At 50.6% G+C, this 111,572-nt stretch carries 116 protein-coding genes, 1 tRNA gene and 9 pseudogenes (2 of these 126 only partly in view); 69 read left to right on the top strand and 57 right to left on the bottom strand.

Going from position 1 to position 111,572, the window contains the following annotated elements; all coding sequences use genetic code 11:
• Positions 1 to 1,381 carry the 5' portion of a 4Fe-4S binding protein gene (locus RCA23_RS11785; RefSeq protein WP_044051527.1) on the bottom strand. It extends 587 nt beyond the left edge of the window, so 1,381 of the gene's 1,968 nt are visible here — the first part of the coding sequence; its start codon is at positions 1,379 to 1,381; its stop codon lies beyond the left edge, outside the window.
• A gap of 354 nt (positions 1,382 to 1,735) precedes the next feature.
• Here RCA23_RS11785 and RCA23_RS11780 point away from each other — a divergent pair, with 354 nt between their 5' ends.
• The 10 genes from RCA23_RS11780 (at position 1,736) to RCA23_RS11740 (ending at position 10,474) form a co-directional block, all read left to right on the top strand.
• Positions 1,736 to 2,266 carry a DUF3305 domain-containing protein gene (locus RCA23_RS11780; RefSeq protein ID WP_044050486.1) on the top strand — a complete coding sequence of 177 codons (531 nt, stop codon included), beginning with the start codon at positions 1,736 to 1,738 and terminating at the stop codon, positions 2,264 to 2,266.
• A complete protein-coding gene (locus tag RCA23_RS11775; protein WP_044050485.1) occupies positions 2,263 to 2,892 on the top strand; it encodes a DUF3306 domain-containing protein in 630 nt (209 codons plus the stop codon). The genes RCA23_RS11780 and RCA23_RS11775 overlap by 4 nt, the downstream gene beginning before the upstream one ends.
• Positions 2,889 to 3,494: a TorD/DmsD family molecular chaperone gene (locus RCA23_RS11770; RefSeq protein ID WP_044050484.1), complete on the top strand. Its 606-nt coding sequence runs from the start codon at positions 2,889 to 2,891 to the stop codon at positions 3,492 to 3,494. The genes RCA23_RS11775 and RCA23_RS11770 overlap by 4 nt, the downstream gene beginning before the upstream one ends.
• Positions 3,495 to 3,548: 54 nt before the next feature.
• Positions 3,549 to 3,740 (top strand): twin-arginine translocation pathway signal protein, encoded by a 192-nt coding sequence (locus tag RCA23_RS11765; RefSeq protein WP_044050483.1) that lies wholly within the window; start codon positions 3,549 to 3,551, stop codon positions 3,738 to 3,740.
• 116 nt (positions 3,741 to 3,856) lie between these two features.
• Positions 3,857 to 6,751: a formate dehydrogenase subunit alpha gene (locus RCA23_RS11760; RefSeq protein WP_044050482.1), complete on the top strand. Its 2,895-nt coding sequence runs from the start codon at positions 3,857 to 3,859 to the stop codon at positions 6,749 to 6,751.
• 13 nt (positions 6,752 to 6,764) lie between these two features.
• Complete coding sequence (gene fdh3B, locus RCA23_RS11755) at positions 6,765 to 7,358, top strand: formate dehydrogenase FDH3 subunit beta (protein WP_044050481.1); 594 nt, start codon at positions 6,765 to 6,767, stop codon at positions 7,356 to 7,358.
• An 82-nt stretch (positions 7,359 to 7,440) separates the two neighbouring features.
• Positions 7,441 to 8,817, top strand: a complete 1,377-nt coding sequence (locus RCA23_RS11750) for a formate dehydrogenase subunit gamma (RefSeq protein WP_081870961.1) — start codon at positions 7,441 to 7,443, stop codon at positions 8,815 to 8,817.
• Positions 8,818 to 8,900: 83 nt separating this feature from the next.
• The gene (locus RCA23_RS16885) at positions 8,901 to 9,029 is read left to right on the top strand and encodes a hypothetical protein (protein WP_268870329.1); all 129 of its coding nucleotides are present in this window, start codon (positions 8,901 to 8,903) and stop codon (positions 9,027 to 9,029) included.
• A gap of 30 nt (positions 9,030 to 9,059) precedes the next feature.
• Positions 9,060 to 9,764, top strand: coding sequence for an ABC transporter permease (locus tag RCA23_RS11745; protein WP_044050480.1), 705 nt, complete (start codon positions 9,060 to 9,062; stop codon positions 9,762 to 9,764).
• Entirely contained in the window at positions 9,758 to 10,474 is a 717-nt protein-coding gene (locus RCA23_RS11740) for an ATP-binding cassette domain-containing protein (RefSeq protein ID WP_430903620.1), read from the top strand. The genes RCA23_RS11745 and RCA23_RS11740 overlap by 7 nt, the downstream gene beginning before the upstream one ends.
• Positions 10,475 to 10,549: 75 nt before the next feature.
• Here RCA23_RS11740 and RCA23_RS17025 read toward each other — a convergent pair.
• Positions 10,550 to 11,248: pseudogene (locus RCA23_RS17025) on the bottom strand (IS6 family transposase).
• 190 nt (positions 11,249 to 11,438) lie between these two features.
• Between RCA23_RS17025 and moaA the strand changes: the two are divergent.
• The 9 genes and pseudogenes from moaA to RCA23_RS11690 all read left to right on the top strand — a co-directional run bounded on the left by moaA (position 11,439) and on the right by RCA23_RS11690 (position 19,205).
• Positions 11,439 to 12,446, top strand: coding sequence for a GTP 3',8-cyclase MoaA (gene moaA / locus RCA23_RS11730; RefSeq protein ID WP_044050479.1), 1,008 nt, complete (start codon positions 11,439 to 11,441; stop codon positions 12,444 to 12,446).
• A 537-nt stretch (positions 12,447 to 12,983) separates the two neighbouring features.
• Positions 12,984 to 13,538 (top strand): annotated as a pseudogene (locus RCA23_RS11725) (transposase); the annotation flags it as partial.
• 243 nt (positions 13,539 to 13,781) lie between these two features.
• Positions 13,782 to 14,027 (top strand): molybdopterin converting factor subunit 1, encoded by a 246-nt coding sequence (moaD, locus tag RCA23_RS11720; protein ID WP_044050478.1) that lies wholly within the window; start codon positions 13,782 to 13,784, stop codon positions 14,025 to 14,027.
• Positions 14,028 to 14,030: 3 nt separating this feature from the next.
• Entirely contained in the window at positions 14,031 to 14,474 is a 444-nt protein-coding gene (locus tag RCA23_RS11715) for a molybdenum cofactor biosynthesis protein MoaE (RefSeq protein ID WP_044050477.1), read from the top strand.
• A gap of 619 nt (positions 14,475 to 15,093) precedes the next feature.
• Positions 15,094 to 15,984: a formate dehydrogenase accessory sulfurtransferase FdhD gene (locus RCA23_RS11710; RefSeq protein WP_044050476.1), complete on the top strand. Its 891-nt coding sequence runs from the start codon at positions 15,094 to 15,096 to the stop codon at positions 15,982 to 15,984.
• Positions 15,981 to 16,301 (top strand): glycosyltransferase family protein, encoded by a 321-nt coding sequence (locus RCA23_RS11705; RefSeq protein ID WP_052377156.1) that lies wholly within the window; start codon positions 15,981 to 15,983, stop codon positions 16,299 to 16,301. The genes RCA23_RS11710 and RCA23_RS11705 overlap by 4 nt, the downstream gene beginning before the upstream one ends.
• Positions 16,298 to 16,795: a molybdopterin-guanine dinucleotide biosynthesis protein B gene (mobB, locus tag RCA23_RS11700; protein WP_044050475.1), complete on the top strand. Its 498-nt coding sequence runs from the start codon at positions 16,298 to 16,300 to the stop codon at positions 16,793 to 16,795. Before RCA23_RS11705 ends, mobB begins: the two co-directional genes overlap by 4 nt.
• Positions 16,792 to 18,054, top strand: a complete 1,263-nt coding sequence (locus RCA23_RS11695; RefSeq protein ID WP_044050474.1) for a molybdenum cofactor synthesis domain-containing protein — start codon at positions 16,792 to 16,794, stop codon at positions 18,052 to 18,054. Before mobB ends, RCA23_RS11695 begins: the two co-directional genes overlap by 4 nt.
• Before the next feature lie 443 nt (positions 18,055 to 18,497).
• Positions 18,498 to 19,205 (top strand): IS6 family transposase, encoded by a 708-nt coding sequence (locus tag RCA23_RS11690; protein ID WP_044049162.1) that lies wholly within the window; start codon positions 18,498 to 18,500, stop codon positions 19,203 to 19,205.
• A 76-nt stretch (positions 19,206 to 19,281) separates the two neighbouring features.
• Here RCA23_RS11690 and RCA23_RS16880 read toward each other — a convergent pair whose 3' ends face one another.
• The 17 genes from RCA23_RS16880 to RCA23_RS11605 form a co-directional block, all read right to left on the bottom strand.
• Complete coding sequence (locus tag RCA23_RS16880; protein ID WP_268870328.1) at positions 19,282 to 19,416, bottom strand: hypothetical protein; 135 nt, start codon at positions 19,414 to 19,416, stop codon at positions 19,282 to 19,284.
• A 41-nt stretch (positions 19,417 to 19,457) separates the two neighbouring features.
• Complete coding sequence (locus tag RCA23_RS11685) at positions 19,458 to 20,258, bottom strand: ABC transporter substrate-binding protein (protein WP_044050473.1); 801 nt, start codon at positions 20,256 to 20,258, stop codon at positions 19,458 to 19,460.
• 540 nt (positions 20,259 to 20,798) lie between these two features.
• Entirely contained in the window at positions 20,799 to 22,127 is a 1,329-nt protein-coding gene (locus tag RCA23_RS16055) for a virulence-associated E family protein (protein WP_052377155.1), read from the bottom strand.
• Complete coding sequence (locus RCA23_RS11675; RefSeq protein WP_169701404.1) at positions 22,127 to 23,176, bottom strand: hypothetical protein; 1,050 nt, start codon at positions 23,174 to 23,176, stop codon at positions 22,127 to 22,129. The genes RCA23_RS16055 and RCA23_RS11675 overlap by 1 nt, the downstream gene beginning before the upstream one ends.
• Positions 23,177 to 23,289: 113 nt before the next feature.
• Entirely contained in the window at positions 23,290 to 23,730 is a 441-nt protein-coding gene (locus tag RCA23_RS11670; RefSeq protein WP_044050471.1) for a hypothetical protein, read from the bottom strand.
• A 400-nt stretch (positions 23,731 to 24,130) separates the two neighbouring features.
• Positions 24,131 to 24,589 carry a hypothetical protein gene (locus RCA23_RS11665; protein WP_044050470.1) on the bottom strand — a complete coding sequence of 153 codons (459 nt, stop codon included), beginning with the start codon at positions 24,587 to 24,589 and terminating at the stop codon, positions 24,131 to 24,133.
• A complete protein-coding gene (locus tag RCA23_RS11660; protein ID WP_044050469.1) occupies positions 24,586 to 25,851 on the bottom strand; it encodes a tyrosine-type recombinase/integrase in 1,266 nt (421 codons plus the stop codon). The genes RCA23_RS11665 and RCA23_RS11660 overlap by 4 nt, the downstream gene beginning before the upstream one ends.
• A 461-nt stretch (positions 25,852 to 26,312) precedes the next feature.
• On the bottom strand, positions 26,313 to 27,929 hold the full coding sequence (locus RCA23_RS11655) for a recombinase family protein (protein ID WP_044050468.1): 1,617 nt from the start codon (positions 27,927 to 27,929) through the stop codon (positions 26,313 to 26,315).
• Positions 27,926 to 28,321 carry a DUF2924 domain-containing protein gene (locus RCA23_RS17020; protein WP_044051522.1) on the bottom strand — a complete coding sequence of 132 codons (396 nt, stop codon included), beginning with the start codon at positions 28,319 to 28,321 and terminating at the stop codon, positions 27,926 to 27,928. Before RCA23_RS17020 ends, RCA23_RS11655 begins: the two co-directional genes overlap by 4 nt.
• Positions 28,322 to 28,435: 114 nt before the next feature.
• A complete protein-coding gene (gene terL / locus RCA23_RS11645; RefSeq protein WP_169701403.1) occupies positions 28,436 to 29,869 on the bottom strand; it encodes a phage terminase large subunit in 1,434 nt (477 codons plus the stop codon).
• A 7-nt stretch (positions 29,870 to 29,876) separates the two neighbouring features.
• On the bottom strand, positions 29,877 to 30,242 hold the full coding sequence (locus tag RCA23_RS16050) for a DUF5681 domain-containing protein (protein ID WP_052377153.1): 366 nt from the start codon (positions 30,240 to 30,242) through the stop codon (positions 29,877 to 29,879).
• Complete coding sequence (locus tag RCA23_RS11635) at positions 30,239 to 31,528, bottom strand: DNA modification methylase (protein ID WP_044050466.1); 1,290 nt, start codon at positions 31,526 to 31,528, stop codon at positions 30,239 to 30,241. The genes RCA23_RS16050 and RCA23_RS11635 overlap by 4 nt, the downstream gene beginning before the upstream one ends.
• Positions 31,529 to 31,703: 175 nt before the next feature.
• The gene (locus RCA23_RS11630; protein ID WP_044050465.1) at positions 31,704 to 32,342 is read right to left on the bottom strand and encodes a hypothetical protein; all 639 of its coding nucleotides are present in this window, start codon (positions 32,340 to 32,342) and stop codon (positions 31,704 to 31,706) included.
• Positions 32,343 to 33,546: 1,204 nt separating this feature from the next.
• Entirely contained in the window at positions 33,547 to 34,095 is a 549-nt protein-coding gene (locus RCA23_RS11620) for an NnrU family protein (RefSeq protein WP_169701402.1), read from the bottom strand.
• Between the two features lie 36 nt (positions 34,096 to 34,131).
• Positions 34,132 to 34,905, bottom strand: coding sequence for an FKBP-type peptidyl-prolyl cis-trans isomerase (locus RCA23_RS11615; RefSeq protein ID WP_081870957.1), 774 nt, complete (start codon positions 34,903 to 34,905; stop codon positions 34,132 to 34,134).
• Positions 34,906 to 35,094: 189 nt separating this feature from the next.
• Complete coding sequence (locus tag RCA23_RS11610) at positions 35,095 to 36,225, bottom strand: PQQ-dependent sugar dehydrogenase (RefSeq protein WP_044050463.1); 1,131 nt, start codon at positions 36,223 to 36,225, stop codon at positions 35,095 to 35,097.
• A 121-nt stretch (positions 36,226 to 36,346) separates the two neighbouring features.
• Positions 36,347 to 37,222 carry an EamA family transporter gene (locus tag RCA23_RS11605; protein WP_044050462.1) on the bottom strand — a complete coding sequence of 292 codons (876 nt, stop codon included), beginning with the start codon at positions 37,220 to 37,222 and terminating at the stop codon, positions 36,347 to 36,349.
• 255 nt (positions 37,223 to 37,477) lie between these two features.
• Here RCA23_RS11605 and RCA23_RS16795 point away from each other — a divergent pair.
• Positions 37,478 to 37,564 (top strand): annotated as a pseudogene (locus tag RCA23_RS16795) (IS6 family transposase); the annotation flags it as partial.
• A gap of 248 nt (positions 37,565 to 37,812) precedes the next feature.
• On the opposite strand, the gene RCA23_RS11600 reads toward RCA23_RS16795, so the two are convergent.
• The gene (locus RCA23_RS11600) at positions 37,813 to 38,613 is read right to left on the bottom strand and encodes an HAD-IIB family hydrolase (RefSeq protein ID WP_044050461.1); all 801 of its coding nucleotides are present in this window, start codon (positions 38,611 to 38,613) and stop codon (positions 37,813 to 37,815) included.
• 421 nt (positions 38,614 to 39,034) lie between these two features.
• On the opposite strand from RCA23_RS11600, the gene RCA23_RS11595 reads away from it, so the two are divergent.
• The 9 genes and pseudogenes from RCA23_RS11595 to RCA23_RS16790 form a co-directional block, all read left to right on the top strand.
• Entirely contained in the window at positions 39,035 to 39,814 is a 780-nt protein-coding gene (locus tag RCA23_RS11595; protein ID WP_044051519.1) for a DeoR family transcriptional regulator, read from the top strand.
• Positions 39,811 to 40,830: an ABC transporter ATP-binding protein gene (locus RCA23_RS11590; RefSeq protein ID WP_044050460.1), complete on the top strand. Its 1,020-nt coding sequence runs from the start codon at positions 39,811 to 39,813 to the stop codon at positions 40,828 to 40,830. Before RCA23_RS11595 ends, RCA23_RS11590 begins: the two co-directional genes overlap by 4 nt.
• A 63-nt stretch (positions 40,831 to 40,893) precedes the next feature.
• Complete coding sequence (locus RCA23_RS11585) at positions 40,894 to 42,162, top strand: ABC transporter substrate-binding protein (protein WP_044050459.1); 1,269 nt, start codon at positions 40,894 to 40,896, stop codon at positions 42,160 to 42,162.
• 84 nt (positions 42,163 to 42,246) lie between these two features.
• Positions 42,247 to 43,140, top strand: coding sequence for a carbohydrate ABC transporter permease (locus RCA23_RS11580; protein ID WP_044050458.1), 894 nt, complete (start codon positions 42,247 to 42,249; stop codon positions 43,138 to 43,140).
• On the top strand, positions 43,137 to 43,946 hold the full coding sequence (locus RCA23_RS11575) for a carbohydrate ABC transporter permease (protein WP_044050457.1): 810 nt from the start codon (positions 43,137 to 43,139) through the stop codon (positions 43,944 to 43,946). The genes RCA23_RS11580 and RCA23_RS11575 overlap by 4 nt, the downstream gene beginning before the upstream one ends.
• Positions 43,943 to 44,734, top strand: coding sequence for a phosphodiesterase (locus tag RCA23_RS11570; protein WP_044050456.1), 792 nt, complete (start codon positions 43,943 to 43,945; stop codon positions 44,732 to 44,734). The genes RCA23_RS11575 and RCA23_RS11570 overlap by 4 nt, the downstream gene beginning before the upstream one ends.
• Before the next feature lie 55 nt (positions 44,735 to 44,789).
• Complete coding sequence (locus RCA23_RS11565; protein ID WP_044050455.1) at positions 44,790 to 46,418, top strand: Na/Pi cotransporter family protein; 1,629 nt, start codon at positions 44,790 to 44,792, stop codon at positions 46,416 to 46,418.
• A 164-nt stretch (positions 46,419 to 46,582) separates the two neighbouring features.
• Positions 46,583 to 48,211, top strand: a complete 1,629-nt coding sequence (glpD, locus tag RCA23_RS11560; RefSeq protein ID WP_044051518.1) for a glycerol-3-phosphate dehydrogenase — start codon at positions 46,583 to 46,585, stop codon at positions 48,209 to 48,211.
• Positions 48,212 to 48,387: 176 nt separating this feature from the next.
• Positions 48,388 to 48,489 (top strand): annotated as a pseudogene (locus RCA23_RS16790) (IS6 family transposase); the annotation flags it as partial.
• Between the two features lie 152 nt (positions 48,490 to 48,641).
• Here RCA23_RS16790 and RCA23_RS11555 read toward each other — a convergent pair.
• The 5 genes from RCA23_RS11555 to ugpB all read right to left on the bottom strand — a co-directional run bounded on the left by RCA23_RS11555 (position 48,642) and on the right by ugpB (position 53,734).
• Positions 48,642 to 49,532 (bottom strand): glycerophosphodiester phosphodiesterase family protein, encoded by an 891-nt coding sequence (locus RCA23_RS11555; protein WP_044050454.1) that lies wholly within the window; start codon positions 49,530 to 49,532, stop codon positions 48,642 to 48,644.
• Positions 49,532 to 50,578, bottom strand: a complete 1,047-nt coding sequence (locus tag RCA23_RS11550) for an ABC transporter ATP-binding protein (RefSeq protein WP_044050453.1) — start codon at positions 50,576 to 50,578, stop codon at positions 49,532 to 49,534. Before RCA23_RS11550 ends, RCA23_RS11555 begins: the two co-directional genes overlap by 1 nt.
• A 7-nt stretch (positions 50,579 to 50,585) precedes the next feature.
• A complete protein-coding gene (gene ugpE / locus RCA23_RS11545) occupies positions 50,586 to 51,422 on the bottom strand; it encodes a sn-glycerol-3-phosphate ABC transporter permease UgpE (RefSeq protein WP_044050452.1) in 837 nt (278 codons plus the stop codon).
• Between the two features lie 41 nt (positions 51,423 to 51,463).
• Positions 51,464 to 52,345 (bottom strand): sn-glycerol-3-phosphate ABC transporter permease UgpA, encoded by an 882-nt coding sequence (ugpA, locus tag RCA23_RS11540; protein ID WP_044050451.1) that lies wholly within the window; start codon positions 52,343 to 52,345, stop codon positions 51,464 to 51,466.
• 75 nt (positions 52,346 to 52,420) lie between these two features.
• Positions 52,421 to 53,734, bottom strand: a complete 1,314-nt coding sequence (ugpB, locus tag RCA23_RS11535; protein ID WP_044050450.1) for a sn-glycerol-3-phosphate ABC transporter substrate-binding protein UgpB — start codon at positions 53,732 to 53,734, stop codon at positions 52,421 to 52,423.
• Between the two features lie 138 nt (positions 53,735 to 53,872).
• Between ugpB and RCA23_RS11530 the strand changes: the two genes are divergently transcribed.
• Positions 53,873 to 54,769, top strand: a complete 897-nt coding sequence (locus RCA23_RS11530) for a LysR substrate-binding domain-containing protein (protein WP_044050449.1) — start codon at positions 53,873 to 53,875, stop codon at positions 54,767 to 54,769.
• Between the two features lie 130 nt (positions 54,770 to 54,899).
• Here the strand turns inward: RCA23_RS11530 and RCA23_RS11525 are convergent, their stop codons facing one another.
• The gene (locus RCA23_RS11525; RefSeq protein WP_044050448.1) at positions 54,900 to 56,312 is read right to left on the bottom strand and encodes a coniferyl aldehyde dehydrogenase; all 1,413 of its coding nucleotides are present in this window, start codon (positions 56,310 to 56,312) and stop codon (positions 54,900 to 54,902) included.
• A gap of 161 nt (positions 56,313 to 56,473) precedes the next feature.
• On the opposite strand from RCA23_RS11525, the pseudogene RCA23_RS16670 reads away from it, so the two are divergent.
• Positions 56,474 to 56,620 (top strand): annotated as a pseudogene (locus tag RCA23_RS16670) (IS3 family transposase); the annotation flags it as partial.
• Positions 56,621 to 56,747: 127 nt separating this feature from the next.
• On the opposite strand, the gene RCA23_RS11520 reads toward RCA23_RS16670, so the two are convergent.
• The 6 genes from RCA23_RS11520 to RCA23_RS11500 all read right to left on the bottom strand — a co-directional run bounded on the left by RCA23_RS11520 (position 56,748) and on the right by RCA23_RS11500 (position 59,903).
• Positions 56,748 to 57,125 carry a DUF1330 domain-containing protein gene (locus RCA23_RS11520; RefSeq protein ID WP_236631355.1) on the bottom strand — a complete coding sequence of 126 codons (378 nt, stop codon included), beginning with the start codon at positions 57,123 to 57,125 and terminating at the stop codon, positions 56,748 to 56,750.
• Positions 57,126 to 57,172: 47 nt separating this feature from the next.
• On the bottom strand, positions 57,173 to 57,481 hold the full coding sequence (locus tag RCA23_RS11515) for a hypothetical protein (RefSeq protein ID WP_044050447.1): 309 nt from the start codon (positions 57,479 to 57,481) through the stop codon (positions 57,173 to 57,175).
• Positions 57,482 to 57,661: 180 nt separating this feature from the next.
• Entirely contained in the window at positions 57,662 to 57,946 is a 285-nt protein-coding gene (locus RCA23_RS16565) for a hypothetical protein (protein WP_169701401.1), read from the bottom strand.
• Between the two features lie 107 nt (positions 57,947 to 58,053).
• A complete protein-coding gene (locus RCA23_RS11510; protein ID WP_044050446.1) occupies positions 58,054 to 58,308 on the bottom strand; it encodes a DUF3303 domain-containing protein in 255 nt (84 codons plus the stop codon).
• Positions 58,309 to 58,364: 56 nt separating this feature from the next.
• A complete protein-coding gene (locus RCA23_RS11505; RefSeq protein ID WP_044050445.1) occupies positions 58,365 to 58,652 on the bottom strand; it encodes a hypothetical protein in 288 nt (95 codons plus the stop codon).
• 171 nt (positions 58,653 to 58,823) lie between these two features.
• Entirely contained in the window at positions 58,824 to 59,903 is a 1,080-nt protein-coding gene (locus RCA23_RS11500) for a PLP-dependent cysteine synthase family protein (protein WP_044050444.1), read from the bottom strand.
• Positions 59,904 to 60,063: 160 nt separating this feature from the next.
• On the opposite strand from RCA23_RS11500, the gene RCA23_RS11495 reads away from it, so the two are divergent.
• Together RCA23_RS11495 and RCA23_RS11490 are read left to right on the top strand one after the other, a co-directional pair.
• Positions 60,064 to 61,614 (top strand): winged helix-turn-helix domain-containing protein, encoded by a 1,551-nt coding sequence (locus RCA23_RS11495; RefSeq protein ID WP_044050443.1) that lies wholly within the window; start codon positions 60,064 to 60,066, stop codon positions 61,612 to 61,614.
• A 94-nt stretch (positions 61,615 to 61,708) separates the two neighbouring features.
• Entirely contained in the window at positions 61,709 to 62,416 is a 708-nt protein-coding gene (locus tag RCA23_RS11490) for an IS6 family transposase (protein ID WP_044050442.1), read from the top strand.
• A 178-nt stretch (positions 62,417 to 62,594) separates the two neighbouring features.
• Here RCA23_RS11490 and RCA23_RS11485 read toward each other — a convergent pair whose 3' ends face one another.
• Positions 62,595 to 63,107 carry a helix-turn-helix transcriptional regulator gene (locus RCA23_RS11485; protein ID WP_169701400.1) on the bottom strand — a complete coding sequence of 171 codons (513 nt, stop codon included), beginning with the start codon at positions 63,105 to 63,107 and terminating at the stop codon, positions 62,595 to 62,597.
• Positions 63,108 to 63,358: 251 nt separating this feature from the next.
• On the opposite strand from RCA23_RS11485, the gene RCA23_RS11480 reads away from it, so the two are divergent.
• The 10 genes and pseudogenes from RCA23_RS11480 (at position 63,359) to RCA23_RS11440 (ending at position 69,513) form a co-directional block, all read left to right on the top strand.
• Positions 63,359 to 63,694, top strand: a complete 336-nt coding sequence (locus RCA23_RS11480; RefSeq protein ID WP_169701399.1) for a hypothetical protein — start codon at positions 63,359 to 63,361, stop codon at positions 63,692 to 63,694.
• A 40-nt stretch (positions 63,695 to 63,734) separates the two neighbouring features.
• Positions 63,735 to 64,007 carry a hypothetical protein gene (locus RCA23_RS11475; protein ID WP_044050439.1) on the top strand — a complete coding sequence of 91 codons (273 nt, stop codon included), beginning with the start codon at positions 63,735 to 63,737 and terminating at the stop codon, positions 64,005 to 64,007.
• A gap of 3 nt (positions 64,008 to 64,010) precedes the next feature.
• Entirely contained in the window at positions 64,011 to 64,745 is a 735-nt protein-coding gene (locus tag RCA23_RS11470) for a hypothetical protein (protein WP_044050438.1), read from the top strand.
• A 2-nt stretch (positions 64,746 to 64,747) separates the two neighbouring features.
• Complete coding sequence (locus RCA23_RS11465; protein ID WP_044050437.1) at positions 64,748 to 65,329, top strand: PepSY-associated TM helix domain-containing protein; 582 nt, start codon at positions 64,748 to 64,750, stop codon at positions 65,327 to 65,329.
• A 202-nt stretch (positions 65,330 to 65,531) separates the two neighbouring features.
• Positions 65,532 to 65,983: pseudogene (locus RCA23_RS16275) on the top strand (IS3 family transposase); the annotation flags it as partial.
• Positions 65,984 to 65,987: 4 nt separating this feature from the next.
• Positions 65,988 to 66,140, top strand: a pseudogene (locus RCA23_RS17015) (IS6 family transposase); the annotation flags it as partial.
• Between the two features lie 118 nt (positions 66,141 to 66,258).
• Positions 66,259 to 66,501 (top strand): hypothetical protein, encoded by a 243-nt coding sequence (locus RCA23_RS11455; protein WP_044050435.1) that lies wholly within the window; start codon positions 66,259 to 66,261, stop codon positions 66,499 to 66,501.
• Positions 66,502 to 66,619: 118 nt separating this feature from the next.
• Entirely contained in the window at positions 66,620 to 67,327 is a 708-nt protein-coding gene (locus tag RCA23_RS11450; protein ID WP_044050434.1) for an IS6 family transposase, read from the top strand.
• A gap of 393 nt (positions 67,328 to 67,720) precedes the next feature.
• Positions 67,721 to 68,734 carry a hypothetical protein gene (locus RCA23_RS11445; protein WP_052377151.1) on the top strand — a complete coding sequence of 338 codons (1,014 nt, stop codon included), beginning with the start codon at positions 67,721 to 67,723 and terminating at the stop codon, positions 68,732 to 68,734.
• A gap of 71 nt (positions 68,735 to 68,805) precedes the next feature.
• Positions 68,806 to 69,513 (top strand): IS6 family transposase, encoded by a 708-nt coding sequence (locus tag RCA23_RS11440; RefSeq protein ID WP_044050433.1) that lies wholly within the window; start codon positions 68,806 to 68,808, stop codon positions 69,511 to 69,513.
• A 681-nt stretch (positions 69,514 to 70,194) separates the two neighbouring features.
• On the opposite strand, the pseudogene RCA23_RS16270 reads toward RCA23_RS11440, so the two are convergent.
• Positions 70,195 to 70,311, bottom strand: a pseudogene (locus RCA23_RS16270) (GDP-mannose 4,6-dehydratase); the annotation flags it as partial.
• A gap of 636 nt (positions 70,312 to 70,947) precedes the next feature.
• Here RCA23_RS16270 and RCA23_RS11430 point away from each other — a divergent pair.
• Positions 70,948 to 71,778 carry a hypothetical protein gene (locus RCA23_RS11430; protein WP_044050431.1) on the top strand — a complete coding sequence of 277 codons (831 nt, stop codon included), beginning with the start codon at positions 70,948 to 70,950 and terminating at the stop codon, positions 71,776 to 71,778.
• A gap of 104 nt (positions 71,779 to 71,882) precedes the next feature.
• Here RCA23_RS11430 and RCA23_RS11425 read toward each other — a convergent pair whose 3' ends face one another.
• The 3 genes from RCA23_RS11425 to RCA23_RS11415 form a co-directional block, all read right to left on the bottom strand.
• On the bottom strand, positions 71,883 to 72,107 hold the full coding sequence (locus tag RCA23_RS11425; RefSeq protein WP_081871026.1) for a hypothetical protein: 225 nt from the start codon (positions 72,105 to 72,107) through the stop codon (positions 71,883 to 71,885).
• A gap of 70 nt (positions 72,108 to 72,177) precedes the next feature.
• Positions 72,178 to 72,504, bottom strand: coding sequence for a YnfA family protein (locus RCA23_RS11420; protein WP_044050429.1), 327 nt, complete (start codon positions 72,502 to 72,504; stop codon positions 72,178 to 72,180).
• Positions 72,505 to 72,506: 2 nt separating this feature from the next.
• Entirely contained in the window at positions 72,507 to 72,935 is a 429-nt protein-coding gene (locus RCA23_RS11415; RefSeq protein ID WP_044050428.1) for a MerR family transcriptional regulator, read from the bottom strand.
• A gap of 172 nt (positions 72,936 to 73,107) precedes the next feature.
• On the opposite strand from RCA23_RS11415, the gene RCA23_RS11410 reads away from it, so the two are divergent.
• Genes RCA23_RS11410 through lspA form a run of 8 tightly spaced genes read left to right on the top strand, consistent with a single transcriptional unit; the run spans position 73,108 to position 77,621 of the window.
• On the top strand, positions 73,108 to 73,704 hold the full coding sequence (locus RCA23_RS11410) for an SCO family protein (RefSeq protein WP_052377150.1): 597 nt from the start codon (positions 73,108 to 73,110) through the stop codon (positions 73,702 to 73,704).
• The gene (locus RCA23_RS11405) at positions 73,701 to 74,126 is read left to right on the top strand and encodes a disulfide bond formation protein B (protein ID WP_044050426.1); all 426 of its coding nucleotides are present in this window, start codon (positions 73,701 to 73,703) and stop codon (positions 74,124 to 74,126) included. Before RCA23_RS11410 ends, RCA23_RS11405 begins: the two co-directional genes overlap by 4 nt.
• Positions 74,123 to 74,782 carry a DsbA family protein gene (locus tag RCA23_RS11400; RefSeq protein WP_044050425.1) on the top strand — a complete coding sequence of 220 codons (660 nt, stop codon included), beginning with the start codon at positions 74,123 to 74,125 and terminating at the stop codon, positions 74,780 to 74,782. The genes RCA23_RS11405 and RCA23_RS11400 overlap by 4 nt, the downstream gene beginning before the upstream one ends.
• A 25-nt stretch (positions 74,783 to 74,807) precedes the next feature.
• Positions 74,808 to 75,269, top strand: coding sequence for a copper chaperone PCu(A)C domain-containing protein (locus RCA23_RS11395; RefSeq protein ID WP_044050424.1), 462 nt, complete (start codon positions 74,808 to 74,810; stop codon positions 75,267 to 75,269).
• Positions 75,269 to 75,892, top strand: a complete 624-nt coding sequence (locus RCA23_RS11390; RefSeq protein WP_044050423.1) for an SCO family protein — start codon at positions 75,269 to 75,271, stop codon at positions 75,890 to 75,892. The genes RCA23_RS11395 and RCA23_RS11390 overlap by 1 nt, the downstream gene beginning before the upstream one ends.
• Positions 75,889 to 76,338: a DUF411 domain-containing protein gene (locus RCA23_RS11385; protein WP_044050422.1), complete on the top strand. Its 450-nt coding sequence runs from the start codon at positions 75,889 to 75,891 to the stop codon at positions 76,336 to 76,338. The genes RCA23_RS11390 and RCA23_RS11385 overlap by 4 nt, the downstream gene beginning before the upstream one ends.
• A 26-nt stretch (positions 76,339 to 76,364) precedes the next feature.
• Positions 76,365 to 77,147: a ZIP family metal transporter gene (locus RCA23_RS11380; RefSeq protein ID WP_025054192.1), complete on the top strand. Its 783-nt coding sequence runs from the start codon at positions 76,365 to 76,367 to the stop codon at positions 77,145 to 77,147.
• A gap of 6 nt (positions 77,148 to 77,153) precedes the next feature.
• Positions 77,154 to 77,621, top strand: a complete 468-nt coding sequence (gene lspA, locus RCA23_RS11375; protein WP_044050421.1) for a signal peptidase II — start codon at positions 77,154 to 77,156, stop codon at positions 77,619 to 77,621.
• Here the strand turns inward: lspA and RCA23_RS11370 are convergent.
• Both RCA23_RS11370 and RCA23_RS11365 read right to left on the bottom strand, forming a co-directional pair.
• Positions 77,612 to 78,121: a L,D-transpeptidase family protein gene (locus RCA23_RS11370; protein WP_044050420.1), complete on the bottom strand. Its 510-nt coding sequence runs from the start codon at positions 78,119 to 78,121 to the stop codon at positions 77,612 to 77,614. The two genes, lspA and RCA23_RS11370, sit on opposite strands and share 10 nt — an antisense overlap.
• Positions 78,122 to 78,187: 66 nt before the next feature.
• Positions 78,188 to 80,533 carry a heavy metal translocating P-type ATPase gene (locus tag RCA23_RS11365; protein WP_044050419.1) on the bottom strand — a complete coding sequence of 782 codons (2,346 nt, stop codon included), beginning with the start codon at positions 80,531 to 80,533 and terminating at the stop codon, positions 78,188 to 78,190.
• 87 nt (positions 80,534 to 80,620) lie between these two features.
• Here RCA23_RS11365 and RCA23_RS11360 point away from each other — a divergent pair, with 87 nt between their 5' ends.
• A complete protein-coding gene (locus tag RCA23_RS11360; protein WP_347721379.1) occupies positions 80,621 to 81,592 on the top strand; it encodes a plasmid partitioning protein RepB C-terminal domain-containing protein in 972 nt (323 codons plus the stop codon).
• A gap of 130 nt (positions 81,593 to 81,722) precedes the next feature.
• On the opposite strand, the gene RCA23_RS11355 is transcribed toward RCA23_RS11360, so the two are convergent.
• The 4 genes from RCA23_RS11355 to RCA23_RS11345 form a co-directional block, all read right to left on the bottom strand.
• Positions 81,723 to 82,088, bottom strand: coding sequence for a hypothetical protein (locus RCA23_RS11355; protein ID WP_044050418.1), 366 nt, complete (start codon positions 82,086 to 82,088; stop codon positions 81,723 to 81,725).
• Positions 82,081 to 82,212, bottom strand: coding sequence for a hypothetical protein (locus RCA23_RS16875; protein ID WP_268870327.1), 132 nt, complete (start codon positions 82,210 to 82,212; stop codon positions 82,081 to 82,083). The genes RCA23_RS11355 and RCA23_RS16875 overlap by 8 nt, the downstream gene beginning before the upstream one ends.
• The gene (locus RCA23_RS11350) at positions 82,209 to 82,535 is read right to left on the bottom strand and encodes a DUF6626 family protein (RefSeq protein ID WP_044050417.1); all 327 of its coding nucleotides are present in this window, start codon (positions 82,533 to 82,535) and stop codon (positions 82,209 to 82,211) included. Before RCA23_RS11350 ends, RCA23_RS16875 begins: the two co-directional genes overlap by 4 nt.
• A 266-nt stretch (positions 82,536 to 82,801) precedes the next feature.
• Positions 82,802 to 83,569: a hypothetical protein gene (locus tag RCA23_RS11345; protein ID WP_044050416.1), complete on the bottom strand. Its 768-nt coding sequence runs from the start codon at positions 83,567 to 83,569 to the stop codon at positions 82,802 to 82,804.
• 210 nt (positions 83,570 to 83,779) lie between these two features.
• On the opposite strand from RCA23_RS11345, the gene RCA23_RS11340 reads away from it, so the two are divergent.
• From RCA23_RS11340 to RCA23_RS11325, 4 genes are read left to right on the top strand one after another with little or no spacing between them, the layout of a single operon-like run.
• Entirely contained in the window at positions 83,780 to 84,598 is an 819-nt protein-coding gene (locus tag RCA23_RS11340; RefSeq protein ID WP_044050415.1) for a hypothetical protein, read from the top strand.
• Between the two features lie 60 nt (positions 84,599 to 84,658).
• Positions 84,659 to 85,339 carry an AAA family ATPase gene (locus RCA23_RS11335; RefSeq protein ID WP_044050414.1) on the top strand — a complete coding sequence of 227 codons (681 nt, stop codon included), beginning with the start codon at positions 84,659 to 84,661 and terminating at the stop codon, positions 85,337 to 85,339.
• Complete coding sequence (locus RCA23_RS11330) at positions 85,339 to 86,070, top strand: hypothetical protein (RefSeq protein WP_044050413.1); 732 nt, start codon at positions 85,339 to 85,341, stop codon at positions 86,068 to 86,070. The genes RCA23_RS11335 and RCA23_RS11330 overlap by 1 nt, the downstream gene beginning before the upstream one ends.
• Complete coding sequence (locus RCA23_RS11325; RefSeq protein WP_044050412.1) at positions 86,070 to 86,801, top strand: hypothetical protein; 732 nt, start codon at positions 86,070 to 86,072, stop codon at positions 86,799 to 86,801. The genes RCA23_RS11330 and RCA23_RS11325 overlap by 1 nt, the downstream gene beginning before the upstream one ends.
• Before the next feature lie 13 nt (positions 86,802 to 86,814).
• Here the strand turns inward: RCA23_RS11325 and RCA23_RS11320 are convergent, their stop codons facing one another.
• Positions 86,815 to 87,018 carry a hypothetical protein gene (locus RCA23_RS11320; RefSeq protein ID WP_044050411.1) on the bottom strand — a complete coding sequence of 68 codons (204 nt, stop codon included), beginning with the start codon at positions 87,016 to 87,018 and terminating at the stop codon, positions 86,815 to 86,817.
• Between the two features lie 893 nt (positions 87,019 to 87,911).
• Positions 87,912 to 88,073 (bottom strand): annotated as a pseudogene (locus tag RCA23_RS17010) (sugar phosphate nucleotidyltransferase); the annotation flags it as partial.
• 357 nt (positions 88,074 to 88,430) lie between these two features.
• Here RCA23_RS17010 and RCA23_RS11310 point away from each other — a divergent pair.
• Positions 88,431 to 88,997 (top strand): tyrosine-type recombinase/integrase, encoded by a 567-nt coding sequence (locus RCA23_RS11310; RefSeq protein WP_044050409.1) that lies wholly within the window; start codon positions 88,431 to 88,433, stop codon positions 88,995 to 88,997.
• On the opposite strand, the gene RCA23_RS11305 is transcribed toward RCA23_RS11310, so the two are convergent.
• From RCA23_RS11305 to RCA23_RS11285, 5 genes are all read right to left on the bottom strand, one after another.
• A complete protein-coding gene (locus tag RCA23_RS11305) occupies positions 88,994 to 90,523 on the bottom strand; it encodes a tyrosine-type recombinase/integrase (protein ID WP_044050408.1) in 1,530 nt (509 codons plus the stop codon). The two genes, RCA23_RS11310 and RCA23_RS11305, sit on opposite strands and share 4 nt — an antisense overlap.
• Positions 90,524 to 90,768: 245 nt before the next feature.
• Positions 90,769 to 90,842 (bottom strand) — tRNA-Cys (locus tag RCA23_RS11300).
• Positions 90,843 to 91,024: 182 nt separating this feature from the next.
• Entirely contained in the window at positions 91,025 to 92,737 is a 1,713-nt protein-coding gene (gene metG / locus RCA23_RS11295) for a methionine--tRNA ligase (protein WP_044050407.1), read from the bottom strand.
• Positions 92,738 to 92,794: 57 nt separating this feature from the next.
• Positions 92,795 to 94,030 (bottom strand): MFS transporter, encoded by a 1,236-nt coding sequence (locus tag RCA23_RS11290; RefSeq protein WP_044050406.1) that lies wholly within the window; start codon positions 94,028 to 94,030, stop codon positions 92,795 to 92,797.
• Positions 94,031 to 94,123: 93 nt separating this feature from the next.
• The gene (locus RCA23_RS11285; RefSeq protein ID WP_052377149.1) at positions 94,124 to 94,747 is read right to left on the bottom strand and encodes an ImuA family protein; all 624 of its coding nucleotides are present in this window, start codon (positions 94,745 to 94,747) and stop codon (positions 94,124 to 94,126) included.
• Positions 94,748 to 94,846: 99 nt separating this feature from the next.
• On the opposite strand from RCA23_RS11285, the gene RCA23_RS11280 reads away from it, so the two are divergent.
• On the top strand, positions 94,847 to 95,890 hold the full coding sequence (locus RCA23_RS11280; RefSeq protein WP_044050405.1) for an aldo/keto reductase: 1,044 nt from the start codon (positions 94,847 to 94,849) through the stop codon (positions 95,888 to 95,890).
• A 5-nt stretch (positions 95,891 to 95,895) separates the two neighbouring features.
• On the opposite strand, the gene RCA23_RS11275 is transcribed toward RCA23_RS11280, so the two are convergent.
• Complete coding sequence (locus RCA23_RS11275) at positions 95,896 to 96,867, bottom strand: GlxA family transcriptional regulator (RefSeq protein WP_044050404.1); 972 nt, start codon at positions 96,865 to 96,867, stop codon at positions 95,896 to 95,898.
• 73 nt (positions 96,868 to 96,940) lie between these two features.
• Between RCA23_RS11275 and bcoG the strand changes: the two genes are divergently transcribed.
• The 3 genes from bcoG to RCA23_RS11260 are packed head-to-tail and all read left to right on the top strand — an operon-like array spanning position 96,941 to position 100,113.
• Positions 96,941 to 97,855, top strand: coding sequence for a 3-dehydrocarnitine:acetyl-CoA trimethylamine transferase BcoG (bcoG, locus tag RCA23_RS11270; protein ID WP_044050403.1), 915 nt, complete (start codon positions 96,941 to 96,943; stop codon positions 97,853 to 97,855).
• A gap of 36 nt (positions 97,856 to 97,891) precedes the next feature.
• Positions 97,892 to 99,361: a carnitine 3-dehydrogenase gene (locus tag RCA23_RS11265; RefSeq protein ID WP_044050402.1), complete on the top strand. Its 1,470-nt coding sequence runs from the start codon at positions 97,892 to 97,894 to the stop codon at positions 99,359 to 99,361.
• The gene (locus RCA23_RS11260; protein WP_044050401.1) at positions 99,358 to 100,113 is read left to right on the top strand and encodes an SDR family oxidoreductase; all 756 of its coding nucleotides are present in this window, start codon (positions 99,358 to 99,360) and stop codon (positions 100,111 to 100,113) included. Before RCA23_RS11265 ends, RCA23_RS11260 begins: the two co-directional genes overlap by 4 nt.
• Here the strand turns inward: RCA23_RS11260 and RCA23_RS11255 are convergent.
• The gene (locus RCA23_RS11255; RefSeq protein WP_044050400.1) at positions 100,110 to 100,970 is read right to left on the bottom strand and encodes a helix-turn-helix domain-containing protein; all 861 of its coding nucleotides are present in this window, start codon (positions 100,968 to 100,970) and stop codon (positions 100,110 to 100,112) included. The two genes, RCA23_RS11260 and RCA23_RS11255, sit on opposite strands and share 4 nt — an antisense overlap.
• 95 nt (positions 100,971 to 101,065) lie before the next feature.
• Here RCA23_RS11255 and RCA23_RS11250 point away from each other — a divergent pair, with 95 nt between their 5' ends.
• Complete coding sequence (locus RCA23_RS11250; RefSeq protein WP_044050399.1) at positions 101,066 to 101,977, top strand: fatty acid desaturase; 912 nt, start codon at positions 101,066 to 101,068, stop codon at positions 101,975 to 101,977.
• Positions 101,978 to 101,980: 3 nt separating this feature from the next.
• Complete coding sequence (locus RCA23_RS11245; protein WP_044050398.1) at positions 101,981 to 102,880, top strand: EamA family transporter; 900 nt, start codon at positions 101,981 to 101,983, stop codon at positions 102,878 to 102,880.
• On the opposite strand, the gene RCA23_RS11240 is transcribed toward RCA23_RS11245, so the two are convergent.
• A complete protein-coding gene (locus RCA23_RS11240) occupies positions 102,860 to 103,546 on the bottom strand; it encodes an NUDIX domain-containing protein (protein ID WP_044050397.1) in 687 nt (228 codons plus the stop codon). The two genes, RCA23_RS11245 and RCA23_RS11240, sit on opposite strands and share 21 nt — an antisense overlap.
• A 9-nt stretch (positions 103,547 to 103,555) precedes the next feature.
• On the bottom strand, positions 103,556 to 103,951 hold the full coding sequence (locus RCA23_RS11235) for a DUF983 domain-containing protein (protein WP_052377148.1): 396 nt from the start codon (positions 103,949 to 103,951) through the stop codon (positions 103,556 to 103,558).
• A 181-nt stretch (positions 103,952 to 104,132) separates the two neighbouring features.
• Between RCA23_RS11235 and RCA23_RS11230 the strand changes: the two genes are divergently transcribed.
• The 5 genes from RCA23_RS11230 to RCA23_RS11210 all read left to right on the top strand — a co-directional run bounded on the left by RCA23_RS11230 (position 104,133) and on the right by RCA23_RS11210 (position 107,394).
• Positions 104,133 to 104,423, top strand: a complete 291-nt coding sequence (locus tag RCA23_RS11230) for an EF-hand domain-containing protein (RefSeq protein WP_052377147.1) — start codon at positions 104,133 to 104,135, stop codon at positions 104,421 to 104,423.
• Positions 104,413 to 104,700 (top strand): hypothetical protein, encoded by a 288-nt coding sequence (locus RCA23_RS11225; RefSeq protein WP_044050396.1) that lies wholly within the window; start codon positions 104,413 to 104,415, stop codon positions 104,698 to 104,700. Before RCA23_RS11230 ends, RCA23_RS11225 begins: the two co-directional genes overlap by 11 nt.
• Positions 104,701 to 104,774: 74 nt before the next feature.
• Positions 104,775 to 105,056 (top strand): DUF3572 domain-containing protein, encoded by a 282-nt coding sequence (locus RCA23_RS11220; RefSeq protein ID WP_044050395.1) that lies wholly within the window; start codon positions 104,775 to 104,777, stop codon positions 105,054 to 105,056.
• Positions 105,056 to 105,754 carry an HAD family hydrolase gene (locus tag RCA23_RS11215; RefSeq protein ID WP_044050394.1) on the top strand — a complete coding sequence of 233 codons (699 nt, stop codon included), beginning with the start codon at positions 105,056 to 105,058 and terminating at the stop codon, positions 105,752 to 105,754. The genes RCA23_RS11220 and RCA23_RS11215 overlap by 1 nt, the downstream gene beginning before the upstream one ends.
• 89 nt (positions 105,755 to 105,843) lie before the next feature.
• A complete protein-coding gene (locus tag RCA23_RS11210; RefSeq protein ID WP_430903616.1) occupies positions 105,844 to 107,394 on the top strand; it encodes a trimethylamine methyltransferase family protein in 1,551 nt (516 codons plus the stop codon).
• A gap of 175 nt (positions 107,395 to 107,569) precedes the next feature.
• On the opposite strand, the gene RCA23_RS11205 is transcribed toward RCA23_RS11210, so the two are convergent.
• The 3 genes from RCA23_RS11205 to RCA23_RS11195 all read right to left on the bottom strand — a co-directional run.
• A complete protein-coding gene (locus RCA23_RS11205) occupies positions 107,570 to 110,044 on the bottom strand; it encodes a TRAP transporter large permease subunit (protein ID WP_044050393.1) in 2,475 nt (824 codons plus the stop codon).
• Between the two features lie 119 nt (positions 110,045 to 110,163).
• Positions 110,164 to 111,276 (bottom strand): TRAP transporter substrate-binding protein, encoded by a 1,113-nt coding sequence (locus tag RCA23_RS11200; RefSeq protein ID WP_044050392.1) that lies wholly within the window; start codon positions 111,274 to 111,276, stop codon positions 110,164 to 110,166.
• Positions 111,277 to 111,394: 118 nt separating this feature from the next.
• Positions 111,395 to 111,572, bottom strand: the 3' end of a protein-coding gene (locus RCA23_RS11195) for a TerC family protein (RefSeq protein WP_044050391.1). The gene runs 491 nt beyond the window's last position; the window shows 178 of its 669 coding nt (coding positions 492-669); its start codon lies off the right edge, out of view — the gene reads right to left on this strand; its stop codon occupies positions 111,395 to 111,397.

The raw sequence follows: 111,572 nt of genomic DNA, 5'->3' as shown, positions 1-111,572 counted from the left end.
CTATTTCGACTGCCGTCCCGGAATACAACATGTCGCATAAAGCTTCTGGGTCCGTAGGTTGCAGCCTATGCACTGTATCTAAACCACCTAGAGCTTTTGCCAAATTTATTTGCTCATCAATCACGTCGGTTTCGGAGGTTGGAAAGGTCAAAATATTGACCTCGGCAAAACCACAGGCCAGTGCGGCCAGAATTTCCGCATGGCCGAATCCGGCCAGGCCGTTAACTTCGAGGGGAACGACAGAGCCTGGGAGGCCACGACCAAAGCGCGCCGCCAATGAGATCATTTCGGCGCCCGCGTCGCCATCATGGACCAACAGACGTGGATTTTCTCCGCCTGCTTTGCTAAAAATTTCGGCCAAGGTATTTATGCGGCGAAATAAAATATCAATCGATGGAGCATCGTAGCTAATCGCGCCAGAAGGGCAAACTGCGGCACAGGAACCGCAGCCGGCACAGATCATTGGATCAATGGTCACATGCTCTCCTGCTGAGAGAATCGCTCCAGTTGGGCAGACGTTCAAACAATTCGAACAGGCTGGTTTTTCTGCGCGGCTGTGGGCGCAAAGGCTTTCTTCAAGGCGGACATAGAGCGGTTTTTCAAAAGTGCCTATCATCTTCGAGGCTGTCAAAACCGCTTTCGCAACTGAAGGGACGTGCCGGGCATCTGCACGCAGGTATCCATCGCGTTTTTCGGGTGCAGGGAACAGTGCAGGTGGACCACGAAAATCTATAATGATGTCACAATGCGAAGCCGCGCCATCCAGGGGATCTGTCAGTTCAAAAGCACCGCGTCCCCCTAGCCGAACTTCTTGCAGCGCATCGATCTGAAGGGAAAACCCCCCGAGAGCGCCGGAGGCATGCTGCAGCTGCCCAACAACGCAATCGAAGCGCCGATCTGTGGGAATTTCCCCGCCTTGTGGCAGCAAGACGGTAACGGCCAAAACATCGCAGAGATCGGCGGCGGCTTGCAGAACGGCTTCATGTCCTTTTGGACCGGCAATTAACAGGCAGGTGCCTTCAGACAGAATGTCAATTGAACCGCCCATTTGCCTGGTAAGGGCTGGCAAAGTAGCTTCTGCTGCGAGGGCGGCCATCTTGGGGGTGACATTGCCTTCGCCCCAACCTGCGCGGTCTCGGATATCAACAAAGGCGGGCAGGTCGGCCTGCAATTCTTCGGACAACTCTTCGAATTTCTGGCGCTCTTGTTGGCAGGCGATGAGGGCCTCACCTGCTTCGATGCCTTTTGCTGCGAGATTGATTTCATCACCGCAAAGGTTGTTATGAACACGAGAACAAGCAAGCCCAGTTGCCTTGGAAATGGCGTCTACATCGATTGATTGAGATCCTAGACAGTCGCATAAAATTAAGGTTTTAGTCAATTGGTTCTCCCCAGAGGCGGCCAAACTAAAAAGCCTTCATGATGTTAATCGTGCTTTTGACGGTTCGTAAACCGCATATTTTGTAGAAAGGCTGTTGCAACCTCCATGGTGCATGTGCAGTGTTTTTTTTACGATCCTTAATGTTCGTGAAATACTGTTTTTTTTGTAAATAATAATAAGTAGTTAAATGCAATAATTGTAAGCTCCTAAATGGCTGCATCGTAGAAATTTAGGAGATTTTCACAATAATTATTTAATTTCTTTGTATAAATTCGAAACCTCAGACATAGTGTTTGTAATCGTAACCACGATTATGGAGGTAGTTTGACTCAAGCGGCTCAAAAATCGATATCCATGGCGTTGGGAATAGTGGTACGCAGGGTGCCCGGCGTAACGCGCTGGGTTGACTATGTTTGGAAGGCTGTTGCGGTTTTGCCAGGAGCGGGTCCCGCTCATTGGAAAGAATTGCGCCGCGATGGCGATGCAGTGGAATATCACGCGGCAACGGTCTCTTTGGAATTGTTCCGCACCGATACCGAGGCCTATTTGCAGGGTCTTTCAACCAAAAATCCGGCGATTTATGTTGTAATGCGTGACAGCGATGATGTGGATCCATTAGATGTGGTTATGGCTACGGCTTCGCCATTTGAAGCGCAAGATTATGCGGATACGGGCGAAGAGTTGGTCGAAAAAGTGCCCATGCCTGAAGGTTTGGTCGCCTGGGTTCGTGATTATGTCGAAGCGCATCACGAAGATCAGGTGTTTGTTAAGCGCCGGCGTGACAAGGCGCGGGTGGATTTGGATCAAAACGGCATTGGTGATTCTCGGATTCGGCAAATCTCGGATGTCTACCGTGCACCAACTGCAAAGCAGACAGTCCATTGAGTGGTCAGCAAGACTTTTGGGCCCGTCGTAAGGCGAAGGTTGAATTAGAGGCTCAGGCCGATCTGGCGGCTGTCGAGGCTAGAAAATTGTCTGAGGAACACGCCGAGTTGGATGAACTTTCTGATGAGGCTTTACTGGAGAAACTAGAGCTGCCCAATCCTGATGAGATGGCAATGGGCGATGACTTTTCGGGCTTTATGTCTAAATCTGTGCCAGATCGTTTGCGCCGTAGGGCCTTGCGGACGCTTTGGCGCTCGAACCCGGTCTTGGCGAATGTGGATAATCTTGTCGATTATGGCGAGGACTTCACAGATGCTGCCCTGGCGGTAGAAAATATCCAAACGGCCTATCAAGTGGGCAAAGGCATGTTAAAGCATGTGCAAGAGATGGTTCGGCAGGAGGAAGAGCGCCTAAACCCAACCATCGTAGAAGCGGAGCTAGGTGAGGACAAACTTGAATCTGAGGCGGAGGCCGAAACGCCGATTAATCTTGAGCGGCAAGCTGAAGAAGACGCATTAGCCTTTCAAACTTCTCAAACAGGAGATGAGCCGGATGAGTTACAGGTTGAATGCGCCTCGCCGATGCCGCGCCGTATGAAATTTATAGCCAAGGAGAGTGCAGCGTGAATCCTGCTCAAGACATAACGATTGGGTCCGAAGATCGCTTGCGCGCGGATCTCTACAATTTCATTGGTTTGATCTTATCTGCGCCGCCGGATCAGCTTTTGCTCGATCAATGTATAGGTCTATCGGGCGATGACAGTGATTTGGGCAAAGCAATCAGCAGCCTGTCGCGTGTGGCGCGGGTGACCAATCCTAAGAAAGTTGAGAGTGAGTTCAATGCGTTGTTCATCGGTTTGGGGCGTGGAGAGTTGCTGCCCTATGCCAGTTATTATTTGACAGGTTTTCTACATGAAAAACCACTGGCCACACTGCGTTCTGACATGGCGTTGCGCGGCATGGTTAGGGCACCCAGTGTTTATGAACCTGAGGACAATATCGCCTCTTTGATGGAGATGATGGGGGGGATGATCGTTGGTCGGTTTGGAATACCGGCTGAGCTCGCTGACCAAAGGCAGTTTTTCAACAAGCATATTGCGCCCTGGGCCGGGCATTTCTTTACTGATTTGGAAGCGGCAAAAAATTCGATCCTTTATGCCTCTGTCGGTAGTGTGGGTCGAGCCTTTATCGACATTGAGCGCGAAGCGTTCAGAATGACTGCGGCATAGGCGCCGCAATAACCTGGCGACACGTTCGCCACGCAACAGGAGGGAGACATCCCAATGAGCAAAACCTCTGAAGATGGCGCAACGCGCCGAGACTTTCTGAAGATTGTGGGCACAGCGGCTCCGGCAGCTTTTGTCGCGGTTGCTTCTGGCACATCTGCCGTGGCTGCCAGCCCTGCAGACCTTTCATCCAATGAGATGCAAGATACGGCGCACACCCGCGCTTACCTGGACAGCGCCCGCTTCTAAAGCGCTGCCCAGCAAGACCGAAACCTCAAGCGACTGGTAGCGTGACGCCCGACTGTTTGAGATCAAATTAGCCAAGCAAGCACGGGCAAAGCTCGCGCAAGCAAGGGAGGAAGAAAATGTTAAGGAAAAAGACCAACGGGGTTGCGAGACGCTCCCAACGGACTGGTATCCTGTCAGATGTTGCACAGAAATCTGTAGACCGACGCGCGTTCCTGCGTGGGAGTGGTTTGGCGATTGGTGGCCTTGCGGCTATTTCCGCAACAGGTGGCGCTGTGACGCAGGCTTCAGCTGCTTCAGCTGTGGACGGTGCGGTCCAGACGATCAAATCAGTGTGCACACACTGCTCGGTGGGCTGCACGGTGATTGCTGAGGTGAGCAATGGTGTGTGGACAGGTCAAGAACCTGGATGGGACAGCCCATTTAACCTGGGCGCCCATTGCGCCAAAGGTGCCGCGGTACGCGAGCACGCTCATGGGGAACGTCGTTTGAAATACCCTATGAAAAAAGAGGGTGGTGAATGGAAGCGCATCAGCTGGGACCAGGCGATTGATGAAATCGGCGATGGCATGATGAAGATTCGCAAGGAGAGCGGGCCAGATTCTGTTTATTGGCTTGGATCTGCAAAACACAGCAATGAGCAAGCTTATATGTTCCGCAAATTTGCGGCTTATTGGGGAACGAATAACGTCGACCACCAAGCCCGTATTTGTCACTCAACAACGGTTGCAGGTGTTGCAAATACATGGGGCTACGGCGCCATGACCAACAGCTATAATGACATCCATAATTCAAAAGCAATATTCATCATCGGGGGCAATCCAGCTGAGGCGCATCCGGTCTCCCTACTACACCTTTTGAAGGCCAAAGAGCAGAATAATGCGCCGGTGATCGTCTGTGATCCGCGGTTTACACGCACCGCTGCTCATGCGGATGAGTATGTACGCTTCCGTCCCGGCTCTGATGTGGCGCTAGTATGGGGTATACTGTGGCATATCTTCGAAAACGGTTGGGAAGACAAAGAGTTCATCCGTACCCGTGTTTGGGGCATGGACCAAATTCAAGAAGAGGTCAAAAAATGGACCCCGGAAGAGGTTGAACGTGTAACTGGTGCACCTGGTGAACAGTTGCATCGAGTTGCGCGCACTTTGGCCAACAACCGGCCTGGTACCGTGATTTGGTGCATGGGCGGAACACAACACACCAATGGTAACAACAACACCCGTGCCTATTGCATCTTGCAATTGGCTCTTGGCAATATGGGAACAACTGGCGGTGGTACAAACATCTTCCGCGGTCATTGTAATGTTCAAGGCGCGACTGATTTGGGTGTGCTTAGTCATACACTTCCAGGATACTACGGTCTGTCCGCAGGCGCTTGGGCCCATTGGGCCCGTGTTTGGGAGGAAGACGCAGACTGGCTTAAGGGGCAGTTTGATGTGACCAAAGACGCTCAAGGCAAAGAGAAATCTCTCCAAAACTTAACTGGTATTCCAGTATCGCGTTGGATTGATGGCGTGTTAGAAGATCCTGACAACATGGACAATCCCGATAAGGTGCGCGCCATGGTTCTTTGGGGGCACGCTCCTAACTCACAAACGCGACTGAAGGAAATGAAAACTGCGATGGAGCAGCTCGATATGCTCGTCGTCGTGGATCCATATCCAACTGTTTCTGCAATTTTGCACGACCGGACAGATGGCGTTTACTTGCTGCCAGCCTGTACCCAGTTTGAAACGCGTGGTTCAGTGACTGCGTCCAACAGATCATTCCAGTGGCGAGAAAAAGTGGTTGATCCACTATTCGAAAGCTTGCCTGATCACGTCATCATGGCCAAATTTTTGAATAAATTTGGTTGGGCGGATCGTTTCTTTAGAAATATCGAAATGGAAGATCCTGAAACGCCAAATATTGAATCGGTTACGCGAGAGTTTAACCGAGGTATGTGGACAATTGGTTATACCGGCCAAAGTCCGGAACGCATTAAGATGCACATGGCCAACCAACACACCTTTGATCGCACAACGCTGCAAGCAGTTGGTGGCCCAGCCGATGGAGATTACTACGGTCTTCCATGGCCATCTTGGGGTTCTGCAGAAATGAACCATCCGGGAACTCCAAACCTTTACGACATGTCTAAACGCGTGTCTGAGGGCGGCTTGACCTTCCGCGCCCGCTTTGGCGTGGAGCGTGATGGGGACAACATGTTGGCTGAAGGCGTCTACAGCAAAGATTCGGATATCAAAGATGGATACCCTGAATTTACAATGCAGATGTTGATGGACCTTGGGTGGGACAGTGAACTGACCGCACAGGAGCGGGCTGTTATTGATGGGATTGCTGGACCAAAGACCAACTGGAAAACCGACCTTTCCGGTGGGATCCAGCGGGTAGCCATTGCTCATGAATGCGCCCCATTTGGAAACGCAAAAGCACGGGCCGTGGTCTGGACATTCCCAGATCCCGTTCCCGTTCATCGTGAACCACTTTATACCAACCGCAGAGATTTGGTTGAAGATTATCCAACATATGAGGATCGCAAGTTCTATCGCCTTCCGACAATGTATGCTTCAATCCAGAAGCAAGATTTCTCCAAAGAGTATCCCATGATACTAACATCAGGTCGTTTGGTGGAATATGAGGGCGGCGCAGATGAATCGCGTTCGAACCCATGGCTTGCGGAGTTACAGCAAGATATGTTCGTCGAAATAAACACGCGAGATGCAAATAATCTTGGTGTGCGTGACGGTGCGCAAGTTTGGGTGGAAGGTCCTGAGGGCGCCAAGGTCAAAGTGATGGCCATGGTAACTGAACGGGTGGGTGAAGGCGTTGCCTTTATGCCATTCCACTTTGGCGGTCATTTGGAAGGTGTGGATCTGAGGGATAAATATCCTGATGGCGCAGACCCCTTCGTTTTAGGGGAAAGCTCAAACACCGCGCAAACCTATGGCTATGATTCAGTGACCCAGATGCAGGAGACAAAAGCCACTCTCTGCAAAATCTGGACAGCATAAGGAGACCTGAGAAATGGCAAGAGCAAAATTTCTCGTCGACGCGGAACGCTGCATTGAATGCAACGCTTGCGTGACTGCCTGTAAAAATGAGCATGAAGTACCTTGGGGGATCAATCGCCGGAAAGTCGTCACTATCAATGATGGCTCGCCGGGCGAGAGATCAATTTCGGTAGCCTGTATGCACTGTTCGGATGCGCCTTGTATGGCTGTCTGCCCTACGGATTGTTTCTATCAGAACGACGAAGGGATGGTCCTACACTCTAAGGATCTGTGCATTGGTTGTGGGTATTGCTTTTATGCATGCCCCTTCGGTGCACCACAGTTTCCACAGGCGGGCAACTTTGGCTCCCGCGGCAAGATGGACAAATGTACCTTCTGTGCCGGTGGTCCAGAGGAAAACCATTCAACAGCTGAGTTTGCAAAGTATGGCCGCAACCGGATAGCAGAAGGCAAATTGCCAATCTGTGCCGAGATGTGTGCCACCAAGGCGCTGTTGGCTGGAGACGGTGATGTTGTGTCGGGCATTTATCGCGAGCGGGTTGTGTCCCGTGGCTTTGGATCTGGCGCTTGGGGCTGGGGTACAGCCTATAGCCAAAAAGGCGGATGATCCGCAATTTTTGACATCCTGAAATGGAGGGGCGATCCAAATATGGATCGCCCCTTTGACCTAAAACTTTTGGGGATCCGCCATGACGCGTATACTGATTGCTCTAATTTTCAACCTATCATTTGTATCGTTGGCGTTTGCGCAAAGCACAGAAGCCCCTGACAGAAATTCAACGGGCGGCGCTCAGACGCTTGAAGATATTATGGCGCGGCAACGTGGTGAAGAAGTGGACAATAGCTTTCGCAGTGAAGCCACTGGGGACGCTGCCAGTGCTGCGGAAATTTCAAAACAATTGGGCACTTTAGGTGGAAATTCTGACCCGGAACTCTGGCGTGCTCTACGCTTTGGCCTCGCTGATATTACGGCCTCCAATTCAGGACCGGCTGCAGAGGTTCTGATCCAAGACGGCGGCATGAGATGGCTTAACCTACGGTCAGGCCCATTGATTAAATATGGTGGCGGTCTTTTACTTTGGATGATTGGCCTTTTGGGACTATTCTATTTAATCAGAGGTCGCATCAAAATTGATGGGAAAAAAACAGGCAATAAGATAATAAGGTTTAAAGCGGCGGAACGATTTGCTCATTGGCTGTTGGCAGGATCTTTCTTGCTGCTGGGTGCGACGGGTTTGATTACCCTCATGGGACGGAAGTTTCTCATTCCAGCGTTTGGACATGAGGCATTTTCAGTTTTAGCAATTGGCTCAAAATGGATTCACAACAATGTTTCCTGGGCTTTCATAATCGCTCTTGTCTTAATTTTTGTTTTTTGGGTAGTCGACAATATCCCCCATCGTTCGGATATAAACTGGCTCGTAAAAGGTGGTGGTATCTTTTCGCGAGGGCATCCACCCGCGAAAAAATTCAATGCCGGTCAAAAACTGATTTTTTGGTCTGTGATTGTTTTGGGCAGTTCTATTTCGGTGTCCGGAGTGTCGTTGTTGTTTCCGTTCCAATTTGAGATGTTTGCTGCCACTTTTGTTAAGGTAAATGCCACTGGCCTTGGCGCCTATTTGGGCTTTGGCGAGCTGCGAGAGGTTTTGGCTCCGCATGAGGAAATGCAATATTCGCAACTTTGGCATTCGATCGTCAGCTTTGTGCTGATGGCGATTATTCTGGCGCATATTTACATTGGCTCGCTTGGTATGGAAGGCGCCTATGACGCTATGGGTTCTGGCGAGGTAGAGGAGCAATGGGCCCGGGAGCATCATTCTTTATGGGTTGAAGAGGTTTTGGGTCCGCAAGTGCCGAATGCAACTGCAGCTGCAGCGAAAAAGCCGACGGCACCGAACGCCTCTGCTAAGATCTCTAAGAAATCCACTATAATGAAATCTGCGAGGTCGTCAGAGGTGAAACATAAAAAGGCCACTGACCCAAAATCAGCCAAGTCTGCTCCGACCAAAACCACAGCGAATAAAACGACGGCAGCGAAGCCGAAGAAACCAGCAAATGATACATAATTGGATCCCGCGGTCACTTGAGGTGCAGGTTTTGTGTTGAGCAAGACTATCTACGTGTCAGATATCCACGTAAGGAGAGAAAAATGAAATCGATGTTCGCTGCATTTTTTGCGATACTGGCTATTGCGATCGGGGCAAACCTTTTTTTAAGTCAGGCTGGATTCTCCAGTCAAGAACGCACTTCCAGTTCCGCTGTTCGGCTCGATCCCTAAACTTAGTATAATCACTGGGACAACTTTAACATGATTGAAATATGGGCTGGCATAGCGGAGGCATTCCGGCTTATTTGGTCCTTAGATGAAGATCTGATCGATATCACCGTAAGATCTTTGAAAGTCAGCTTAACCGCCTTGGTCATCGCTTCAACGCTTGCACTGCCTCTTGGCACATGGTTGGCCATTCACCGCTTTAGTTACCGTCGCTTTACCATATCGGTGCTTAATGCTTTGATGGGGCTGCCACCAGTTGTTGTGGGATTGATTGTCTATATGCTGTTGTCGCGCTCTGGTCCTTTTGGTGTTATGGGCCTGCTGTTCACGCCAACTGCTATGATTATTGCTCAGGTCATCATAATCAGCCCATTGATTGCATCAATTACACATCAAGCTATGCGTGAACTTTGGTTTGAATATCATGATCTTCTGATTTCTCTTAACACCACCAAGCGGCAAAGGGTCGGCGCTCTCATTTGGGATGGTCGTCACACATTGCTGACCGCGGCCTTAGCTGGATTTGGTCGCGCCATTGGAGAGGTGGGGGCAATTATGATTGTGGGGGGGAATATCGATCAAGTGACCCGTGTTTTGACAACGGCGATTGCCTTGGAAACCGGCAAGGGCGATTTTGCGCTGGCATTGGGGCTGGGCTTTATACTTATAACTCTGAGCCTCTTAGTGAATTTGACAATACATGCCCTGTCGCGCACCGAAAGCGAGGGCCGCTGGTGAAACAAGATATGTCAGTATCCCTGCAAGACGTGGTAGTAAGACGCCGCGGTAAAATTGTTCTGGGGCCAATAACATTGGACTTGCCGAATGCAGGATTTACAATGGTTCTTGGACCAAACGGCGCAGGCAAAACCACTTTGCTCAAAGTATTACATGGAGTTGAGCGGACCTCGAGCGGTTGGATGTCCTGGTCCGTTCCTTCGCAAACTGCCCGTGACGGTCAAGCCTATGTATTTCAGAGCCCCATTATGCTGCGACGCTCGGTGAGAGCTAATCTCGCCTATCCGTTGCAGTTACTTGGCTTGGATAAGGCGGATATTTCCGCAAGAGTGACTAAATGGGCAGTTCGAATTGGTTTGAGCGCGGCACTTTATTTTCCAGCCCTGAGCTTATCGGGAGGTGAACAGCAAAAGCTGGCTCTGGCACGGGCCTTGATCCGCCGCCCAAATACATTGTTTCTTGATGAGCCCTGCGCAAATCTGGATGGGAGTTCCATTCGTGAGATTGAAGAGATTTTGCGAGAAGCGGTCCAGGCAGGTGCTCAAATTATCATGACCACGCATGATCTTGGACAGGCCCGGCGTCTGGCGGATCATGTGGTCTTCTTAAATAAGGGGCAGATTGAGGAACAAGCCTCTGCCACTGCGTTTTTTGACGCGCCCGGTTCTGTCGGTGCGTCTGCCTTTTTAAATGGAGATATCGTAGAATAATCCTTCTTATGGCTATTCTTCTGGTGTTGTCAGACAAAGCCTAACAGGTGCTCAAAGCACCACGATCATACAAATTTATAAAGTGCAGATTTGAAACCACTCAATGAAAGCGTCACTGCGTTTTCGCTTATAAGTCTGTGTGCTTTCTGGGTGTCTTTCATAATTGAAGTGATTGTATATTAGACTGTGATAACGAACAAATTTCTGAAGTGCCGCAACCGTCTTGAAACGCTGCATCGCCCTTTCTCGTCGTCGAAATGGCATGTGCAAATTTTCACACTGATTTATTTGCCCGGCCGCTGCAAACCTGTGTGTCAGCAATTCCAATCCTACGAAAAGCCGCGCCATAAGACGCCAGCTTGTCTGTCGTGATAATCTTGGGTGATCCGTGTTTTCGAATTATTTTTGAGAAATTTCTTTGCTGCGGCCTTGTTTCGTCGCTTTGTAACAAGGCATTCAAGAACTTCGCCTTTGTGATCAACAGCGCGCCACAAGTAAAAATGTTTTTCCATTTATTTTCACAAAAACTTCATTCAGGTGCCATTACCAGTTTGAATGTCGCCCTGCTCTATTCTTACGGATTTCTTGCGCGAACTTTGACCCAAACTGATATACCCAAAAACAAACTGTTTCGTGACAGATATCTATTCCACGTTCATGCAAGATGTCTTACACTTGGTGAAAGATCAACGCATAACGTATGTACTACATTACTGCCAATCGGATGATTTTGGGCAAAGTCTTGAAGTGCTTAAATGGTTTTTGTGTTGTTATTCATAAAAATTAGGTATCAACTAACGTTACGTCAAATTTGTCTGATAATACCGCACAACTGGCCAAACTGGCCCCGATAACGGTCATCGTGATAATTTGTTTCATATTCCTATCTAAGCTTGCATGCGCATCGGCTTCAATCGCCCTTTTCCTCTTGCCCTGCACTAGGCGCATCCCTACCTATAGACCTATGAATGCACCTCTTGTTGACCCCTTCGCACGCGCCATCAATTACCTGCGCGTTTCCGTGACGGATCGTTGCGATTTTCGCTGTGTCTACTGCATGTCTGAAAACATGACGTTCCTGCCCAAAAAGGAACTGCTAACGTTAGAAGAATTGGACCGCATGTGTTCAACCTTTATCGGTCTGGGTGTTGAAAAACTGCGTATTACGGGTGGTGAACCTTTGGTGCGCAAAGGGATCATGACCTTCTTTGACAGTATGACCCGCCACCTTGTATCTGGAACGCTCAAGGAACTGACGCTGACCACCAATGGCAGCCAGCTTGAGAAACACGCAGACGATCTGTTCGCTGCAGGTGTGCGCCGCGTGAACATCTCACTCGATACACTGGACGAGAAGAAATTCGCAGACATCACCCGCTGGGGCCGCCTCCCCCAAGTGCGGCGCGGCGTCGATGCAGCACTCAAGGCTGGGCTAAAGGTCAAGATCAATGCGGTGGCCCTAAAAGGCTTTAACGAACCTGAACTGCAACATATCACCCAGTGGTGTGCAGAAATGGGCATGGACCTAACATGGATCGAAGTTATGCCAATGGGTGACATCGGCAACGAGGATCGCCTAAGCCAATATTGGTCACTCAAGGATGTTCAGGCCAAATACAGCGAACATTACACCGTTACAGAACTGGCCGAACGCACAGGTGGCCCTGCGCGTTACGTGCGACTGGAAGAAACAGGGCAGAAAATCGGGTTCATCACCCCACTTAGCCACAATTTCTGCGAAAGCTGTAACCGCGTGCGCCTGACCTGTACCGGCGAAATCTATCTGTGCTTGGGCCAAGAAGACATGGCAGACCTGCGCGCCCCGTTGCGCGCCCATCCATATGACAACGGCCCACTAGAGGACGCCATCCGCGCCTCAATCGCGATGAAGCCAAAGGGGCATGATTTTGATTACTCGCGCCAACAACTCGACGGCCAAATGCCAAGACACATGAGCCACACTGGCGGGTGATTTGAGGGTAGTTTGTGGGCGAAATAAAACTCTGCCTTAGCGAACCGGTTACCTTCTCTGGAAAAAAACATACATTTTGAACGTAAACAGACTGATATGTTAATACTGGAAAACTTCCTGATGGCTTCGTAGATCATCTAGAGGTCTTTAAACAGGCTATCTAAACAGGCAAGTACTGGCAGTCCGCTTTATAATCCCAAAACGTGATAAATGGGGCAAGCCGATAAATACGCCGCCACCAAATATTCCACGAGTTACTGTGATTTTATACCAACTGACAGAGAATCTCAGCATATTGTGAACTCCGAAGATATCAGCCGCAGACTTGGTAGTTTCACCGCTCATAGTGATTCCAACAGATGCTCCCGCGCGTTTTAGGATATTCCCCAAAAGCTACACGATTACTTTCAGCCAAGCTGGCAGTAATGACTGTATCTAATAATTTTGCGGTTTGCAGGTTTGCGGCGCGTCTGGTTGTTTTGTTGTTGCGTGACAGCAGCCCAACCGAAGGTGATCCACCACAATGGAAACGAATAAGGAATGAATGCCCTAAAGCTGGCCATTGGGGACGGTACCATGGGGTTCTGAGCAGCAGTGGATGAAGTGTATCCTGAGACCCATCGGCAGCGGTGCAGGCAACAAAAAACGATGAACGTACTCAACTGCTCGCCGAAGCTATCTCAGCCAAAGGCCAAAGACGCGATTCACAATATCTGGCAATCCGAGACCAAGGTGGACGCGGAGAAGGCGTTCAATCTGTTCATCGAAACGTATGAGTCAAAATACCCCAATGCGGCGTTATGCCCACAAAAAGACCGCACAGAACTCATGGCATTCTTCGATTTTCTGGCCCAGCATAGGCAAAGCATCCGCACTAGCAATCCGATAAAATCCGCCTTTGCAACGATCCGGCTCAGGACCAAGCGCTCGAAGGGCTGTCTGTCATGCGATGGCATGCTGCACATGATGTTCAAGCTGGGCATATACGCCGAGCAAAACTGGCTAAAATTTGACTACATTGCCAAAGTCATCACAAGCGTCATGTTCAAAGATGGAATTGAAGCCACCAAACCTAACCAGATCGCCGCATGAATAACAATCTTTAAACACTAGTCTCGACAATAGCTCCCGAGCTGATATTCGTAATTAACACGAAATAGATAGCAATGTGGTGATGCTCCCCTTTTACCAAAGCCATAAGGACGTTAACCGTAGTGGTGTGAATTGGACAATACCTGACATACTGTCAGCCATCCGTCTTGCAACCTAACTGACCGCGATCACTGGAAACGACCATTCCCGTAAAGTGGTCCCGTATCTTAAGGACGAGAAGTAATGGACCTTTTGTACTTTGCGTGGGTACGTGAACGTATTGGCATCCCGCGCGAACAAGTTGAAACATCTGCTGCAACAGTGTTAGATTTAGTGGGTGAGTTGCGTTTGCGCGAAGAACGTTATGACTTGGCGTTTTCTGACCTTACCGCCCTTCGTGTCGCAGTAGACCAAGAACTGGTTGACTTTGATGCGCCGCTTGAGGGTGTGCGTGAGGTTGCATTCTTCCCACCCATGACAGGCGGCTAAGCCATGCGCATTGTTGTTCAAGAACAGCCCTTCGATCTTGGTGCTGAAACGACAACCTTTGCGGCTGGTCACAAAGAAATGGGTGCGATTGTGACCTTCACTGGTATCGTACGTGACCTTCCTTATGATCCGTTAAGGGCGATGGAAATCGAACATTACGCCGGCATGACCGAAGCCGCCCTGACAGAGATTGCGCAAACCGCGATTGATCGCTGGGCGCTTGGCGACGCTCTTATCATTCATCGCCATGGACGTCTTGCACCGGGTGAGTTGATTATGATGGTGGCCACCGCATCTAAGCATCGCAAAGATGCGTTTGAAGCAGCTGAATACCTTATGGACCACCTCAAATCCCGCGCCCCTTTTTGGAAGCGTGAGATCGCTGACACTGGCGAACACTGGGTTGCGTCAAAGGCAGATGATGAGGACGCACTAACCCGCTGGTGAGCTTGGGTTTACAGAACCAACACCTCTTTAGACGCTCTGTGAGCAGGATGGCTTCTTTCGATGGAAGCGCTGCGCGTAGTTTTGTGTCATCCACCAAATTTGACAACTTCCAAAGTTAGCGCATTTCGTAGCTTTCTTTGATTTTTGGTAAGAAAAGGCAAAGGAACGGGATCATGAACCGCTGGGTTAAAAAGTTAAAAACCATTATTACGAGATAGACTGATTTTATTGAAAACATGCATAGAGTTAAAACAGGCTTTTGCAGACTTACGCAATAAACAATTTATTAGACTGCTGTACCATTAATTAGGGATTATTATGCTAACTGGACGTCGGATTGGTTGGTCTCGGAATTTTATGAAGGGCTACACAAAACCTATTTAAATACTTCAAGAATTTTGTCAAAATCATTTAACTAGTAGTGAAGTTTTAGATACGTTACTTATGGATTCTCTGGGTGGAAGACATCATTTGTGAAAGTGGAACCCATATTTGCCACGAAACGGTACGGTCTTGGTGCCCTGTCGCGAACGCCCATACAGTAGACGGATTTTGTGGCGGTGTATGTCATGTGGAGCTCTTAGATTATCCTCAAACGACTAATTTTCAAAAGGTAGGGATGCAATTGGCAAGATCAGATAACATGGGTGAGTACTTGGTCGCGCCTGATCCGGCAAAGGTTGGACTGACCCGCCGCGTTGTTGGGACAGACCATACTGGTGCGGAAACGACTTTGTCCGTTGTAGAAGAGCGGCCGTTGACGATCTTCCTAAATCGCCAAGAAATTGTAACCGCTATGACTATTGGGGATTACCCTGAATATCTGGCTTTAGGTTTTTTGAAAAACCAAGGAATGTTGGCTGACGATGATGTTGTCACTGGCATTGATTATGACGACGAACTGGAAACTGTCGTCGTGCGCACACAAACAGTGACCAATCACGAAGAAAAGCTAGCAAAGAAAACCCGTACCAGTGGGTGCGCTGTCGGGACTGTATTTGGCGATATGATGGAAGGTCTTGAGGGACTTGAACTGGCGCAAACCAGTGTTCGTACTTCGTGGCTCTATTCTTTGGCGGCCAAGATCAACCGAACGTCTAGCCTGTATCTTGAAGTGGGTGCCATTCACGGAACTGTCTTGTGTCAGGAAGATCGTCCCTTGGTTTATATGGAAGACGTTGGCCGTCACAATGCGGTCGACAAGATTGCGGGTTGGATGCTGCAAGAAGGCATAAGTGCTGAAGACAAGATCCTTTATACTACAGGGCGTTTAACTTCAGAAATGGTGATTAAAACGGCGATCATGGGCATAACTGTTCTGGCGTCGCGTTCGGGATTTACCGCTTGGGGTGTCGAGATTGCGCAGCAAGTTGGGCTGACCTTGATTGGGCGGATGCGTGGGCAACGTTTCGTGTGTTTAAGTGGTAAGGAACGCCTTATTTGGGACGCTGATCCAAGCGTCGTTAAAGATGAACCACGCAAGTCTGGGCGTAAAGGCGGCAAGACATGAGCGGTTCATTGGGCGTCGTTCCGGCAGGGAGATTGGCCACACGGCTAGACCTCGAGGATGAAGGGATGACGCAGCCTTTGGTTATAGCAGCGACACCTGATCCTACACGTGGCACCTCTCGCCCTCCCACTTTTGGACTTTGGCCCGTCTCTTTGTGTGAATATTTGCGCGCGGCCCGATTGGGTGGTGTGCGTAAAGTTGTGCAATGGACCGACAGTCATGATGGGCGGTTGGCCATGTTCCCTATTGATCAGGTAGATCCGTTCTTTAACGTAAAAATACCCGAAGATTTGGCACAGGCAAAGGCGATGATATGAAAGTTTATGGCGTGGTAGGTTGGAAGAATGCGGGTAAAACTGGATTGATGGAACGGCTAGTTACAGAAATCTCTGGATACGGTTTCAGCGTTTCAACTGTTAAACATGCCCACCATACTTTTGATGTGGATCAGGAGGGCAAGGACAGCTACCGCCACCGAATCGCCGGTGCCCGTGAAGTTTTGTTAGCCTCGCGCAACCGGTTTGCATTGATGCACGAGATGCGTGCCGATGATGAACCAACACTGAATGAGTTGTTGGGCAAGCTGGCACCTGTCGACTTGGTTCTGATCGAGGGGTATAAACGCGATGGGCATTCAAAGATCGAGGCGTTTCGCGCTCAGACAAACAACCCTTTAATCGCGACGGGGGATCTGACTATTCGCGCTGTTGCATCTAACACACCGATGCCACTTGATCGTCCTGTGTTTGATCTGGACGATACTGTCGCGGTTGCCGATTTTATTCTGAGTGAGGTGGGGCTAATTAAATGAGTGGCCTAATCACGCCCCCACCACTGCGTAACGACTGTTTTGCATTGCCTGCTGGTGTTCATTGGACACCTGTTGATGAAGCATTGGCGCTGCTGCGTGAACGCTTGACGCCTGTAACGGGGAGCGAAACCGTTCATGTATCTCGGGCAATGGGGCGGGTCTTGGCAGATGACGTGGTTGCGCCACGTGCTAACCCACCTTTGCCTAACACTGCTGTGGATGGATATGGGTTTGCTGGAGGTCGTCCAGAGGGTCCACATGTCTTGCTGCTATCAGATGAACGCGCTGCTGCGGGCCCGCGATTGACCAGTGTTGTTCCAGTGGGGCAGGCCGTTCGTATATTAACCGGTGCGGCATTGCCAACTGGCGTGGACACTGTGGTTCTTCAAGAAGATGTGACGGTTGCTGATGGCCAGATTGCTTTCAACGGCCCAATTAAAGCGGGTGCCAATACCCGCCGCGCTGGTGAAGATGTTCATAAGGGTGATGTCATCTTAAAGGCGGGTCTTCGCGTGACTGCCGCAGATATGGCTATATTAGCCGCGACTGGGGTAGATCAAGTTGATGTACGTGTGCGTTTGCGCGTGGCTGTTGTCTCAACAGGTGATGAGCTGGTTGAAGCGGGTGAAACAGCTAAGCAAGATCAGATTTTTGATGCGAACCGTCCGATGCTGTTATCGATGATCACTGCAATGGGCCACGTGCCTGTGGACATGGGGCGCTGCGCCGACGATCGTGCCGCCTTAAGCCGCGTTTTGGACGATGCGGCTCGCAAGGCTGACGTTGTTATTACCAGTGGTGGTGCGTCAGCAGGGGATGAGGATCATGTTTCGTCACTATTGACAGAGGTTGGCGCAATGCAAATGTGGCGGATCGCGATCAAACCAGGACGTCCTTTGGCCTTGGGTCTTTGGAACAATACACCCGTATTTGGTCTGCCTGGTAACCCTGTGGCAGCAATGGTGTGTATTTTGGTATTCGCAAGCCCAGCAATGGCCCAATTGGCTGGCGCGGGATGGGTGGCTCCTGTCGGCTATGATGTGCCCGCAAATTTCACCAAATCGAAAAACGAGGGGCGGCGCGAGTATTTGCGTGCTCGCATATGTGATGGACAGGTTGACGTCTTTGGTTCTGAGGGATCGGGTCGTATTAGCGGACTGAGTTGGGCTGATGGCCTTGTTGAATTGACTGAAGAAGCACAACAGATCAATAAAGGGGATCTTGTGCGTTACATTCCTCTTGGAAGCTACGGCCTATAACCTAGGGCGCTTTTGCCCCGTCATTGGGTCGTTTGCAGCCTTGCTTGAGGCGGGCAAGTGGTATTGTCAGATCAAACTCGGTTGAAGTGGCCAGTGTGGGTTTGTAGTGTCCGTAAATGACAAAGTACTCGCCTTTTAGATAAATCGTGTCGCCTCTGTAGCTGAGTGAAGCCTACTATTGCCTGTACAGATCCAGAGTGGAACAGTAACTTTATGCGAGTTTTATTTTCCTGACAGCACCTCAGTTATTCTGTGTTGCAAACTAGTGACTCTCCAAAAGAGACTTAAGTAAAACCTTTGTGCGAATCTGAAGCTTCGTAGAACCTCAAGAGTCTGGGGAGAAACTATGATGTTTGCTTATAGCGAAGATGGACAGCATTTTTTAGGGCACTGTCAGACAAAACGAGCTTGAGACGTGCAGGGTGGTCTCGTAGCCTCTCCGTATGACAAAACACTCCCCGTTCAGGTACTTTAAAACGAGCCCTGAGATCATCCGCTTGGCTGTGATGCTGTATGTTCGTTTTCCGCTCTCACTCCGTAACGTGGAAGATCTTCTGCACGAACGAGGCATTGAGGTCAGCCACGAAACAGTTCGGTTTTGGTGGAATAGATTTGGTCCGATGTTTGCTGCTGAGATACGAAGAAACCGGGTCAGTAGGATGCGATCTTATTCGAACTGGCAATGGCACTTGGACGAGGTCTTCGTAAAGATAAATGGAGAGACACATTATCTCTGGCGCGCCGTTGATCACGAAGGTGAGGTGCTGGAAAGTTATGTAACCAAGCGCCGAGACCGCAAAGCGGCTTTGAAATTTCTCAGAAAAGCAATGAAGCGCTACGGCGGGCCAGAAGTAGTTGTGACGGACAAACTACGTTCCTATGGCGCTGCAATGAAAGTTGTTGGCAATGCGGATCGGCAGGAAACGGGTCGCTGGGTAAATAATCGGGCTGAGAATTCCCACTTGCCGTTTCGACGACGAGAACGCGCTATGCTCCGCTTTCGACAGATGCGATGTTTGCAAAAGTTCGCTGCCGTCCACTCTTCAGTCCACAACCATTTCAATCAGGAGCGCCACTTCTACTCACGAGACAATTTCAAGATCAATCGAACCGCCGCTCTTGCTGAGTGGCGCCAACTATTGAGCGCATAGATTAAAGCTGCGCCAGCAATCCGATGCGAGTTCTCATTAGTCTGACAGCACCGTTGGAACCATTTCACGGAGGAAGTTATGCTGCAATTTTGGTGCTGCATATACCAAAAGGATGTTCATTTTCGATATGTGCTTGCAAAAATTTTGGGTCGCTTACCAGTGCTATAGATGCTTCTTTATAACCTCGGCCATCAATGTCTGAGCGGCGCATCACTCCACCGCCGCCAGCGTACACTCTAAATATACACGAAGTTATTCTGCGTTGAACACAAACAATGTTTCACCATTGATCATATATCCATCGATCAAATCCTTCGCTCTATCGCTGACAAGCCAGTCCTCAAGCTGCACTGCTAGATCATTGCGGACATGAGAGTACTTTGCTGGGTTGACTGGCAAATATGCGTATTGGTTGAACAGTGCCGGATCGCCCGAATAAAGCAAACCTAATCCAGACTTGTTACCAAACTTTAACCAGCTGGCTCGGTCAGCTAGGATGTATGCATCAAGCCCGGCTGCAGTGTTGAGGGCAGCGCCCATTCCTGCACCTACGGAGTTATACCATTCTCCAAAATTCGCAGGGTCTAAATCTGCACTGCGCCAAATGGCAAGTTCAGCCTTGTGAGTGCCGCTGTCATCACCTCGGCTTACAAACAAGGCTTCTGTCCGGGCAATGTTCTGCATGGCTTTAACCGCCGTTGAGTCGTCAGAAATACCTGCTGGATCACCCACTGGGCCAATCAACACAAAATCGTTATACATGATCTCTCGCCGATATTTTCCGTGACCTGCTTCAACAAAGGCTTCTTCCGCGTTTTTCGAATGCACCAATATAGCATCGACATCCCCTGCTTCACCTAAACGTATCGCTTGCCCGGTACCCACGACCAAAAGCTGAACGTCAATATCAAGATCAGTTTTAATTTGAGGGAGTAGCACGTCAGCCAGACCGGAGTTTTCGAATGAAGTGGTCACGGCCAGCTTCATCGCGTCCGCAATTGCTGTGCCGCTGGTCAGCGCAAGCGACAGAATAACAATTAATACTTTAAACATATTGGATTTCCTTCCACTCAGAAATTTTGCATTGCTTTATAATTGGATATCTATCTACCTCTGGATCCTCACGCTCAAAAGCGACCACTCTATACACGGTTTACTTAAATGGACATTTGTCGCCTGCCGTGAGGCGTCACTCCATTCGCAAATAAGACCTCGACACAATTTGAGGTGAAGCTTGGCATTCCTGAAGATTTTTCGATGTAGGCCGGAGCAGGAAAGAGGAAGCCGCGAGATCTTGGATCAGCCTGTGAGAAAAGTATGCAGACGGCTGGGCGCCAAAGTAGAGCGGTGGAGCGAGTGGAGCAAATTCCATGTAACTTACGCAACGCCACCGCGGTGTAAAACATCGTTTCCCAATTATACCTGAATATACATTGTAAAACAAAAGGTTATATATGTTGTATTTGTTTCGGTATATTTGCTCCACTCGCTCCACCGCTCCCCTCTAATAGGGGCGGAAAGCGCGCAGCGGAGGCTTGCTCCACCGCTACGCTCCCCTCTTTTTTCGCCGTGTGGGGGCTATCGCGCCTTGCGCTACACAAGCGCGAACTTCGTCATGCCCTTGTAGTCGCCGGCGCTGAACTTCCGTCCTGTGCTTTCAAAGCCTGCCGCATTAAGCGCACCTCGGATACGGTGCTGCATAAGTGGTGTCATAGCGGCGGCTGACGTCGCTTCATCGACAAAGGCTACCTGTTGCATAATTTCTCGCATGCAGGTTTCCATCTTTTTGGTTGAACTGAGCCATTCTGCCACCTCATCATAAAGAGGGTCGACTGCTGTGCGCCGTTCTTGCTGTGCCTCTGCCAGCAGCGCCTCGGCATCTGTCAGCCACCATTGCTCGCCAGCATCATAGAGCGCCTTGGCCGCTGCCCAAATCCTATCTCGGTCCTTCTCTATGGTGGCCACATCAACCGTCTCAAGTTTAATAGGCCAGAACCGGCGGTTGCCTGTCTCATCACGCAGGTAGTCCGTGCGGTTTGTGGTTCCAATAAACACGCAGCGGCGCTGGTAGGCGATTTCGTTACGCCCATAGGCTGGTCTGAACTTTTCCTCGGTGCGGGTGATAAAAGCCTTCACATGCTCGACCTCCGTCTTCGATACGGATGACAATTCTGCCAGCTCAATTATCCACTTTCCGCGCACATAATCAGCCGCATCTTTGCTATCGAGCTTTGGTAGGCTGTCTCCAAAGTATGCGTCACCGCACAGAATACGAATAGCTGTGGACTTACCTGCGCCCTGTGCGCCCTCAAGGATCAACACGTGGTCAGCCTTACAGGCAGGCCGCAGTGCGCGTGCAACAGCTGAGATTAACCATTTTCGAAATACCAGTTCCGAATATCGTATTGCATCTGGATGCTCGCCGTATCGGCGTAGGCTGAAGTGCGTGTTCAACACCTCGGTAAGAAAATCATGTGCCTCGTCCACCTCCATGGGGGGCAGCCCCTCAATATAATGACGGATGGGTGAGATAATACGTTCACGAGCTGCTAGCTGAATGGCATCGAATACTTCAGTTTTATTCACTGTCTCCCATTTTAGGCGACGGTTCAGCCAAATCTTGACGGTGCTGATATCTTCATCTCGCAATGGCCGAGGATTGTGGAAGTTCGGATTGCCGCGGCTGTTGGGTAGGGGGCGGAGGACCATAATCTGTTCTGCAAGCTCGTCGAAAGCAAACACTCCAGTCCAACAACTCAATCCGTCCAGTATCGTGACCATATTACTGAGAGATTTAGCTATACCATCTTTAGAAACGTCGAGCGCCAAATGTTCGAGGTTAGGCGCCACACGACCATCGCCGAACTCAACAGGTTTTTTCGATGTATCGACTGCGGTGTGTTGAAGTTTATTCGGTTCCATCACGACTGCCCCCACTTTTTAACAATGGTATGCAGTTTGACTTGGTTGTAGCCGGACACTTCGCAGTAATTCTCCAGAGCAGCCCGCTCGCTGCCGCCGTGTACGCGCGCCACAAAGACATCCCAAGCGTCATAGGTCGTCCAGCCATTAGATGTCTCTTTGCCGAGCTGACCTGCATCACTACTGGTGAAACTTACTGCGCGCTGGTCGTAAACATAGACTGATGGCCCTTTGCTTTGAGAATAGGGCGACGCGTAGCAGGCACGTCCTCGTGGCTCCCAGCCGCATTCTAACAGCACCTGTGCTAGGTCATGGTCTGCATTGAACTGCTCAATGGGTGATAGCATCCCTGAGTGTTTACGATGCTTCCGCCTTTGTTGCGCTCTGTCTTTCGCAACTGCAGCCGCAATTGCCTGCGCCTCGATATCTCGTTCCGCAATTTGCTCTGCCATGTCCAAAAGGCATTTAGGTGGATGCGAGAGACTGTCCGCTTGGCACACTAAATATTCATAATATTTTGGCGCACCATCCTCACCGCGCTTGTCTGGCGGCACATTGGGCAAGAAAGCCATCTGAGCGGCTCCCTGCATGGCGCTGTCACAAGCGATCCCATGTGCCTGTAGAAGCTCGAACAAGGCGCGTTGCAGCTGCTCATACTGCATACCGCTTATAGGTGTGAGGAAAGGCACGATGGCACGCCATTTAGGAGCCTCAGCTGACGCGCTGCTTGTGGAGTAGATAATACGGGCGCAGTCGCTAAGGATGGCCGTTAAGGCCGCATCTGCAGCCTCCAGTGTTGGTCCGTTCTCATCCACATCAACGACAAAGGCGTGGAACTGTCCGTGCCGCCGCTGCACTTCATGTGAGCGTGCGTCGGAGCTGACATAGCTCGATGCCACAAACGCGGGCGCGTCAAGTTTAGCCACTGCGAGAGGACAGTCAGCCATTGCAGCGATGTCATGGAAGGTGACGGTGTTATAGTCTGTACCAACGGAACTGCGTGTGTCGCGGGATCCATTGATACGAAGTAGCTTAATTGTGCTGTCCATGGGAGAGCCTTTCAATTGAGGCGCACCAAGAAACATGCTATCGTGAACGTAGGTTACTTCCCCAAGTTATACCTACATTCAGCAAACCGCGTGCTTTCGAGTGCGCGGTTTGTTTATGAGCGGGGGCGCTCAGTGATGAATTCGCGAAAAGTGGAGGGCAGAGCGTCGAGCGCCTGACCCTCAGATGGGTCTAAGAGCAGTTCTCGGTCCGAACAGGCTGCCATCAGCCCGCTTCGTGTTGTCGAGTAGCTTTTACCGCTCCACGTCCCTGTGTTCGGGAGTGCTACTGAACGCTGCTGCAGTATCCACTGGATGCCATCTTTGCAGACGATGATCCGCCAACGTGAGCTAAGATGGATAACAACGTCTGCGTAGTGGTCGTCTCTCTCTCTGCGGGAGGAGGGCTTATGCTGTGCCGCAATTGGGCTGGCATAAGTTGATTGCTCAAGTCCGATCGGTGAGTTGGTTGTGCTAAGTTCGTCATCTCCTAGCACCTTGAGTACGATAGGTTCACCGGTTGGCTTACCAATTTCAATATGTTGCTCAATCTTCATAGATTTTGCCTCTGGGGGTTTTGCCCTAGGAATGCACGGCGTATGCACAGATACTGGCCAGCACCTTGTGTGACCCGTCCGTCACCGTTTCGGGCGAGATATTACTTGTGAGTGGAGTGCTGTGCGTTTTCCCACGCTTCAAGGTCTGCCAACCGCCAGCGGGTGCATCCTCGTGAAAGACTTATAGGTTGTGGGAAATCAACGCCCTTTTTCAACCAGCCCCATGGGGTTTGCCGCGATACGCTATAGCGTTCAGCCACCTGTCGATCAGAAAGAAAAGCCTGTCTTCTATTTTTGGGTGTGGGGGTCAGCGTTGTTTGCATTGTCATGCATCCTTTTTGTTTAAAGTGATGCAGATTAATGAAGCTAAATTCCGACGAAAAAGAACACCCCAAGGGGTCTAGTCTTTGAAAGTTAGACTTAGATTTTTTGCGTTATTCCTCATGAAGTTCAGTATCTTAGATTCGCGATCTATTGATTTTCCGGACCATAACGCCTTTGCTTTCTTTGCATAGTTTTTACCCGCTGCCTCGGATGCGATTGCTTCATGGCTTGCAGGTCCAATCGCGCTTGAAACTTCATTTATGAATTGAACCCGTTTAAGGGTTTGCGCGTTTGGTCCATTGTTGCGCCCCGTAAATTTTTGCGGGCTTAATTCTTCGGCCCTAAGTGCTGTTGCACGCCAGTCGGCGGCCAGTTGATTGTAGCTACTTTGCGCCTCCAGTGCTGCGAACTTGTCCTCATTTGTTAACGCAAGTCGATATTTTTCGCCTGCCTCTTGGGCCAGTTTTTCACATTCTACTGCCATTTTAACCGCTACTGGCTTGGCTTTGCTGGCAAGCCTTGTTTTGGCTTTCATGACTTATGCCCCTCAATTCCGTTATTTAAAAACTTGCCCCAATCGGCCATCATAGCACGCCGTTTTTCCATCTGATCACCGCGTCGATAGGCTCTTTCGACTTCACTTCCGACAGTGTGTGCTAGACTGATTTCAGCCATTTCGCGGGGATAGTCGGTGTGCTCTGATGCCCAATCTCGAAACGCGCTGCGAATCCCATGTGGCACCGCTGGGCGTCCAGATCGTGAGTCTAAGTATCGATCGGGTTTGGCCTTGTGTATGCGGTTCATGCACGCGCTTAGGCTCATATCCGACAACTGCCCGCCACGTGCTGCAGGAAAAACGAATTCGCTGCCTGTCATTCTGGGTAATGCCTTCAGCAATTCTACTGCATCAGCTGTGAGTGGCACGCGGTGTTCTTTGCTGGCTTTCATTCGATCTGCTGGAATTGTCCACAAAGCCGCCTTGATGTCGATCTCGGCCCATGTCGCGCCGCGCACCTCCCCAGATCGTGCTGCGGTCATTGTCAGGAATTCAAGCGCTTGCGTCGCCATCCCGTCGCGTTTGCGTAGATCGGCAAACCATGACGATATGTCAGCAAGAGCAAGCGCGGGATGGTGTGTAACCTTGGCAACCTTCGATGGCTTGGGCAGGATCGCGTCGAGGTTGCCCCGCCAACGGGCAGGGTTGTCACCTTCTCTGTGACCTTGCACTGTTGCCCACGCCATTACGGACTCAATGCGACCACGCAAGCGGGACGCTGTTTCTGTTTTCGTGGTCCAGATAGGCTCTAAAGCACGGGCAATTTCATGGACCGATATTTCACTGACCAACATTGGGCCAAGGGTTGGCACGGCGTAGGCATCCAGACTGGCACGCCATTGCTTGCGGTGTCTGCTGTTGCCAAACTCTGTCAGTTTGATTTCAAGATACGCCTCCATAGCTTTTGCAAAGGTCAAGCCGCGCGCTTGTTCTGCTTTTAGCGCAGCCCGTGCTGCGCGTCTTTGCTCTATTGGGTCAATGCCTTGGCGGATAGCTTCTTTGGCCTCACGTGCTCGCTCGCGGGCTTGAGAAAGAGAAACGTCAGGAAATCCGCCAAGGCCAATTTCGCGGCGCTTGCTTCCTATCATTGTACGCAACACCCAAGAGCGTGCGCCTGTCGATGTGATCTGCACCAAGAGGCCGGCAACACCACCTACGGAATAGGTTATATTCAACCCACGACCTGAGTATTTTAGGTCCCGCACTTCCTTGGCAGACAGTTCCGCAACCTTCTTTGGCATCTTTTATCCCTCTACCTACCCGCCATAAATAATCACATTAGGTCAGACGAGTTGCAACAGATAAAAACATGGTATTCGTGTAAGTTGCTGATAGTATAGTTTTGATGCGACGAATTTCGACAAATGCGGATAGTATTATGGCGGCTCCTCGGTCCGCCACTGATTTCTCTCACATCCAACAGCTTCATATAACCGGTTTTTATACCCGTGTTTTCAGGCTGTTATTTTCAGATTTTTGATCTGAGGATTTTCTCTCGCGCAAGAATTACCCCGTTTCAACCTATTCCTCAGAGGCAATATTTCGGCAGCACGAGTTTCCCTGTTTTTTGCAATTAACAGGGAAATTAACAGGGAACTTTCTTTTTTTTGGGTTCTGGAAATGTCTAAAAACGCTGTAATAGCCATAAATTATTGGTGTTTAGAAGCGCGCTGGGCAAAATTAACAGGGAATCAAATAGGCATTAACAGGGAACTTTGCTGATTAAGAGCTTGTCTTGCTCAACCCAGGTTGCAGGCACACGCTTGCTTTGCAAATAGCGAATGGTGAACTCTGGATTTAATGTTCCGTTAAGGATGGCCTTTTGAACTTTTGGCGACAGACATGCGAGCCGAACACGCTTCCAAATAGTCCCGTCGAGAAGTCCTGTGGCTTGAGTAATGTCGGTAATTTGTTTGCCGGATTTTAGCAGATCAAGCCAGGTGTGAGCATCGTGAAGGGCCTTGATGAGATGCAGTCTCGGGCCTGTTTCATATTGGGCCCAGAAAAGCTTTGTACCATTTTGCCTGCGTTGGAATGTAATGGGTTCGTTAAATGTTAATCGCTCTGCCTCTATTAGGTTTGAAGAGCATTGGAGAAGCTTCTCAAGCTCCTTTTGATTAATGGCGATCGTTATATTGCCTTTGGTTAAATCTACGCGAGAGATGAGCTTTAATGCTGCTTGGGACTTCAGTGTTTCTATACAAGTTATGTATTGGGTAAGCTCATGAGCTGTGAGGCCATCTTCTATATCAGTGGCCTGGAAGGCCTGCATAAGATTGGATTTCACCATCGAAGATAAAGCTGTCTCAAGGGTCTCAGCTTTGATGCGCCAGCCTGTTGGATCAGCACCTTTAATTGTTAGGCGATTGGAGTAGTAATATCGATGTACACGGCCCTTGCGCTTTGTGTTGGAGGGCGTAAGGCGATCTCCAGTCTCGTCGTAGATTTTTCCGATCAAGCAGGCGGACAATCCTCGCGTAGGGTGGGTCCCACGTTTGATGGCTGATTTGAGTTTGAGCTGTTCTTGAACCCGGTTAAATTGCGCCACATCGATGATGGCGGAATGAAGGCCTTCATAGATGTCGGTCTTGTGGCGGATCTTACCAATATAGATTGGGTTGGTTAAGATTTTATAGATACGGCCACGGCTATAATTGCGCTCTGGCCATAGGCTATCAATTTGGCTTTTAACCTGCGCTAAGCATCCAAGTTCCTCGTATAGATCATATATCCGTTGGATATCTTTGGCATGCTCGAGATGTATCTCTAAGGATTGAACCTTTGGATCGGGATGAATGGCGTATCCCCAGGGCACCCGGCCGCCCATCCACATACCCTTCTTTTTTGAGGCCGCAATTTTATCGCGAATGCGATCGGCTGTGACTTCACGCTCAAATTGAGCAAATGATAGAAGCACATTCAGTGTTAGGCGCCCCATGGATGTCGACGTATTAAAAGATTGTGTCACGGACACAAAAGAGCAGCCCTTCGCCTCCAGCCGGTCAATTAATTTGGCAAAGTCGCTCAAGGAGCGCGTCAATCGGTCGATCTTATAGACAACGATCATATCAACCAGGCCTTGATCTACATCCGCCAAAAGGCGCGTGAGGGCAGGGCGATCCATAGTTCCTCCTGATACCCCTCCGTCATCGAAGCGGCCCTTTAATTGTTTCCAGCCCTCATGTCGTTGGCTGGTAATGTAGGCCGCGCAGGCCTCATGTTGGGCGTCTAAAGAATTGAACTCCTGCTCGAGACCTTCTTCCCTAGATTTTCGCGTATAGATAGCTGCACGGGTTTTTTGATGATGGGCTGCACTCATTTTGTTACCCCGAAGAATTTGTGTCCTGAGCAGTGATAGCCGCATATTTGCTTGGCGACCTGAGATAGGGATGCAAAGGGCTTGCCCCGCCAGATAAAGGCTCCCGACGCGTCTACGTCGACAACATGGGTCTTGCCATGATGCTCGCGTACAAACCGCGTTCCTGATTGCAGCTTGGGCTTGGAGGCTTTGCCGCTAACTTGCCGCTCCAAGGCTTGACGGAACCTTTGGTTTGACCTCCCATATTGTTTTGCCTGCTGCTCAAAAGAAAGAACGGTGATCAAAAGTGATCGACTAATGTGTTTTGGTGCCGGCCTGCCGATAGCCTCGCGCCATGCATCAATGAGATCAGCGCGGCTTGCGGTTTTTAAAGTTTCAAATGAGGGGTCCAAATTTTGCTCCTTGTGATCATTGTCACTGAGCAAAGCCCGATGGTATTCGAGCTTAGGAGCATACAGGCTTACGGTTGGGGCGTAGTCCAGTCCAAAGTTTCAGATTTATCCGTCTCAGCTAATGCGCCAAAATGGTACGCCGCTTCCAGTCCCCATTTGAGCAAGCGCCTGTGAGAAGCTATCGACCAGGTCATCGTAGCGTCCATTCGGGAATTGCCGCAGCTCATTGTTAACAAGCTCAAGGTTCGGCTCGTCACTTAAGAAGAACACTTTGCCAGTGTTGATCTTATGCAGCTGTGCCTCCAGCCGCTGCATTTTAGAGGTTCCACCTGTTGGTACGGATCTCACAATGCACCCATCCGGCATCTCAGGTGCGACCATTCGAATAAGATCAGCCGCATGATTTGCCTTTTCAATGCAAACAAATCGTGCGGAATGCGCCCGTGCTTGCTGCACGATTTTGCTTTGAAGTTTTTCGCTCGTGACGCGGTAGCGCGCTGCATCAAGCAATACATAACGGCCATCCTCAAACTTTGCCCAAGTTGTTACTGCAGAATAATCGGCGGATGGTTTGTCCGAGAGCGCCGTATCCCAGCTTTGATAAATTGTGGGTGCAAGACTGATTTCATCAAACTCCTCCCTACTGATGTGCTTAATTTTCTTAAAATCAATCGGACAGTCGCTCTCATGAAGAGGCTTTTGTAAATACTGCGCATAATAGGCTGCATCGCCCATCTCAGCTTTTTTCTCATTGAGAAAAGCCTCTGGCATTCGCGCAGGTGTTAGAAGATCCCCTGTTTCAACATCTTTCTTTCCAAATAGCCCTAAATCAAATTGGGCTGGCTCATCAAAGCGGGCTGGCAGGCATAAAATTTTCCAAGGATGCATGGGCGTATCAGTTAATGCGCCGCACAAATCATTTGGGCTGATGCGTTGCTGTATGAGAAGTATCTTACCATTCTTTGGATTGTTGAGACGCGTGCTGACACTTTGCTTAAATACTCGGATGACGTCATCCAGGCGGGTCTCAGACCGCATATGGGCCACCTGTAGGGGGTCATCGAGGATAATCCAATCTGCACCAAGGCCGGTCATCACTCCATGTAGGGAGGTGAAGATAACATGGCCGCCTTTTGATGTGCGCAGCCGAGTGGCTTGCATATTGTCATTTTCTAAAACGGTATGGGGAAAGATTTTCTTATAGGCTGGATGCAGAAACACTTTCTTCGTGGCTTTTGCGAGTGTTGAAGAAAGGTCGTCGCCGTAGGTGACAACCATCACTTTTGTGGATGGATCCTTTCCGAGAAGCCAAGGTATAAAATAGGTGTTTGCCAAAGAGGTTTTCAACGAGCGTGGTGGAGCGTTAAGGATCAAGCGAGGACAAGTGCCGTAGTACATCTCAAGCAAGTATTTGCTTATGGCATGAAGGTACCACGGGCACTCAAAGTTGCGAACGGTATCGATCTTTGGAAATAAATGCGTGAAGAACAGGCTGGGCGACCGCCGAAGAAGGGCCTCTGAAGTTCTCTGGCTTATGTTATGTGTCATGATCGGCCTAATCAATCTTGAGACCAAGTTTCTGCAATTCCAACAAAAGCGCTTCGTCATGTCTCTGGAGCTCTTCAGCGTCGATGGCGTTGTCTTTGTCCATGCCAGACATGCTTAGAATTTGGACAAGGAGGCGTTGCTGGCTACTGCCGCCATTTATTGCCGAGGTTGCTATTGAAGATATTAAAGCGCTTTGCTTGGTAACGCGCTTGGTCTCTCCATTTTTCTTGACCATAATTTCTTCACTCAGCTCGCGCCTTAGGTCATCGGCGAGAGTTGTGCCGGCTTGCAATTTTTTGCGTGGGCGGCCTTTGGGATTGCCGGACTGGCCTTTTTTGAACTGATATTTTTTTGGAGGGTTTCTATGAGTCATGCTGCGTCCTCACTCTTTGTAAGACGTTCACGGCTAATGTCAGCATAGCTTTTACCCGTCTGAACATGAACTGCGTCTAGGCTGCATCTTTCTTTAAGCCGCTTGAGAGCGACATCGACAAATTTAGGTTCCAACTCAAGTCCAAGACAGCGTCGATTGACCTGCTCTGCAGCGAGGCAACTGGTGCCGCTTCCTAAAAACGGATCCAACACCCAATCACCGATCGAGGTACAATCTAAAAGAATGTCGGCAATCAGCTTCGTGGGTTTCACAGTGGGGTGATCTATTAAATCTTCGGTCCGAGTGGGGCCAAAACTGGTTACGCCATCATAGTGCCAAATATTTGTCCGGTATCGGCCACTCGCCCCAAGGTTGATATTATTTTGGAAGGTTTTGGCTCGGCTGTAGACAGCAACCAATTCATGCTGTGAACGGTAAAAGGATCCCATCCCTGCATTTGTCTTGGCCCAAACACACAAGTTCTGGGGCGTCAGTTGCTGCGTCTTTGCCGCTGCGTTCAAATGGTTGATATGGCGCCAGTCCATACAGACATAGAAAAGCGCCTTGTCTGTTGTAAGGTTGAGAGCTGATCTAAGAAATGCGTTTAGAAATTCCTCGAACTCTGCGTCTGACATTTCGCCAGCAGCCATGGCAAATTCTTGATGATCATGACTGGTTCTGATGTGGCCTTTCGTGGGCACATTGTATGGAGGGTCTGTTACGCACACTTTGGCCAAGGGCAGATCATCAAGTTCGCTTAAAGCCGCTTCTGGCGATAATGCGTCCACGCAGGCAATGATGTGGTCGCCAACGCGCCAGATATCGCCAGGCCTTGTTACGGGAGCCGTGTTGCCCCAATCTTGTTCTGCCTCATCAATAATTTCAAAGTGAAGTAATTTATCAATCTCAGCTTGTTCAAACCCTGTGAAGCGCAGATCAACATCGAACTCTAAGAGCTGCTCTAGCTTTTCCTTTAAGCGCGCCTCATCCCAGTTGCTGTCTTCTCCGAGGCGGTTGAGGGCTAATTCCAGTTCGATGATCTCGGCAGTTGACGCCTCAGAGACAACAACTGCGTTGAGGTTTTCGATACCAAGTTCACGCGCCACCATGAACCTAAGGTGCCCATCAATTATGTGATGGTATTCGTCTACAATAATAGGAACAACGATGCTTTGTTTTGCAAAGAGGTCCTTTGCCTTTTTAATTTGGCGTTGAGAGTGTTTGCGAGGTGTTGAGTTTGACGAACGAAGCTCCCCAAGACCCAACGAACAAGTGGTCAGCAACATGCCAACTCCTTCCGTTGATTTAGGGCTTCAATATTGAAGCCAATAACCAGCCAAACTGAATTGTTCGGCCAGTTTTCATGCTTCAATCATATCATTACTGTTAACTGGTAGAAACCTAAGAAATTTTGCAACTTGTTGATATATTTATCATAAACGTTAATTATAGTAACATCACTTAAACTGGAATGCCTATCACAATCAGAACTGCATAATTTTTGCGAGTGCATCCGCTGACTAATGGGGGTGATTCCCCCGGCTTTAATGGGAATGCAGAACGGTCTGCGTATTCTGGCGAACATGTGCCGCTTTCACCCTCTGGCGTGTAGCGCGCTGATCTACAGGGCCCATGGGTCACATTAGCAAGTGTTTTATCGTCAGACAGTGACCAAGATTGTTTCCCTTCTGCATCGGGATCCTCGATGGTGAGTAAAGAGAAGTGTTCCTCACCATTTGTTACAAAATACTGCCCAGCAGGGATTGGAAATTCTGGAGCCTTCATGATCAGGCCGTTCTCATCTAGCCACCAATCATCAATGTCAAACCTCCAGCCAGCAGGGGCCAAATTGCCCGCCTTTTGGAGTGTCTGATAGAGCCTAAGCCATACGCCAATTGGACCAGGATCTTCTTTCCAAAGTCCCCAAGTTTCCGCGCCTGTTCCTGAAGTAGCACCCTCGGCTCCAAGCGCTGCGATATATTGGGTCCGGATGCGGCGAATTCTTGTCTGTGCGAGTATGGGGCTGGCTATTGAGGTGGCCAAAAATCCAAAAGTAGCAGCGAGCCATTGGCGGCGATTGAAGTTCAAATTGGCTTTCATGTATATCTCAGACTGATTGAATTATTAGTTGAAATAGCTTGATTGCTCTTATTGGCAAATCGGATTCAATTTGAACTGTGGTGTGAGTTTTTATGGGCAACTGATTTGTAATCAGTAGGTCCGCGGTTCGAGTCCGTGTGGGGGCACCATATTAAGACACTATCAAACTGATAAAATTAATTAATATATAAAAACGCTTTATCACGTTACGCTTGACGTTACACTTTTGAAATCGCACTAGCGACACAATGCATTCTGAGAATTACCTGTACAATCAAATTCCCTAAAGTCGCAGTCCTAAAGAGATTCGTGTATTCGGGTAGGGGCGGGTCAAATCTCTAAGTGGTGATTTCTGAACCGGCGTGTGTAACGCGTGTTGTCTGCGTTTACGGAAACTTTGTATCAATTCAATTTTAGGTTCGAGACTGTTGCTCACGCGCGCTGGCGCGCGAGGCGGCAATATTTAGGAGTTTTCATGCCGCTCTTTACCCTCTTTTTTGCTTTGCCGCAACGGTTTAGAAACTTTAAAAAGCTAAATGAGCGGGTCCTTCTGGCACGACCGCCCTGCGGGTACGCGGAGTGCACGTATGCTTTCCAGTAACAGAAATTTATTATAGGGGGGTGTTTCATAATGGAGATTGATATTTCTACAATTTCAGAAATTGCAGTCCATCTCTAAATGTCGCACAAAAATGTGCTAGTAATCATCAAAAGAGGGTTATTGGGTGCTGTAAGACAAATTAGAGCGGCACTGTCAGATAAAACGAGCTTGAGCCGTACGTGGCGGTTTCTTAAGCTCTCCGTATGACAAAAAGCTCTCAATTTAGTTACTTTAAAACGAGCCCTGAGATCATCCGGTTGGCGATGATGCTGTCCCCCCTTTGGTTGACCATACCCGCTATTTGCGTCACGCGCCCGCACGCCTGCGCGTGGATGCAAACATGTTTGTTTTGGCGCGCGGTTACGCAGCTGTTTTCCTGTTGGGGGTGTATGGTTCGCTCAAGGCGCAACACAGTCTGGGTGTGGGGTTAGGTTGACTGTACAGCCCTAGATGAGCGCCATCTCTATTCACGCATCAATTTCAAGACAAACCGTGCCACTGCGCTCGCTGAGCGGCGCCAATTATTGGGTGCGTAGATTCAGGCTACACTAGCAATCCGATGTGAGTTCTCATTTGTCTGACAGCATCTTTTTATGGTTTTTACTAATAAGATCCAAACGGAGACACTCCAAGCCAAACGTGGATGCCAGAAATGACCGTGAAGACGGCCAATGTAATGACTACAAAAAGCCAGTCTCTTTTAGGGTTGCCTGGCTCTGGTCGTTGCCAATTCTCTGCTCGATTCAACTGTACAACCGTCCACACTGCCCAGAGCAACATGCTGCCAAACAAGAGAATCGACGCTAAGTCGCCGTTCACAAGTAGATGTGCGATTGCCCAAATTTTAACGGAGGTAAGCATAGGATGACGCAGCAACCGTCGAAATCTGCTTTTGCTGTGTGCAGCAGCGAAACTGGCTACGGATAGGAGCATAAGAAAGTTGTTTAAATGTCTTAAAAATTTCGGTGGAGACCAAATCAAAATTAATTCTGCCTGCTGGTAGCCGATTATCATTAAAATTAGGCCGAGCAAAATGCCCGCAGTTGTTAAGATTTTGCCGCGGTTCCCAAGGGCTTTTCGGTGAGCCGGAGCTATACGTTTAAACCCATGTGACAGGCTCCATAAGAGAATTCCAACTAGCAATAAAATCATGATGTTTCTATCCGCCTTTAGATGTCCAAATATTACTTATTCAGGTTGATACGCAACCGTAGGTCGGTTGTCTTTTTGCCAACCCACGATACCTGACTCCAGGTGGCCAACATTTGTGAAACCCAATTGCTTAAGCAGGGCGTTGCCTAGGCTGGTGGTGCGATTGCCGGTTCTGCAATAAAGCATTATTGGGGTGTTAAGATTAGTGGCCAGAGATGAAAATTTTTGTTGAAATTCTGGATGGAGCCTCCCAGATTTGGTAAAGGCAGTCACTAACTCTGCTCCTTCAATTATGCCTGTGGCCCGCCACTCTTCTGGGCGCCTGATGTCAATCACTAGAGTTTCATTTTGCAAAGCCGTTTCCAAATCCTCATTCGAGGCAGCCTCCAATTTGGGAGGCCAGGCCATTGCAACCATTTCAACCTCGAACACTAAGGTCGCGTTCGGCGGTATCGCGGACCCTGCTCCTTTCACACCATATGCCAGTTCTGGTGGAATAGTCAGAATTCGCTTTTCTCCTACTCGCATTCCCAAAATCCCAGTTTCCCAACCTTTGATTACCTGCCCAGTGCCGAGGACAAAGCTGAACGGTGCGCCGCGTGGTTGAGAACTATCAAACACGGTGCCATCGTTCAGTCGACCTTCATAATGCACGCTAATTTGCATTCCATTTTCAGCCTGTTCACCAACACCTACCGACACAACATCTACCTTCAGCTCACTAGCTGTTGTTGAAGACGCCAATGCTGCCATTGCGATGGTTAAAAATAAGGTGCGTAAACTAAAATAAAATGATTGCTTTTGATGCATAACCATCCCCTAACAAATTTAATAACCGTTGACTGAGACGTGTATATGAAAACTCATCTTTAAACTACTGACTGCATCAAAGTTATAAATTTTAGTCACTCTGGTCCGCTTAAGGCACAACAAGGGCTGAGTGTGGAGTTAGGTTGACTGTGAGGGGGTACAGGAGCGCCACCTCAACGCTGCACAAACTTATTCTGTTGGTTTTGTGAATTTTATTAATCTGCCGTTCGGGCCATCTTCTATTACCCAAATGGCCCCGTCATGATCCATTTCTACATCTCTGACCCTTTTAGCCCAACTGAAGCGTTCAGCTTCAAAAGGCTCTCCATCAACAAAGCCTATTCGGACCAGTGCCTTGCTTTTTAATCCTCCAATAAATGCATTTCCATTCCATTCATAAAACTCGTCCCCTTCGTAAAAAAATAATCCTGATGGAGCCATCGTAGGCACCCAATAAAGTTTTGGCGCCATGAATTCTGTTCTCGTTTGATGAATGGGAATTCTTGCTCCACTGTAATGATTGCCTTCTGACACTAGTGGCCATCCGTAATTTTCACCGGCAAGGATCAGATTTAGCTCGTCTCCATGCCTGGGACCCATTTCGTGCGCCCACAGCTGACCATTTTTGGCAAATGCAACTCCAAGGGCATTCCTATGGCCGACTGTCCAAAAGGTTTTTGCGAGGTCACCTTTGTCCTGAAATGGGTTGTCTACAGGTATGGTGCCATCCTCGTTAAGGCGGATAATCTTTCCTAATGCCATGTCCCATCGTTGTGCGGGGGCTTGCGCTTGCCGGTCGCCAGATGTGATGAAAATTTTTCCGGCATGTTGCGTTCCGTCGAGGCCAAATGCAATTCTGTGGGAAAAATGTCCTTTCCCTGGTTGAGCGGGTGTTTGCTTCCAAATCGTTTCAATATTTTTTAGCTTTGGTTTGTCCGAGTTTTTTAATGTGCCTCGTATTACGGACGCATATCGTGTTCTCCCTGCATCGTCTGAATCGATGTAAGAAATATAAACTAGGTTATTTTTTTCGTAATTTGGATGAAGAACGACATCTCCTAATCCCCCTTGACCACCTGCAAAAACCTTTGGAACTCCAGATACTAAAGAATGTTCACCATTCGCATTTACGAGCCAAAGTTTTCCAGTTTTTGTAGTGACAAGTAGGCTATCGCTATTAATAAAAGACATCGCCCAAGGACTGTCAAATTCAGAGACAACTTCCCGTAACAACCTGCTACCTGCGCTTCCAGTAACAACATTATTGGCCCAAGTATTTGAGGCAAAACTTATAAACAATATCAGAATAACCGTACGCATTTAATTTTTCTCCCAGGCATTATATTTTTCTCAAACCTTACAGTAAGAGTTTTGCATTTTTGCTCAAATTCAGCACCAATTACGCCGCAGTACCCGACTAGGTGGTCATGCGTTTTTGCTCCTAACGCCGGTTGATCAAAAATATCCCACTGGCAACCAATCCAAGAGCCAACCAAATTTGTACGCCTATTTTCTCATCCAAAATTAACCATCCCAAAATCACAGCAAATACAGGAGATAAAAAGCTGAATGATGCAACAGATGATGCAGGATAAATTTTCATCAAGGCAAACCAAATCAAAAACCCAAAGCTAGCAACCGCAAAAATCTGGAACAACATACCGGCTATATGAATAAGCTCAATTTCACGCGCATACCCGCCAAAGATTGTTGCAGCTAACAATAACAATGGTGCGGAAACGATCAATTGCCAAATCAACTGCTGCTCCGCAGGTACTTCAGAAAATGGAGTTAACCGAACGCATAGTGCTATTCCAGCCCAACTTAGAGCGGCACCTAGTGCTAGAAGATCCCCAAATAACGAAACCTCACCCGAGCTACGATCAAGTACTGCCAAGATCACACCCAGCATCGCCAAAATAAGCCCAATTACCCTCAAACCTGACAGGCGTTCACCCGGCAGAAGCTTATGAGCCAATAGTGCCAGCCAAACTGGCATAGAATAAAAGATGATCGAGGTCCGCGACACAGTAGTCAAATCTAAGGCAGTAAATAGGCACATGAATTCAAACGCGAACAAAAGTCCCGAAATTGTTGCACCAAGAACTGCAGCTCTTGGCAATGCAATCCCAACATCACGCCAAGACATCCAAAGCAACAAAACCAACATGCCACCAAGGGACCGCACACCAGCTCCAAAAATAGGTTCAAATCCTCCAGCTGTGACTTTGATTACAACCTGATTGAAGGCTAGGTTTAGTGCAAAAAGCGTAAGTGCAACTGCACCAAACCTGTCCATCTGTGTTTTGCGTTCCATAGTGTCACAAGGCGGCGCAATAACAATTATGTCAATGTAACTTTTTACGATATGCGTTGGCTTTGTCATATTAAACTTGGTTGAAGTGGGCGGGCGAGTTTATCGCGTGCGTGAATGCACCCCATTGCGCTACTTTAAAACAAGCCCAGAGATTATCCGTCTGGCTATAATGCTTTTTGCCCGCCGAGGCCACTCTTGTCTGCTAAGAACGCTACACAGGCTGCGTTTGGGATTAGGTTGGCTGTGAGGGGGGTACAGGAGCGCCACTTCTACTCACGAGACAATTTCAAGCTCAATCGAACCGCTGCTCTTGCTGAGTGGCGCCAACTATTGAGCGCATAGATTAAAGCTGCGCCAGCAATCCGATGCGGGTTCTCATTAGTCTGACAGCCCCAATCGAACCGCGGCTCTTACTGAGTGGCGCCAATTATTAAGCGCATAGATCCAGGCTGCGCTAGCAATCTGATGCGAGTTCTCATTCGTCTGACAGCACTACGAGCACGCATTGGTGCCAAGCCCCCAGTCTGCGCAAGGGTTTGTCCATTTTCCAAAGGCTGCTCATCCGAATTGCTATAGTTGGCGCAGCGGCGTCAGTCCTCTTGGGAAGTTAAAAGCTTTTGGGCCAGTTCAACAAATCCTTCGCCGCCTTTTTTTGCTGTGATCCACGCAGGCTTGCATGTGATCTGATCAACAAAATCGGCGACATTTGCGACGCCGCAGGAATTTGGAAAATAGCTGAACATTGGCGCATCATTTGGGCTGTCGCCGCAAAAAACAATGCGGGATTTTTCCGCTTCAAGGTCAAATCCCAGCACCTCCTTGGCAAAACGGCTCGACATCGACAGCTTGTCATAATCACCATACCAGCCGTTCACATGGATTGACGAAATCTTGGCTATCGCACCCTCTTCCTCGAATATATCTCGGATCCGGGTCACCGCTGCCGCGTCTAGCGGGGTCACGTCTTCGCTGAAATCCACCGCAAGATCGGCCTCGCGGTAAGGTTGGTCGGCGGAAATCGCACAGCCTGGCACCTCGGCCAAAACCCGGGCTTCAATTTTTGCAAGGCGGGCAGAATTTCTTGCCCGCTCGGCCGCATCGGCGAAATACTCTCTGCGCATTTTACGTGTTTTGGCGTCATAGGCGAAATAGAATGCACCGTTTTCACCGACGACGCCGTGGACCGGCCAAAGCCTCGCGATCAAGTCACACCAACCTGCTGGACGTCCGGTGATTGGGGCGACGTGAAACCCGGCATTGAAAAGATCTTCCAAGGCACGGTAAGCTACCGCAGGCAAGCGCCCGTCGGTGGTCAGCGTGTCGTCGATATCAGCAAAGACCGTGGTAACTTTGGCGGCAGTGTCGGCGGGAAACTCGGATAGGGTACGCATAGGTCGTAAGTCTCATTTCTTTTGGTTGTGACATGGTTTCGCAGCTGCGTCTCTGTCAAGTTGAAGGCTGGATGCTAACAGTGAGTCAGCATTGATCCTGATTGTTTGGGCGGTGACACTACAGAAGGAACGAGATCGAGCCTTCTGAGACCGTTCGGATATGGTTTGGACTGTGTGAGCCCTGCGCCCTCCTGCTTTGAGCGCAAGCCACATCCAGGCTGCACCATAGACTAAAAATACAATTTTAAAACCACAAAAGTACATAAATTTATGTGGAAACGACCTAAAATCCTATATAATGCGGAATTGTACGCTAATAGCGTAGAAATTTGTGTAACAAATGGTTGGTCACTCAGAAAAAATGTTGCTTTGTGGCTTTTGTGTGTTTAGCGTCACGGAGTGGATTCTGCTGGGGACTGCTATGTCGCTTAAAAAACAAAAAAGACGCGAAGCGATCTCGGCTCTTGTGCTTGAGCAGGGGGCCGCGACCGTGGGTTCGCTTGCCGAGCAACTCAACGTGTCCATGCAAACAATCCGCCGCGATGTTGATGTGTTGTGCGAAGGCGACATGTTGCACCGTCTGCATGGCCGGATAGAGCTCAGCAAAGAATTCCTGAACACACCTTTTGACCAGCGCACCGATACAAACCCGCTGGGAAAGCAGGCGATTGGCGAAGCAGCCGCGCGCCTGATCCCCGATGGCACGACCTTGTTTTTCTCTATTGGATCTACGCCGCTGAGTGTGGCCAACGCCTTGCGCCGCCGGAAAAACCTGACCGTAATTACCAACAACCTTAATGTGGCAATGGCGCTGAGCGATGAGCTTTCAAATCGCATAATTATTCCCGAAGGAGAGTTGCGTCTGCCGGACCGCGATATTCTAGGGAGTGATGTCCTAGAGTTTTTTGGGCGCTACAGGGCCGAATTTGCTGTTTTTGGTGTGGCTGGCGTTGACCTGGACGGCAGTCTTTTGGAGTTCCACTCTGCGGAAGCTCGAGTGCGTGAGAAAATTCGTGCTAACGCGCTGAAATCTCTCTTGGTTGTCGATCAGTCAAAGTTTGGGCGCCAGGCCCCGGCCCTTAGCGGCAATATTTCAGAGATTGATACAATCATAATGGATCGGCGCCCAGGGCCTGCGTTCACCAAGCTGCTTGATCCAATCGAAAACAGGCTGGTGATAGCCGAAGGAGAAGTGAAATGACGACAGCGCCCATGGTAGTGCTCAAAGATATCGCCAAACGCTGGAATGGTCAGCTTGGAGTCGAAGGAATATCATTGGATATTCCCGAGGGCAGCTTTACGGCACTTCTTGGTCCATCAGGTTGCGGTAAATCCACGACATTGCGCCTGCTTGCAGGGCTGGAATTGGCTGACGAGGGTGCGATCCTGATCGATGGCAAGGACGTGACAACTAGCGCCGCGTCGGACCGCAACCTGTCAATGGTATTTCAATCATATGCGTTGTTTCCGCATCTGTCGGTGGCTGAAAACGTCGTATTTGGGCTCAAGGTGCGGCGGGTTCCAAAACAAGAGCGCCAGGAAAAGCTGCACCGTGCTTTGGAAATCACAGGATTGCTTGGTTATGAAAATCGCAAGCCGGGGGAGCTTTCTGGTGGACAACGCCAGCGGGTCGCGCTTGCCCGCGCTATCGTTGCGGGCCAGCGTCTTTGTTTGATGGATGAGCCGCTGTCGAATCTCGATGCAAAGCTGCGCAACTCGGTGCGCAAGGACATCAAGAAACTACAGCGTGATCTCGGCATTACCGTAATCTACGTCACCCACGACCAGACCGAAGCGATGAGCATGGCCGACATAGTTGTCTTGATGAAAGACGGTCACATTCAGCAGGTTGGTACGCCCAACGACCTTTACAGTAACCCCAACAATACCTTCGTGGCCGAATTCGTTGGTGCGCCGCCGATGGCATTGATTGAGTCGTCTGTTTTGGGCGGGTTTGGTGAGGATAAAACCATCGGGATAAGAGCCGAGAATATCCAAATTGTTCCCAAGGGCGAAGGCCGGATGAGCTGCATTGTAAATGAAAGCGAATTCCTGGGAGCGGAGACTTTGATTGGACTGGATCATGAGGGTTCCAGGGGACTGTGCGTGCTCAAGCCCGGTCTATCAATGGTGGCTGAAGGCAGTGAGATCAACATCAATTTCCGCGACGAACACCTGCACGTCTTTGACGCTGCAGGCCACCGGCTGGTGCGATAATTGCCGCGCAGTCAAAAAGTAAGACCAAGATTAAGAACCACTAAAAAACCAAAGGAGAAAGACATGGAACTATTTTCAACAAAAGGACTGGGGCTGGCCACTGCAATGGCAACTGGCCTTGCCGTGCCGGCGATGGCCGAAACGGAACTGACGATGTACTACCCGATTGCTGTGGGTGGGGCATTGACTGAAGTGGTCGACGGAATTGTTGCTGATTTCGAAACCGCCAACCCCGATATCAGCGTAAACGCAATTTATTCAGGCAACTATGATGACACCCGCGTGCGGGCATTGTCAGCGCTGGCTTCGGGTGAGCCTGCGCAGCTTGCAGTGATGTTTTCCATTGATGCCTACGACCTGATCGAACAGGATCTTATTTTGCCATTCGATGATGTCGCAACATCGGACGCTGACAAAGCGTGGCTGGGAAGTTTTTACCCAGCGCTGATGGCAAATGGCACTATCGAAGGTAAGACTTGGGGCATTCCGTTCCAACGGTCAACGATTGTTGCATATTATAACAAGGACATGTTCCGTGCGGCTGGCCTCGACCCTGAAGCCCCGCCAAAAACTTGGGACGAAATGATTGCAATGGGCAAGGCCCTGACCAACGATGACACCTATGGTTTGATGATCCCATCAACTGGCTATCCCTATTGGATGTTCCAGGCACTGGCGATCCAGAACGGCAAAGAGGTGATGTCAAAAGATGGCCTGACCACATATTTCGATGACGAAACCGTTATTGAGACACTTGAGTTCTGGCAGTCCCTGTCTGGCGAGCACGGCATCATGCCTGACGGCACTGTTGAATGGGGCACATTGCGCCAGGCGTTCCTTGAAGGTCAGACCGCGATGATGTGGCACTCCACCGGCAATCTGACAACCGTGAAAAACAACGCCAGCTTTGATTTCGGTGTTGCCGAGCTGCCGGGCAATGTTCGTCTTGGTTCGCCGACCGGTGGTGGCAACTTCTACATGTTCAAGGACACAACAGATGAGGAACGCGCCGCGGCCCTGAAACTGATGCAGTTCATGACATCGCCCGAGCAGGCAGCCGCCTGGTCAATCGGCACAGGTTACATGGGTGTTTCACCTGCGGCCTACGAAACCGAAGCGCTGAAAGCCTATGTCGCTGATTTTCCACCGGCACTTGTCGCGCGCAACCAGCTTGAAAACGCCGTTGCTGAGTTTTCGACGTTTGAGACTGCCCGCGTGCGCGACGGTCTGAACAACGCCATTCAATCGGCGCTGACCGGATCGAAAACGGCTGCTGAGGCTTTGGGCGAAGCCCAGGCTGCAGCCGAGCGCCTGTTGGCTGCCTATCAATAACTAAAAATCCCCGGCGGGGCTGGTGCACATCGCATCGGCCCTACCAACTTCTTACATGCCAAATCTGAACATCGGAGACGCGCTATGTCCGCTCACGCCAATCTCGAACGTCGCAGGCAAGCCATATATGGCTGGTTGCTTCTGTCGCCCGCAGCGGTGTTGCTCACGGTTTTTGCCTTTTACCCGTCTATCGCGACCCTCTGGTCGTCCTTGTTTTCGCGGCATACCCGCCGCAACCCCAGTGAGTTTGTTGGCACAGAAAACTATGCCGATCTTTTTGCGGACCCCACATTTTGGCTGGTGGCGAAAAATAACCTGTTTTACGCGGGCGTCACGATCCCAGTTTCGATTTTCATTGCGCTTTCAATGGCGCTTTGGGCCAACTCCAAGATCTCAGCGCGGGGGTTTGTGCGTACCGCCTATTTCACACCAACCGTCTTGCCGATGATTGCCGCTGCCAACCTTTGGCTGTTTTTCTACACGCCAGGTCTGGGCGTATTGGATCAAATTGGCAGCCTGTTTGGCCTGCCGTCGGTCAACTGGCTGGGGCAGCCTGAAACTGCGCTATGGGCGATCATCATCGTGACAATCTGGAAAGAAGCTGGGTTTTTCATGATTTTCTATCTCGCGGCATTGCAAACAATTCCTGTGGATCTCAAGGAAGCGGCAGACATCGAGGGCACCAGCCGCTGGACCTATACGCGCCGCATCGTGTTGCCGCTGCTGATGCCGACAACGCTGTTTATTGCCGTCAACGCGATGATCAACTCGGTCAAGCTGATCGACCACCTGTTCATCCTGACCAAGGGCGGGCCGTCGGACGCCAGCAAGCTGATCCTCTATTACATCTGGGAAATGGCATTCGCATTCTTTGACGCGCCACATGCGGCGGCCATTACGGTCCTTGTTATTGCAGTGCTGGGCGTCGTGGCTGCGGTACAGTTCTTGTACCTCGACAGAAGGACACACTACCAATGAAGAGCTTCACCAAATTCATGGACAGCTTCGGCGCGATCCTTCTGGCTGTTATTTGGATTGCGCCGCTGTTGTTTGCCTTCTGGGCTGCAACGCATTCGACCTCTGATGCGGTGAACCTCAAACTGTTTTCGCCTTGGACGCTGGATAACTTCCGTGTCGCCTGGAGCGGTGCGCCCTGGCTAAAGTATTTCTTCAATACATTCATGCTGGTGACGGTGATCCTGATTGGCCAGTTTTTCCTGACCACGCTTGCAGGGTTCGCCTTTGCGCAACTCCGGTTTCCCGGCAAGGACTTCGTATTCATCCTGGTCCTGATGCAGCTGTTCATCCTGCCCGAAGTCCTGATCGTGGAAAACTATGCGATGGTGTCCCGGCTCGGGTTGTTTGACAGCATCCTTGGCGTCGGCATGCCCTATATGGCGTCGGCCTTCGGCATCTTCTTGATGCGGCAGTCATTCAAAGGCGTGCCGATCGAATTGCACGAAGCTGCGCGGATCGAAGGCTGTGGGCTGCTTGGTATCCTGTGGCGGGTTTACGTGCCGCTGGCAAAGCCAACCTATCTTGCCTATGCGCTGGTGTCGGTTTCGACCCACTGGAATAACTTCCTGTGGCCGCTGATTGTGACCAATTCACCGGAAACACGCCCCTTGACGGTCGGCCTGTCGATCTTTGGCGCTCCCGAAAACGGTGTGGATATCAGCATCATTTCGGCCGCCACGCTCATGTCTGTTGCCCCGCTGCTCATCGCATTCCTGATCTTCCAACGCCAGTTCGTTCAGTCCTTCCTGCGGGCTGGTATCAAATGACCGCAATCCTTCAGATCACTGACACACATATTGTTGCGGAAGGTAAGCTCGTTTCGGGTCAGCTGGAAACGGCTGCGCCACTGACGCGGTTGGTCGACCAGATTGCGTCGATCAGACATCAGATCGGTCCAATTGATGCGGTCATCGTCAGCGGCGATCTGAGCGATGACGGTAGCGAAGAAAGCTATGCCCGGTTCAAGAGGCTGCTCGCCCCGCTTGACCTGCGCACCTATGTAATACCGGGCAATCACGATATTCGTGAACCTTTACGCCGGGCGTTCGCGAGCGATCTTCCCGTGGCTGGACCATTGAACTGGGCGCGTAAGGAGGGGGATATCCACCTGATTGGCCTTGACACTTTGGTTGAGGGGCACGGGCATGGCACTTTGAGCCCTGAGACCTTGGCGTTTCTTGGGGATGCACTTGCAAGAGCGGATGGCTCAGCCGTTTTGTTGGCGCTGCATCATCCGCCCTTTGCCAGTGGTATCAGATTCATGGATGCAATTGGTCTGACAAATGCGCAGCAATTGCGTGACGTCGTGGCTGGCTACAAAGGTGAATTGCGGATGGTTTGTGGGCACATCCATAGCATGATGGTGCACACTGTCGGCGGGCATACCGCACTCTCGGCTCCGTCACCATGCAGCACATTCGCTTTTGATCACCGGACAGATGCGCCCGTCGGCTATCTGATCCAAGACGATGGCTGCGTGTTGCACCGATGGGACGCGGGGTTCCAATCAATCCGCATCGGACCAGAGGCCGGATCGGGCCCTTTTCCTTTCTAGCCGTCTTACATGAAAGAAAGCAAAACCGGTGAATGAACCACATCTACTCCAGATTATGATCCATATCGCAGGTGCCGCGGCCCTGCTGATCTGGGCTGTGCGATTGGTCCGCACCGGGGTCGAACGCGGTTTTGCAGCACCCATGCGCATCTGGCTGCGCCATTCAGCCAAGAACAGACTGCTTGCAGCAGGGACCGGAATCGGCGCTGCTGTTTTGTTGCAAAGCGCCACTGCGGTTGCGGTTTTAGTGTCTAACTTTATCTCCAAAGGAGGGGTTGTGACGGCGACCGGTCTGGCGATCTTGCTGGGCGCTGATGTTGGCTCCGCCTTGGTGACGCAGCTTTTAATGGTGCGGCAACCCATTCTGATCCCGCTGCTGCTTATTGTTGGAGTCGTGGTTTTTTTGCGTGGTGAAGGCAGCAATACACGCCAGACTGGCCGCATTCTGATCGGGCTTGCGCTGATCTTTGTGTCGCTGGATATGATCCGCAGCGCCACTGAACCGATGATATTAAATACGGGCACGCAGGCCATCATGGCCTATCTCGGTCGTGATTTGCTGACTGCTTTCCTCATTGGCGCTGTGTTCGCATGGGGTGTTCACTCCAGCGTCGCGGCGGTGTTGCTATTTGTCACCTTGGCTGGGCAATCCATATTGCCCAGCCCGGCCGCCGCAGCCATGATCCTGGGGGCCAATCTGGGCGGTGGGTTCATCGCATTCGTTCTCACCTATTCCGCGCCGCTTGCGTCGCGGCGGATGGTCATGGCGAATTTGCTCTTGCGGGGTGGGGGGGCCGTGCTGGTGGTTCTGGTGATTGCGGCAATGCCGGAGCTGTTGACCCAGCTTGGAGCGACGCCGGCCCGGCAATCCATCAATCTACATCTCGCCTTCAATGTGGCTTTGGCAATCGTGGCGCTGCCTTTTGTGGGGCCAATCACAACAGCCGTCTCCTATTTCATGGCCGAAAAAACTGGCCCAAGCGGTGCTCTGGATGTCACCAGCGCGCTTGATCCTGCCCTGCTGGATCGCCCGCAACGTGCGGTTGACAGTGCTGCGCGTGAATTGCTTGGAATGGGCCAAAAGATCGAACAGATGCTGATCGCGGTCAATCCCCTATATGATCAGTGGAATGTTACCACCGCCAGCATGATCGCGGATCAGGACAAAGCGATCAAACAGACCCACCTGGATATCAAACTTTATCTTGCACGGCTTGGCCAAAAGGGAATGGATGAGGATCTGAGTCGCCGCTCGCTAGAACTCGCCTCGATTTCATCCAGCCTTGATTCCGCCTCAGATGCCATTACACGGACCATGCTGGACCTCGCTGAGCGTCTTCATCGGCAAAAGCTCCAGTTTTCGCAGCAAGGGCGGGATGAAATTAGGGATTTCACCGACCGGGTCCAAAGCAATGCGAAGCTGGCGTTGAATGTCATGATGAACCAAAACCCGGCTGAAGCGCGCGAGCTGGTGGCCGCAAAGGATAAGGTACGCAAGGTCGAACAGAAACTACAGCGTAGCCATATTGGTAGATTGCGCGAAGGCTTGGTTGAAAGTATCGAAACCAGCAACATCCATCAGGAAACGCTCCGGGCACTCAAGCAGGTCAACAACGCATTTTCGATGGTTGGATACCCGATACTTCACAAGTCTGGGGACTTGCTGAAAAGTCGCCTGGCTTAGACTGGATCGCGCAGCGGTCTTCGATTTAGGGAATTGCCACATAGGTTCAGCTGCACGTCAGAACCAATTGACCGCTTAAGCGTTCTGTCTTGAAACAGAAAATTATGAAGCCAGAGCTTTCAAAAAGGCTTTGGCTCAGCACAACAGATAGCAAGGAGGCCATTATGTCGCCAAAAGAACAAAAGTCAGAAGTTGATCTCTTCGTCGTCGGTGGGGGCATCAACGGCTGCGGTATTGCTCGGGATGCCGCGGGCCGTGGGCTGTCTGTGGCGCTGGCGGAAATGAACGACCTGGCATCTGCGACATCTTCGGCCTCGACCAAGCTTTTCCATGGCGGGCTGCGCTATCTCGAATTTTTCGAAGTCCGCCTCGTGCGCGAAGCTCTGAAAGAGCGCGAAACACTGCTGCGCGCGATGCCCCATATCAGTTGGCCAATGCGCTTTGTATTGCCGTACCACAAGGATATGCGGTTTGAGGTTAACACGCCGACATCGAAGATTCTGAGCCTTGTCATGCCCTGGATGCGCGGGCGCAGGCCTGCCTGGCTGATCCGCTTTGGACTGTTTCTCTACGATCATTTGGGGGGGCGGAAAATCTTACCCGGCACGAAAACGGTTGATCTGGCTGCCGACCCTGTCGGCAAGCCGTTGCAAAATCGCTTTGCCAAGGCCTATGAGTATTCTGACTGCTGGATCGAGGATTCCCGTTTGGTGGTTTTGAACGCGCGCGATGCACAGGCGCGCGGCGCGCAAATCATGACCCGGACCAAGGTGGTGTCAGCAGAGCGGGTTGATGGCGTTTGGCATATCACCACCGAAGATCAGAGCACGAAAGAAACCCAGCTGACCGTCGCCAGAATGCTGGTCAACGCCGGTGGGCCTTGGGTCGAAGAGATCATTCGCAACACCGCTCGGATCAATTCGTCTGAAGGTGTGCGTCTGGTGCGTGGCAGCCATATCGTGACGCGCAAACTGTTTGATCACGACAAATGCTATTTCTTTCAGGGTGAAGACGGGCGGATCATTTTTGCGATTCCCTATGAGACAGATTTCACCTTGATCGGTACGACGGATGCAGATCATGAAGACGCATCCGTAAAACCACAATGCACTGAGGCCGAAGCCGACTATCTGCGAGCCTTTGCGTCAAATTACTTCAAAAAGCCAATTCCCAAGGATGATATCGTCTGGAGCTATTCCGGTGTGCGCCCGCTATATGATGATGGTGCCAGTTCCGCGACCGCGGCGACGCGGGATTATGTTCTGAAAGTAAATCAGGATGGTGAAGCCGCGCCGTTGTTGAACATATTTGGCGGAAAAATAACCACTTATCGTAAACTTGCAGAGTCCGCGCTTGAGAAGATCACACCGTTTTTCCCCAAGGCCGGTCCGGACTGGACCGCGGGCGCAAGCCTTCCCGGTGGAGATTTCCCAGTGGATGGTGTGGCATCTCTGATCCAGGAATTGCGCGAAACCTATCCGTTTCTGGATGATTTTTGGGCGCGGCGTCTGATCAGGGCCTATGGCACAGAGGCCCGGCTGATCCTTGGTGATGCCAAATCAATCGGGGATATGGGCAAAGCTTTTGCCGTAACGCTAACTGAGCGCGAGATCATCTGGCTGATGGATAAGGAATATGCCCGCACTGCTGAAGATGTGGTTTGGCGGCGCTCGCGATTAGGGCTACGGATGAGCAAAGCCGAAATTGCCGAGCTTGATACCTGGATGACAAACGCGGGCAAAGACGCCGGTCCAATGGCCAAGGATGAAGCCCCGCATATTGAGGCCCTGTAATGACGTTGGACACGGCTAGATGTCTACAGTGAACACTACTCGGGACGTGCTGAACGAATTTGGGGAGACACAACAGGGGTCTATCACATCTATCGGTGTCAGCGAAAGTCCGACAGGACGGCACTGTCAGATAAAACGAGCTTGAGACGGGCAGGGTGAATTTGTAGAACCCGCAAATGACAAAACGCTCCCCATTCAGGTACTATGAAACGAGCCCTGAGATCATCTGCTTGGCTGTGATGCTTTATGTTCGGTTTCCGCTCTCACTTGCTAGCCTCTTATTTAGAGTTTTGTTTAGTCAAATGCGACATAGCCAGAAACGCGATGGATGGCTGTCAGCTTTGATTTTTTTACTCCATTCACGCAATACTACATAAACTCCGGTCGCAAAGATTATGGCTGAACCAAACCAAGTTGCCCTGTTTATGGCTCATAGCGAAAGAATATTTTGTACGCGAGCTGGGTAATCGGAGATGATCCCGTCGACGCCCATTTCTGCCATGCGTATGATATCGCTCACTGAGTTAACGGTCCATACATTCACTACCAGTCCCAATTCTTTCGCTTTGGCTAACTCACTTTCTGTTAGATCCTTGAAGTATGGGCACCAAACTTTTCCGCCAAGCGCAGAAATAGTCTGAGCTAAACTGTCTTTATGATCTTTGCGCGTGACGCCGCTCATCCACGGTGAGCCATCGACTATATTTGGCACCATAGCTGTACCATGGTTTTGTTCCAAAGTTAGATGACCGCGTGTGACCGTTGGTGCGCGTTCAGCACACGCCTCTAGCACACGCCAATCAAAACTAGATATAATGCAGCGATGATGCAGATCATGCCTTTCCAACAAATCCACAACATCTGCAACTATTATATCTGGTGGGTCATATAGATCTGTTCGCTCTGCGTGAGATTTTATCTCGACATTGAGTGTGAGTAGCGGATGTTTAGCGGCCCATTTGCAAAAAGTCGCGAACGTAGGAATATGCCGATTAGAAGGGCGTGCTTGGTCAGGAAACTGTTTTGTGTACTCGGTGCCGGTACATGGCGCGCCCGCGGTAACTTTTGTGAGTTCCTTAGCCTCGGTTATTCTTATTAACTTTTTACATGATTTTTCGTTCACCGTATTTGGCATAAGAACGTAAGGGTCGTGCGCAATTACAGTAACGCGGTTTGCAGCATTCTGAACATCTAACTCCACGGCATTGATACCAATTTCGTTTAGGTATCGAAACCCGGCCATTGTGTTCTCGGTGTAGATACCACGTGCACCTCGATGCCCGAAAATCGTAATGTCCTTTCGAATTTGGTGATCTCTCATCAAATACGCTTCCCAGATACGATGTTGAAGAAATGCATATTTTTTGGATGAGCAAAAAATCGAACCACCTGGCCCGGCGTCGCGTGGTGCACACCGGGCAGACTGGCCGTGAAAGCGGTTTCGGTGCCAGTAAGTTGCCCATGGAGCAGGGTGTTTGCACCCAATGGTTCGCCCATGCGTACAGTAATAGACATTGGCCCAGTTTCATCGGCAATTACATGTTCAGGTCTTATTCCTATAGTAACCTCTCCTTTTGCGGATGTTTCCACTGGGATGGATTTTCCAGCCACTGAGATGACGCTATTTTCAACAATTGTTGTAAATGTGTTCATCGACGGGCTGCCAATAAACTGTGCGGCAAAAAGAGTTTGAGGAGTTTCATAGACCTCAAGTGGTGTCCCGATTTGCTCAACTTTCCCACTGTTCATAACAATCATGCGATCGGCCATCGTCATGGCCTCAACTTGATCATGGGTCACATAGAGTGCCGTTATTCCGAGCCGATTCTGTAATTCACGGATTTCAAGGCGCATTTGTACGCGCAGTTTTGCATCAAGATTTGATAAGGGCTCATCAAAGAGAAACACTGCAGGTTCACGCACAATGGCACGGCCCATGGCGACACGTTGGCGTTGACCTCCAGATAAATCACGTGGCCGACGATCGAGGTAACTGTCAAGCTGCAGAAGTTGAGCGGCGGTCTTCACTTTTTCGTCAATTATTGCTTTTGGTACTTTGGCAATTTTTAAGCCATAGCCCATATTTTGGCGCACACTCATATGTGGATACAGCGCGTAGTTTTGGAACACCATTGCTATATCGCGGTCCATTGGCTCAACATCGTTTACGACTTTTCCACCAATACTGATTTCGCCTTCAGACACATTCTCTAACCCAGCCACCATACGAAGCAGCGTTGATTTTCCACAACCAGACGGCCCGACGATTACAATGAACTCACCATCTTTGATTTTTGTACTGACGCCATGGATTACCTCTACCGTACCAAAGTGCTTTTTTACGTTTTTCAAGTCTACATTTGCCATGTCGGTCCTACTTTTCGCTGTCCACGAGCCCGCGGATAAAGAGTTTTTGCATTGAAATGACTACGATAACTGGTGGGATCATTGCTAGAATTGAGGTGGCCATAATGACAGGCCAGTCTGCAACGTCATCTCCGGAAGGGAACATCTGCTTTATACCCATCACTATGGTGTTCATTTCAGGGTCTGTCGTGATGAGTAATGGCCAGAGATATTGGTTCCAGCCGTAGATAAAGAGGATTACAAAAAGGGCTGCGATGTTCGTGCGGCTCATTGGCATCAAGATGTCCCAGAAAAAACGTAACGGTTTCGCACCATCTACACGTGCTGCCTCTGCCAACTCATCTGGGACTGTCATGAAAAATTGCCGGAATAAGAAGGTAGCAGTTGCAGATGCGATCAGTGGAAAGATTAGGCCGCCATAGCTGTTCAGCATACCAAAACCAGCAATTATTTCATAGGTTGGGACAATGCGTACTTCTACCGGCAACATCAGCGTAATGAAGATCAACCAAAAGAAGATTTTTTTTCCGGGGAACCGAAAGTAGACAATGGCAAAGGCGGACAACAAAGAAATGATAATTTTGCCGACGGCTATGCCAATTGCCATAACGAGGCTGTTGGTCAGCATTGTGCCTACAGGTACATTTACGCCAGCCAATAAAGCTTTCTTATAATTTATAAAAAATTGATCGCCTGGCAATAGTGGCATTGGAGGGCTAACAATTTCTGGCTGTGTGACCGTGGAGGCAACAAAGGCGAGCCAGATGGGAAAAAAAACTATTAAAACGCCCAGTATCATGATTGCATGGCTGAGCCAAATTCCAAGTCCACGCTTTTCGACCATCCCTGCGACAGGGTTTTTTTGAGGTTTAGATGTTGGCAGGGTCAATAGTGTACCCTCCGTTCTATGTATTTAAATTGGAAAACAGTTAGTGCGCCGACGACGACTAATAGGATGACAGATTGTGCGGCAGATGAACCCAAATCTTGCCCGACAAAACCATCTGCAAAAACTTTGTAAACGAGGATTGTTGTAGATTGCTGTGGCCCACCGGACGTGATGGTGTGGATCACCCCAAAAGTTTCAAAGAATGCATAAACCACATTTACGACCAATAAGAAAAAGGTCGTTGGTGACAGTAAAGGTAAGACGATGGTCCAGAAACGTCTCCAAAACCGTGCTCCGTCGATCGCAGCCGCCTCGATAATGGATTTTGGAACAGATTGCAGAGCTGCAAAGAAGAACAGAAAATTATAACTAATTCGTCCCCAGGCGGAACTAACAACCACCAAACCCATCGCTTCGCTCCCATTTAAAACATGGTTCCAATCATACCCCAAGTTCCCGAGGTACCAAGATACAACGCCAACGCGAGTATTAAACATGAACAACCAAAGAACGCCCGCGATGGCCGGAGCGACGGCGTAGGGCCAAATAAGCATCGTCCGATAGGTCCCAGCGCCTTTGATTAAACGATCAGCGACAATTGCCAGAAACAGGGCCGGGATCATCGAAACCAAAGTGACTAAGATAGAGAATAATCCTGTGGTAAAGAAAGAGGCCCGGTAATACGGGTCAGACAGGAGGTATTTAAAATTCCCTAATCCCACATATTGCATAGATAATCCAAATGGATCTGGGATGAATAGTGATTGCCAAACAGCTTGTCCAGCCGGGTAGAAGAAGAAGACTGCTGATACAAGAATTTGGGGCGCAATAAGTAGCAACGGCAATAGCCACCCCTTAAAAAACACGCGTTTTTCCATAATTTCCTGCTTGTTTGGCTGTTCACCGAACGAGCAGAGTTGCTCGCCCGGTGAGCGTAGTTTTAACCGTATGTTTTAGCGGTTTGCCTGTTCAAAACGGCGCAGAAGAGGGTTGCCACGTTTAACAACGCTATCCATTGCGTCTTTTGCTGATTTGTCACCAGCCCAGATCGCTTCGAGCTCTTCGTCAATGATGCCGCGAATTTGGTCAAATGATCCCAGCCGCAAACCATTTGAATTTGCTGTAGGTGCTTTAGCGGTCATTTGGATAACTGCAACTTCAGTTCCGACGTTCTCTTCATAGAAACCAGACGCTTTGGTTGCAGCGCTCGCTTCAGCAGTGATCGGTAAATAGCCGGTGTCTTGATGCCATTTGGCTTGTACATCTGACGATGATAAGTAGCTCAGGAATTCACCTGCGCCTTTGTATTCTTCCTCTTCATGACCCTCCATGACCCACAAAGATGCACCACCGATAATGGTGTTTTGAGGAGCGTTGCCAACACCTTCCCAATATGGAAGTGGACGGACGTCAAATGCAAATTTAGCTTCTGATTTTATCCCGGCGTAGCCAGCGGAGCTTTCTGTAAACAGAGCACATTCACCGGCGCGGAAATTTGCGCCCCCTTCGTTACGACGGCCCGTATAAATAAATTTGCCATCTTTGGCCCATTGGCCCATTGCAGTGAGATGGGCAATTTGTGCGTCTCCGTTGACTTGCAGTTCAGTATCCAGTCCAGAGAAGCCGTTGTCTTTAGATGCAAATGGAACATCGTGATATGCTGAGAAATTTTCAAGATGGATCCAGCTCTGCCATGCAGTGACCAAAGGACAGTCTGAGCCGCCAGCTTGAAGAGCGGTCAGTGTTTTATCTACGTTTTGCCAAGTAGAGAGGTCTGTGTCGGGGTCCACACCGGCGGCTTTAAATGCGTCACGGTTGACCCAAAGAACTGGCGTAGATGCGTTGAACGGCAATGACAACATATCACCGTCAGTTGAGGTGTAGTAGCCCTTCACCGCGCCAATGTAGGCATCTTGATCAAATTCTGCACCACTCGCGGCCATGACTTCGTAAACAGGGCGTGTTGCGCCTTTTGCAGCCATCATTGTGGCCGTTCCAACTTCAAACACCATCAAGATCTGCGGTTGCTCACCGGCGCGGAATGCGGCGATGCCTGCGTTTAAAGTTTCTGAATAATTGCCTTTGTGGGATTGAACCACAGTGTAATTGTCTTGGCTTGCATTGAAGTCTTCAACTTGTGCTGCAACCAGTTCACCCAGGCGACCAGTGAAGGCATGCCAAAAATGTACTTCAGTCTCTGCATAGGCAGCAATTGGCGACAAAAGCGTTGAGCTGAAGGCGAGTGCGCCGATCGATATTTTTTTCATTGTTTCCTCCCAAGAAGTGCTCCCGACTCGACATCGGTTAATTTAGGCTAGCAAGACTTTCTTATAAATCAACAGAAATTAAACTGGAAATTCATAACCTATGGTTATAATGCTTTCGTTACATCGGAGGATTTTTTTATGGCATCGGCAGCTAAATTTAGACAGCTCAAGGTATTAAAAAGTGTCGCAGATTATGGCAGCATGACACTTGCTGCGCAAAGCCTTGGGATTTCACAGCCTGCGGTCAGCAGAGTAATTTCAGATCTAACTGAATTATTTGGATTTTCTCTATTTGATCGAAAGGATGGCTTGCTTATACCTTCGAAAGAAACGCGTTACATCCTACCTGATATTAGCCGGGTGATCGAGTTAATGGATCAAATTCAACACACCTCGAGAGATCTCACCGCGCGGCGGGCTGGTCACCTAAGGGTTGCTTGCCTTCCAGGATTTGCGACAAGCCATTTGCCGAATGTTGTAGCTAGCTTTTTAGAAAAACGGCCTGACGTGACAATAACAATTGAACCTGATCGCCCTGAGAGGATCTTGGAATGGATAATCGGCGAGCAATACGATTGTGGGATTACCGATGCATTTACCGGCCACCCGGCCATTGAAAGCATCACTATGGACATTCGTACTGTCTGCATTTTTCCGCTATCCCATAGGTTCTCTGAGCTCTCCACAATAACACCCAAAGAACTTGATAATGAGCGTCTGATACACGCGCGCCGTGATAGTTACTTCTTCCAAGCGCTAAATGAAGTTTTTCGTAACTATTCAGTTAGACCCAAGCATACCGTTGAGACCCGTCAGTTCACAGGAGCTTGTGAGTTAGTCGCCCGTAACGTGGGCGTTTCAATTGTCAGTGAGCTTGATGCGAGAACATATCATGGTCAACTGAATTTTCGGCCATTTACCCCCAATATTCCTCACCAATTATCTCTGGTGCGTCCAACGCATCAAACTGCTTCGATGATAACATTGGATTTTATGGAGCAATTCAAGGCAAGTTTGGAGGATCTTTTAGTTTGAGTTGAAACGGTTGATATAAAATCAACCAAGCTACTTCTCTCGCTGAGTAGCGCCAATTAATGAGCGCATAGGTTCAGGCGGCGCCAGCAATCTGATGCGAGTTCTCATTCGTATGAGAGGACCATTTTACCTAGTTAAAAAACCGCATGAGCAGTCGAAATAATCGTCTAAAACTTGAAGAGTATGGTGGATAAAATAGACGAACTAGAGAAAATCGACTTTGATAAGAAACTGGGCGTAGTTTTGAAAACGTCAAAAACCCTTCATGGCCATGATAGTGCCCCATGCCGCTTGCACCTACACCACCAAATGGTAAGTCATGCTGAGCAACATGTATCAAAGCATCATTCACGGTCACACCGCCAGACATTAATTGATCAATATAGAAGTCAGCCAGCGATATGTCTTTAGTAAAAGGGTAGATCGCCAGGGGCCATGGTTTTGGCTGAATATATTTAATAACCTGCTGTTTATCTGAATAAGTTCTTACCAACAAAAGCGGGCCAAATATTTCACGTTCTTCAATTGCCAAGCCTCGCACCGGAGGGTCAATAATTAATGTAAGGGGATATTTGCGTATTGCTGCGTCTGGAAACTGATCACTCAAAGCCACAATCCGACAGCCAGCAGCCTCAGCTTCTGCAACAGTATCTACAATTCGCGAATAAGCCTGATCATTAATTATTGATGTATAACCTACAGACGTAATATCGGGCACCAAATGTGGAGCTATAGTCTTTGCCATATCAACAAACCGCTCTAAGTGAGATTGCGGAACAAAGACATAATCTACCGAGGTACAAATCTGCCCAGCATTGAACTGTTTCACATATAAAATGCGCTCAACAGCTTTTTTGAGAGGAAAATTCTCAGTAATAATAGCTGGACACTTACCACCCAACTCTAGAGTAACTGGTGTGAGGTTTTTAGCAGCGTTTTCCATGACCTTCCGCCCAGTATCAGTCGAGCCAGTAAAAATTAAATGATCAAAAGGAAGTGCGGAAAACCTGGGGCCGACATCCCCTGTTTCAATAATCATAGACAACTTATCGTTTGGAAAATAAAGCGGTGTTATTTTCGAAAGAAGTTGAGCAAGATGCATCGAGTTTTCAGACATTTTTATCATTGCCCGATTTCCCGCAGCAAACACCGATACTAAGGGAAGCAAACTCAGATTAAGTGGGAAATTCCAAGGCACGATGATGCCCACAACGCCTAATGGCTGTGGAATAACCCTGTTCTTAAGTCCAGGAAACAGCAACCAGTTATTAGTACGCCTTTGCGGCTTCATCCAATATTTAAGCTCTTTAAGTGTCGCTTTGATCTCCGCAAGGACCATCAATATCTCAGCCACTTGCGTCTCTTCCTTAGGTCGACATCCAAAATCAAGTTCAATGGCATTGCAAATAGCGTCTTGATTATCCAAAATCATCCTTTTCAATTGGATAAGGGCCTGGATACGAGTTTCATATGTCTCAATTGGGTCTGAAAAATAGGCCTCACGCTGGATTTGCAAAACCTGCTCGAGTTTCTTTTGTTTCATATTGAACCCTTAAATTTTACTGCGAAGAAACTACAAAAAAACAGTCTATCATCCACTAGGCTGCCTCTCAATCCGAATTAGATCACTCTCATACAAGAGCAGGCGTGCTCTGATGACAGCCAAACAATCTGATGCGAGTTCTCATTCGTCTTACAGCACCCCACCAGCGCTATCACGAGAGCCTGAACAACGTCACACCGTCTGACGTCTACTTCAGACGCGATAAGACCATTCTAAAACAACGAGAAAGGATCAAACGAAAGACACTCGAAGCGCGACGCTTGCATCACAGACAGCACGCCGCATAATGAAACCAACCAGATGAGCCAAACCCTCTCTTAGTTTAGGCAGCCATTGGTTCCAAAAACTCTGACGACGGACAGTGTAAGCACTGATCACTTAAAGGCGTAAACTGGCTGGGCATATCTATCAGCACTATAAACCCTCGAATATTCTTACGTCCCTGTCTGCGCCTCCATCCAAAGCAGCCAGTGCTTCCTGGTACTGTGGGCTTTCGTAGGCCGCTAACGCTAGTTCATATGACTGGAACTTAATTATAACAGTGCTTTGCTCGATACCATTCTCACGAACTGATAGATTTGAGCCTGGCTTGGCCATGACGATTACCTGTCCGCCAGCCAGTTTTAGAGCATCTCTTGCCAAAAGATTATATGCAGCTTTTTTGGCTGCGTTTGCTTCACTCCTGTGAGCGCTTAGTATGTATCCTTTGGGCATTGGGAATCCTTTTTTGTTATTGAGCGGATTGGTATAGGCTGCCAACCTCACTTTGATCTTTGCAATGAGTAGTTTCACCACTTTCTCGCGTCGCTCAACATTTTTATTGTATATATATCAGAATATTATTTGGAAATATTTGCGACCAAATCAGCGTCAATCAAGATATTTTCATGCTGATATTTATTTCGTACTGGCATGACCACATTTTTGCTCCATTCATTCATTGCATCGATTGTGTCATAACCTGTGGCTGAAACAAATGCAGTCATTCTTGTAGGATCATTACGGTCTTTGTTTATATCGACTGAAATCTTATTTGAAATTGACGGATTTTTCCATGCAAGCCACATTTTCTTTAATTCTTCAATAAAAGCATCATTATCTTCTTCTGACGTAAACTTATTGACGTTTAATCGCTTTATTACTGACATTCGATTTCTCCAATATGGGTTAAACTAGTAGGCACTGGCTGTTTCGATATTAATATCACTGCTTCTCTTCAGTCGGTCCAATTTAGACCGCATTATCCGGCGGAGAAGCACGCCCCTCTCACAATATTTTCTTTTGACACCCATGATCCGCCAAAAGAGCAAACAGTATATTCTGGAGACTTATTTTACGTGAAATAATGTTACTTCACCTTCTTCAACAATAACGCCATCCATCAAATGTCCATTGGCTGCCATGCGCTTCGTGCGTTCTTCAGCTGATCGATCAAATGCAGCTTTGTCTTCATAAATTGATGTTAACGAAGCAGTTAGTGGGCCAGTTCTTACTGAAACTAATAATAGAGCTTCAGGAAACCCTGCAGGCGCTGTCGATGCGTAATTAGCTTGAAGTTCGTCTGCGGCCGCTTCTGAAGCAAACGTGATTGTGTTTATCCGAGCATAGGTCATTATTTTAATATCCCTTAATTATTTTGTGTCTCAGCACGATAAGCAAACAAAAAGATAAGCTGGCGTATCGCTTTAAGCAGTAGAGCATTTCGGTTGGCTCAACGTAGTTAACGCTGCATAACTGGCGTTACTTCAAAGTGACCCATCTCTAAAACTGGATCAAAAGCAGCATCAATTTGTTCAAAACTATCTGCTTCAACAACCATATAACCCTTATGCTCAAGTCTGTTTACGTAATTTGCGTGAATCTTAAGCCCGTGGTCTGGTAAACTTCTGAGCGTATTTTTCCACAGCGGCCCTCTTTCAGGATCATGGGTTTGGCAAGTTGAATAGTCGTGTGTCATTGTAATCATAAAGATCATTATAGTTCTCCATTTCGTGGCACCAAAATTAAGTCAGCGGAAGGCTGCAAAGACTGTTATTCGATGGTGCTATGAATTAGGTCACCGCTTAAAGCTATGGTGTGTTGGTTGATCGCATCAAACTCTTGCAGAAGATGCCGTTGACCATCCAGCCAACTTACACCGTCAGCCGCATCTTGAGTAAGTATTTCCGAATTTCTTATCACAATTGCATGAAGCTCATCTCCTGATTGCATAAGATGGAAAATGCGGTGCTTACTTCCATTAAATGCGGTGATACTAGCGACAAATTCATCAAAACATTCAGGCTTAGGTTTGAACCTAATAATAGATAGTTTTTGCATTATTTCTCCAATTCAAGTTGATTTAGGTTTTGTTGTGATCGAACGCGTCATCGACCATCCGATGCGCCAGAACGCGGGTCTCGCCCCAATCGCCCGAGTCGAGCTTTTTTCTGCGCCAGCGATACCCTGCTTGCTCATCTTGTTCTCCCTATTGCTGTTTGTTTTCTGGGGTCAGCCCATCTGATATCCGGGGGTCGATTGCGACAGCGCAGCCTCATCCGCATCCATGTCTTCGGGAATGTCGGCAAAAAGTGGGGTTGTCAGGTATCTTTCGCCAGTATCAGCTAACATTGCGAGGATCACCGACCCGGGCTTTGCACGTTCGGCAATCCCCATCGCCACAGCGACAGTTGCACCGCCTGAAATGCCGGTCAAAATCCCCTCGCGTTGCGCCAACTTTTTGGCCCAAGCGATGCCGTCGGCACCCGGAACCGGAATCAACTCATCATAGCCGCCACTGTCTAGACACTCTTGCAAAACGTTCGGAATGAAATCAGGTGTCCATCCCTGAATCGGATGCGGCTCAAAGCTTGGGTGACCCGCAGCAGGCCCACCATCCGCGCTGCGCGGTTGCGCAATGCCGCTGCCGACCAGTTGAGCGTTTGCAGGTTCAGTCAGGACGATCCGCGTCTCTGGCCGCTCTTTGCGTAGGACACGCGCAAGCCCGGTAACCGTTCCGCCGGTGCCATAGCCAGACACCACATAGTCGAGCCGGTCTCCGGCAAAGTCGCCGATGATCTCACGCGCCGTGGTGGATTCATGGATGTCCGCATTCGCCGAGGTTTCAAACTGGCGGGCCAGAAACCAGCCATGCTTTTCGGCCAGTTCGACGGCCTTCATGTACATGCCCGTACCTTTCTGCGCGCGCGGGGTTAGCACCACCTTTGCGCCCAGCATCCGCATCAGTCGGCGCCGCTCGACCGAAAAGCTGTCGGCCATTGTCACAACCAATGGATAGCCTTTTTGCGCGCAAACCATCGCGAGCCCGATGCCAGTGTTGCCGCTGGTCGCCTCCACCACAGTTTGCCCAGGCTTCAGGGTGCCGTCGCGCTCTGCCGCTTCAATGATGTTCAACGCCAGCCGATCCTTGATTGACGCAGCCGGATTAAACGATTCTACTTTTACGTAAACCCGTACCCCATTCGGTGCGAGATTGTTGATCCGTACGACTGGCGTATCACCAACTGTATCCAGAATGCTGTTGTACAGCATCCCGCGTCCCTTGGTTGCGCGTATGGTCTTGGCGTTCATGTGTCGGCTCCCCAGTATCGGATTAGCAAGGCCCAATGCCCTGAACTTTCCCAATTTCGCGCTTTTCGCCGGGGTATGCTTGAAGGAGTTCTGAAGATTTCATCTAGAAGGCTGCATTTATAGGGTACCATAACATTTAAATTTTGCGGTACAACTTCCTATGGCGTGGATTTTTGGTGACTTCCGACTTGACCCCGAACGATTTGAGTTATCCTGCGGCAGCGAGTTGGTGCGGCTGGAGCCGCAGGTTCTTGCGCTTATTTGTCTCCTTGTACGTCATCACGACAGAATGGTGACTAAGGACGAGATCGTCGAAAAGGTCTGGCACGGGCAGAGTGTGTCGGACGCCAGCATTTCGAGCCGCATCAGGTCGGCGCGCCTGGCGGTGGGCGACGATGGCCATCATCAGACGACAATCCGGACAGTGCATGGAAGAGGCTTTCGTTTCGTGGCGGAGGTTGTAGAAACCGCTCCTGCACAAGCCGCCGCAGCAACGGCCACCCCGGAACCAAACAGTCGGTTAACAGGAAGGCCCTCGATTGCCATTTTGCCGTTTCGACCATTGGCGATGACGCCGGAGCTTGCCATCCTTGCGAATGCAATCCCGTATGAGATCATTCAGGCGTTGTCGCGTCTTCGCTGGCTGGCGGTGATCGCGCGTGGGTCGTCATTCCGGTTCCGCAAACCCGACCCGGACCTCGACCTTGTCGCAACCGCACTTGGTGCCCGCTATGTCCTTTCCGGGATCATCGAAGCCAATGTAAGTGGGCTGGCCGTCACGCTCGAACTTTCCGACGCCAGCACCAACGAGGTGATCTGGGGTGATCGGCTTGGGGCTCCGCTTGATGCAATCGACGATCTTCGCAACCGCATCGTCGCACGTCTTGTCACGGCGCTGGATGTTTACATTCCTCTGAACGAGGCCCGCAGCGCACAAATGGCCGCGATCGAGACGCTAGATGCCTGGACCATTTATCATCTGGGGCTGCAACACCTTTATCGCTTTACCACCACCGACAATCAACGGGCAAAGGGCCTCTTCGAACGGGCAGTCATGCTGGACCCGCATTTTGCGCGCGCGCATGCGGGTCTTTCCTTCACAAGTTTTCTTGAGGCGTTTCTTCATCTTGGGCCCGATGTGAAAGAAGCAGCGCGCGCAGCGCGCCATCATGCCGAAAGAGGGTTGGAATTGGACTCGCTGGATCCTTTTGCCAATTTTACCATGGGCCGTTCGCAATGGTTGACCCATGACCTTGACGCAGCTGCGGAATGGCTTGACCGGGCCACCACGCTGAACCCTAACTATGCGCAGGGATTTTATTCTTCAGCCATGACGTCGATGCTGATCGGAAACTTGGCCGCGACTGAGGTCCGACTGGATACAGCATTGCAGCTTAGCCCGCTGGACCCATTGCTATACGGCATGCATGGGGTCCGGTCGCAAATGTTCATCCAGTCCGGCGACTATGCCGCCGCCGCCCGCTGGGGCGATCGGGCGGCCGCCACGCCTGGTGCACACTACCTGATCGCCATGGTAGCAATGGTTGCAAATGGGCTGGCAGAGCGTCACGAGACAGCCGCACGCTGGCGACAGAAGGTCCGCCAGAGAAAGCCAAATGCGAGTGCTGGGCATTACTTTGCCGCCTTTCCGACCCGCGATATCGCATCCAAAACGCTGATCGCAGACGAGCTGCGCCGCCATGGCTTTTGATGCAACGCATTGTGTCCATCGTCGAATGCTGTGGGATGGCACTGTCAGACAAAACGAGCTTGAGACGGGCAGGGTGGTCTCGTAGCCTCTCCGTATGACAAAACACTCCCCATTCAGGTATTTTAAAACGAGCCCTGAGATCATCCGCTTGGCTGTGATGCTTTACGTTCGTTTTCCGCTCTCACTCCGTAACGTGGAAGATCTTCTGCACGAACGAGGCATTGAGATCAGCCACGAAACAGTTCGGTTTTGGTGGAATAGATTTGGTCCGATGTTTGCTGCTGAGATACGAAGAAACCGGGTCAGTCGGATGCGATCTTATTCGAACTGGCAATGGCACTTGGACGAGGTCTTCGTAAAGATAAATGGAGAGACACATTATCTCTGGCGCGCCGTTGATCACGAAGGTGAGGTGCTGGAAAGTTATGTAACCAAGCGCCGAGACCGCAAAGCGGCTTTGAAATTTCTCAGAAAAGCAATGAAGCGCTACGGCGGGCCAGAGGTAGTTGTGACGGATAAACTACGTTCCTACTGCGCTGCAATGAAAGTTGTTGGCAATGCGGATCGGCAGGAAACGGGTCGCTGGGTAAACAATAGGGCGGAGAATTCCCACTTGCCGTTTCGACGACGAGAACGCGCTATGCTCCGCTTCCGACAGATGCGATATCTGCAAAAGTTCGCTGCCGTCCACTCTTCAGTCCACAACCATTTCAATCAGGAGCGCCACTTCTACTCACGAGATAATTTCAAGCTAAACCGTGCCGCAGCTCTCACTGAGTGGCGCCAACTATTGAGCGCATAGATTAAAGCTGCGCCAGCAATCTGATGTGAGTTCTCATTAGTCTGACAGCACCCTCAGGGTCTATGTGGAACGGAAAAGGTTGGGGTAGGAGCTCTACACCCAAAACACAGGCTCAGCCCCTCAGGGGACTGGGCTTAAGGTATGCAGCCCATGACCACTCAACCATTTCTGTCCATCCTTATTGGCTCTCTGCTGCAAAGTCCAAAAACTCATCCATGAATACAGCCATGAAATCAGTACGAGAAGCAGAATTTGTCTTTTGGATCAGCTTGTGAATTTGTACTTTCACAGTACCTACCTTCGTTTCACGCAGTTCTGCTATCTGTGCATTTGTGAACCCTCGTAATACGAGAATTGCGATTTCTCGTTCAGCATCAGTAAAGCCCCAAGATTCAAATTTTTTCTTCAACAAACTGTCGAAATCATTTCTTAAATAGTAAAGGTTCTGTTCTGCACTGTTAGCCTGTTCTTTCAAAACCGTCTGATACTGAAAAGTTAGCCAAATACCCGCACCAATCGCTACCACAGCGAATCCTTCAAATAGCAGATGTATGAGCTCAGAGGTTTCGTACATCACTGCTTCTAACATGTGGTCTCTAACATCAAAAATGATATCAAAAAGAAAGAACACAAACGCAACAGCTTTCACTACTAAGACCAAATTAATTTGCGTTTGGCTAACCATATTCATACCTTTATTTTTCCCGTTAGTACTAAAAGTCGGTTAGTTAATCTATATAACCATGGTTATAAAAACGTTATTTGTGGCGGTATATAATCAAAGTTCAATAGTCTAAGCCTAGTCCGTGTGCAAATTGAATAGCCAGGAAAACCAAATTTGGAGAATCACAATGCTAAGAAGAAAAATTTTGCAGCTCGTTCTAGCATCTGCAGCAACAAGTACATTGGCATTAATGGGTACGGCTGTTCGTGCTAGTGGCGGTGCAAGTCGTAACGACTCTGGTGCAAGTCGCAATGACTCCGGAGCAAGCCGGAACGACTCCAGCGGAGCAAGCCGGAACGACTCCAGCGGAGCAAGCCGGAACGACTCCAGCGGAGCAAGCCGGAACGACTCCAGCGGAGCAAGCCGGAACGACTCCAGCGGAGCAAGCCGGAACGCCTCCAGCGGAGCAAGCCGGAACGACTCCAGCGGTGCAAGCCGGAACGATTCCAGTGGGGCAAGCCGCAATGGATCTGGCGCAAGTGTTTACTGCGCGACAGATGCAAATGGACAGAAAACTTGTCGGAACGAAACTTCAGATGGCCTATCGAGCGTGAGCGATTCTGACCTCGATGATGTTTTGCGGAGCTTCAACTAATGAAAAGAAAATTGTTACTTCTTATTTTGTTTGTGGCCTCGTTATCTGCCTGCAATATGAAAACCGATACAAGAGATGACGCTCCAATGTTGTTTGAAGCGCTTGATACCAGACCAAACGGTTATAAAGGATCAATTGGGACTGACGCACTGTTCGAGATTACAGGAACAAAAGCTAGCCCAACCCTGTTGTGTCGTAGTGTAAAGGTTGCTTCAAATGAGGGTAACTCCACCCGCCAATATTGCAAAATTAAAGGCGGTGAATGGCGCTAGGTCATGGTCGATCACACACAAGAGACATGGGCGCTAAGTGGCGATGGGCATACAATCTATGCCCGTTGCCCCAAATATTTTGCAGCTATTTTGCACGTCGTTTTGAACGGATGGTCAATTTCGAAAGCTGACGCAAATTCTAACGCCCAGTTGGCTGTTGCTTTCACAAATGGAGGCTATTCAATTGACTCTGTCGTGCTGTCACAACCAGAACAATACGATGAAGTCATAGACGGATTGAACGAATTCTTGGTGAATTTGGCCTACATTGTGCTCAGGAAATATCGCAATGCTAGACTGATTCATTGTGCGGCATACGAAAACAAAGGCGAAGCGCACCTTATCGTTGCCCAGAAAAATCAGGGAAAATCCACTTTAATTTATCAAAAGGCATGTAGCGGCGATCAAGTGCTAGCCGACGATTTGCTGATTTGGTTGCCCAAGACTGCCGAGTTTGTTTGTCTGGGGCTGCCCTTAAGAATGAGAAGACCAGTTTTGGGATTAGACGGCCAGGCTTCTGATTCAGAAAGTTTTTTCGCAGGCAATGGAATTGCGTATTCAAAATCTGGTCTTTTCTCGATCGCACCATTCGGACATAGAATTTTGCTAGACCATATTTGGCAAATCAAGCGTGATTACAGGCCTGACAAGATCCCAATTTACAAAGCAGCACAAACGTTAAACAATTTTCTGATTGGTCCAGAATTTTCAGAAAAAAGAAAAGACAAGGTGAATTGATCATGGCATATTTCTTAAAATATACGAGGACGCTGCACTCGTGGTTTGGGGTAATCGCTCTTCCTTGGGTAATACTTTTCGGCTTGACTGGTTTCTATCTAAATCATCCTGGAATGATTGAAAAAATTTTGCCCTTGCAGAGTTACCAAGAAAACACCTCTGATTACGTCAAGCTAAGCAAGCCATTGTCGGCAGAGGACGCCGCCGAAATAGCTCGTCGATATTGGTCCGATAGTAAAATGAAATCGGTTTCACGTGCGACCTATCATGGTTACGATGTGATCGAATTTGAACGTGAGGCCGGTGCTATCATTGTTGTATCTGATACCGGCCATTATTATGTGAAATCACGTTTGCAGAATAAGATGTTTGCCCCGGATGGTTCGCTTGAAAATAGAAAGATATACTGGGCCTATGTGTTCGGCGTGTTTCACCGCACGGGTTGGCTGGGATGGAGTATCGGCACGGTTTTGGCGGACATTACGGCAATAGCGCTTATTATATTTGGCTTTAGTGGATTGGTTTTGTGGTACTTGCCAAAGCATAAGCGCTTTAAGCGTAGACTGGGAAGAATGTTGCCCTGAAAAACGATGCGTCCCCAGTTTGACGAGGACCGCTTTAGGGACCGCTTTCTGAAAATTTTAGCACCTTAAGTAATTGATTTTATGTTTTATTTTACATAATTTTTTGCCGTGTGGGGGCACCATAATTCATCACATAAATATTAAATATCAACATGTTAATTATTATAGATAGAATTAGCCCCCCCTTTCGTCCCCCCTTTGCGTAGATCAATTGAAGGAACTGAAGCGGCTTCAGAAGGAGAATGACCGGCTGAGAAAGGCGGTGTCTGATTTGACCCTCGATAAGTTGATCTTGAAGGAAGCCGCAAGGGGAAACTTCTAAGCCCCGCTCGTCGTCGTGCATGTATTAATCATGTGAGCAGCCAATTCAAGGTCTCGGAACGGCGAGCTTGTCGAGTACTGGGGCAACATCGCTCTACACAGAGACATGTCCCTAAGGGGCATGCCGATGAAGACAGACTTGTTGCGGATATGATCGAGCTGGCCAGACAGTTTGGCAGATACGGTTATCGCAGGATTGCAGCATTGCTCAGAGAAGCAGGTTGGTCCGTCAGCGATGGCGGTATTGAACGGCTCTGGCGACGAGAGGGGCTAAAGGTTCCACAGAAACAACCGAAGAAGGGAAGACTTTGGCTGAATGACGGATCATGCGTTGCCGCTCTCACTTCGTAACGTGGAAGATCTTCTGCACGAACGAGGCATTGAGATCAGCCATGAAACAGTTCGGTTTTGGTGGAATAGATTTGGTCCGATGTTGGCTGCTGAGATACGACGAAACCGGGTCAGTCGGATGCGATCGTATTCGAACTGGCAATGGCACCTCAGCTATTCTGTGTTGCAAACTAGTGACTATCCAAAAGAGACTTAAGTAAAACCTTTGTGCGAATCTGAAGCTTCGTAGAACCTCAAGAGTCTGGGGAGTAACTACTATGTTTGCTTATAGCGAAGATGGACAGCATTTTTTAGGCTTTCGCACGAACGCCGTTGGGAAAATGCAAATTGTCTATGACTATGAAGGTAAGATGCATCGAATTTATGATGTTGAAACACCTAACGTAAAAACGAAGGTGATTAGCACTGCAATAACTAACGCCGTTAAACATAGAATGGTGGTTCCGACACTTTTTGCAACGCTTTCATCACAAAACATTAGTTTGAAAGAACTTGTCTAAACTTTCATTCTAACACTCTGCTGCTTTAACAGCCGTATTTGCCGGTAGAATAGGTATGCAGGGTACTGTCAGACAAAACGAGCTTGAGACGGAGCGGGCTGTTTCGTAGCTTCTCCGTATGACAAAACACTCCCCATTCAGGTACTTTAAAACGAGCCCTGAGATCATCCGCTTGGCTGTGATGCTGTACGTTCGTTTTCCGCTCTCACTCCGTAACGTGGAAGATCTTCTGCACGAACGAGGCATTGAGATCAGCCACGAAACAGTTCGGTTTTGGTGGAATAGATTTGGTCCGATGTTGGCTGCTGAGATACGAAGAAACCGGGTCAGTCGGATGCGATCTTATTCGAACTGGCAATGGCACTTGGACGAGGTCTTCGTAAAGATAAATGGAGAGACACATTATCTCTGGCGCGCCGTTGATCACGAAGGTGAGGTGCTGGAAAGTTATGTTACCAAGCGCCGAGACCGCAAAGCGGCATTGAAATTTCTCAGAAAAGCAATGAAGCGCTACGGCGGGCCAGAAGCAGTTGTGACGGACAAACTACGTTCCTACGGCGCTGCAATGAAAGTTGTTGGCAACGCGGATCGGCAGGAAACGGGTCGCTGGGTAAACAATAGGGCGGAGAATTCCCACTTGCCGTTTCGACGACGAGAACGCGCTATGCTCCGTTTTCGACAAATGCGATGTCTGCAGAAGTTCGCTGCAGTCCACTCTTCAGTCCACAACCATTTCAATCAGGAGCGCCACTTCTACTCACGAGACAATTTCAAGATCAATCGAACCGCCGCTCTTACTGAGTGGCGCCAACTATTGAGCGCATAGATTAAAGCTGCGCAAGCAATCCGATGCGAGTTCTCATTCGTCTGACAGCACCAAGGCGAGTTCTCATTCGTCTGACAGCACCGGCTAAACAGAACTTCCAGTTTCCAGGGCTTAGTTAAAGTCTCTTTTTAATGTTTGGATCGACTTGTTTCCCTATTGAAAAGTGACACATGTTATGGGGCTGGATAAAGTGACAAAAGAATTTCACTAGCCTTTTTCGAATTTTATCAATGAGATATGTCTGAAGCGCTGCCTATACGTTCTGGAAGATTTGGTCGTGTCGCACTACTTGACATGGACAAAATTTTGTCCGTCATGCGCACCTAAAAAAGATTACACAGCGCAGAATGACTTTGCTATATTAATCTAATGAGATACTTGAGCTCAAAATTGATGTCAGTGTTTGCGGCGCTGATATTAGGTGTGAATGTGGGTTTTGCTCAATCAGCATGCCCATCGAACGGTAATTTTCATAATTGTTTTGGTACATTCATCTGGCATTATGGTGATAAATACGTTGGTGATTGGAAAGATGGTAAAAGAGCCGGACAAGGCACCTATACTTATGCAAACGGTGACGAATATGTAGGAAAATGGGAAGATGGTAAAAGAGCCGGACAAGGCACCTATACTTATGCAAACGGTGACGAATATGTAGGAAAATGGGAAGATGGTAAAAAGAACGGATACGGCAGTTACACGTTTGTTGATGGTAGCAAATATTCCGGTGAGTGGGCTGACGGCGAAAAGAGCGGCAGGGGCGCTTTTACGTCCGCCATGGGTAACAAATATGTAGGCTATTGGAAAGGCGGTAAGAAAAATGGACACGGTAAACTAACTTTAGCCAACGGTGACACATACGTCGGTAATTGGAAAAACGGCAAAATGAATGGTCAAGGCACTTTCATCTGGCATAATGGCGACGGATACATTGGTGATTGGAAAGACAGTAAAAAGAATGGGCACGGCACATTAACTTTAGCCAATAGCGACAAATACGTCGGCGATTGGAAGAGTGGCATGAGGAACGGACAAGGCACATATACTTTTGCTGATGGGGATAAATACGTCGGCCAATGGAAAGACAACAAAAGGAACGGTCACGGCACTTTCACTGGGTATGATGGCTCAAAAATTGTTGGCGAGTGGAAGAATGACAAATTCCTTTATGGTGATAAAATCGCCCCACCGCTCTTGATAGCTTTCATTAACCTATCTGAAAAGGATCGCAAAAAAGTCCAGTCAGTCTTATTGGACTTGGGCTTTTATAATTCATTAATCGATGGAATGTATGGCAAATGGACGTCCGAAGCTCTGACTGCTTACTACGAAAAAAATTCAGGCATTGATGATGTTAAAAATACTGAAAACGCAATAAGGCTTCTTTCAGATTTATTGAAAATTTAATTAATATGTATAACGGCACTGTCAGACAAAACGAGGTTGAGACGGGCATGGTTGTTTCGTAGCTTCTCCGTATGACAAAACACTCCCCATTCAGGTACTTTAAAACGAGCCCTGAGATCATCCGCTTGGCTGTGATGCTGTACGTTCGTTTTCCGCTCTCACTCCGTAACGTGGAAGATCTTCTGCACGAACGAGGCATTGAGATCAGCCACGAAACAGTTCGGTTTTGGTGGAATAGATTTGGTCCGATGTTGGCTGCTGAGATACGAAGAAACCGGGTCAGTAGGATGCGATCTTATTCGAACTGGCAATGGCACTTGGACGAGGTCTTCGTAAAGATAAATGGAGAGACACATTATCTCTGGCGAGCCGTTGATCACGAAGGTGAGGTACTGGAAAGTTATGTTACCAAGCGCCGAGACCGCAAAGCGGCATTGAAATTTCTCAGAAAAGCAATGAAGCGCTACGGCGGGCCAGAAGTAGTTGTGAAGGACAAACTACGTTCCTACGGCGCTGCAATGAAAGTTGTTGGCAACGCGGATCGGCAGGAAACGGGCCGCTGGTGTAACAATAGGGCGGAGAATTCTCACTTGCCGTTTCGACGACGAGAACGCGCTATGCTCCGCTTTCGACAAATGCGATGTCTGCAGAAGTTCGCTGCAGTCCACTCTTCAGTCCACAACCATTTCAATCAGGAACGCCACTTCTACTCACGAGACAATTTCAAGCTCAATCGAACCGCTGCTCTTGCTGAATGGCGCCAACTATTGAGCGCATAGGTTCAGGCTGCGCCTGCAATCTGATGCGAGTTCTCATTCGTCTGACAGCACCCTTTTGCACTCTCTACATCTTCAGTCTTAGTTGTTTTGATAAGTCGCTTGCCACTTGGCAGTGTCAGTCGAGCATACCAGTTGTCACTGCCTGCTCGCTTATCCAGCCTCAGCTTCTTGTGAATTTGTATGGAATTAACTCCATAGCTCATCTGCAAACTGCTCCCATTTGTTCACACAAACGATAGCATTGGATTCGTCGAATCTACACCGATATTTTGTGTACGAATTGTGTACAGAAATATTGCGACTATATGTAGTCTTGAGTAGTGGTTTTTGGCTAATATCTACAAGATATTGTGGAGGCGGGTACCGGAATCGAACCGGTGTACACGGATTTGCAATGGAATGTACGCGTTTAAATAATTGTAATTAAATAGTTATTTTTATTAAATGTACGGTGTGTATGTAAATGTGTAAGTCCGTGTGTTGTATTAAAGCAAGAATTGTGTGTTCAACACCACAAATGCGCTTATCGGAACCCTTAAGCCTCGGAAGTAACAGACTATTGCTCGAGATTAACTTTTTATCTTTTCCAGGTTTTTCCTAATCCACTGAGCGAGTTCATCTTCACTCATATCACTCGCAGCTACGCGTATGATCGTCTTATACTTGTCTTCAGGTGAGGCCGCTAAAAAGCGACGAACGGCGCTTTATTCCATGTACTTCATAACCTTTTGACAGCAAAAACTCTGCTAGATAAGAGCCATCCTGTCCAGTTATCCCAGTAATTAAAGCTCGCTTCATTTATCTTCTCCGTTAATTCCTGGAATATACATCTTCGTATCTGACGATACCGCCCACCAGCGCCCGAAGCCATCATCCCGATGGACCAAAGGCCGATCATGCACTAACTTTCAATATGGACCACTCAAGTGGGGCTGCTCAAAACGAGGTACTAGTGCTGTCAGAAAAGCAGAATTTATCCTGCACATTGTGTTCGCATTAGCAGTCTGAGGATCAACTTTTCCAGGGGCATAATTACCGTGTTCAACACCCTGATTTTGCTCAATTTTGTGTGAAAACTGTGTATCAACTGTGTAAGCTGATTTTGAAGGGTAAATTTCTCTTAAGTCGTTGTTTTTAAGTATTTAAATGGGAAGTTTGGGCGAGTGTAACTGTTTTTGCAATCCAGAAAGAGAGACTTCAAAAACAACGACTTAAGGGTGCAAAACACCCCCTGACAAAAAGTGAACAAAAAGCGAAAGTTTCAAAGCCAATTTCGCCGGTTCAAAACGAAAAAGGCCCCGTCACAGCGGCAACTGTGAACCGGGGCCAAATAGAAAAAGCCTGTCAGCTTTCAATGGACAATAGCATAGGCCCGTGCTGCACCGCAAACGCTCAGTCTGCTTTTTCATGGCCTCTGACCGGTGAGGTGGTCCAATGAGCTGGCGTATCGCAAACGAATGCGCCGAACGCCGCTTTGGCAGCGCCGCGCGCAAGCAGATCATCATGTTCCTGGCTGACAAGGCGAGCGATAATGGCTCGGGCATCTGGTGCTCCAAGGGCACGATCCAGCGCACCATCATCGACTTCCTGCGTGAAGGCATCTTGATCGAGACAGGGCGGCGACACTGCAAGAACGGCTACACTGTCATTTACCGCATCGTTCTGGAACGCGTGGCCGCGCTCGACCCCACCGCCGAGCCCGACATTGAGACGGGGGTCACTGTGAACCCCGTCCAGCCTGAACCCGGTACGGGGTCCACGGTGAACGGGGTACGGGGTTCACGGTGGACCCCAAACCATCCTAAAACCATCCATAAACCACCTACGCGCAGGCGCGAGGCGGCGGCGGAGGTTGAAGATTTTGAAACTGAGAAGATCTTGGCGGCCTATCCCGAAGACAGGATCCGAGACCGGCGGACTACTCTGCGCCTGATTGCAGCGGCTGAGAAAGCCGGTGTGGAGCCCGATGACCTGAAGCAAGCGATCAAAGCCTATGCCAACGAAAGCGAAGGCTACACGCGCAGCAAGGTCTGTTTCTCAGACAACTGGTTCAAGATGCGCCGGTGGGAGAAGGGGCTTGCCCAGGTGCAGGCCGACCGTGAGAAGGCGCGAGAGGCCGAAGCCAAAGGCCGTGCGAGCCTCGCCGAGTGGATTCACGAGCGCCATCCCCTGTGCCGCCATATCACGAACCGGCAGACCGAGGATTTGATTGCGTCAAAGCTGGTGACGCCCGAGCAGGTCTGCGCTGCGGGGCTGCAGTCGTGAGTGTAGCTCGCATGTTACGCTGTGGCGTAAAAATAAAATATTTACGTTGCGGCGTAATTTACTTTGATTTACGCTACTCCGTAAAAGGAGCCGCATCATGGACCTCACAGCACGCACGGCCGAGCAGATCGGCGAGGCACTTCGCCGGACTCGAAAGGCGCGCGGCTGGACCCAAAGGCAATTTCATTGCGTACGAAATCGTAGACCGCGCCAATACGGTCATGGGTCGCAAGAGCTTTCCACCCTCTTTCCGCAACCAACTGCTCAATCGACGGATGGCCGAAATTCAGGATTGGGGTGGCTGCTAACAGCCGGTCTTCTGCGCTCATCATACATCTCCTCGAATCGTCTTTGAGTAAGGTATAATTGCTACAGTGACTATAGGTTAAAGGCTTAACTTTAAGCGCTGCGTGAACCTAGGAGAATGACGGCAGCGCCAAAGAGGCAGACAGCCGCTCCCATTGCATCCCACCGGTCAGGCCGCTGGCCCTCAACCAGCCACATCCACGTAACTGATGCTGCGATATACACCCCGCCATAAGCCGCAAATGCTCGCCCCGCGACGGTGGTATCGACCTGCGCCAGCAACCAACCAAACGCTAACAAGGCGCATCCTCCCGGGAGTATCCAAAATGGGGTTGCCCCGAGCCGCCACCAGGTACAGATTGCGAAGCAACCGGCAATTTCGGCCAATGCGGCGAGTGGGTAAGCGGCCAGTGCTGGCATTACTAGGCTCCAATCTCATCGTGGTTGGTCAGGCACTGAGAATGATCGCGTAGAACTTCGAGAACCTTACAGTCGGCCGTATTGCCTCCGCTGCATTCGTGGATCATCCGTTTCAGCTCTGTGCGCAGCGCTTTCAAGCGATCCATCCGCAATTCGACCTGTTTGAGTTGTCGACGAGCGATGGAGTCGGCCTCATGGCAAGATCGATCCGGATTGTCGCTAAGATCAAGTAGCTCGCGGATCGCCTCCAGCGGAAATCCCAACTGGCGCGCGTGTCGAATAAAGGACAAGCGATCGACTTCGGCGTAACCGTAACGCCGCTGCCCGCCTTCAGTGCGACCCGGTTCGGGCATCAGGCCGATCTGTTCATAGTATCGAATGGTTTGGACTTTTGTTCCGGTCTTCTTTCCCAAGCTTCCAATTGTCAGCATGCAACCTCCATATCTATAGTGTTGGTAGCTATAGCTATTGGCATGCGCAAGCCAGCACTGTAATCACATGTCCGTGAAGGGCTGCTTCTTAGCCAAGAAATAGCTTGAACCTCTAGCAGCTAGAACATTTAGACTGCTGTAAAAATGGGCGGAATCGGGCGTAATACGACCAATGAGATTTTCTACGTTACAAAAAATGCTTTGGGGACTCGTCACAATCGCGATTGTTGGGTTCATTTGGCTGCAGGTTTCTACCAGAAGCGAACCGCGGGCTGATGATCCTGCGTTCCGGGCGGATTTCGAACTGACCGATCACCAAGGCAAGGTGCAGACGGACGAAGACTTCGCAGGGCGCTGGATGCTCGTGTTCTTCGGCTTTGCGAATTGCCCTGATGTCTGCCCCACGACCTTGGCCGAGGTTGCCGCCGTCATGGATGGGCTCGGCTCTAACGCGGCCCAAGTCCAGCCTCTTTTTATTTCGATTGATCCGGAACGTGATACGCCCGAACAACTGGCAGGGTTTGTCCCGGCCTTTGATGCCAATATCATCGGTCTCACCGGTACAGCGGATCAGATCAAGCGAACGTCCGAAACCTTCCGTGTATATTACGAGAAGATCGAAGAGGCGGCTTCGCCCAATGGGTACACGATGGGGCATTCCTCTCAGCTGTTCCTCTTTGATCCCCAAGGCGGATATGTCGGGGCTTGGACATATGGCACATCAGCTGAAGAAATTCTTTCTGACCTTAAGGCGCGGATGTCGATATGAGCCGATTGATGTCAAAAGAGACGGCTTTGACCGCCGCGTGGATCGTCGCTTTGGGAAGTTCCCTGGCCGTGCTCTATATCGGTGAGGTGCTGGGGCAGGCTCCGTGCAATCTGTGTTGGTTTCAGCGCGCTTTCATGTTTCCGCTAGCCATCGTTCTTAGCCTTGGTCTCTGGTGGGAAGATCATCGGGTCGGCCGCTACGGTGTTGCGCTCGCCCTTGGTGGGGCCGCCATCGCACTTTGGCATCTGGGCCTCTACACTGGAATTCTCCCGGAGCGCATCCAGCCCTGCACAGCGACCGGCCCGTCTTGCACCGATGACAATCAGGTCTTCCTCGGCGTCCCAATCCCGCTCTTGTCGCTGATCGCCTTCGGGTTGATCGTGGTCCTGTCCATTTTCTCCCTGAAGGAACCACGCACATGAAAAACAAATCGATCGTTCTATCGGTCCTTCTCGTCGGTCTTGCAGTCTTTGCGGCCGCCGTTTGGTTTCAGTCGCGCTCGGCCTCGGTGGTTCAGGTTGAGCTAGTCCAGCCGGAAATCGCGGAAACACTAATCCGGTCCTACTCTCCAATCATTGGTCCGGAAGAAGCCCCTGTGACTATAGTCGAGTTCTTCGATCCGGCTTGCGAAGCCTGCCGCGCCTTCCATCCGATTGTGAAGGACATACTGGCCGAGCATGACGGCGATGTACGCGTCGTGCTGAGATATACCCCCTTCCACGGTGAAGCCTCAGAACAGGCCATTCGTGTGCTCGAAGCGGCACGCATGCAGGGCGTTTTTGAGCCGGTCCTCGAAGCACTCCTTGAGTTCCAGCCCCGGTGGGCCTCCCATGGTGCCCCCGCGCCCGGTTTAATCCTTGCGATCGCTGAACAAGCTGGTCTTAACGCTGACAACGCGCAAACGCAGATGATGGCTCCTCAGACCGTTGGCGTTCTCAATCAAGATCGCGCCGATGTGGAAGCGGTTGGCGTGCGCCAGACACCCACCTTCTTCGTAAATGGAAAACCTCTTGATCCCTTCGGCGCAGATGAGTTGCGCGCCCTCGTGGCTGCGGAAGTCTCGGCGAATGGATCATGACCAGAAAACTATCAGGAACAAACCTATGAGAAAATCTACCTTCCATGCCCTTGCATTCAGTATTCTGGTCGGATTGCCTACAGCTTCCCTTGCGGGTTCGGAAGACATTGTGATCGAAGACGCATGGGCCCGCGCGTCTATCGGTACCAACCGTCCGGGCGTAGCCTACATGACCCTGCGCAACACGGGCACTGACCCGGTGACATTGGTCGGGCTGGAAACCCCATTGGCCATGATGCCGGACATCCACGAAACCACGACTGATTCAAATGGTGTCAGTTCCATGGGCCCTGTCGGTGAAATCAACATTTCTCCGGGCGAGAGTGTCTCGCTGGAGCCAGGCGGCATGCATGCGATGCTGATGCGGTTGCAAGCCAAGATGATCGAAGGCGAGACGTTTCAGCTAACCTTAAACTTTGCCGATGGCGGGACACTGACTGTTGACGTTCCAATTTTTGGCATTGCGGCGCTCGGTCCGGAAGGCTGATGAACCGAAGAACCCTTTTCACTTATGGTGCCGCAATAAGCGGGGCGCTTGCGCTCACGCTATTTATTGGCTGGTGGCGAGTGAACGGTCCCGGCGCGCCTGAACCTGTAGCTCAGCGACCCTTGCCGCTCACCCAGATGGACTTTCAGATGACCGATCAAGGCGGTGCAACCGTCGGACCCGCGTCGCTTCTGGGCAATCCATCCATGGTGTTTTTTGGCTTCACATACTGCCCCGATGTTTGCCCAACCACATTGTCGGATATTTCTGGCTGGCTTGACGACCTTGGAGATGATGTTGCGGACATGAACGTCGTGTTCATCACGGTCGATCCGGAGCGCGATACCGTGGACGCCATGGCGGAATATGTCAATTATTTTCACCCTGCTATCCAAGGCTGGAACGGGACGCTTGAAGAGACAGCGCGCGCTGCCGCTGGCTTCCGTGCGCGCTATGAAAAGGTCGCCACGGACGGCGACTATACGATGAACCATACGGCAAGCGTCTTTCTCTTTGATGCTGAGGGGCAGTTTTCCGGCACAATAGACTACCATGAACAACGGGAATTCGCGGTGCCAAAAATCCGCCGCGTCCTTGCAAGAACCGGAGAACAATCCTCATGAAGCTTTTTACGCTCGCAACCCTTTTTTCAATGAGCTTCGCCGCTCAGGCCATCGCCCAAGCGACCCAAATTGAAGTTATTAAGACGAATGGCTGCGGGTGCTGCCTAGCGTGGATGAAACACCTCGAAGAAAACGGCTTTGAACCCACAGGTGAGGATATGTTTGCAGGCCTTTTTGTACGCTTCAAACTCGATAATGGCGTTCCGCAACGTATGGTGTCCTGTCACACGGGGCTCATCGACGGATATGTGATCGAAGGCCATGTCCCAGCGGGTGATATACGCAGGTTACTCAGCGAAAGACCAGACGCAGTAGGCCTCGCGGTGCCGGACATGCCGCTTGGCTCGCCTGGTATGGATCAGAGCCGCTGGCGTGAGGCCTACGACGTGTTTCTCATCAACAACGACGGGTCGACAGAAGTCTTCTCAAGCTATTCTGGCGACTGAAGAGATTTACAACGAAAGATATAAATTTGGACACTCTCTCCCCCATCATGCTCGGATTTCTGGGTAGTCTTGCCGCAGGTTCAATGACCGCCATTGGCGCAATACCCGTGCTTTTTGGTCGCGTACCGTCTCGCGCTACCCGAGACCTCTCACTTGGTTTCGCAGCAGGCGTGATGCTGGCGGCATCGTTCTTTTCCTTGATTATACCGGCACTTGATGCTGCTGAACTACGGTATGTGAACGAGGCCGCACCGGCAGCTATTGTGTGTATTGCGATCCTCCTCGGGATGGGTGCCGTGGCACTCATGAACGAGAAACTCCCGCATGAGCATTTCAGCACAGGTCGCGAAGGGCCGGAGGCAGCATCCCTTCGACGGGTGTGGTTGTTCATTATCGCCATCACGATCCACAATTTTCCTGAAGGGCTCGCTGTTGGCGTCGGCTTCGGCGCGGACGGTGTGTCAGGTGGTATGCCGCTTGCGATCGGGATCGGGCTGCAGAACGCGCCCGAAGGTCTGGCCGTCGCGGTGTCACTGCTCGGCGAAGGGTATTCGAAAGTCCGGGCTTGGGGGATCGCCGCATTAACTGGCATGGTTGAACCCATTGGAGGGCTTTTGGGTGCGGGGATCATCACGATCTCCGAACCGCTTCTTCCTTGGGGTTTGGCGTTTGCCGCAGGTGCGATGCTCTACGTTATCAGTCACGAGATCATTCCTGAAACCCACCGAAGCGGTCATCAGAACAAGGCAACACTTGGCCTTGCGATCGGCTTGGTCATCATGCTGTTTTTGGACGTCTGGCTCGGATAAAAAAAGATGAAGATATTCATCCTTCCCGGCCTGACTACCGTGTTGATCGCTCTTTTCGTGGATCAAGTCACGAAGTTCTTTGTCATGGACAACGCATCCTCGTTTGCCACCGGCATTCAAATCTTACCCATATTCGACCTTGTGTATGTTCAAAATGATGGGGTTAGCTTCGGGATGTTCGGGGGCATGCCTTGGTGGGGACTGTCGGCATTGGCGCTTTTGATATGTGCCGTTCTCGGTGTGCTGCTTTTTCGCAGCGACAATCGTATCGAAGCTGTTGCACTTGGTGCGATCATTGGCGGCGCACTCGGAAACGTTGTAGATCGCTTCCGATTTCAAGCCGTTACTGACTTTCTGAGCTTCCACATCGCGGGCCTGTATTGGCCGGCCTTCAACTTGGCCGATGTTTTTGTCGTATGTGGCGTTGGCGTACTTTTGTTGTATCCGGTGTGGGACGCACGTCGTCAGGCATAAATGTCGATGGGCGTGCCATCGCGCACCATTGCATAAATCTCTTCAATCTGCCGATCACTGACCGCAATACATCCGGCGGTCCAGTCCTGCTTATTCGTTGGATCGATCCCCCGCCTCGGGCCACCGTGGATAAAGATATCACCCCCTGGAGACTGGCCCTGAGCTGCCGCAAAAGCGCGGTCGGCCGCATTCGGGTACGAAATGCCAATTGAGAGATGAAACAGGCTCTCGGGATTTCGGCGGTCGATGGTATAGGTTCCTTCGGGCGTGCGTCCGTCGCCCTCGAATTGCTTGTGTCCTTCCGGGGCAAAACCAAGCCCGACCGGGTAAGAGCGCAGCACGCCCTGCGCTCCATCGAGAACGAGCAGTCGTTGAGATTTGTAGAGGCGCAGGCGTGTCACGTCAGGGCCAGTGTACGAACTGAATTTGTTGGCGCATCCGGCCAAGAATGTCGCGACCGCACCAGATAGGAACAGCCGTCTCGGTAATTTTGTTATCATTACTGCCCAATGCCTCTTCTTCGGAAGTTCGTTTTGCCTATCTGATACAGCGTTGCCTTCCGCCAATCAATGGCCGTGAGCCAGCGCGCCCTTTGCCAATTCTTCGCCAACTTGCTCTCCGCCGCGCGGTCCTTGATCGTTGTCGCGCGCTCGTAACAACCGCAAGGCATTCGCGACAACGAGGAGCGAAACCCCGACGTCTGCCGCGATCGCGCCCCACATGGACGCCATGCCAAAGGCGGTCGCGACTACGAAGACTGCCTTGGTTGCTAAAGACAGGCCGATGTTCTGTTTGATGATCGACATGGTCCGGCGCGAATGCCCGATCAGCCATGGAACTTTGCCGATATCATCGGTCATGAGCGCGATGTCCGCCGTTTCAATCGCAGCGTCCGACCCAACTGCGCCCATTGCGATGCCGTAATGCGCACGCGCCATTGCCGGTGCGTCATTCACTCCGTCCCCGATCATTGCGACGGTGCTATATTGTGCGACCAGCTCCTCGATCGCTGTGACCTTGTCCTCGGGCAAGAGTTCTGCACGCACCTCGTCGATGCCGACCTCGGCAGCCACTGCACTTGCGGTGGCCGCGTTGTCACCCGTTAGCATGATGATCTTTTTAACGCCTTGAGCGTGCAAGCGCGCGATAATGCCCTTGGCATCTGGCCGGATCCGGTCACGCAGTTCGAGAACGCCGCTGACGCCTTTCGCGTCACCGATCGCCACAAGCGTGCTTCCAGCGCCTTCGATCTGATTGCGTAGATCAGCCGGGATATCCCCGCCAAGGCCCTTTTCCTCGGCAAACCGATCGGAGCCGAGCCATATGGACTGACCATCCATTTGACCCTCAAGGCCGCGTCCTGGAACGGTTCGGGTATCCTCGGCGGCGACAATTTTTATTCCGTCTCGCTCTGCACGGCCAAGGATCGCCCGTGCCAGAGGATGTGACGAGCGCGCTTCGAGGGCAACGGCCCGTGCCATAAGTTCGGCTTCGCTTGTGTCACCAAGCGGATAAATGGCCGCAACCTCGGGCTCACTCATGGTGATCGTACCGGTCTTGTCCATGGCTAGTGCTGTCGTGCGACCCGGGGCTTCGACATAGGCTCCGCCCTTGATCAGCACACCGTTGCGCGCCGAGGCGGCGAGGGCCGCGACAATAGAAACTGGAGTCGAGATCACCAAAGCACAAGGGCAGGCGATGACCAAAAGAACCAGTGCGTTGTAGAACCAAAAGCCCCAATCGCCGCCCGCGACAAGTGGGGGGATTACAGCAATGAGAATGGCAAGCACCATCACAACTGGCGTGTAAATGCGGGCGAACTTTGTCACCCATTGTTCGACCTCCGCGCGACGCGAATGCGCATCGCCAACCATGCGAATGATCTTGGACAGAACCGTGTCAGACGCGGCCTTCGATGCCCGTACAGTCAACGTGCCCTCACCATTTATGGTGCCCGCGTAGACATCGTCGCCTGCCTCCTTTGGCACCAAGGCGCTTTCACCTGTAATGGGGGCCTGGTCGACGGCTCCCGCCCCGTCGACAACTTCTCCGTCGAGAGGAATGCGGTCACCACCGCGCACGATGAACTTGGTTCCAATAGCAACGGCCGCTGCAGGCATATCAGCCTCAGACCCATCATCGTAAATAATCCGCGCCGTAGGAGGCGCGAGGTCGAGAAGTGCCGAGACAGCATTGCGTGCGCGCCCGACGCTCCAGCTTTCAAGATACAGTGAAAGTGAGAAGAAAAACGCAACAGTCGCGGCCTCAAAGAACTCTCCAAGTGCGATTGCACCGGCAACGGCAACCACCATCAACAGGTTCATATCAGGAGAGATCCGACGCGCAGACGACCATGCTTTAGGTGCGACCAGCCACACACCTAATAGAATAGCGCCAGCGAACAAGGCGATTTCCGCAATTGGCATCGCGGCTTCACCATGGCCGGAAAAAATGCCGATGGCCCCGCCGATGCCAGTTTCAACAAGGTGGTAAATGAACCCCGCCGCCCAAAAGCCTCCGCTCAGCATCGTGAACAGCTTTTGTTTCTTCAGATGTGCAGCCTGATCAGCGCTGGCGTCCTCGACATCCCACGGTTTGGCCGTCATGCCTGTTGATGCGACCGCCTTGATGATGTTGTCCGAGGACACTGACGTGCCACCTTCAAGAACGGTCATTCTGGCGTTAATGACGTCAAAGGCCAGAAATTCCGCCCCTCCGACCTCTGGACCGACGACTTTGTTGAGGATCGAGACCTCTTCCGCGCAGTCCAAACCGCTGACGTGAAAACTTCGCCCGTCGGAGGCGCTGACTTGCGTTGGCGCGATAGCATCACCGCCGCAGCAACTTGTACCTGTTTCTGAAGAAGAAGCAGCGGCATGATCGTGATCATGATGAGCAGCAACGTGTGGCATGAATTATCCCTAGATTCGCGACTATTTGGCAAGGATACGAGCTACAGCAACTAGAGCTTCAAGAAGAAAAACGACAGCCCGTCCGATATTCGTTTAAACTACGAAAACCTGCCTCAATTAGTCACCATCGAACATTTGATGCCAAGCAAGAAAGTACCTGACGGTGTGATGACCACGCGCAAATTCAAACAGATCCTCTCTTCCATCAAAGAAATTGGATTGATTGAGCCGCTTTCTATAATCCCAACAGATGACCAAAACGAAACCTTCCTCCTACTCGATGGGAACCTACGCGTGCTCGCACTCAAGGAATTGGGCGAAGATCAGGCCCCTTGTCTTATCGCCAAAGATTTTGAGACCTACACCTACAATCATCGCATAAATAGACTGTCTACGGTGCAGGAGCACTATATGTTGCGTCGCGCAATCGACAAAGGTGTCAGCAAAGAGCGCTTAGCACGCGCGTTTAATGTCAATCTCTCAGCCATTAACACTCGTGTGAACTTGTTGCATGGTGTGTGCCCCCAGGCCGTTGAGCTCTTACAAGACCAACAGTTCAACCCAGAGGTCACACGTTTCCTGCGCAAAATGAAAGCTGCCCGCCAAGTGGAGGCCGTCGAGTTGATGATCGCGGCGGATAAAATCACAGGACCCCACGCTGAAGCCCTACTTAAGGCAACACCGCCAGAACAGCGCACAGACACGGCGCCCTCCAAACCAGACATTCCTCAAGGAGATCCGTTAGAAAAGATCGTTAAACTGGAAAAAGAAATGAGCCAGGTGCAAACCAAGTACAAAGATGCAGAGGCCAATTACGGCTCAGACCTCCTTAATTTAGTCGTCGCGCGCGGGTATTTAAGCAAACTGATCTCCACACCAACCGTGAAAGATTACCTAACACAGAACCATCCTGATATTCTCGATACCTTTGAGCTTGTGGTGAATACTGTGAGCATGGACGATGCCGTCAGCGCAGAAGAACGGGATCCAAATACAGGCTCAGACGATGCAGATGCTGACAAAGATGACCCATCAGATGAGCCTTCGGACGATGAATAACAGCATATGTGCTGAAAACCATTCTCGCTATGCCTGTCGTCTTCTTGATTGGGCAAGTCTAAAACTGACGATCTTTATGCAAATAATACACATTTTTTGCTTAAAAACAGACACTTAAGTGCGTAACAAATCAACTCTCGTTTGCGCTCAACGCTCCCATTGGGCGCATGGGCTTCACCTTGTCATAGTCGGCTTGTGAGATGCTGGTGCTGGTAGCTTGAGGCATACCACTCACAGAGTCCTGCGGTTTAGGTGTGTTACGGAACTTTGGAATGGGAGGTGACGCTGGTTTCGATAGCCCTATCCCCTTGCCAGACTTTACAGGCTTTTTCTTCTTCACCTCGCCTGCCTTCAGCCTGCTATCGAGCTTGTTTGCCAAGAAGCTGGCCGTATTCGCAAAAGTCTTTAGATCATCGACTGCCTGCTCAATCGTATTGGATCCTGCGGACTTTTCGATCATGTCAATGAGGCGGCGCATTTCTTCACGATCATCCATGAGCAGCTCCTAGGTTTACATACTGGGGTGGCGCAAAATCACCACCCAGAACTGATAAGTACTTCCCTAGAAAAAACCGCAGTGCAAATTTTTTAGCTGCAAGACCCATTTCGAGCGCTTTCATAGACCCATCCTCTCGGGCTGCATCCACTTATGACGCGCTTTTTGGTCTAGGGCGCCCTCGCTTAGTTTTTGATGTTTTCTTAGCAAGCGTGCCAGGGCTAGATGGTTGCTTTCTCCAGTCTGCTCAAGACGTTCTGCATAATAGCGTAATTTACTCGCAAAGGTTGAAAGTGCGTCTGCGCTTGGGTCAATGTTTTGAATGCGCAAAGTTCGCAGGTAACATTCACTTTTCCCAAGCCAAGCGCGGCAAAACTCCGTGGAATGCTGCACAAGTCCTGCAGAGATAAGTTCGCGGCGCGCTGTTTCTAAAATATGTCGTGACATCTAAAATTCCTCAACTGTTGGGCAGGAGGACCTGCCTCACAGTTATTTATCACTTAAACATCTGTTTTTATGAGGAATACACCTTAAAGGTGTGATGTGTTCTACTTATTGATGTGCGGGCAAACACTGCATGTTAACATGGCATTTATTTACAAGTGACCAAACAGTACTGTTTGAGCAAAGTGGGCAAACAGTACTGTTGCAAACACAGTGTTTGATTAGCGAACCTGTGGATAAAATGCACCCTAAGGTTGTTTATACTTGTTTTAACGGCCCACAGATTTTGGAAACTCACCCTTGCCGACATTCTCAATATACTGCCGCGCTGTGCGTAGATATCGACTGGTCTGATTGGCAATGCTTGTGCGCGCACGGTGATTGTGTGCTTTGACCTGCATCGCCTGTTTGGTCCGCCGTTCACCATATTTGGTCTCAGGCATAAGATTAGGCTTAAGCCCCGCTTTTACACCTAAGTCATATTTTGACATATCGGGATAATACAGGTGCAGATCCCAGAGTGTCAGTGTTTTGTACAGTGTGTGTGAAGAGACATTTTTATAGATTGGGTAACGTGCTGAGGAAGCACGCGTAGATTCATTATTTTTTAAAAGTGAATGTGCGCGTAAGTGCAGTGCTTTAGTCTCTTCGTGGATCTGATTGAAGGGTTTGCGAGGATCAAGCCAGTAGTTCAGGCCAATGCCTGCTTCTTCTGGCATTGCTTTATTCTGTTCTGCAAAGAGCAATTGATGACTTCGCCACCAAGATAAGAAGTCATTGCCAAAAACATTCCCAAAATCATTATAAAGCCACCCCAGTCTTCCATTGCCACTTTGGCGGCATGTGCGTTTGTATGCGGTGTTGCGCCGTAAGAAAGCCCACCACCAGTAATAAAGCGAGGCCATGAAGGCAGGTGCATCTTTATAGGGCGAATTTCTGGGCTCACGGAATCTCGTGCCTTTTAAATCGTCTATATTTGGCGGAGCTGTCATAAAGCTCAGTGGCGATTGCAGCTCAATGGTCGCGTCGTAGACCATAAAACCATCTCCTTCATGATGTATATGGTTTTAGTTTTTCAAGGTTCAAAGTCGATAGCGTGAGTCTCATTCTGTGCTTGTTTGAACCTACATGCCCGCAAATGACTGTTCACCTTAACTTTGTGTCATGAAGCGTCATCCAGCATCAGAGTTTGCAACCACCCCTGTGTTTTCAGGGGTTTCAATCAAATGTTCTGAAAGGAAAAACCAATGTCAGTTCAATCTCAAATTAAACACGACATCCATACGCGCCTCGAGCAAATGTCCGCCGCGCGCGTGGTCTGGGAAGAAGGCACAATGCGTGCCGCCACAACTGAGCTCTATGCAATCTTGGAGCAAATCTACGCACTTTATTCTGAGTTGAAGGCCGAAGTAGGCAAGCGTCGTGCCTTTGCCTCACTGCTCACAGATTTGGATCTAAAAATTCAGGCAAATACCAGCTTAGCACTGAAGGTCATTCGCTATGTCTTTGGTAAAGCAGGTCGGCGTGAGGACTCTTACGCCCGCGTGATTGCGATCGCCCATGACATGAAAGGTCCAGATCAAAGCTTCACCAGCTATGTGCAAGAATGTGGCGGCATTGAAGAGGTGCGCCGTGTTCCTAAGGCACAAAAAGCCAGCACAATGAGCAAGGATGATTATAAAAAGCTAGCGCTTGATGGCCTGGCAGAGGTCCAGGTCGGGGTCAGCACATTTGAGCTTCCTACCTTCATTCAACCAAATACAGACTATGAAGAAGATTATGCGGTTGCTCTTGTGCGCTGTCACGATGATGGCACAGGTACAATTGTCTACGGTTGCAACGAAGCAGGTGTCATTGACGCAGTCCTAGTATCTTCCGGCAAAGATCTGGATCAACGTGCCCAGGATAGCAAAGCGCAGGTTGATGCTGGTGATCTTGCAGAACGACGTGCACGCGATGTCCGCGAATTTACCTCCAAAATGATCACTGTGAGTTCAATGCCGAATGCCTCGATCAATGGAACAGCGATACGCACAAATGGCGCGACAGCTCCACATTATGGCTAAATTAAATTTCAACGGGCGGCTTCAAGGTCGCCCTTTTCCATTTTTCTCATGGAGGCAAACATGTCTTTTGATCTCAAACATCTTCCATCAACTTTTGAGGATCTCGTTATTGCCGATCCGCTCAACGCAGGCATCATACAGCAATACTGTACTGCTATACCCTCAAAGCCCCTATTACTCGTGGGCCCACCTGGCGCTGGAAAGACGGAAGCCGCGCGTGTCATTGCCCAGACATACTTCAAAACCAAAAACATCCAGAACATGACCTGGGAATTCAATGGGGGAAGTTCAGGGAAAGACCTGCAGTCACAAATTATGGCAGAGACTAATTTCCAGCTCTTTGGCAACTCAGATAAAGCTCTTGTGGTGATCAATGAAATCGACACGCTAGATCTTCGCACGCAGCAACCCTTGTTTCGCGATTTTATGGACGCAAAGCGCTCCTACATTCGCTTCATTGCCACCACCAACCACAAATCGCGGATACTCGGTGCCATCCTAAGCAGGTTTCGCGTTGTAGATCTTACCCCACCAACAAACCAAGACTGGGTGCCTCGTGCAAAAGCTATTCTAGAAGACGAAGGCATGTCGCCATCCACTCAAGACGTTGCACTCATGCTGCAGAGTTTTAAAGGCAGTGCTCGAGATTTGATCGATTTGTTGGAGGAGACCGTGATCGGATGGCGCACTGCACAGTCACCGGCGCCAATCACATCACATTCTTCAGGGAGGGCACTCTGATGAAAGATTTATTTGACGAAAAAGGTCTCTACGAGCTGGAGATGTCGCCTGAACAAACTGATTTCTTATGGTTTCTCGATCAGTGTGGATTTGATGTAAAGGTTCGCGCACTACGACACACTGACGTTTTTGATCGTGTGCGCGGTTTATTAATGCACAAAAATGAGCAGGAAAATCTAGCTCTCGAGTCGAGTCTCCATCACAACTTCCTATTAGACGGATACTCTAGAAATCCTTCCCCTGGACACCCAGCCGTGCGAAGGCATTACAATCGCTTCTGGGGGTATAAATTCCCCAGCAATCAAAAGAGCAATTTAATTCATGTAAAATTGCGCCAAATTGAAGCCGGCTTCACACCCGTACTTCCACATGAAAAACTTACTTTGCCAAAAGGAGTGCAAGATACGGGTAGCAAACGTGCACTCATGCTGATGCTCGCATTGCCCGACAGTATCACTGACCGCTATAAGGAATGGGCACAAAACCTGTGCTTTATTGATCAACTTTTAGAACTGAAGCCGGACTACAATCTATTGCATGAGTTGCGCGACGAATATCATGCAGAGTTTCTGAAGCTCTATAAAAGCGAGCTCAGGTATGCCAAACAGCCAGAGTATGGTAGGCGTAAGAATGGGGAAGCACTGGCGTTTTACAAAAAGCTCTTCAAGTTTCAGTATCCGGTAAAGCGCGATATTATTCGGTGTCTTTGTGAAGCAAAGCTGAACGCGTGATGGAACATAATTCAGACAGAAAGGCTTTTGAGGCTTGCATTGTAGAAATCGTGCAATGCTTAGCAGGTCTGTGTGATACTGAAATTGGTATCCACACTGATCTTAACCAGATTGCATCTTTATCTGATCAAGAAGAGAGCCAAATTCTAGGCTATGAAGTCGCACCAACGCCTCAGCATTTTCAATTTGATTGCGATCTCGTTCCCATTGAAGCCGCATATTTAAAGCATAAAGAATATGACCATTATGTGGCGCGTGTCGGGGTGCGCATTCATCTACCTAGTCAGATTGAAAACATCTTGCGTGCGCAGTTCTCAAGCAGCCTCATGGACCAAGTTGATTACGCGCTCACAGGACATTCAGATCTAGAATTTGAGATGGTATACGATGGTCTCTTAGTCTGTTTTTTAACAACGGGATTTGATAATTTTACTGTTGATGGCATGACAGATACGATGTTGCGGCATTCTTATGCGCAAATTGTACAAGACCTAGACCCTGTTATGCCATGGCTCAAGTTTGCGAGGTTTCTCTCACAACAGCACTATAACCGCGAGCAAATGGAAAATATCCAAAAACGACTGCCCAGTATTCTCGACAATGCGCTGCAAAACAAGGGCATTGCAGATGCGCATGTGTTTACGCTTTGTGAACTCAGTGGATCATTTGATCCAGCGCTGCGCTTATTCAAAAAGCGTTATGGTGATCTGTTTGCAGATATTTCTGGTTAGTAATTAAGGAAGATTACAACTCAATATCCGTTGAAGGTTCATCCCTCCGAGCGTCAAAATCCGCGATATCTTCAGCATCTTCAGCCAAAAGCAGATACACAGCTTCATGGACAATATCTGAAACTGAACAATCATCTTGCGCTGCCTTTAACGTTAATTTTTTGTAAAGATCGGGCTCTATATCAATAGTAACCCGCTTTGACAGTTGGCTGGTCATATGTACCTCTCAAAACTAAAAAATTATAACATGATTGAATTCGCCCTCATATCACTGATTTGATACAATTTACCGCATTTGAGCCGGTTTTCTGCGTCTCGTGATAAATAAACGTGTAGGATGGAATAGTTGAACATGCCTCACACATATCGGTAACAGGCTCTATGCATTGGAAGATGCCCCAGGAAGATCCGAACACAGGTCACGCTGTGGCGGTGGATGTTAGGGACGCCCAGCAGTTTATGCCGAGCTGCTAATAAAACAACTGGCGCTTTTTGTCGTATAGCGCCCAAGCAAGAAAACGGCAGGAGTGGGAATACAAGGCTCAAATGAGAACCCCACGCCCGTGTCCACGGTTTGTCATGGCTTTGGATGCACTAGGGTGCGTTGCTGAAAAGGTAGCGCGTAAAGCTGACAGAGTAACCCCAGCTTCCTGTAACAAGGTTGTGCTCATGACAGACGGTAGCAACTCGGATGAGGTCATCGTCATACCAAGGCCGCAGTAAGCCTTGGTATGACTACACAATCTGGATGAGATCCCACTTATATAAATTAACAATCACAAAAGCTGTTTGAGCTTATTAAGTTTGAAATACATGACTGAAGCGGTTTGTGATTGAGCGCAAGCGAATGAACAAACAGCGATAGTCAGCTCGGCGAAGCTGAGCTTGATAGATGACAAATACTATAGGGTTGGAACAGCTCTGACTAAATGATCAGCGCGTTCTACGATCAGCCACATGCATGATGGCATCCAAATAACCCTGTACACTACCACAATCAAAGCGGCGTCCATTGAGCGTGACGGCTTCCACTGCATCTTTAGCGGCCTGTGTGTTGATGGCATCTGCCAGTTGGATTTCTCCACCAGCTCCTGCGGGTTGATTGCGCAGAATAAGCGTATCAATGCCCGCAGCAATCGCTTCCTCAGCCGCATACTGGATCAGAGGTTTGTCCACGATAGGCAGTAGCTCTTTGGGCATGGCTTTGGTCGCGGGCAAAAACCTTGTACCAAACCCTGCGACGGGGAAAACTGCTTTGCGAAGCTTCTGCATTTGGGGCCTCATTATTTTAACCTTAAGTATCCTGTGCCATCTATGATTATTTGAACATAAGTTCAATGCTGTGTGGGTGCCCGGATGAGCTGGACGACAGCGTCCATAATCTCATGTTATCTATATTTCATGAGATTATCGCGTAAGTTTTTGATTTTATTGATGTATGCAGCGGCGCCTCAAGTTGCGTCAAAATCAAATCTCACGATTTGTATTTAATCCAAACAAAACATGAGATTTTGGCCGAATTGGCCTTTTAAAATAAAGTAATTTGAGGGACAGAAACCGGTCGCCCAACCCAAACCTCAGACTTTATAGTGTTTATAGCGAGAAGATGAGATTTGAGGGTATTACGCCATGAGACATGCACAGACACTGAATGAAGCCCAGTTTCGCAAAGTTCTGCACTACTGTCGCACAAGACGACACGCCAATCGTGACACGGCAATTTTTATGGTGAGCTTTTTTGCCGGGCTTCGTGCTAAAGAAATTGCAGCGCTCAAGTTGGGGGACGTGTTTGACGCCGACGGTCGAGTGCGTGAACAGTTTACGCTTGAGAGCGACCAAACCAAGGGTGGGCAGCGGCGCAGCGTGTTTATCAACAAACGTCTCGCAAAAGCATTGGACGACTATGGCCTGGATAAAAACTTTAGCAATTTAGAGCGTCCTTTGTTTGAGAGCCAAAAAGGCGGGCACTTCTCACCAAACACAATGTGTCAGCTGTTTTTGGACATTTTGAAAAACTGCGGCTTTAAAGATGCCTCAAGCCATTCAGGTCGCAGAACCTATATTACCAGATTGGCAAACAAGGGAGTGGGTGTGCGCTTGCTGGCTGCACTTGCGGGGCATTCTCATATCTCCACCACACAAAGATATATCGATGTAAACGCAGACCAGATGAAAGAGGCGGTGGAGCTGCTTTAACTCAGCAGTTTTATCATTGCATCCTCTGACAGGCGTCCGTCTTCAAAAGCTGTGAGCGTGCGCAAGCGTAGGTCTTCGGCAAGTTCAAACCCACTGCGCTCCGCTCCAACAGTAATCAGCAGGGCTTTTTCTGAGAGCTTGCCAACATCAAAGAGATCGAAAGCTTTCTCATGCGCTGATGTTTTAGGGGCAGCGGGCTGATCTGAAGTGCCTGCGGCTTGTGCCGGCACTGTTTGATTGGCAACTGGCGCTTCTTGCAGCTCTCGGTCGCCCTCGGCTTTTGTTGTCGCTTGCTGCGGCTCTGTGGCGGTCTTTGCTGCGTTACGCTGTTCTTGCTGATCACGCCCTGAATGCAGTCCTGGGTTCATGAATGGCGACAGCTTTGAGTAGAAACGGTCCAACACGCCGGTGCTGTTGCCCATCTGCCTGCTGAGAGCGTGGGTGCTGATGCCGCGTTGAAGATCTAATGTGGCGTAGAAATGCCGCCAGCTGTAAAGCGTTCGCTTTTTACCATCGGCGCCATAAACGATTTTGAGAGATTTAAGCAGCGTTTCAAAGTTGCGCGAGAGATTGGGCCGCGCTGCCCGCTCGCCATAGCGGGTGACAAATACATAGTCTTCGCATTTGCTTTCAATTACTTCATCCAGCGTTTTGCCTTTGAGATTGGGATTGAGCTCTAATTGGCGCTCAAGGGGCCTTATAGCGCGATCCCGCGCAATCAGGGGCCGCTGACCCGTCTTGCCTGCCACAAACAGCCCAAGATAGGTCTGATCCTCTTCTTTGATCCACAGCAGGTTTTTCCACTTGAGGTTCAAAGCCTCAGTTCCATGCCGCATGCCGGTGTTGGCAAGAACCAGCACGTAGTTCCTAAGCACTTCACGCGTGGCCTGAGTATTGGGATTGTCAGACGCCTTATGAAACGTCCGCAGTGCCTCATAGATAGTTTTGTATTCTTCTTTGGTAAAACTGCCACGGCTTTCGGTCTTGATACCGTCATTGATGGGCTTGGGTCGAATGGCATGTGTGATCCACCCACGCTGTTCCGCTTCATCTAATACACGGTTCAATGCCGTGTTGTGTGTGTTGATGGTGCTGTGATGCGCTTTGCGTCCCAGCTGTTCTGTGCGCCACTTGCCAAAGTCCACCAGAGCTTTGGCATTGATATTGGCTACATCATATGAACCGAAGAACGGAATGAGATACTTATCAAGGGCAGTGATGTAATCTTTGTAGACGATGTGACCGCTGCCAGAGCGTAGTTCTTCTTGCATCCTGTCTCGTGCAAATTCTGCCACTCGACGAAACTTGCGTGTGCTTTGCGGCAGGTTGTTTTTGAGACGATCTTCAGATGTGTAGAAAAACTTCATCGCGACTTCTGTGGCGCGTTCTATGCTTTCTGTCTTGGTCGAAAATCTATGCCAAGAGCCATCAGCCAGTTTAACCCGTGCTTGCCACTTTGCACTGCCAGGCCTTGTATCCAGTCGAATGTGTTCGCTGACTTTGATGGTTCTCTTGGTCTCCTTCATAACCCAAGTGTACGATCAAAAGTCTCAAAGGAAAACGAAACTTTGCGTCTGTGATTACTGAGTTCGCAAAATCTTTGCTGGCAAACAGCAGAAAAGTGCCGTGCGAGCACAAATTGCTGGCAAACACGGTAAGTGCAATCACTGTGTTCAACACGGTGATTCTGCGCACACATACGCAGAAAACTGTGTATCGACTGTGTATGAGATAATTGTGAGGAAAAAAGCGGCTAAGTGCTTGATTTTATTGGAGGCGGGTACCGGAATCGAACCGGTGTACACGGATTTGCAATCCGCTGCATAACCACTCTACCAACCCGCCTCAATGCCTTCAAACCTTGGTTTTGGGGCGATCACCTGTGCTGCTTTGGCCTTGGTTATGAAGGCGTTTTGAAAGCAGATCGAGTGATCTGCGGCGTTATTGTCTTTTTTACTGCGCTTGTCCAGTCCGCAATTGTGCTCTTTGGAGGCGGAGGGCGCATTCTTTTTCGTCGCTCACTCTGCTCACTGCCGTATGCCGGAAAAGCGTTGGGCCCAGTCATCACGTTGCTCATCGGTGATTTTGGCGAAAAGGTTTTCGGGCACGGTGAACGCATCGCCCGCCGCGCAGCGGGTGAGCGCTTGGGCGAGGTCTTCGGGCCAGCGCGGGTCGGTTTGGCCCATCGCCTGGCCCAGGGTTTGCGCCGCATCTGGGATGAAGGGGGCTGAGAGTTGGCCGTAGAGCGCAATGAGGTTGAGCGACAGGCGGATGATGCCCGCGGCTTCCTCGGGATTGGTTTTATACACGGCCCAGGGTTCTGCGGCTTGCAAATATTCATTGCCCAAGGCCCAGATCGCCCGCAATTCCGCAGCGGATTTGCGCACTTCTACGGCTTCCATATGGGTTTGATAGGCCTCTAGGCGCGTTTGTAAATCCGCAATCAGCGCGGTTTCACGCGGGCCATAGCTGCCCCCCTCTGGCACGGTTTCGCCGAATTTGGAGCGGCAAAATTTGGTGACACGAGAGACGAAATTGCCCAGCACATCCGCCAGATCTTTGTTCACATCCGCTTGGAAATTGTCCCAGGTGAACTCGCTGTCGGAGGTTTCCGGTGCATGGCTGAGAAGCCACCATCGCCAGTAGTCGGGTGGCAGGATCTCAAGCGCTTGATCCATAAAGATGCCGCGCCCCTGGCTGGTGGAAAACTGCCCACCGTCATAGTTGAGGTAGTTAAATGATTTGATGTAATCGACCAGCTTCCATGGCTCGCGAGAGCCCAGAATTGTGGCCGGGAATGAGAGGGTGTGGAAGGGCACATTGTCCTTGCCCATAAACTGCACATAGCGCACGTCCGCAGCGCCTTTATCGGTGCGCCACCAGCGCTCCCAGTCGGCGCCTTTACCGGCATCCACCCATTCGCGGGCGGAGGCGATATATTCAATTGGTGCGTCAAACCAGACGTAGAAAACTTTGCCTTCCATTCCAGGCCAGGGCGCATCGCCGCGCCGGACGGGAACGCCCCAATCAAGGTCGCGGGTAATGCCGCGGTCTTGCAATCCATCACCGTCATTGAGCCATTTTTTCGCGATGGACGTGGTCAGCACCGGCCAATCGGTTTTTTGCGCAATCCAATCACTGAGCTCTTGGCGCAAAGAGGATTGCCGCAGATACAGGTGGCGTGTGTTGCGCACTTCAAGGTCGGTCGAGCCAGATACGGCTGAGCGCGGCTCAATGAGATCGGTTGGCTCCAACTGTTTCGTGCAATTTTCGCATTGATCGCCGCGCGCTTTGTCATAGCCGCAGTTGGGGCAGGTGCCTTCGATATAACGATCTGGCAAAAAGCGCCCGTCCGCGTGGGAATAGACTTGCTGCTCATCGACCTCGGCAATTAAGCCTTGATCTGCAAGACGCCCGGCGAAATGCTGTGTCAGCTCTTTGTTTTGTGCCGATGAGCTGCGACCGAAGTGGTCGAAAGACAGGCGAAACCCGTCAGCAATCTTGGCCTGCACCGCATGCATATCGGCGCAATATTCTTCAACCGGCTTGCCAGCTTTCGCGGCGGCGAGCTCTGCTGGGGTGCCGTGTTCATCGGTGGCGCAGAGAAACAAGACCTCATTGCCTCGCGCCCGATGGTAGCGGGCAAAAAGATCTGCAGGCAGCTGGCTGCCCACAAGGTTGCCGAGGTGTTTGATCCCGTTGATATAGGGAATGGCTGATGTGATCAGGATACGTTTCATAATGCCGTCCAAATAAAGTTGGCCCTATTTAACCCTGTGCGGCCCGAAAGCCCAGCCCTAAGGCTTAGAAGATGAGCCCGGATCGCGCAGGATTTTTGTCAGCCGGCCAAGCATGAAGGAGGTGCGTGGAGCGTAGATGTAGGGTGTTTTGGACAGGGCTGTGTCGCCAAGCAGCAACCGCAACCCGCCGATGGCTGCCAAAAGCAGATGTGCGATGGCAATAAAGATGAAAAAAGAGCCGGTGCCAAATGTTTCAATCAATAGCGCGGCGACGATGGGAGAGGCGATGGCGCCGATGGCATAGTAAAACAAAAGAGCGGCCGAAAGTTCAACACGTTCATCGGTCGAGGCGAAATCATGGGCATGGGCCGTGGCGACGGAATAGATTGGCACAGTGATAAAGCCAAACAGGCAGGAGGCTATGATGACTTGCGTGACGCCGAGCGCGAAAAAGGATAGGGTGCAAGATATGAGCGAGGCAATTGAAATGCCGATGACCACCCAACGGCGATCAAACTTGTCTGCCAGCCAGCCCGCCGGATATTGCGAAATTGCCCCACCCAAAACGTAGCCGGCAAGAAATAGACCGATTTGCGAGGCGTTCAAATTGAGCTCTGTGCCATAGATGGGGCCAACCATTCGATAGGCCGCAGAGGTCAGGCCGCTGACCATAACCGCAAAGACGGCAAGGGGGGAGCGGCTAAGCGCCAAAAGAGGCCGTAGGCGCGGGGCGGCTTTCGTAATCGGCGGGCTGGCTTTGGTCAGGGCAAGCGGCAAGAGGGAGGCACAGCAAAAGAGCGTCAGGAGGTTATAGGCCAGATAGGTCTCAACAGAGGCCAAAGCACCAATCATCATCTGCGCTCCAAGCGAGGCAGAGATATCTACCACACGATAAACCGCCATGGTACGCCCGCGATTGGCATTGCTGGCTTTCGCCTGTAGCCAAGCCTCGACCACCGTATAGCAGCCCGCCACACAAAGCCCTGAGGCGACGCGCATCACGGCCCAGGCGGTGGGGTCTATGAGCAAGGTATGGCCCAGCATGCCAATGGCGCCCATCGCGGTGAAGACCGCAAAAGCGCGTGAATGCCCCACACTGCCCATCACCCGGGGCGCCCACCAGCAGCCGATGAAAAACCCAAGGAAATGCGAAGAGCCCAAGATGCCGATTTGCCCCTTGGTAAAGCCCTGTTCAAGCCCTGTGAGGGCGTCCAAGGGGCCAACCCCACCGGAGGACAGCTGCAAGAGGATGACGGACAAGAAAAGCGCCGCAAAGGATAAAATGAGTCGCATAGCGCAACCATCTGCCGGCTCTTGCGGAGTGGCAAGTGGGATTTGATCCTTGGCATGGATTTTTCGGGCTTGGTCAGGTCTTTGGTGGTGGCTCTAAACTTGGGGGGGCTGCGTGGCAGAGGTCAGCCGATAGCGCCCTTCATGCCGCGCCACATGCCAGCGGCGCGGGGGCGCGCTGCGGCTGCGTATGCGGGTGAGTTGCCAGTGGTCCATGCCGGCTTGAGGGATGGGGCCCATGTGCCAGCGGCTTTCGATGCCCGGTGCACCGCCCGTGCCGGGGGTGAGCAAAAGAGCCAGCGGGGCACAGCCGCCTTCGCGCGCGCCAGTCTCGGCCGCCAGATGCAGGCGCCGCACAGGGGTTAGGGCGGGCAGGCCAGGCAGATCGGCCACCACAAGCGGCACGGCGCTGCTGCGCAGGATCTCTTCAACGCACCACAGGATATCCTCTGCGCGTTTGGGGCTCACAAAGGTCAGACGCCCAGGAGAGAAAAAAGGGATGACCCCCTCTGCGTGCAGCCGATCTGTGCTCCACTCTGGTGCCACCCAAAACACAGGCCCTTGTGTGTTTTGCGCCACCATCATTGCAAAACTGCGCCGAAATTGGCCGCAAGCCTCATGGGCGCGCGCCAGCGTCAGGCTAATGCCCGGCCAAAGCTCCAATAGGGCCGCCTTCGGCCTGCCGACAGATGAAATCAGATTCGGGGCATAGGGTGTCATCTTTATAGGAGTACATTGTTCCCTATTTGTTCTCAAGATATTTTCAGCTTGCAGCTTAACAACCTTCGGCTAACTTACCTGCAACAAGGGGACTGTAGAATGAAAATGAATGAATTGGGTCGCAGCGGGATTATGATTTCCGACCTCTGTCTTGGGACGATGACTTACGGCACACAGACAGATCAGGCGGATGGCTTTGCGCAGATGGATATGGCTGTGGATGCGGGGATCAATATCTTTGATACCGCGGAGATGTATCCCGTCAATCCGATCACGGCGGAGACCCAAGGTGACAGTGAACGCATGGTGGGCGAATGGTTTCAGGCCAGCGGCAAGCGCAATCAAGTGGTTCTGGCCACCAAACATTCTGGCATGGGGATTAAACATATCCGTGACAGAGCGCCGATCACCGCCCGCTCAATTCCGGCGGCGATTGACGGCAGCTTAAAGCGGTTGCAGACCGATGTGATCGATCTTTACCAATTCCATTGGCCAAACCGTGGCTCTTATATGTTCCGACAAAATTGGAATTATGATCCCTCAAAGCAAAATAAAGCCGAGACGATCCAGCATATGCATGACTGCCTGGGCGCGCTGCAAGACGAAGTCTCGCGCGGCCGCATTCGCGCTTTTGGCCTGTCGAATGAAAGCGCATGGGGCACGGCGCAATGGCTGCGGGCCTCTGAGGAGGGGCACGGGCCGCGCGTCGCATCCATTCAAAATGAATATTCCCTGATGTGCCGCATGTATGACACGGATTTAGCAGAGTTGAGTGTCAATGAGGACGTGGGCCTTTTGGCGTTCTCACCTTTGGCGACCGGGTTTCTAACTGGAAAATACGCCGCCAATGCGGTGCCGGACGGCAGCCGAATGAGCGTGTCGCCTGAACTGGGCGGACGCAATACGGCCCGGGCCCATCTGGCGGCCGCAGCCTATATGGAGGTGGCGCAAAAACATGGGCTGGATCCGGTGCATATGGCATTGGCCTGGTGCGCTGGGCGCCCCTTCATGGCCTCGGTCATCTTTGGGGCCACGACGGCGGCGCAATTGGCGCATATCATCGCGGGCAAAGACATTGAGTTGTCGGACCAGGTGCTTGCAGATCTCAACAAGACCCATCGCGCCCACCCGATGCCCTATTGAGCCGGTTAATGGTGACGGCGCAGGGCGCTGATGGATTGACCAAAAGCTTGACGGAAGGCGCGGGCCAGGCTGGCCTGTGAGGTGAACCCGCAGGCCAGAGCGATTTCTTGCACGTTTTGCGCGCTATCGATGGCGCGGCGGCGTGCTTCGGACAGGCGCAGCTCCAGAAAATAACGCCCCGGCGCCCGGCCGGTGGCCGCTTTAAATTCCAGTTCCAATTTGCGGGTGGAGATGCCATTGGCGCGGGCCAGGGCCGCGATTGTCGGCGGGCTGTCGATGAGGTTTTCCATCTGCTTCAACACGCGCGCAATCCGGGGATGTTTGCTGGAAATGCGGGTTGTGGCAATCATCTGCTGTGGTGCATCGCCGGTATGCAGCGGATCATAGATAAAGGCCGAGGCCACGCGCTCCGACAAAGCCCGCCCGTGGCGGCAGGTGATGAGATGCAGCATTAAATCAATACAGGGCGATGCGCCGCCTGTCGTGGCAAAGGGCGCGCTGATGGCATAGCGATCTGGCACCAGATTGACAGATGGAAACCGGCGGGAGAACGCCTCTGCATCCTCCCAATGGCAGGTCGCGCGGTGGCCATCCAGCAGCCCCGCCTGAGCCATGATCCAACTGCCCCCATCAACGCCCCATAGCTGGCAACCGTCCGCGACGTAGCGCCTTAGGGCGGCAATCAGGGGCGGGGTGCATTGGGTCTCAAGGCGAAAACCGGCGACAAGGATCAACAGATCCCCTGCAAACCCACGCAGCTCTTCGGTCTGCACCGTCATGCCCGAGGTGAGATGCACAGGCTGGCCCGCTTGTGATAAAAATTGCCAAGAAAACAGCCTGCGATCGGCCCTGCGGTTGCAGGCGCGCATAGGGTCAACAGCTGCGGCAAGCGACAGCGTGTTGCTCTCATCAAGCAGCAAAAGCCCCACATGCAGCGGCTTGCTACCCGCTTGCCAGATGTTATTTGCGTATTTCATCAAAAATCATTCGTATATTGGCAAATTTCCTTTTGCAACTCTCGCAGATTACTCAAGACAGAAGGAGAAGATCATGCCCTTAGAAATGAACCGTGAGGTCTTTATCACTTGTGCCGTCACAGGCTCAGGCGCGACGCAAGACAAAAGCCCCCATGTGCCGCGCAGTCCAAAGCAAATTGCCGAGAGCGCGATTTTGGCCGCCAAATCTGGGGCGGCGGTGGTGCATTGCCATGTGCGCGATCCTAAAACTGGCGCGCCGAGCCGAGATCCGGGAATGTTTCGCGAAGTCACTGACCGGATCCGGGATGCTGAGGTTGATGTGGTGCTCAATCTGACGGCCGGAATGGGCGGTGACATGGTTTTTGGCGACGTTGAAACCCCGCTGCCACCGGTTGCGGGCACCGATATGGCCGGCGCGACCGAACGGGTGGCGCATGTGGCTGAATGCCGCCCGGAGATTTGCACACTCGATTGCGGCACGATGAATTTTGCTGAGGCCGATTATGTCATGACCAACACGCCCGGCACGCTGACCGCAATGGGCCGGATGATGACCGAATTGGGGGTGAAGCCTGAGATTGAAGCCTTTGACACCGGTCATCTTTGGTATGCCAAGCAATTGGTTTCCGACGGGGTGCTTGAAGCCAATGCTTTGGTCCAGCTGTGCATGGGCGTGCCCTGGGGGGCGCCCGATGATCTCAACACCTTGATGGCCATGGTCAACAATATTCCCGACGGTTGGACCTTTAGCGCCTTCGGACTGGGGCGCCATCAAATGCCGATGGTGGCCGCTTCGGTTCTGGCCGGGGGCAATGTCCGCGTGGGCTTGGAAGATAATCTGATGCTTGACCGCGGGGTTTTGGCGCAGAACTACCAGCTGGTTGATCGGGCCGTCAGCTTGATTGAAAATCTGGGCGCGCGGGTCATTGGCCCGGCAGAGGTGCGCGAAAAGCTGGGGCTTGTGAAGCGCGCGCCGGTTGGTAAGTGAGATTTTGAAGTTAATGTAATTAGATAGGGGTTTGCTATGACACAGGTTGCAGCAATCATCGGAGGTGGAGTTATCGGCGGTGGCTGGGCCGCGCGCTTTTTGCTCAACGGGTGGGACGTGCGTGTCTTTGATCCTGACCCCGAGGCTGAGCGCAAAATTGGCGAGGTGCTGGCCAATGCTCGCCGCTCCTTGCCGGGGCTCTATGAGGCCCCCTTGCCCGCGGAAGGGCGCTTGAGCTTTCATTCAGAAATTTCTGAGGCGGTGACCGGAGCCGCCTGGATCCAGGAAAGCGTGCCTGAGCAACTGGCTATGAAGCAAAAGGTCTATCGGGCCATTCAAGCCCATTGTGATCCTGCGGCGGTTTTGGGCTCTTCAACCTCTGGATTTAAGCCCTCTGAGCTGCAAGAGGCGGCCCTGCGCCCGGCGCAAATCATGGTGTGCCATCCTTTCAACCCCGTCTATCTATTACCGCTGATTGAAGTGGTGCCGACAGAGCAAAGTGACATCGCGATTGTCGCGCGTGCGGAGGATATGTTGCGTCAGATGGGGATGTATCCTTTGCGGGTGCGCAAAGAGATTGATGCCCATATCGCAGATCGCTTTTTGGAGGCGGTCTGGCGCGAGGCCCTCTGGCTGATCAAAGATGGCATCGCCACCACCGAAGAGATTGATAATGCCATTCGCTATGGCTTTGGCATTCGCTGGGCGCAAATGGGTTTGTTTGAGACCTATCGCGTGGCCGGTGGAGAGGCGGGAATGCGGCATTTCATGGCGCAATTCGGCCCAGCTCTCAAATGGCCCTGGACAAAATTGATGGATGTGCCGGAGTTTACCGATGACTTGGTGGACATGATTTCTGACCAATCAGATGCGCAATCGGGTATGCATTCTATTCGCGAGCTGGAACGCATCCGGGACAACAATCTCGTTGGTATGATGCGCGCTTTGAAGGCGCAAGACTGGGGCGCTGGAGCGCTGCTCAAGGGGCAAGACCAGCACCTCAGCGCGCAAGCGGGCATGGTGCGGCATGTGGCGGATCTGCAAGCGGGCGGCTTGACCGAAACCCTGCGCCGTGCGGTGCCTTTGGATTGGACGGATTACAACGGCCATATGAATGAAGCGCGCTATTTGCAGGCCTTTGGCGACGCCACCGACCGCTTCATGGAGATCGTGGGCTGTGATGCTGCCTATATTGCCTCTGGCGGCAGTTACTTCACCGCCGAAACCCATATTCGCCATATTGACGAGGTACATGCGGGCAAAGTGATCCGGGTTGAGACCTATTGTGCCGAAGGGGTGGGCAAGAAAATGCATCTGTTCCATAAGATGTTTGAGGGGGACCGGCTTTTGGCCACGGGCGAGCATATGCTGATCCATGTGTCGCTTGAAACCCGCAAGGCCAGCGCGCCATCTGCGCAGGTGGCCCAAAACTTGGAGCGTATTGCAACCGCCCATCGCGCGCTTGCGCGGCCCGAGGGCCTCGGCCGCAGTGTGGGGCGCAAATGAACGGCGTTCTGATTACAGCGGGCGGCAATGGCATTGGCCGGGCGATGGGGCATGCCTTTGCAGCAGCGGGCTTTCGGGTTTGGGTCACGGATGTGGAGCCCGCCAGTCTGGAGGCCTGCCCCGCAGATTGGCAAAAAAGCCTGGTTGATGCCAGCGATGAGACGCAGGTCGCCCGGCTGTTTGCGGATATTCAAAAGACCTGGGGCCGGCTCGAGGCGATATGTGCCAATGCGGGCATTGCCGGGCCCACGGCGGCGGTGGAAGAGATTGATTTGTCTGCGTGGCAGCGCTGCGTATCGGTCAATTTGGAAGGCGCCTTTCTCGCGGCAAAATATGGGGGGCCGAAGCTCAAAGCTGCGCGCGGTGCTATTGTTTTGACCTCGTCGACGGCTGGACTATACGGCTATCCCAATCGGGCGCCCTATGCGGCGGCGAAATGGGGCATCATCGGCTTGATGAAGACCCTTGCGATGGAATGGGGGCCTGAGGGAGTGCGCGCCAATGCGATTTGTCCCGGTGCGGTCGAGGGGCCGCGGATGCAAGGGGTGATGGAGCGCGAGGCGGCGGCTAAGGGCACAGATGTGCAGCATATCTATGACGGCTATGCTTCTGGAACTTCAATGCGCAGTCTGGTCACAGCGGAAGATATTGCCAATATGGCCGTGTTTTTGTGCAGTGCTGGGGCACGTTTGGTTTCGGGGCAGGTCATCGCAGTGGATGGGCACACAGAAAATCCAGATCCAAAGGTCTAATCGGCCACTGCACCGAGCTCTTGCAACAGGCCGTCGATGACTGCGGGCAGGTCACGCGAGCCTATTTCCGCTTCACGGATGAGCCCGTCGAAATGTTGGCTCAGCGCTTGGATGCGATCAGGCACGCGAAACACCAAATATTTTTGCCCGAGGTAGATCACAGCGCATAAGGGGCCGAAGATGGTAATCGGTGCCGAGTAAATTTTGCGGGCGTCAAATAAAGAGACCCGCATCACCGGGTAAAGTTGCGCGGCCAGACGGGCCAAATGTTTGAGCTGTTCAATGCGAATGTGCCGGGGGCAACCGCTGTAATAGCCTTCGGCACGGGCGAAGGCCTGCAACTCGTGGATGGGCAGGGCAATTTCATAATCTGACTGCGCTTGATGCATCCAATTGAGTCGATCTTCGGCAGAGGCAATCGCGAGATCGATGGTGTGTCCAAGGCTGGGGGCATATTCCCATTCCAGCATCGGGCGAATTTTGACCATATCAGGCAATCCGGCGGGCACATGGCGGATTTTATATCCTGCGGCCTCTTGATGCCAAGCAAAAATCTGGGCGTCGATCAGCGCGCGTGGTGCATCGACCATGGTCATGGCCTGCGCCAAAATTTGCGGGAGGGAGTCCGGTTGATCGGACAGCCCCAAGAGCCAATCGGCAGAAACACCAAGGTTTTGAGCGCATTGCGCCACCAATTGTCCATTGGGCAGTCGCGCTGTCGTGCCCGACAGGATTTGTGACAGGGTTGAGCGGTCCGCCCCGGTTTTGCGCGCCAGGCTTGACTGCGTCTCACCGCTGAGGGCCATGGCCTGTTGCAGCCGATGGCGAAAGAGATCGGAACGGGCGCGCTTGTCCATATTTGTCACTTTTGATGATTTTAATTAACGTACATGACTAAAATTACACAATTCTCTGAATTTCACAAGGAGGCAAAAGGATCTACTCTGCGCCCATGGCACCTATTCAGCGCCCGTCTTTGATCACCGAATGGCCGACATTTGCGACCCTTTTGGGCTGCTATGGCGGATGGATGGTTTTACTCTTCAGCCCGCTGTGGCTGTCTGTGCCGGGTCTGGCGGTCATGATCGCGCTGCAATCTTCGCTGCAGCATGAAATCATTCACGGCCATCCAACAAGATACCCTTGGCTGAATGCGGCTTTGGTATACGCCTCGCTCAATCTTGCTATCCCCTATGGCCGGTTTCGCGACACGCATTTGGCCCATCATACCGATGAGCGGCTGACCGATCCCTATGATGATCCCGAGAGTAATTATCTAGATCCGGCCGTTTGGCACGCTCTGCCGACTTGGCTGCAAAGGGTGCATATGTTCAACGCGACTCTCGCGGGGCGCCTGCTGATCGGTGTATTGATTTCGCAATATTATTTCATGCGCAGTGACGTTCGGGACATATGTGCAGGGCGCCGGGATGTGCTGCGAGACTGGCTCTTGCATATTCCGGCTGCTGCTCTGGTGATCTGGATCGTCATAGCGGCTGGCTATCCGCTTTGGGCCTATTTTCTTGCCGCTTACGGCGGGCTCGCGCTGCTCAAGATCCGTACATTTGCCGAGCACCGCGCGCATGAAGACGTGCAGGCCCGCACAGCTGTCATTGAAGATCGCGGGTTTTTCGCATTTTTGTTTTTGAACAATAACTTCCATTCAGTCCACCATATGTATCCGCATATCTCGTGGTATGCTTTGCCCGGCCTCTATCAGGCACAAAAAGAGACATTCATGCAGCGCAACCAAGGGTATCTCTACAAGAACTATAGTCACCTTTTCGCGCGTTACTTCTTGCAATGCAAAGAACCGGTGCCCCATCCGCTCTGGCCTCGCAGCGGGGGATCGCCTAAGTCTTGATCCATGTTATGGATTCCCATCACCCTTCTGGCGGCCTTGGCGCAAACCCTGCGTTTTATGTTCCAAAAGCGTTTGCGCATTGCCACGCTATCAACGGGCGGCGCAACTTTTGCGCGATTTTTATATGCAGCACCTTTGATCGGTCTGGTGGCCGTCGGCTATGCGGTGGTGCGTGGGTATGGTTTGCCTGTGATGGATTGGCAGTTTTGGGCCTTTGCGGCGGCGGGCGGATTTTGCCAAATCTGCGCCACCATGTGCGTTGTGGCCCTGTTTCAGCAGCGTAATTTCACCATTGGCATCACCTTCAAGAAAGTTGAGGTTTTGCTGGCTGCCGGCTTTGGGCTTTTGTTTTTGGGCGAAGGCGTCAGCCTGCCCGCGCTGGGGGCGATCTCACTGGGTGTTTTGGGAGTTCTCATTATCTCGGACGCGCCGCAAGTGGCCGGTTCTGAGGGTCCACGTTTTTTCAACAAAGCGACGGCATTGGGCCTGTCCTGTGCTGTGTTGTTTGGCGCATGCGCCGTCTTTTATCGTGGCGCAACCCTGCATATTTTTGCCGCAGATGTATTCGCCCGTTCCAGCGTGACTCTCATGGCGGCAATCTCAATGCAGTTTTTAGGCATGGCTTTTTATTTGCGCTGGCGCGAACCGGGGCAAATCACCGAGGTGATCCGCGCTTGGCGCGTGGCCATTTGGGTGGGGCTGCTGTCTTTACTGGGGTCTTTGGCCTGGTTCACCGCTTTCACCTTACAAAACGCGGCCTATGTCAAAGCTCTGGGCCAGGTGGAAATCTTGGCCTCTTTCGCCATATCGGTGTGTGTCTTCGGCGAAAAAATGCGCCGGAGCGAGGCTGTGGGAATCGCGTTCCTATCGGTTTCGGTGGTTCTATTGATACTGCTGCTCTGAGCCGTTCAGACGCAGAAACAGGCTTTCTTCATCTTGATTTTTGAAGAATGGCACTGAGGCGGGTGGCTGGATCTCGCGCAATGCGGCCAATTCTCCCAGCACGATTGAGGTAATAAAGGGTAAATTCAAGGCGCGGGCCTCATCCAGCGGCACCCATTGCAAATGGGACAGCTCATCGGATGCGCCGGAAAAATCGTCTAGGTCTCCGGCCAGTTGATCGGCGTCCACCAAAAAGAACCGCGCATCAAACCGGCGAGGCGGGCCGGGTGGGGTGATGGCGCGAAAAAAGAAATACATTTTCTCGGCCGAGGGACGAAAGCCCGCCTTGGCAAAACCGCTCCAATCTTTTGGCGCATCCTGCCACTCCTCTGGCGCGCCAAGGATTAACCCGGTCTCCTCCCACAGCTCGCGAATGGCCGCCACGGCGAGGGTCTCGGGTGAGGGGCCGCTGTTATCTTCCAAAAGCCGCGCGTGGCAGGTCTGCACCAAAGGCTTGGCCAGCGGTATGGCGCTGTCATCGGCATCGACTGCGCCGCCCGGAAAGACGAATTTATTTGGCATAAACGCCGCTTTGGATCCACGCTGACCCATTAGGACCTGCGGAGAGGCGTTCACGTTGCGCAAAGTGATGATTGTTGCGGCGGAGCGGATAGGTGTCTCTGTCATAGACCCAATCTACTGGGTTTTGAGCACATTGCCAGAGGCCTCCGCTCCAAACCCATTAAGTCGGCGCGCCCATTGAAACGCAACGACCCCGCCCTTGATGCGCGGGAGCAGGTAGAGGCAGAGCGCCACGGACCCGACCCCAAAGCCCAGTGCCATGATCCATGGCTCGGGGCGGAACTGCACAAATACCACATGCAACAGCGGCGCAAGGATATGGCCGACAATTAATATCGTAAGATAGGCCGGCCCGTCATCAGCGCGATGATGATGCAGCTCTTGGCCGCAGGCGTCGCAGCTGTCATGGACTTTGAGATATTTATAAAGCAGCGCACCTTTGCCACAACTCGGGCAACACCGGCGCCAGCCGCGGAGCAGGGCGGGTTTTAGGGGGCGATTTATCGACATAGCGATCTCCTATATATGCGGCCCTTATCAAGCCATGTGCAGAAAATGACACTGGGGCAAACTGCCACAAGAATTTTTTGAAAATTTTGCGACGGAAAATTATGGCTGCTGCGTTTTACCTATACCAAGCGCAAAACACTGCGCGGTGCATATGAAAACGCATAGACTAAGGACAAAGATTTTGAACAAAATTGTAATTTTCGCATTGGCTGCAACTGCAATGGTGGCGAGCGCGCCCGTGATGGCGCGTGAGCATGGTGGCCCGCGCCCTGATTTTTCTCAATTGGACGCCAATGGGGATGGTCAAATTACGCAAGCGGAGGTGACGGCCTTTGGCGCGGCGGAATTTGCCAAGGCAGACACGGACGGCAATGGCAGCCTGACGCTTGGACAGCCTGTCCACCCGGCACGAGGCACGGCCGCGCGGCCCCGTGACCAGCTTGGGGCCTATTGTGCGGGCCATGGACCGTAAGGATCGGCGTGACTTAGGGCGCATGATCCAAAAGGCCCAGGGGCGGGATCGGCGTATGGATCGTGACTTGCGGGCGCAGATGACGGCTGTTTTGGCTGATTTGCTAAGCACCGTGCCATTTGATCGCACGGCTGTTTTGGCGGTGTTGCACGATGAGGTGATGACGATTGAAGAGCGACAAGCCATCGCGCGGGAGGCCTTGCTCGACAAATTGGCCTCTATGACCCCCGAGGTGCGTGCAAAGTTGGCGCAGGCCCTGCTCAAAGGACGTAAGTAAGCGGCACCGCACCTCTTGCGCTGGGCCTGGGGGAGAGACTATGAAGAGAGATATATGCATAAAATGGCAATGATATGACCCCGGATCTCGCACAAACCCTGGCTGTAAAAGCACTGGCTTGGATGGTTGGTGAAGATGATTTGAGAGAGGTCTTTTTGGGCGCTTCTGGGGCCTCAGAAAGTGATTTGCGCGCGGGGGTGTCTGATCCTGTATTTTTGGCCTCATTGCTTGATTTTATCTGTATGGATGATGCCTGGGTCACGCGGTTTTGTGATGATGTGGGCATTGCCAATTACATGGATCCCATGATGGCAAGGCAGGCTTTGCCCGGAGGTGAACAGGTGAATTGGACCTGATGAATATTCGCGGGGTCATTTTCGACAAGGACGGAACGCTGTTTGATTTCCAAAGCACCTGGGGCATTTGGACAGCGCAGGTTTTGGCGCGCATCGCCGGCTCTGATGAGGCGCTATTGCAGCAACTTGCCGAGGCCCTCGGCTATGACACACAAACCCGAAGAGTGCAGCCCGGCAGTGTCATCGTTGCAGCCACCCCGATGGACATCGCGGCGGTGGTTAAGGACTGCATTCCTGCCCTGAGCCAAACTCAGATCTGTGGCTGGCTCAATGAGGAGGCGAAAACCGCGCCGCAGGTATTGGTTACCGATTTGCATCGGTTAACTGCGGAGTTGCGGCGCATAAATCTTGGGCTTTGTGTCATGACCAATGATGCAGAGACCCCGGCACGCGCGCATCTCGCATCCGTTCAGGCGTCAGGTCTGTTTGATTTTGTTATCGGCAGTGACAGCGGGTTCGGCGCAAAACCGCAGGCCGCGCCATTGCTGGCTTTGGCGGATAAAATGGAGATCCCAGCTGCGGCCTGCGTCATGGTGGGTGACAGCACCCATGATCTGCGTGCTGGCCGTGCGGCTGGAATGCGCGCAGTGGCCGTGCTGACGGGATTGGCCGAGGCGGATGAATTGGCGCCGCTGGCGGATGCTGTGCTGCCCGATGTGTCCCATCTTCCCGCTTGGATATCTGCGCAAAACAGTTAGGCTCAGAGTTAGACAGAAAATGTCGCAATTTGACCGCAAACTTCGCGGGGCTTGGGCATTTTGAAGGCAAGCAACCGTTGGAGATGATGATGAGTGATGCCCCAAGACGCCGGAGCGGAGGACGTGCTGGAAATACCCGTGGCAATCGCGGGGCGATTGAGCAGATGCCTTGGCGCATTGTGGAAAACACAGACCGCCCAATTGAGCCACTCACGCAGGAAGGTATTGAAGCCATCCACGAAGGGGCGATGACCATCTTGGAAGACATTGGAATCGAGTTTCTGAACACGGAAGCGCTCGCGATTTTTAAGGATGCCGGATGTAAGGTCGAGGGTGAGAAAGTTTTTCTCGATCGCCATTGGGTCATGGAGATGATCGGAAAAGCGCCATCAGAATTTACCATCACGCCGCGCAATCCAGCTCATGAGTTGACGGTTGGGGGCAATAAATTGCTGTTTGGCAATGTCTCTTCACCGCCGAATTATTGGGATATGGAATTGGGCCGGAAAGTGTCGGGCACAAGGGAAAAATGCCAAGATTTTTTCAAGCTTAGTCAATATTTCAACTGCATTCATTTTGTAGGCGGCTACCCTGTGGAGCCTGTGGATGTGCATGCCTCCATTCGTCATCTTGAGGCGACCTATGACAAGCTCACATTGACGGACAAAGCGGCCCATACCTATTGCTTGGGCTCAGAGCGTGTCGAAGACACAATGGAGATGGTGCGAATCGCTGGCGGGCTCAGTCATGAGGAGTTTGAAGCCAAACCGCATATGTATACCAATATCAATTCTACCAGCCCTTTGAAGCATGACTGGCCGATGATTGACGGGTGCTTGCGGCTCGCGCGGCGTGGGCAGGCGATTTTTGTCACACCTTTCACCCTGGCCGGTGCGATGGCTCCGGTCACCATGGCCGGGGCTGTGACGCAATCGATTGCTGAGGCGCTCTGTGCCATCGCGTTGTTTCAATATATGCGCCCGGGAACCCCCTGTGTGATTGGCACTTTTACCTCGAATGTGGATATGAAAACGGGCGCTCCAGCCTTTGGCACTGCGGAATATATGCGGGCCACGCAGATGACCGGACAGATGGGCCGGTTTTATAAACTGCCGATCCGCTCCTCAGGGGTCTGTGCCGCCAATGTCCCCGATGGGCAGGCGATGTGGGAGACCTCAAATTCGCTCTGGGCTGCTGTGCAGTCGGGTTCGAATGTGGTCTATCACGCCGCCGGCTGGTTGGAGGGAGGGCTGATTGCCTCGCCAGAGAAGTTCATCATGGATTGCGAAGTATTACAGCTTATTCAGCGCTATTTTGAACCGATCATCACGCGGACAGCGCCCGAAGATATCGCCATTGAGGCCATAAAGGAAGTTGGATCTTCAGGGCATTTCTTCGGAGTTCAGCATACCCAAGATCGCTATGAAACCGCCTTCCACCAACCCTTCATCAGCGATTGGCGCAATTATGAAGGATGGGAATTGGCCGGTGGTATTTGGACGGCTGAGCGGGCCTCGGCCAAATATAAGGAGATCATGGCGGATTATAAAAAACCGCCTATGGATGTGGCCATTCATGAAGAGTTGCGGGCTTTCGTCGATCGCCGAATTTCCGAAGGTGGAGCGCCAACTGATTTTTGATTGTAATTATACTTTCATCACCATTTTTACTGGAACTAACAGTAGTAAAGTGGCGCACTTTTAAATCGGAAAGCAAACTTAAAGAAATGTTTTTTGAGCTGGCAGTTCCTGTATGCGATAAGTTTTTGGACTGGTGAAAGAAAGTAGGCGGTCCCACTGGACCGCCCATATTTTATTATCCACCCATTGCTTTAGGTAGCCAAAGTACGAGCTGCGGGAACATAAATAGCAAGATCAAGCCGATTAATTGTACAACCATAAATTGCATCATCCCAAGGTAGATATCTTTTAAATCCCAATTGGGGACTACGCCTTTTAGAAAGTACGCAGATAGAGCCACTGGTGGACTTAGCCATGCAGTTTGTAGGTTAACTGCCACCATTATGCCGAACCAAACCATCTTGTCGTATTGGCTCTCAAAGCCTGGCAAATCCAATGCCATTACTGTCGGTAGTAATACAGGTATTACGATCAAAACAATTGGTACCCACTCCAATGGCCAGCCAAGAAGAAAAATCAGTACCATTATTAGTATTAAGATCATGTACGGTGATAAATCCAACTGTAGCAAGGCTTCAGTCATCATTTTTGGGGTGCCGAGTGAAGAAAACTCGGCTCCAAAGAAATTGGAAGCCGCAACCAAGAACATGATCAAAACAGTGATTTCCAAGGCCTTAATCAGGCTATCGAAGAACCCAGAAATTTTGAACTTACCGTAACTTATAGACAACAAAATTGCACCAAATGCGCCCATTGCAGCAGCCTCTGCAGGTGTTGCAAAGCCAAACAAGATTGAACCTAAGGCGAAGGAAATTAGTATGGTCGGTGGCATTAGGCCAGCAAAAAACTCGTCCCAGAGCTCTGAGAAATGAAAGTTTTCTGCAGTATCTGGGCGGTATAATGCAAAAGACTTGTATGCGGTGAAACCCATAAATAATAGCCACATGGTGTGATAAAGAACACCGAACCCTAACCCATTTGAATTCATTAACTGTGTTGCAGCCCAAGCTGCCTGGACCGCCACTGCGATTGGGACTGCCAGACGTAGCACTTTTAAACTACGGTACGCACCGTGGGCAATCATCAGAACTGCAATCAGTACTAGCAAGCCGCTAAAAGGAAATAAGCTTAATGCGCCGCTAAGAGACAAACCAAAGACCCTACATATAGCCAACACACCCATGCATATTAGTATCACTTCCAGCCCATAATTCTTGGAGGTCTCTGGTTGATCCTCTTCAGCTAGAATTGGGCCTAAAGCAGGATTGATCCAGCAACGGCCCAGTGTATAAACCAAATACAGGATGGCTAGGATTGCGCCTGGAATGAAGGCTCCGCGGAACAAGTCTAATGTTGAAACATCCAGGACAGGGCCCATCACTATAAGCATGATTGATGGGGGGATTAATATTCCTAAAGTGCCGCCCGCGGTAATTGTTCCAGCTGCCAATTGGACATTGTAACCGGACCGGCTCATTGTTGCACCGGCCATAATGCCTAGTAGGGTAACTGAAGCTCCCACAATGCCCGTAGCGGCCGCGAAAATTGTGGAAACGATCAGAACAGCTATGTAAAGTGAGCCCCGAATGCGTGACATAATCATTTGGATTGAAGCAAACAGGCGCTCCATTAATCCTGCCGCTTCCATTACAATACCCATCAAAATAAATAGTGGCACTGCCATTAATTGATCGTTTAGCATGGTGGAATTAGTGTTTAGTGTCATCAAAAGGGTGGTCAATTTAAAATTTGATCCCCAGATTCCAAACACAAATGCTAAAAAAATTAATGTGAACGAAATTGGAAAACCAATAAATATCACAAAGAGCATCGCGCCCAGCATAATTAGTCCGATGGTCGGTTTTGATAGTCCGGGGCCTTCTGCGATTAGTCCAGAAAACCAATCCGAGAGTGGTAGAGAATTTGGGTAGAAAACTGATATCACGATTGCGCCAACGATAATGAAGTATGGTACTAATAATTTAACAAAGATTGCCTCACGCTCTTTGCCCATTTTGTGAAAAGCGCGAAATAATTCTGGAAATCCTTGCAGCAACAGCAAAAGTCCCCCAACTGGCATAGCTAAGCGAGCGGGCCAAAGGACTGGCCCCCAGGTGCTGTCAAACGCAGTTTCGCCAGAATTGTAGGCTACAAGCCAGTATTGTGATGTAATTATAGTAAAGAAAATCATCGATGGAATGAAGAATGCCATGTACGCTAAAGCATCAACCGTCGCTTGCGTTTTATCAGACCAGTTTCGATAAATAAAATCAGCCCGAATATGTACACCACGCATTAAACCATATCCCGCTGCACCCATAAACAGTACGCCGGCAATCATACGGCTGATATCGTATGCAAAAACCGTTGGGCCTAACCCTATATTTCGAGCTAGCTGATCCCATCCATAGCCGGACATGATTGCAAAAGAGTTACGAGCAATCACCTCAAAAACGACTACTCCGATTAACGGAACCATAAGTAAGCACAAAAGCTTGCCTGCCCAATCGTTAGCAATATCGATTGCTGCAGTAATTGGCTTCTGCCAAGGCGTCATGCCATCTGGTGTTTCCCCAGGTCGTTCCGCCCGACGCTCAGCAATTAGCTCATCGGCTATTTCCAGCTTTTTTGGATCAACTTCTTCAGCCATCCGGCCCTCCCATGGGTTTTACTCTCAGAAATTTTTCTAATTTCTTCTTGTGAAAACTTTTATATAAAATGCTTTCAAAAGAAGAAATACGAGGCCGTTTGGCCTCGTATTTTTATGTTTTACTTCAAGCTATCAGCGTGTGCCTTGCCTAGGGCAGCGTTTGAAGCCTGTGCGCCAGCCCAGAAGGGAACCGCAACGTCTGCAAAGTCTTTCTGAGACTGCCAAACTTCAGCAAAGAATTCGTTTTCTGCAGCACCTTTTTCAAGGAGCGCCTTCGCAGCACCCATATATGCTGGGAAATAATCCGCTGGAGTATCATGCAAGATAACGCCGTGGTTGTCTGTGAGATCTTTAAGCGCTTTTCCGTTTGCAAGGATACGATATGACATTGACTTTGATAGAGAAGCATTAGCAGCTACTTCAAGGGCTTTTTTCTCGGTATCGGTCAGGGCATCATAGAAGTCTCCGTTTACATACAGGTCAGCATTAACCACGACCTGGTGAAGACCCTGCAGGTAGTAATGCTTCAGAACTTTTTGAAATCCAAAAGCCATATCTGCCACTGGGCAGCACCATTCAGCTGCGTCGATTGTGCCTTTTTCCAAAGCGGGGAGGATGTCGCCTCCACCCATCGCTACAGAGGCGACGCCGATGTCTTTATAAGCTTGACCAACCATGCCTGGAGGGGCGCGGAAACGGTATTTGCGGAAGTCGTCCATGGAGGCAATTGGCTCAGAGAACCAACCTAGTGCTTCTGGACCCACGGGTTGAAGCATAAAGCCTTTTACATTGACTCCCATTTCATCCCAAAGTTGGTCATACAATTCCTTGCCACCACCATATTGGAACCATGACAAGAACGACAGTGCGTCCAGACCAACGCCGGCGCCAGCTATGGGAGCACCAAAGAGGTTAGCAGCGACGTGTTTACCGCCCCAATAGTGTGTCCAAGCAAAGCCACCTTCAACCAGCCCTGCATCCACGGCATCCAAAACATCTCTGGATCCCACCACTGCACCAGCAGCAAGAACTTCAAGCTTCAAAGATCCGCCAGTCAAGGCATAGACGTCTTCACCAAAGTCCCTAACCATTTTAATCTCGTCACCAGTGGTTGGTAAGACTGATTGAATGCGCAGTACTTTTGTATGACCATCGGCAAACGCCGCTGGCGCAAAAGCCAAGCCGGCTACAGTAATAGCAGCTGTCTTGGCAAGTGTTTTCAGGTTAAACATTTAAGTTTTCCTCCCTTATGTTGTACCTTCATTGTCTTGTTTTGGACCCGGGCCGAAGGCACACCATCGGGTCGTAGAGTATTGGCTTCATCTTTATGCCGCCAAATCCCAATTCTTTTTAGTGGCTTTTGCTGATCTCCCAGCCTTCCACGAGCCCCAAAAGAGGCCCCACACCGTGGTTAATGTCGAAAAAGCCACGGAACATCATTTCACCGGCAACGTAGAGTAGTACAATCAGTCCCAACCAGGATATCCATGGATAATTTGTAAGCAACTTCATAATCAAAGTGGCCGCG

The organism is Planktomarina temperata RCA23, from assembly GCF_000738435.1.
GTDB lineage: Bacteria > Pseudomonadota > Alphaproteobacteria > Rhodobacterales > Rhodobacteraceae > Planktomarina > Planktomarina temperata.
This window is presented reverse-complemented; position numbering and strand designations above follow the sequence as displayed.

Coding starts and splice junctions, on each gene's coding strand:
- RCA23_RS11780 (WP_044050486.1), top strand. CDS start 1,736: ATGGCGTTGGGAATAGTGGTACGCAGGGTGCCCGGCGTAACGCGCTGG.
- RCA23_RS11765 (WP_044050483.1), top strand. CDS start 3,549: ATGAGCAAAACCTCTGAAGATGGCGCAACGCGCCGAGACTTTCTGAAG.
- RCA23_RS11760 (WP_044050482.1), top strand. CDS start 3,857: ATGTTAAGGAAAAAGACCAACGGGGTTGCGAGACGCTCCCAACGGACT.
- fdh3B (WP_044050481.1), top strand. CDS start 6,765: ATGGCAAGAGCAAAATTTCTCGTCGACGCGGAACGCTGCATTGAATGC.
- RCA23_RS11750 (WP_081870961.1), top strand. CDS start 7,441: ATGACGCGTATACTGATTGCTCTAATTTTCAACCTATCATTTGTATCG.
- RCA23_RS16885 (WP_268870329.1), top strand. CDS start 8,901: ATGAAATCGATGTTCGCTGCATTTTTTGCGATACTGGCTATTGCGATC.
- RCA23_RS11745 (WP_044050480.1), top strand. CDS start 9,060: ATGATTGAAATATGGGCTGGCATAGCGGAGGCATTCCGGCTTATTTGG.
- moaA (WP_044050479.1), top strand. CDS start 11,439: ATGAATGCACCTCTTGTTGACCCCTTCGCACGCGCCATCAATTACCTG.
- moaD (WP_044050478.1), top strand. CDS start 13,782: ATGGACCTTTTGTACTTTGCGTGGGTACGTGAACGTATTGGCATCCCG.
- RCA23_RS11715 (WP_044050477.1), top strand. CDS start 14,031: ATGCGCATTGTTGTTCAAGAACAGCCCTTCGATCTTGGTGCTGAAACG.
- RCA23_RS11710 (WP_044050476.1), top strand. CDS start 15,094: ATGCAATTGGCAAGATCAGATAACATGGGTGAGTACTTGGTCGCGCCT.
- RCA23_RS11705 (WP_052377156.1), top strand. CDS start 15,981: ATGAGCGGTTCATTGGGCGTCGTTCCGGCAGGGAGATTGGCCACACGG.
- mobB (WP_044050475.1), top strand. CDS start 16,298: ATGAAAGTTTATGGCGTGGTAGGTTGGAAGAATGCGGGTAAAACTGGA.
- RCA23_RS11695 (WP_044050474.1), top strand. CDS start 16,792: ATGAGTGGCCTAATCACGCCCCCACCACTGCGTAACGACTGTTTTGCA.
- RCA23_RS11690 (WP_044049162.1), top strand. CDS start 18,498: ATGACAAAACACTCCCCGTTCAGGTACTTTAAAACGAGCCCTGAGATC.
- RCA23_RS16880 (WP_268870328.1), bottom strand. CDS start 19,416: ATGCGCCGCTCAGACATTGATGGCCGAGGTTATAAAGAAGCATCTATA.
- RCA23_RS11685 (WP_044050473.1), bottom strand. CDS start 20,258: ATGTTTAAAGTATTAATTGTTATTCTGTCGCTTGCGCTGACCAGCGGC.
- RCA23_RS16055 (WP_052377155.1), bottom strand. CDS start 22,127: ATGGAACCGAATAAACTTCAACACACCGCAGTCGATACATCGAAAAAA.
- RCA23_RS11675 (WP_169701404.1), bottom strand. CDS start 23,176: ATGGACAGCACAATTAAGCTACTTCGTATCAATGGATCCCGCGACACA.
- RCA23_RS11670 (WP_044050471.1), bottom strand. CDS start 23,730: ATGAAGATTGAGCAACATATTGAAATTGGTAAGCCAACCGGTGAACCT.
- RCA23_RS11665 (WP_044050470.1), bottom strand. CDS start 24,589: ATGAAAGCCAAAACAAGGCTTGCCAGCAAAGCCAAGCCAGTAGCGGTT.
- RCA23_RS11660 (WP_044050469.1), bottom strand. CDS start 25,851: ATGCCAAAGAAGGTTGCGGAACTGTCTGCCAAGGAAGTGCGGGACCTA.
- RCA23_RS11655 (WP_044050468.1), bottom strand. CDS start 27,929: ATGAGTGCAGCCCATCATCAAAAAACCCGTGCAGCTATCTATACGCGA.
- terL (WP_169701403.1), bottom strand. CDS start 29,869: ATGACACATAACATAAGCCAGAGAACTTCAGAGGCCCTTCTTCGGCGG.
- RCA23_RS16050 (WP_052377153.1), bottom strand. CDS start 30,242: ATGACTCATAGAAACCCTCCAAAAAAATATCAGTTCAAAAAAGGCCAG.
- RCA23_RS11635 (WP_044050466.1), bottom strand. CDS start 31,528: ATGTTGCTGACCACTTGTTCGTTGGGTCTTGGGGAGCTTCGTTCGTCA.
- RCA23_RS11630 (WP_044050465.1), bottom strand. CDS start 32,342: ATGAAAGCCAATTTGAACTTCAATCGCCGCCAATGGCTCGCTGCTACT.
- RCA23_RS11620 (WP_169701402.1), bottom strand. CDS start 34,095: ATGATTTTATTGCTAGTTGGAATTCTCTTATGGAGCCTGTCACATGGG.
- RCA23_RS11615 (WP_081870957.1), bottom strand. CDS start 34,905: ATGCATCAAAAGCAATCATTTTATTTTAGTTTACGCACCTTATTTTTA.
- RCA23_RS11610 (WP_044050463.1), bottom strand. CDS start 36,225: ATGCGTACGGTTATTCTGATATTGTTTATAAGTTTTGCCTCAAATACT.
- RCA23_RS11605 (WP_044050462.1), bottom strand. CDS start 37,222: ATGGAACGCAAAACACAGATGGACAGGTTTGGTGCAGTTGCACTTACG.
- RCA23_RS11600 (WP_044050461.1), bottom strand. CDS start 38,613: ATGCGTACCCTATCCGAGTTTCCCGCCGACACTGCCGCCAAAGTTACC.
- RCA23_RS11595 (WP_044051519.1), top strand. CDS start 39,035: ATGTCGCTTAAAAAACAAAAAAGACGCGAAGCGATCTCGGCTCTTGTG.
- RCA23_RS11590 (WP_044050460.1), top strand. CDS start 39,811: ATGACGACAGCGCCCATGGTAGTGCTCAAAGATATCGCCAAACGCTGG.
- RCA23_RS11585 (WP_044050459.1), top strand. CDS start 40,894: ATGGAACTATTTTCAACAAAAGGACTGGGGCTGGCCACTGCAATGGCA.
- RCA23_RS11580 (WP_044050458.1), top strand. CDS start 42,247: ATGTCCGCTCACGCCAATCTCGAACGTCGCAGGCAAGCCATATATGGC.
- RCA23_RS11575 (WP_044050457.1), top strand. CDS start 43,137: ATGAAGAGCTTCACCAAATTCATGGACAGCTTCGGCGCGATCCTTCTG.
- RCA23_RS11570 (WP_044050456.1), top strand. CDS start 43,943: ATGACCGCAATCCTTCAGATCACTGACACACATATTGTTGCGGAAGGT.
- RCA23_RS11565 (WP_044050455.1), top strand. CDS start 44,790: ATGATCCATATCGCAGGTGCCGCGGCCCTGCTGATCTGGGCTGTGCGA.
- glpD (WP_044051518.1), top strand. CDS start 46,583: ATGTCGCCAAAAGAACAAAAGTCAGAAGTTGATCTCTTCGTCGTCGGT.
- RCA23_RS11555 (WP_044050454.1), bottom strand. CDS start 49,532: ATGAGAGATCACCAAATTCGAAAGGACATTACGATTTTCGGGCATCGA.
- RCA23_RS11550 (WP_044050453.1), bottom strand. CDS start 50,578: ATGGCAAATGTAGACTTGAAAAACGTAAAAAAGCACTTTGGTACGGTA.
- ugpE (WP_044050452.1), bottom strand. CDS start 51,422: ATGGTCGAAAAGCGTGGACTTGGAATTTGGCTCAGCCATGCAATCATG.
- ugpA (WP_044050451.1), bottom strand. CDS start 52,345: ATGGAAAAACGCGTGTTTTTTAAGGGGTGGCTATTGCCGTTGCTACTT.
- ugpB (WP_044050450.1), bottom strand. CDS start 53,734: ATGAAAAAAATATCGATCGGCGCACTCGCCTTCAGCTCAACGCTTTTG.
- RCA23_RS11530 (WP_044050449.1), top strand. CDS start 53,873: ATGGCATCGGCAGCTAAATTTAGACAGCTCAAGGTATTAAAAAGTGTC.
- RCA23_RS11525 (WP_044050448.1), bottom strand. CDS start 56,312: ATGAAACAAAAGAAACTCGAGCAGGTTTTGCAAATCCAGCGTGAGGCC.
- RCA23_RS11515 (WP_044050447.1), bottom strand. CDS start 57,481: ATGTCAGTAATAAAGCGATTAAACGTCAATAAGTTTACGTCAGAAGAA.
- RCA23_RS16565 (WP_169701401.1), bottom strand. CDS start 57,946: ATGACCTATGCTCGGATAAACACAATCACGTTTGCTTCAGAAGCGGCC.
- RCA23_RS11510 (WP_044050446.1), bottom strand. CDS start 58,308: ATGATCTTTATGATTACAATGACACACGACTATTCAACTTGCCAAACC.
- RCA23_RS11505 (WP_044050445.1), bottom strand. CDS start 58,652: ATGCAAAAACTATCTATTATTAGGTTCAAACCTAAGCCTGAATGTTTT.
- RCA23_RS11500 (WP_044050444.1), bottom strand. CDS start 59,903: ATGAACGCCAAGACCATACGCGCAACCAAGGGACGCGGGATGCTGTAC.
- RCA23_RS11495 (WP_044050443.1), top strand. CDS start 60,064: ATGGCGTGGATTTTTGGTGACTTCCGACTTGACCCCGAACGATTTGAG.
- RCA23_RS11490 (WP_044050442.1), top strand. CDS start 61,709: ATGACAAAACACTCCCCATTCAGGTATTTTAAAACGAGCCCTGAGATC.
- RCA23_RS11485 (WP_169701400.1), bottom strand. CDS start 63,107: ATGAATATGGTTAGCCAAACGCAAATTAATTTGGTCTTAGTAGTGAAA.
- RCA23_RS11475 (WP_044050439.1), top strand. CDS start 63,735: ATGAAAAGAAAATTGTTACTTCTTATTTTGTTTGTGGCCTCGTTATCT.
- RCA23_RS11470 (WP_044050438.1), top strand. CDS start 64,011: ATGGTCGATCACACACAAGAGACATGGGCGCTAAGTGGCGATGGGCAT.
- RCA23_RS11465 (WP_044050437.1), top strand. CDS start 64,748: ATGGCATATTTCTTAAAATATACGAGGACGCTGCACTCGTGGTTTGGG.
- RCA23_RS11455 (WP_044050435.1), top strand. CDS start 66,259: ATGTTTGCTTATAGCGAAGATGGACAGCATTTTTTAGGCTTTCGCACG.
- RCA23_RS11450 (WP_044050434.1), top strand. CDS start 66,620: ATGACAAAACACTCCCCATTCAGGTACTTTAAAACGAGCCCTGAGATC.
- RCA23_RS11445 (WP_052377151.1), top strand. CDS start 67,721: ATGTCAGTGTTTGCGGCGCTGATATTAGGTGTGAATGTGGGTTTTGCT.
- RCA23_RS11440 (WP_044050433.1), top strand. CDS start 68,806: ATGACAAAACACTCCCCATTCAGGTACTTTAAAACGAGCCCTGAGATC.
- RCA23_RS11430 (WP_044050431.1), top strand. CDS start 70,948: ATGAGCTGGCGTATCGCAAACGAATGCGCCGAACGCCGCTTTGGCAGC.
- RCA23_RS11425 (WP_081871026.1), bottom strand. CDS start 72,107: ATGAGCGCAGAAGACCGGCTGTTAGCAGCCACCCCAATCCTGAATTTC.
- RCA23_RS11420 (WP_044050429.1), bottom strand. CDS start 72,504: ATGCCAGCACTGGCCGCTTACCCACTCGCCGCATTGGCCGAAATTGCC.
- RCA23_RS11415 (WP_044050428.1), bottom strand. CDS start 72,935: ATGCTGACAATTGGAAGCTTGGGAAAGAAGACCGGAACAAAAGTCCAA.
- RCA23_RS11410 (WP_052377150.1), top strand. CDS start 73,108: ATGAGATTTTCTACGTTACAAAAAATGCTTTGGGGACTCGTCACAATC.
- RCA23_RS11405 (WP_044050426.1), top strand. CDS start 73,701: ATGAGCCGATTGATGTCAAAAGAGACGGCTTTGACCGCCGCGTGGATC.
- RCA23_RS11400 (WP_044050425.1), top strand. CDS start 74,123: ATGAAAAACAAATCGATCGTTCTATCGGTCCTTCTCGTCGGTCTTGCA.
- RCA23_RS11395 (WP_044050424.1), top strand. CDS start 74,808: ATGAGAAAATCTACCTTCCATGCCCTTGCATTCAGTATTCTGGTCGGA.
- RCA23_RS11390 (WP_044050423.1), top strand. CDS start 75,269: ATGAACCGAAGAACCCTTTTCACTTATGGTGCCGCAATAAGCGGGGCG.
- RCA23_RS11385 (WP_044050422.1), top strand. CDS start 75,889: ATGAAGCTTTTTACGCTCGCAACCCTTTTTTCAATGAGCTTCGCCGCT.
- lspA (WP_044050421.1), top strand. CDS start 77,154: ATGAAGATATTCATCCTTCCCGGCCTGACTACCGTGTTGATCGCTCTT.
- RCA23_RS11370 (WP_044050420.1), bottom strand. CDS start 78,121: ATGATAACAAAATTACCGAGACGGCTGTTCCTATCTGGTGCGGTCGCG.
- RCA23_RS11365 (WP_044050419.1), bottom strand. CDS start 80,533: ATGCCACACGTTGCTGCTCATCATGATCACGATCATGCCGCTGCTTCT.
- RCA23_RS11355 (WP_044050418.1), bottom strand. CDS start 82,088: ATGGATGATCGTGAAGAAATGCGCCGCCTCATTGACATGATCGAAAAG.
- RCA23_RS16875 (WP_268870327.1), bottom strand. CDS start 82,212: ATGAAAGCGCTCGAAATGGGTCTTGCAGCTAAAAAATTTGCACTGCGG.
- RCA23_RS11350 (WP_044050417.1), bottom strand. CDS start 82,535: ATGTCACGACATATTTTAGAAACAGCGCGCCGCGAACTTATCTCTGCA.
- RCA23_RS11345 (WP_044050416.1), bottom strand. CDS start 83,569: ATGGTCTACGACGCGACCATTGAGCTGCAATCGCCACTGAGCTTTATG.
- RCA23_RS11340 (WP_044050415.1), top strand. CDS start 83,780: ATGTCAGTTCAATCTCAAATTAAACACGACATCCATACGCGCCTCGAG.
- RCA23_RS11335 (WP_044050414.1), top strand. CDS start 84,659: ATGTCTTTTGATCTCAAACATCTTCCATCAACTTTTGAGGATCTCGTT.
- RCA23_RS11330 (WP_044050413.1), top strand. CDS start 85,339: ATGAAAGATTTATTTGACGAAAAAGGTCTCTACGAGCTGGAGATGTCG.
- RCA23_RS11325 (WP_044050412.1), top strand. CDS start 86,070: ATGGAACATAATTCAGACAGAAAGGCTTTTGAGGCTTGCATTGTAGAA.
- RCA23_RS11320 (WP_044050411.1), bottom strand. CDS start 87,018: ATGACCAGCCAACTGTCAAAGCGGGTTACTATTGATATAGAGCCCGAT.
- RCA23_RS11310 (WP_044050409.1), top strand. CDS start 88,431: ATGAGACATGCACAGACACTGAATGAAGCCCAGTTTCGCAAAGTTCTG.
- RCA23_RS11305 (WP_044050408.1), bottom strand. CDS start 90,523: ATGAAGGAGACCAAGAGAACCATCAAAGTCAGCGAACACATTCGACTG.
- metG (WP_044050407.1), bottom strand. CDS start 92,737: ATGAAACGTATCCTGATCACATCAGCCATTCCCTATATCAACGGGATC.
- RCA23_RS11290 (WP_044050406.1), bottom strand. CDS start 94,030: ATGCGACTCATTTTATCCTTTGCGGCGCTTTTCTTGTCCGTCATCCTC.
- RCA23_RS11285 (WP_052377149.1), bottom strand. CDS start 94,747: ATGACACCCTATGCCCCGAATCTGATTTCATCTGTCGGCAGGCCGAAG.
- RCA23_RS11280 (WP_044050405.1), top strand. CDS start 94,847: ATGAAAATGAATGAATTGGGTCGCAGCGGGATTATGATTTCCGACCTC.
- RCA23_RS11275 (WP_044050404.1), bottom strand. CDS start 96,867: ATGAAATACGCAAATAACATCTGGCAAGCGGGTAGCAAGCCGCTGCAT.
- bcoG (WP_044050403.1), top strand. CDS start 96,941: ATGCCCTTAGAAATGAACCGTGAGGTCTTTATCACTTGTGCCGTCACA.
- RCA23_RS11265 (WP_044050402.1), top strand. CDS start 97,892: ATGACACAGGTTGCAGCAATCATCGGAGGTGGAGTTATCGGCGGTGGC.
- RCA23_RS11260 (WP_044050401.1), top strand. CDS start 99,358: ATGAACGGCGTTCTGATTACAGCGGGCGGCAATGGCATTGGCCGGGCG.
- RCA23_RS11255 (WP_044050400.1), bottom strand. CDS start 100,970: ATGGACAAGCGCGCCCGTTCCGATCTCTTTCGCCATCGGCTGCAACAG.
- RCA23_RS11250 (WP_044050399.1), top strand. CDS start 101,066: ATGGCACCTATTCAGCGCCCGTCTTTGATCACCGAATGGCCGACATTT.
- RCA23_RS11245 (WP_044050398.1), top strand. CDS start 101,981: ATGTTATGGATTCCCATCACCCTTCTGGCGGCCTTGGCGCAAACCCTG.
- RCA23_RS11240 (WP_044050397.1), bottom strand. CDS start 103,546: ATGACAGAGACACCTATCCGCTCCGCCGCAACAATCATCACTTTGCGC.
- RCA23_RS11235 (WP_052377148.1), bottom strand. CDS start 103,951: ATGTCGATAAATCGCCCCCTAAAACCCGCCCTGCTCCGCGGCTGGCGC.
- RCA23_RS11225 (WP_044050396.1), top strand. CDS start 104,413: ATGGACCGTAAGGATCGGCGTGACTTAGGGCGCATGATCCAAAAGGCC.
- RCA23_RS11220 (WP_044050395.1), top strand. CDS start 104,775: ATGACCCCGGATCTCGCACAAACCCTGGCTGTAAAAGCACTGGCTTGG.
- RCA23_RS11215 (WP_044050394.1), top strand. CDS start 105,056: ATGAATATTCGCGGGGTCATTTTCGACAAGGACGGAACGCTGTTTGAT.
- RCA23_RS11210 (WP_430903616.1), top strand. CDS start 105,844: ATGAGTGATGCCCCAAGACGCCGGAGCGGAGGACGTGCTGGAAATACC.
- RCA23_RS11205 (WP_044050393.1), bottom strand. CDS start 110,044: ATGGCTGAAGAAGTTGATCCAAAAAAGCTGGAAATAGCCGATGAGCTA.
- RCA23_RS11200 (WP_044050392.1), bottom strand. CDS start 111,276: ATGTTTAACCTGAAAACACTTGCCAAGACAGCTGCTATTACTGTAGCC.